The 111,672-nt window shown below is 73.4% G+C and carries 108 protein-coding genes, 1 pseudogene and 1 riboswitch (2 of these 110 only partly in view); of the genes and pseudogenes, 49 read left to right on the top strand and 60 right to left on the bottom strand.

Translation table 11 applies throughout. From position 1 onward, the window contains the following. Positions 1-156, bottom strand: partial view of a deoxyguanosinetriphosphate triphosphohydrolase gene (locus ABIB53_RS09110; RefSeq protein WP_354587926.1) — the beginning only. It extends 1,071 nt beyond the left edge of the window; 156 of the gene's 1,227 nt are visible here — the first part of the coding sequence; the start codon lies at positions 154-156; its stop codon lies beyond the left edge, outside the window. A gap of 45 nt (positions 157-201) precedes the next feature. Here ABIB53_RS09110 and ABIB53_RS09105 point away from each other — a divergent pair, with 45 nt between their 5' ends. Continuing rightward, positions 202-1,521, top strand: coding sequence for a hypothetical protein (locus ABIB53_RS09105; protein WP_354587925.1), 1,320 nt, complete (start codon positions 202-204; stop codon positions 1,519-1,521). Between the two features lie 3 nt (positions 1,522-1,524). Here ABIB53_RS09105 and ABIB53_RS09100 read toward each other — a convergent pair whose 3' ends face one another. From ABIB53_RS09100 to ABIB53_RS09085, 4 genes are all read right to left on the bottom strand, one after another. Then, positions 1,525-2,196, bottom strand: a complete 672-nt coding sequence (locus ABIB53_RS09100; protein ID WP_354587924.1) for a YdeI/OmpD-associated family protein — start codon at positions 2,194-2,196, stop codon at positions 1,525-1,527. 1 nt (position 2,197) lies between these two features. Next, the gene (gene dusB, locus ABIB53_RS09095) at positions 2,198-3,442 is read right to left on the bottom strand and encodes a tRNA dihydrouridine synthase DusB (protein WP_354587923.1); all 1,245 of its coding nucleotides are present in this window, start codon (positions 3,440-3,442) and stop codon (positions 2,198-2,200) included. A gap of 47 nt (positions 3,443-3,489) precedes the next feature. Further along, a complete protein-coding gene (locus ABIB53_RS09090; RefSeq protein ID WP_354587922.1) occupies positions 3,490-4,929 on the bottom strand; it encodes a hypothetical protein in 1,440 nt (479 codons plus the stop codon). A 99-nt stretch (positions 4,930-5,028) separates the two neighbouring features. Further along, positions 5,029-6,207, bottom strand: a complete 1,179-nt coding sequence (locus ABIB53_RS09085) for an NAD(P)/FAD-dependent oxidoreductase (RefSeq protein WP_354587921.1) — start codon at positions 6,205-6,207, stop codon at positions 5,029-5,031. A gap of 71 nt (positions 6,208-6,278) precedes the next feature. Between ABIB53_RS09085 and ABIB53_RS09080 the strand changes: the two genes are divergently transcribed. The 3 genes from ABIB53_RS09080 to ABIB53_RS09070 all read left to right on the top strand — a co-directional run bounded on the left by ABIB53_RS09080 (position 6,279) and on the right by ABIB53_RS09070 (position 8,914). After that, complete coding sequence (locus ABIB53_RS09080; protein ID WP_354587920.1) at positions 6,279-7,244, top strand: cation diffusion facilitator family transporter; 966 nt, start codon at positions 6,279-6,281, stop codon at positions 7,242-7,244. Beyond that, positions 7,241-8,071, top strand: a complete 831-nt coding sequence (locus ABIB53_RS09075) for a sulfurtransferase (RefSeq protein ID WP_251719478.1) — start codon at positions 7,241-7,243, stop codon at positions 8,069-8,071. The genes ABIB53_RS09080 and ABIB53_RS09075 overlap by 4 nt, the downstream gene beginning before the upstream one ends. Positions 8,072-8,155: 84 nt before the next feature. Further along, on the top strand, positions 8,156-8,914 hold the full coding sequence (locus ABIB53_RS09070; RefSeq protein ID WP_251719477.1) for an SIMPL domain-containing protein: 759 nt from the start codon (positions 8,156-8,158) through the stop codon (positions 8,912-8,914). Between the two features lie 57 nt (positions 8,915-8,971). Here the strand turns inward: ABIB53_RS09070 and ABIB53_RS09065 are convergent, their stop codons facing one another. Next, positions 8,972-10,378 carry a glycine--tRNA ligase gene (locus tag ABIB53_RS09065; protein ID WP_354587919.1) on the bottom strand — a complete coding sequence of 469 codons (1,407 nt, stop codon included), beginning with the start codon at positions 10,376-10,378 and terminating at the stop codon, positions 8,972-8,974. A gap of 55 nt (positions 10,379-10,433) precedes the next feature. Here ABIB53_RS09065 and ABIB53_RS09060 point away from each other — a divergent pair, with 55 nt between their 5' ends. From ABIB53_RS09060 to ABIB53_RS09040, 5 genes are read left to right on the top strand one after another with little or no spacing between them, the layout of a single operon-like run. Beyond that, positions 10,434-10,739 (top strand): hypothetical protein, encoded by a 306-nt coding sequence (locus ABIB53_RS09060; protein WP_068274394.1) that lies wholly within the window; start codon positions 10,434-10,436, stop codon positions 10,737-10,739. Between the two features lie 47 nt (positions 10,740-10,786). After that, entirely contained in the window at positions 10,787-11,725 is a 939-nt protein-coding gene (locus ABIB53_RS09055; protein ID WP_354587918.1) for a metal ABC transporter substrate-binding protein, read from the top strand. Next, positions 11,722-12,525, top strand: coding sequence for a metal ABC transporter ATP-binding protein (locus ABIB53_RS09050; protein WP_354587917.1), 804 nt, complete (start codon positions 11,722-11,724; stop codon positions 12,523-12,525). Before ABIB53_RS09055 ends, ABIB53_RS09050 begins: the two co-directional genes overlap by 4 nt. Continuing rightward, positions 12,522-13,541 carry a metal ABC transporter permease gene (locus tag ABIB53_RS09045; protein ID WP_123090835.1) on the top strand — a complete coding sequence of 340 codons (1,020 nt, stop codon included), beginning with the start codon at positions 12,522-12,524 and terminating at the stop codon, positions 13,539-13,541. The genes ABIB53_RS09050 and ABIB53_RS09045 overlap by 4 nt, the downstream gene beginning before the upstream one ends. Beyond that, the gene (locus ABIB53_RS09040; protein ID WP_354587916.1) at positions 13,538-13,933 is read left to right on the top strand and encodes a Fur family transcriptional regulator; all 396 of its coding nucleotides are present in this window, start codon (positions 13,538-13,540) and stop codon (positions 13,931-13,933) included. Before ABIB53_RS09045 ends, ABIB53_RS09040 begins: the two co-directional genes overlap by 4 nt. A 9-nt stretch (positions 13,934-13,942) precedes the next feature. On the opposite strand, the gene ABIB53_RS09035 is transcribed toward ABIB53_RS09040, so the two are convergent. Both ABIB53_RS09035 and recO read right to left on the bottom strand, forming a co-directional pair. Continuing rightward, entirely contained in the window at positions 13,943-14,728 is a 786-nt protein-coding gene (locus tag ABIB53_RS09035; protein ID WP_068274039.1) for an isoprenyl transferase, read from the bottom strand. Positions 14,729-14,738: 10 nt separating this feature from the next. Continuing rightward, a complete protein-coding gene (gene recO, locus ABIB53_RS09030; protein WP_354587915.1) occupies positions 14,739-15,503 on the bottom strand; it encodes a DNA repair protein RecO in 765 nt (254 codons plus the stop codon). A gap of 167 nt (positions 15,504-15,670) precedes the next feature. Here recO and ABIB53_RS09025 point away from each other — a divergent pair, with 167 nt between their 5' ends. Further along, the gene (locus tag ABIB53_RS09025) at positions 15,671-16,291 is read left to right on the top strand and encodes an alpha-ketoglutarate-dependent dioxygenase AlkB (RefSeq protein WP_502914629.1); all 621 of its coding nucleotides are present in this window, start codon (positions 15,671-15,673) and stop codon (positions 16,289-16,291) included. 61 nt (positions 16,292-16,352) lie between these two features. On the opposite strand, the gene leuA is transcribed toward ABIB53_RS09025, so the two are convergent. The 10 genes from leuA to hrcA form a co-directional block, all read right to left on the bottom strand. Then, the gene (gene leuA, locus ABIB53_RS09020) at positions 16,353-18,089 is read right to left on the bottom strand and encodes a 2-isopropylmalate synthase (RefSeq protein ID WP_354587914.1); all 1,737 of its coding nucleotides are present in this window, start codon (positions 18,087-18,089) and stop codon (positions 16,353-16,355) included. Between the two features lie 233 nt (positions 18,090-18,322). Continuing rightward, positions 18,323-19,357 carry an aspartate-semialdehyde dehydrogenase gene (locus ABIB53_RS09015; protein WP_354587913.1) on the bottom strand — a complete coding sequence of 345 codons (1,035 nt, stop codon included), beginning with the start codon at positions 19,355-19,357 and terminating at the stop codon, positions 18,323-18,325. A 43-nt stretch (positions 19,358-19,400) separates the two neighbouring features. Beyond that, on the bottom strand, positions 19,401-21,347 hold the full coding sequence (locus tag ABIB53_RS09010) for a BCCT family transporter (protein WP_502914628.1): 1,947 nt from the start codon (positions 21,345-21,347) through the stop codon (positions 19,401-19,403). Positions 21,348-21,534: 187 nt separating this feature from the next. Beyond that, a complete protein-coding gene (gene era / locus ABIB53_RS09005; RefSeq protein ID WP_354587912.1) occupies positions 21,535-22,476 on the bottom strand; it encodes a GTPase Era in 942 nt (313 codons plus the stop codon). Then, positions 22,473-23,762, bottom strand: a complete 1,290-nt coding sequence (locus ABIB53_RS09000) for a hemolysin family protein (RefSeq protein WP_123090842.1) — start codon at positions 23,760-23,762, stop codon at positions 22,473-22,475. Before ABIB53_RS09000 ends, era begins: the two co-directional genes overlap by 4 nt. Further along, positions 23,759-24,241: an rRNA maturation RNase YbeY gene (ybeY, locus tag ABIB53_RS08995; protein ID WP_354587911.1), complete on the bottom strand. Its 483-nt coding sequence runs from the start codon at positions 24,239-24,241 to the stop codon at positions 23,759-23,761. The genes ABIB53_RS09000 and ybeY overlap by 4 nt, the downstream gene beginning before the upstream one ends. After that, the gene (locus ABIB53_RS08990; protein WP_191563478.1) at positions 24,238-25,311 is read right to left on the bottom strand and encodes a PhoH family protein; all 1,074 of its coding nucleotides are present in this window, start codon (positions 25,309-25,311) and stop codon (positions 24,238-24,240) included. The genes ybeY and ABIB53_RS08990 overlap by 4 nt, the downstream gene beginning before the upstream one ends. 54 nt (positions 25,312-25,365) lie before the next feature. Further along, a complete protein-coding gene (locus ABIB53_RS08985; RefSeq protein ID WP_354587910.1) occupies positions 25,366-26,109 on the bottom strand; it encodes a 16S rRNA (uracil(1498)-N(3))-methyltransferase in 744 nt (247 codons plus the stop codon). Positions 26,110-26,113: 4 nt separating this feature from the next. After that, on the bottom strand, positions 26,114-27,235 hold the full coding sequence (gene dnaJ, locus ABIB53_RS08980) for a molecular chaperone DnaJ (protein WP_354587909.1): 1,122 nt from the start codon (positions 27,233-27,235) through the stop codon (positions 26,114-26,116). Between the two features lie 53 nt (positions 27,236-27,288). After that, positions 27,289-28,320 (bottom strand): heat-inducible transcriptional repressor HrcA, encoded by a 1,032-nt coding sequence (hrcA, locus tag ABIB53_RS08975; protein ID WP_354587908.1) that lies wholly within the window; start codon positions 28,318-28,320, stop codon positions 27,289-27,291. 167 nt (positions 28,321-28,487) lie between these two features. Here hrcA and ABIB53_RS08970 point away from each other — a divergent pair, with 167 nt between their 5' ends. Then, a complete protein-coding gene (locus tag ABIB53_RS08970) occupies positions 28,488-29,366 on the top strand; it encodes a DUF3097 domain-containing protein (RefSeq protein ID WP_252973768.1) in 879 nt (292 codons plus the stop codon). A 101-nt stretch (positions 29,367-29,467) separates the two neighbouring features. Here the strand turns inward: ABIB53_RS08970 and fabG are convergent, their stop codons facing one another. From fabG to hemW, 3 genes are all read right to left on the bottom strand, one after another. After that, a complete protein-coding gene (gene fabG / locus ABIB53_RS08965; protein ID WP_123090848.1) occupies positions 29,468-30,223 on the bottom strand; it encodes a 3-oxoacyl-ACP reductase FabG in 756 nt (251 codons plus the stop codon). 91 nt (positions 30,224-30,314) lie between these two features. Further along, positions 30,315-30,992 (bottom strand): trimeric intracellular cation channel family protein, encoded by a 678-nt coding sequence (locus ABIB53_RS08960; protein WP_224766810.1) that lies wholly within the window; start codon positions 30,990-30,992, stop codon positions 30,315-30,317. Continuing rightward, entirely contained in the window at positions 30,989-32,245 is a 1,257-nt protein-coding gene (hemW, locus tag ABIB53_RS08955) for a radical SAM family heme chaperone HemW (RefSeq protein ID WP_354587907.1), read from the bottom strand. The genes ABIB53_RS08960 and hemW overlap by 4 nt, the downstream gene beginning before the upstream one ends. Before the next feature lie 85 nt (positions 32,246-32,330). Between hemW and ABIB53_RS08950 the strand changes: the two genes are divergently transcribed. After that, complete coding sequence (locus ABIB53_RS08950) at positions 32,331-32,777, top strand: SRPBCC family protein (RefSeq protein ID WP_251719459.1); 447 nt, start codon at positions 32,331-32,333, stop codon at positions 32,775-32,777. Between the two features lie 68 nt (positions 32,778-32,845). Then, complete coding sequence (locus ABIB53_RS08945; RefSeq protein ID WP_354587906.1) at positions 32,846-33,604, top strand: tyrosine-protein phosphatase; 759 nt, start codon at positions 32,846-32,848, stop codon at positions 33,602-33,604. 21 nt (positions 33,605-33,625) lie between these two features. Here ABIB53_RS08945 and ABIB53_RS08940 read toward each other — a convergent pair whose 3' ends face one another. Both ABIB53_RS08940 and lepA read right to left on the bottom strand, forming a co-directional pair. Beyond that, the gene (locus ABIB53_RS08940) at positions 33,626-34,102 is read right to left on the bottom strand and encodes a hotdog fold domain-containing protein (RefSeq protein WP_191563484.1); all 477 of its coding nucleotides are present in this window, start codon (positions 34,100-34,102) and stop codon (positions 33,626-33,628) included. Positions 34,103-34,130: 28 nt separating this feature from the next. Beyond that, entirely contained in the window at positions 34,131-35,978 is a 1,848-nt protein-coding gene (gene lepA, locus ABIB53_RS08935; protein ID WP_068274000.1) for a translation elongation factor 4, read from the bottom strand. A 105-nt stretch (positions 35,979-36,083) separates the two neighbouring features. Between lepA and ABIB53_RS08930 the strand changes: the two genes are divergently transcribed. Genes ABIB53_RS08930 through ABIB53_RS08920 form a run of 3 tightly spaced genes read left to right on the top strand, consistent with a single transcriptional unit; the run spans position 36,084 to position 38,647 of the window. Continuing rightward, positions 36,084-36,878 carry a CPBP family intramembrane glutamic endopeptidase gene (locus ABIB53_RS08930; RefSeq protein ID WP_252973758.1) on the top strand — a complete coding sequence of 265 codons (795 nt, stop codon included), beginning with the start codon at positions 36,084-36,086 and terminating at the stop codon, positions 36,876-36,878. A 49-nt stretch (positions 36,879-36,927) separates the two neighbouring features. Beyond that, positions 36,928-38,085 (top strand): M48 family metallopeptidase, encoded by a 1,158-nt coding sequence (locus ABIB53_RS08925; RefSeq protein WP_354587905.1) that lies wholly within the window; start codon positions 36,928-36,930, stop codon positions 38,083-38,085. A gap of 10 nt (positions 38,086-38,095) precedes the next feature. Then, the gene (locus ABIB53_RS08920; RefSeq protein WP_354587904.1) at positions 38,096-38,647 is read left to right on the top strand and encodes a type II toxin-antitoxin system PemK/MazF family toxin; all 552 of its coding nucleotides are present in this window, start codon (positions 38,096-38,098) and stop codon (positions 38,645-38,647) included. Positions 38,648-38,734: 87 nt separating this feature from the next. Here ABIB53_RS08920 and rpsT read toward each other — a convergent pair whose 3' ends face one another. The 3 genes from rpsT to ABIB53_RS08905 all read right to left on the bottom strand — a co-directional run bounded on the left by rpsT (position 38,735) and on the right by ABIB53_RS08905 (position 42,310). After that, positions 38,735-39,001 (bottom strand): 30S ribosomal protein S20, encoded by a 267-nt coding sequence (rpsT, locus tag ABIB53_RS08915; protein WP_068273994.1) that lies wholly within the window; start codon positions 38,999-39,001, stop codon positions 38,735-38,737. A gap of 175 nt (positions 39,002-39,176) precedes the next feature. Next, positions 39,177-40,157, bottom strand: a complete 981-nt coding sequence (gene holA, locus ABIB53_RS08910) for a DNA polymerase III subunit delta (RefSeq protein ID WP_354587903.1) — start codon at positions 40,155-40,157, stop codon at positions 39,177-39,179. Continuing rightward, the gene (locus ABIB53_RS08905) at positions 40,154-42,310 is read right to left on the bottom strand and encodes an ATP-dependent DNA helicase (protein WP_123091510.1); all 2,157 of its coding nucleotides are present in this window, start codon (positions 42,308-42,310) and stop codon (positions 40,154-40,156) included. Before ABIB53_RS08905 ends, holA begins: the two co-directional genes overlap by 4 nt. On the opposite strand from ABIB53_RS08905, the gene ABIB53_RS08900 reads away from it, so the two are divergent. After that, positions 42,297-42,812, top strand: a complete 516-nt coding sequence (locus ABIB53_RS08900) for a GNAT family N-acetyltransferase (RefSeq protein ID WP_318825903.1) — start codon at positions 42,297-42,299, stop codon at positions 42,810-42,812. The genes ABIB53_RS08905 and ABIB53_RS08900 overlap by 14 nt on opposite strands. A 3-nt stretch (positions 42,813-42,815) precedes the next feature. Here ABIB53_RS08900 and ABIB53_RS08895 read toward each other — a convergent pair whose 3' ends face one another. The 3 genes from ABIB53_RS08895 to ABIB53_RS08885 are packed head-to-tail and all read right to left on the bottom strand — an operon-like array spanning position 42,816 to position 46,017. Then, a complete protein-coding gene (locus ABIB53_RS08895; protein ID WP_354587902.1) occupies positions 42,816-43,625 on the bottom strand; it encodes an SDR family oxidoreductase in 810 nt (269 codons plus the stop codon). Then, positions 43,622-44,983 (bottom strand): uracil-xanthine permease family protein, encoded by a 1,362-nt coding sequence (locus ABIB53_RS08890; protein WP_354587901.1) that lies wholly within the window; start codon positions 44,981-44,983, stop codon positions 43,622-43,624. Before ABIB53_RS08890 ends, ABIB53_RS08895 begins: the two co-directional genes overlap by 4 nt. An 11-nt stretch (positions 44,984-44,994) precedes the next feature. Continuing rightward, positions 44,995-46,017 (bottom strand): GNAT family N-acetyltransferase, encoded by a 1,023-nt coding sequence (locus ABIB53_RS08885; protein ID WP_354587900.1) that lies wholly within the window; start codon positions 46,015-46,017, stop codon positions 44,995-44,997. Positions 46,018-46,184: 167 nt separating this feature from the next. On the opposite strand from ABIB53_RS08885, the gene ABIB53_RS08880 reads away from it, so the two are divergent. From ABIB53_RS08880 to ABIB53_RS08865, 4 genes are all read left to right on the top strand, one after another. Beyond that, positions 46,185-48,794 carry a DEAD/DEAH box helicase gene (locus ABIB53_RS08880; protein WP_232311814.1) on the top strand — a complete coding sequence of 870 codons (2,610 nt, stop codon included), beginning with the start codon at positions 46,185-46,187 and terminating at the stop codon, positions 48,792-48,794. Between the two features lie 74 nt (positions 48,795-48,868). Beyond that, on the top strand, positions 48,869-50,377 hold the full coding sequence (locus ABIB53_RS08875; RefSeq protein WP_354587899.1) for an ABC transporter substrate-binding protein/permease: 1,509 nt from the start codon (positions 48,869-48,871) through the stop codon (positions 50,375-50,377). After that, positions 50,364-51,167, top strand: a complete 804-nt coding sequence (locus ABIB53_RS08870) for an amino acid ABC transporter ATP-binding protein (RefSeq protein WP_354587898.1) — start codon at positions 50,364-50,366, stop codon at positions 51,165-51,167. The genes ABIB53_RS08875 and ABIB53_RS08870 overlap by 14 nt, the downstream gene beginning before the upstream one ends. A 4-nt stretch (positions 51,168-51,171) precedes the next feature. Next, on the top strand, positions 51,172-51,447 hold the full coding sequence (locus ABIB53_RS08865) for a DUF4031 domain-containing protein (protein WP_068273982.1): 276 nt from the start codon (positions 51,172-51,174) through the stop codon (positions 51,445-51,447). On the opposite strand, the gene ABIB53_RS08860 is transcribed toward ABIB53_RS08865, so the two are convergent. Further along, positions 51,413-52,063: an HD domain-containing protein gene (locus ABIB53_RS08860; RefSeq protein ID WP_354587897.1), complete on the bottom strand. Its 651-nt coding sequence runs from the start codon at positions 52,061-52,063 to the stop codon at positions 51,413-51,415. The two genes, ABIB53_RS08865 and ABIB53_RS08860, sit on opposite strands and share 35 nt — an antisense overlap. A gap of 112 nt (positions 52,064-52,175) precedes the next feature. Between ABIB53_RS08860 and ABIB53_RS08855 the strand changes: the two genes are divergently transcribed. From ABIB53_RS08855 to ABIB53_RS08845, 3 genes are all read left to right on the top strand, one after another. Next, positions 52,176-53,408: an SGNH/GDSL hydrolase family protein gene (locus ABIB53_RS08855; protein WP_354587896.1), complete on the top strand. Its 1,233-nt coding sequence runs from the start codon at positions 52,176-52,178 to the stop codon at positions 53,406-53,408. Between the two features lie 94 nt (positions 53,409-53,502). Then, positions 53,503-55,011 (top strand): purine-cytosine permease family protein, encoded by a 1,509-nt coding sequence (locus ABIB53_RS08850; protein WP_123090862.1) that lies wholly within the window; start codon positions 53,503-53,505, stop codon positions 55,009-55,011. 2 nt (positions 55,012-55,013) lie between these two features. Next, entirely contained in the window at positions 55,014-55,586 is a 573-nt protein-coding gene (locus tag ABIB53_RS08845) for a cysteine hydrolase family protein (protein WP_354587941.1), read from the top strand. A 27-nt stretch (positions 55,587-55,613) separates the two neighbouring features. Here ABIB53_RS08845 and ABIB53_RS08840 read toward each other — a convergent pair whose 3' ends face one another. From ABIB53_RS08840 to ABIB53_RS08830, 3 genes are all read right to left on the bottom strand, one after another. Further along, positions 55,614-55,997, bottom strand: coding sequence for a hypothetical protein (locus ABIB53_RS08840; RefSeq protein ID WP_191681934.1), 384 nt, complete (start codon positions 55,995-55,997; stop codon positions 55,614-55,616). A 1-nt stretch (position 55,998) separates the two neighbouring features. Further along, complete coding sequence (hflX, locus tag ABIB53_RS08835) at positions 55,999-57,468, bottom strand: GTPase HflX (RefSeq protein ID WP_201466340.1); 1,470 nt, start codon at positions 57,466-57,468, stop codon at positions 55,999-56,001. 234 nt (positions 57,469-57,702) lie between these two features. After that, positions 57,703-59,409, bottom strand: a complete 1,707-nt coding sequence (locus ABIB53_RS08830; RefSeq protein ID WP_354587895.1) for a glycerol-3-phosphate dehydrogenase/oxidase — start codon at positions 59,407-59,409, stop codon at positions 57,703-57,705. Between the two features lie 44 nt (positions 59,410-59,453). On the opposite strand from ABIB53_RS08830, the gene glpK reads away from it, so the two are divergent. The 3 genes from glpK (at position 59,454) to ABIB53_RS08815 (ending at position 62,697) form a co-directional block, all read left to right on the top strand. Continuing rightward, positions 59,454-60,986, top strand: coding sequence for a glycerol kinase GlpK (gene glpK, locus ABIB53_RS08825; protein ID WP_123090866.1), 1,533 nt, complete (start codon positions 59,454-59,456; stop codon positions 60,984-60,986). Between the two features lie 4 nt (positions 60,987-60,990). After that, a complete protein-coding gene (locus tag ABIB53_RS08820) occupies positions 60,991-61,590 on the top strand; it encodes a class I SAM-dependent methyltransferase (RefSeq protein ID WP_354587894.1) in 600 nt (199 codons plus the stop codon). Between the two features lie 204 nt (positions 61,591-61,794). Then, complete coding sequence (locus ABIB53_RS08815) at positions 61,795-62,697, top strand: type IV toxin-antitoxin system AbiEi family antitoxin domain-containing protein (RefSeq protein ID WP_191565194.1); 903 nt, start codon at positions 61,795-61,797, stop codon at positions 62,695-62,697. 210 nt (positions 62,698-62,907) lie between these two features. Here ABIB53_RS08815 and ABIB53_RS08810 read toward each other — a convergent pair whose 3' ends face one another. From ABIB53_RS08810 to ABIB53_RS08790, 5 genes are all read right to left on the bottom strand, one after another. After that, positions 62,908-63,969 (bottom strand): FUSC family protein, encoded by a 1,062-nt coding sequence (locus ABIB53_RS08810; protein WP_354587893.1) that lies wholly within the window; start codon positions 63,967-63,969, stop codon positions 62,908-62,910. A gap of 1 nt (position 63,970) precedes the next feature. Further along, positions 63,971-64,849 (bottom strand): diaminopimelate epimerase, encoded by an 879-nt coding sequence (gene dapF / locus ABIB53_RS08805; protein WP_354587892.1) that lies wholly within the window; start codon positions 64,847-64,849, stop codon positions 63,971-63,973. 21 nt (positions 64,850-64,870) lie between these two features. After that, complete coding sequence (miaA, locus tag ABIB53_RS08800; RefSeq protein WP_354587891.1) at positions 64,871-65,806, bottom strand: tRNA (adenosine(37)-N6)-dimethylallyltransferase MiaA; 936 nt, start codon at positions 65,804-65,806, stop codon at positions 64,871-64,873. Next, on the bottom strand, positions 65,803-66,387 hold the full coding sequence (gene def, locus ABIB53_RS08795; RefSeq protein WP_123090871.1) for a peptide deformylase: 585 nt from the start codon (positions 66,385-66,387) through the stop codon (positions 65,803-65,805). Before def ends, miaA begins: the two co-directional genes overlap by 4 nt. Before the next feature lie 68 nt (positions 66,388-66,455). Next, positions 66,456-66,998 carry a YceI family protein gene (locus tag ABIB53_RS08790; protein WP_123090872.1) on the bottom strand — a complete coding sequence of 181 codons (543 nt, stop codon included), beginning with the start codon at positions 66,996-66,998 and terminating at the stop codon, positions 66,456-66,458. Positions 66,999-67,218: 220 nt separating this feature from the next. On the opposite strand from ABIB53_RS08790, the gene ABIB53_RS08785 reads away from it, so the two are divergent. Next, positions 67,219-67,404, top strand: coding sequence for an antitoxin (locus tag ABIB53_RS08785; protein WP_354587890.1), 186 nt, complete (start codon positions 67,219-67,221; stop codon positions 67,402-67,404). Positions 67,405-67,484: 80 nt separating this feature from the next. Beyond that, a complete protein-coding gene (locus ABIB53_RS08780; RefSeq protein ID WP_354587889.1) occupies positions 67,485-68,108 on the top strand; it encodes a hypothetical protein in 624 nt (207 codons plus the stop codon). 30 nt (positions 68,109-68,138) lie between these two features. Here ABIB53_RS08780 and miaB read toward each other — a convergent pair whose 3' ends face one another. Then, complete coding sequence (miaB, locus tag ABIB53_RS08775; protein WP_354587888.1) at positions 68,139-69,656, bottom strand: tRNA (N6-isopentenyl adenosine(37)-C2)-methylthiotransferase MiaB; 1,518 nt, start codon at positions 69,654-69,656, stop codon at positions 68,139-68,141. Positions 69,657-69,903: 247 nt separating this feature from the next. Between miaB and idi the strand changes: the two genes are divergently transcribed. The 7 genes and pseudogenes from idi (at position 69,904) to ABIB53_RS08740 (ending at position 75,586) form a co-directional block, all read left to right on the top strand. Beyond that, positions 69,904-70,482, top strand: a complete 579-nt coding sequence (idi, locus tag ABIB53_RS08770) for an isopentenyl-diphosphate Delta-isomerase (RefSeq protein ID WP_354587887.1) — start codon at positions 69,904-69,906, stop codon at positions 70,480-70,482. Further along, positions 70,479-71,528, top strand: coding sequence for a polyprenyl synthetase family protein (locus ABIB53_RS08765; RefSeq protein WP_354587886.1), 1,050 nt, complete (start codon positions 70,479-70,481; stop codon positions 71,526-71,528). The genes idi and ABIB53_RS08765 overlap by 4 nt, the downstream gene beginning before the upstream one ends. After that, the gene (locus ABIB53_RS08760; protein ID WP_354587885.1) at positions 71,525-72,412 is read left to right on the top strand and encodes a phytoene/squalene synthase family protein; all 888 of its coding nucleotides are present in this window, start codon (positions 71,525-71,527) and stop codon (positions 72,410-72,412) included. Before ABIB53_RS08765 ends, ABIB53_RS08760 begins: the two co-directional genes overlap by 4 nt. Further along, positions 72,391-74,031 (top strand): annotated as a pseudogene (gene crtI / locus ABIB53_RS08755) (phytoene desaturase family protein); the annotation flags it as partial. The gene ABIB53_RS08760 and the pseudogene crtI, both read left to right, overlap by 22 nt. Next, entirely contained in the window at positions 74,032-74,358 is a 327-nt protein-coding gene (locus ABIB53_RS08750) for a lycopene cyclase domain-containing protein (RefSeq protein ID WP_123090879.1), read from the top strand. It begins immediately after the preceding pseudogene. Further along, positions 74,355-74,684 carry a lycopene cyclase domain-containing protein gene (locus ABIB53_RS08745; protein WP_123090880.1) on the top strand — a complete coding sequence of 110 codons (330 nt, stop codon included), beginning with the start codon at positions 74,355-74,357 and terminating at the stop codon, positions 74,682-74,684. The genes ABIB53_RS08750 and ABIB53_RS08745 overlap by 4 nt, the downstream gene beginning before the upstream one ends. Continuing rightward, entirely contained in the window at positions 74,681-75,586 is a 906-nt protein-coding gene (locus ABIB53_RS08740; protein ID WP_354587884.1) for a prenyltransferase, read from the top strand. The genes ABIB53_RS08745 and ABIB53_RS08740 overlap by 4 nt, the downstream gene beginning before the upstream one ends. Here ABIB53_RS08740 and ABIB53_RS08735 read toward each other — a convergent pair. The 10 genes from ABIB53_RS08735 to recA form a co-directional block, all read right to left on the bottom strand. After that, a complete protein-coding gene (locus tag ABIB53_RS08735; RefSeq protein ID WP_354587883.1) occupies positions 75,540-76,349 on the bottom strand; it encodes a glycosyltransferase family 2 protein in 810 nt (269 codons plus the stop codon). The genes ABIB53_RS08740 and ABIB53_RS08735 overlap by 47 nt on opposite strands. Further along, positions 76,346-76,924 carry a DUF2238 domain-containing protein gene (locus ABIB53_RS08730; RefSeq protein ID WP_354587882.1) on the bottom strand — a complete coding sequence of 193 codons (579 nt, stop codon included), beginning with the start codon at positions 76,922-76,924 and terminating at the stop codon, positions 76,346-76,348. Before ABIB53_RS08730 ends, ABIB53_RS08735 begins: the two co-directional genes overlap by 4 nt. Positions 76,925-76,934: 10 nt before the next feature. Next, positions 76,935-77,780 (bottom strand): transglutaminase family protein, encoded by an 846-nt coding sequence (locus ABIB53_RS08725; RefSeq protein ID WP_354587881.1) that lies wholly within the window; start codon positions 77,778-77,780, stop codon positions 76,935-76,937. Next, positions 77,777-78,700: an alpha-E domain-containing protein gene (locus ABIB53_RS08720; RefSeq protein ID WP_201466315.1), complete on the bottom strand. Its 924-nt coding sequence runs from the start codon at positions 78,698-78,700 to the stop codon at positions 77,777-77,779. The genes ABIB53_RS08725 and ABIB53_RS08720 overlap by 4 nt, the downstream gene beginning before the upstream one ends. Next, complete coding sequence (locus ABIB53_RS08715; RefSeq protein WP_229301014.1) at positions 78,700-80,280, bottom strand: circularly permuted type 2 ATP-grasp protein; 1,581 nt, start codon at positions 80,278-80,280, stop codon at positions 78,700-78,702. The genes ABIB53_RS08720 and ABIB53_RS08715 overlap by 1 nt, the downstream gene beginning before the upstream one ends. A 118-nt stretch (positions 80,281-80,398) precedes the next feature. After that, positions 80,399-80,758, bottom strand: coding sequence for a hypothetical protein (locus ABIB53_RS08710; RefSeq protein WP_354587880.1), 360 nt, complete (start codon positions 80,756-80,758; stop codon positions 80,399-80,401). A 42-nt stretch (positions 80,759-80,800) separates the two neighbouring features. Next, positions 80,801-82,333 carry an alpha/beta hydrolase family protein gene (locus tag ABIB53_RS08705; protein WP_354587879.1) on the bottom strand — a complete coding sequence of 511 codons (1,533 nt, stop codon included), beginning with the start codon at positions 82,331-82,333 and terminating at the stop codon, positions 80,801-80,803. Continuing rightward, positions 82,330-83,205: a hypothetical protein gene (locus ABIB53_RS08700; RefSeq protein WP_354587878.1), complete on the bottom strand. Its 876-nt coding sequence runs from the start codon at positions 83,203-83,205 to the stop codon at positions 82,330-82,332. Before ABIB53_RS08700 ends, ABIB53_RS08705 begins: the two co-directional genes overlap by 4 nt. A 103-nt stretch (positions 83,206-83,308) precedes the next feature. Next, positions 83,309-83,959 carry a regulatory protein RecX gene (locus ABIB53_RS08695; RefSeq protein WP_354587877.1) on the bottom strand — a complete coding sequence of 217 codons (651 nt, stop codon included), beginning with the start codon at positions 83,957-83,959 and terminating at the stop codon, positions 83,309-83,311. A gap of 41 nt (positions 83,960-84,000) precedes the next feature. Continuing rightward, positions 84,001-85,068: a recombinase RecA gene (gene recA, locus ABIB53_RS08690; RefSeq protein WP_191563230.1), complete on the bottom strand. Its 1,068-nt coding sequence runs from the start codon at positions 85,066-85,068 to the stop codon at positions 84,001-84,003. 256 nt (positions 85,069-85,324) lie between these two features. On the opposite strand from recA, the gene ABIB53_RS08685 reads away from it, so the two are divergent. Beyond that, entirely contained in the window at positions 85,325-85,774 is a 450-nt protein-coding gene (locus ABIB53_RS08685) for a VOC family protein (protein WP_354587876.1), read from the top strand. Here ABIB53_RS08685 and ABIB53_RS08680 read toward each other — a convergent pair. The 3 genes from ABIB53_RS08680 to ABIB53_RS08670 are packed head-to-tail and all read right to left on the bottom strand — an operon-like array spanning position 85,747 to position 87,356. Beyond that, positions 85,747-86,508, bottom strand: a complete 762-nt coding sequence (locus tag ABIB53_RS08680) for a DinB family protein (protein WP_354587875.1) — start codon at positions 86,506-86,508, stop codon at positions 85,747-85,749. The genes ABIB53_RS08685 and ABIB53_RS08680 overlap by 28 nt on opposite strands. A gap of 3 nt (positions 86,509-86,511) precedes the next feature. Then, the gene (gene thpR, locus ABIB53_RS08675; RefSeq protein ID WP_354587874.1) at positions 86,512-87,105 is read right to left on the bottom strand and encodes an RNA 2',3'-cyclic phosphodiesterase; all 594 of its coding nucleotides are present in this window, start codon (positions 87,103-87,105) and stop codon (positions 86,512-86,514) included. 5 nt (positions 87,106-87,110) lie between these two features. After that, positions 87,111-87,356: a DUF3046 domain-containing protein gene (locus tag ABIB53_RS08670; RefSeq protein ID WP_285838223.1), complete on the bottom strand. Its 246-nt coding sequence runs from the start codon at positions 87,354-87,356 to the stop codon at positions 87,111-87,113. A gap of 45 nt (positions 87,357-87,401) precedes the next feature. On the opposite strand from ABIB53_RS08670, the gene ABIB53_RS08665 reads away from it, so the two are divergent. The 6 genes from ABIB53_RS08665 (at position 87,402) to ABIB53_RS08640 (ending at position 97,294) form a co-directional block, all read left to right on the top strand. Beyond that, complete coding sequence (locus ABIB53_RS08665; protein ID WP_354587873.1) at positions 87,402-88,421, top strand: nitrilase-related carbon-nitrogen hydrolase; 1,020 nt, start codon at positions 87,402-87,404, stop codon at positions 88,419-88,421. Between the two features lie 17 nt (positions 88,422-88,438). Continuing rightward, positions 88,439-89,464, top strand: coding sequence for an agmatine deiminase family protein (locus ABIB53_RS08660; protein WP_354587940.1), 1,026 nt, complete (start codon positions 88,439-88,441; stop codon positions 89,462-89,464). Between the two features lie 49 nt (positions 89,465-89,513). Continuing rightward, positions 89,514-90,410, top strand: a complete 897-nt coding sequence (locus ABIB53_RS08655) for an SDR family NAD(P)-dependent oxidoreductase (RefSeq protein ID WP_354587872.1) — start codon at positions 89,514-89,516, stop codon at positions 90,408-90,410. Between the two features lie 4 nt (positions 90,411-90,414). Next, positions 90,415-91,725, top strand: a complete 1,311-nt coding sequence (locus ABIB53_RS08650; RefSeq protein WP_354587871.1) for a DUF2252 domain-containing protein — start codon at positions 90,415-90,417, stop codon at positions 91,723-91,725. An 81-nt stretch (positions 91,726-91,806) separates the two neighbouring features. After that, positions 91,807-96,450 (top strand): ATP-dependent helicase, encoded by a 4,644-nt coding sequence (locus ABIB53_RS08645; protein WP_354587870.1) that lies wholly within the window; start codon positions 91,807-91,809, stop codon positions 96,448-96,450. Then, positions 96,443-97,294 (top strand): Fpg/Nei family DNA glycosylase, encoded by an 852-nt coding sequence (locus ABIB53_RS08640; protein ID WP_191563237.1) that lies wholly within the window; start codon positions 96,443-96,445, stop codon positions 97,292-97,294. Before ABIB53_RS08645 ends, ABIB53_RS08640 begins: the two co-directional genes overlap by 8 nt. 33 nt (positions 97,295-97,327) lie before the next feature. On the opposite strand, the gene ABIB53_RS08635 is transcribed toward ABIB53_RS08640, so the two are convergent. Genes ABIB53_RS08635 through ABIB53_RS08610 form a run of 6 tightly spaced genes read right to left on the bottom strand, consistent with a single transcriptional unit; the run spans position 97,328 to position 103,872 of the window. After that, positions 97,328-97,621 carry a helix-turn-helix domain-containing protein gene (locus tag ABIB53_RS08635; RefSeq protein ID WP_354587869.1) on the bottom strand — a complete coding sequence of 98 codons (294 nt, stop codon included), beginning with the start codon at positions 97,619-97,621 and terminating at the stop codon, positions 97,328-97,330. Continuing rightward, on the bottom strand, positions 97,618-98,157 hold the full coding sequence (locus ABIB53_RS08630; protein WP_354587868.1) for a CinA family protein: 540 nt from the start codon (positions 98,155-98,157) through the stop codon (positions 97,618-97,620). The genes ABIB53_RS08635 and ABIB53_RS08630 overlap by 4 nt, the downstream gene beginning before the upstream one ends. After that, the gene (gene pgsA / locus ABIB53_RS08625; protein ID WP_191563240.1) at positions 98,154-98,804 is read right to left on the bottom strand and encodes a CDP-diacylglycerol--glycerol-3-phosphate 3-phosphatidyltransferase; all 651 of its coding nucleotides are present in this window, start codon (positions 98,802-98,804) and stop codon (positions 98,154-98,156) included. Before pgsA ends, ABIB53_RS08630 begins: the two co-directional genes overlap by 4 nt. Next, entirely contained in the window at positions 98,801-100,258 is a 1,458-nt protein-coding gene (gene rimO, locus ABIB53_RS08620) for a 30S ribosomal protein S12 methylthiotransferase RimO (protein ID WP_354587867.1), read from the bottom strand. Before rimO ends, pgsA begins: the two co-directional genes overlap by 4 nt. A gap of 35 nt (positions 100,259-100,293) precedes the next feature. Further along, the gene (locus tag ABIB53_RS08615) at positions 100,294-100,998 is read right to left on the bottom strand and encodes an ion channel (protein WP_191563242.1); all 705 of its coding nucleotides are present in this window, start codon (positions 100,996-100,998) and stop codon (positions 100,294-100,296) included. A 30-nt stretch (positions 100,999-101,028) separates the two neighbouring features. Next, positions 101,029-103,872 (bottom strand): FtsK/SpoIIIE family DNA translocase, encoded by a 2,844-nt coding sequence (locus tag ABIB53_RS08610; protein WP_354587866.1) that lies wholly within the window; start codon positions 103,870-103,872, stop codon positions 101,029-101,031. A gap of 127 nt (positions 103,873-103,999) precedes the next feature. Here ABIB53_RS08610 and ABIB53_RS08605 point away from each other — a divergent pair, with 127 nt between their 5' ends. Next, positions 104,000-104,644, top strand: a complete 645-nt coding sequence (locus tag ABIB53_RS08605; RefSeq protein ID WP_354587865.1) for a prepilin peptidase — start codon at positions 104,000-104,002, stop codon at positions 104,642-104,644. Between the two features lie 92 nt (positions 104,645-104,736). Further along, positions 104,737-104,849, top strand: a riboswitch (SAM riboswitch). Positions 104,850-104,889: 40 nt separating this feature from the next. Further along, on the top strand, positions 104,890-106,206 hold the full coding sequence (locus ABIB53_RS08600; protein ID WP_354587864.1) for an aminotransferase class V-fold PLP-dependent enzyme: 1,317 nt from the start codon (positions 104,890-104,892) through the stop codon (positions 106,204-106,206). Between the two features lie 145 nt (positions 106,207-106,351). Here ABIB53_RS08600 and ABIB53_RS08595 read toward each other — a convergent pair whose 3' ends face one another. Next, positions 106,352-108,040 (bottom strand): ribonuclease J, encoded by a 1,689-nt coding sequence (locus tag ABIB53_RS08595; protein ID WP_354587863.1) that lies wholly within the window; start codon positions 108,038-108,040, stop codon positions 106,352-106,354. After that, entirely contained in the window at positions 108,037-108,936 is a 900-nt protein-coding gene (gene dapA, locus ABIB53_RS08590; protein ID WP_354587862.1) for a 4-hydroxy-tetrahydrodipicolinate synthase, read from the bottom strand. Before dapA ends, ABIB53_RS08595 begins: the two co-directional genes overlap by 4 nt. A 42-nt stretch (positions 108,937-108,978) precedes the next feature. Here dapA and ABIB53_RS08585 point away from each other — a divergent pair, with 42 nt between their 5' ends. The 4 genes in view from ABIB53_RS08585 to ABIB53_RS08570 are tightly spaced (at most 36 nt apart) and all read left to right on the top strand, a layout consistent with a single transcriptional unit that may run on beyond the window. After that, positions 108,979-109,788 (top strand): thymidylate synthase, encoded by an 810-nt coding sequence (locus ABIB53_RS08585; protein ID WP_354587861.1) that lies wholly within the window; start codon positions 108,979-108,981, stop codon positions 109,786-109,788. Beyond that, positions 109,785-110,783, top strand: a complete 999-nt coding sequence (locus ABIB53_RS08580) for a dihydrofolate reductase (protein WP_354587860.1) — start codon at positions 109,785-109,787, stop codon at positions 110,781-110,783. Before ABIB53_RS08585 ends, ABIB53_RS08580 begins: the two co-directional genes overlap by 4 nt. A gap of 36 nt (positions 110,784-110,819) precedes the next feature. Continuing rightward, positions 110,820-111,458 (top strand): SatD family protein, encoded by a 639-nt coding sequence (locus tag ABIB53_RS08575; protein ID WP_068273908.1) that lies wholly within the window; start codon positions 110,820-110,822, stop codon positions 111,456-111,458. Next, positions 111,455-111,672: the beginning of a hypothetical protein gene (locus tag ABIB53_RS08570; RefSeq protein WP_354587859.1), read on the top strand. The gene runs 523 nt beyond the window's last position; only the first 218 of its 741 coding nucleotides appear in the window; it begins with the start codon at positions 111,455-111,457; its stop codon lies off the right edge, out of view. Before ABIB53_RS08575 ends, ABIB53_RS08570 begins: the two co-directional genes overlap by 4 nt.

The following is a 111,672-nucleotide window of genomic DNA, read 5'->3' as shown; positions in this document are numbered from 1 at the left end:
CGCCGGCTGGACGACCTGGGTCTTCGCCGCGAGCCGGCGCAGGGCGGCGGAGTGGATGAGCCGCCCCCGGTCGCGCGCGAAGTCGTCGCGATCGGCGCGCTTGTGCACGGGGTCCTCGGCCACCCAGCGCTCACGATCGGCCTCGGCATAGGTCACGGGGCGAGCCTATGTCCGGCAGGACCCCGCCCTAGGGTTGCGTCTGTGACGACCCCGGACGAGCCGCCACCTGCCACCCCCGACGACGCGACGACCGATGCCGAGCAGCTGACCGCCGCCGTGCGGGTACGACGGTGGCTCGGCGCCGACGCCGTCGACGTGCTCCTCGGCGCCTCCGGCCCCGACTCGGCGGCTCGTGCCCTCCTCGCGACGCGCCCGCAGGTCACCGAGCACAGCGTGCAGGACGGGCTCGACCTCGTCGCCGACCGGCATCGAGACCACCCCGACGGGCTGCCCGCCGAGCGGTGGGGCGCCCGCATCGCCCGGGTCCGCAACCTCATGGGAGCGCTCACCCTCGTCGTGCTCCTCGCCCTGCTCGTCGCCGGCTTCGTCGCCCGGCAGGACACGGGGGTCGACGACCCCTTCGAGGCCCTCGAGGCGCAGACGTCGCCGGAGGTGCTCCGCGGCGCCGTCCTCGCCCTGCTGGCGCCGCTCGCGGTCGGCGTGCTGCTGCTGTGGGTCACCTCGGTGTGGCGGCACGTCATCACCCTCGCCGAGGCGCGGTACGCCGTGCGCTGGGCCGCGAGCCGCGCCGGGCAGCGCGGCCGCGGGATCCCGGTCGCCGATCCCTTCCCGGGGCTCGCGGGTCCCGCCATGGCGTTGTCCGTCATGGGCTGGGTGATCGGCGGGCTCGCGCTGCTGCTCTGCCTGCTCGTGCTCTCGGACCCCGTCCTCGCCCTCGTCCTGCTCGGACTGGCGGCGGCGGTCTTGCTGCCGACCTGGCCGCTCATGCGCTGGCGTCGAGAGATGCGCCGGGCCGGCGCCGTGGCGAGCGCGCACCTGCTGATCCTCGGCACCCGTGACGACGGCGTGCGCCTCGACGTCGCCACGTCGGTGCAGGAGCACGTCCTCGTCGTCGTCCAGCTGCCGCTCACGAGCAGGTGGCACCCGAGCGAGGAGCGCGTCGTCTACCCGCTGACCGCCGTCCTGCCCCGCGACGAGCTCGCGCGTCGCCATGACCAGGTCGACCAGGACCGCGCGGGGCTCGTCGCCGTCGGGCCTCGGCACGAGGCACCCCTCGTCACCGTCGAGCGCAACGCCGAGGACTACCACCTCGACGTCGAGCGCTACTCCGGCGGCTGGGTCGTCGCCCTGGGCACGCGGTCCGGCCGGCCCGCGGCGCTCGTCGTCCCCTCGGACCCGGAACGCTTCGTCGCCGAGGTGCTGCCCACCCTCGGCGACCGCCACGGCCTGGAGAGCGGGTCGTTGCGTATCCACGAGCCCCGCCAGGTCCCGACCGGCGGTTCGCGCTGGATGCAGGGGTGGGACCCCCGTGACGACGTCGACACGTCGAGGACGACCTAGACCTCAGGCGCCGTCCTGGGCGGCTCGGGCCCGGCGCACCCAGGCGGGCTCGGCGCCGTAGCGCTGCGTGCGGACGAGCCGTCCGGCGGCGCAGTCGGCGACGAGCTCGCCCATCCGCCGCTCGCGGGTGGCCTCCTGCTTCGCGCCGAGCACCCAGTGGGTGGCCTGCTTGCGGTACCCCGGCGTCGCCTCGGCCCAGAAGGCCCGGGCACGGGGCTCTGCCTCGAGACGGGCCGCGTATCCCTGCGGCAGCTCACCGGCCTCGACCTCGTAGGTGTAGATCGCCGTGCGGTCCTCGCGCCGCCGCTCGAAGGCCGCCTCGCCCGCCGGCGTCATCAGCCCCTGCTCGCGCAGCCGCTCGACGTGAGCGACGTTGACCGCGCTCCACGTGCTGCCCGCGCGACGGGGCGTCCAGCGCTGGCGCCGCGAGTCCTCGTCGACCCGCTCGCTCACGCTGTCGATCCACCCGAAGCACAGGGCGACCGGCACCGCCTCCGCCCAGGTGATGCCGCGGTCGGGGACGTGCTTGCCGCGCAGCCCCATCCACAGCTCGCTCGCGCTGTCGTGGTGCTCCTCGAACCACGCGCGCAGCTCGGCCGCGTCGGCGAAGTAGGTCGCCGGTCGCTCCGGCGTCCCCCCGGGGCGGCCGGGCGCCCCCTTCGCCCCCGACGTCATCTCAGCCGCCGCTCACCGACAGCTCGGCCTGAGAGACCTGGGCGGCCTGGTCGGCGTCGAGCTCGCGGCTGCGCAGCCAGCCCTCCGGGAGGGCGACGGTGCGCGGGGAGCCGGCGCGGCCCCGGGGCCCGTCGGCGGCCTCGGCGGGCCAGGGCACGTCCGGGTCGAGCGTCGCGATGAGGTCGTCGAGCGCGGTGAGCGAGTCGACGAGCGCGAGCTGGTTGCGCACGCGCGAGCCGGCCGGGAAGCCCTTGAGGTACCAGGCGATGTGCTTGCGGATGTCGCGGCAGCCGCGCAGCTCGTCGCCGTCGTAGAAGTCGACGAGGTGCTCGGCGTGCAGGCGCAGCGTCGCCGCGACCTCGCCGAGGGTCGGTCGGACGCGGGCGTCCGAGCCGGCGAAGGCGGCCGCGAGGTCGGTGAAGAGCCACGGCCGGCCCAGACAGCCGCGGCCGACGACGACGCCGTCGCAGCCGGTCTGGCGGACCATCCGCAGGGCGTCGTCGGCCGACCAGATGTCGCCGTTGCCGAGGACCGGGACCTGGGTGATGGTCTCCTTGAGCAGTCGGATCGCCGACCAGTCGGCCTGGCCGGAGTACGCCTGGGACGCGGTGCGGCCGTGCAGCGAGATCGCCGCGACGCCCTCGTCGACGGCGATCTGCGCGGCCTCGAGGTAGGTGAGGTGCTCGTCGTCGATGCCCTTGCGCATCTTCACCGTCACCGGGATGTCGCGGCGCGAGCCCTCCTCGACGGCGGCGGCGACGATGGAGCGGAAGAGGTCGCGCTTCCACGGCAGCGCCGCTCCCCCGCCCTTGCGCGTCACCTTCGGCACCGGGCACCCGAAGTTGAGGTCGATGTGGTCGGCCCGGTCCTCCGTGGCGATGATCCGGGCGGCCAGCCGGGTGGCCCCGGGGTCGACGCTGTAGAGCTGGACGCTGCGCGGGTGCTCGTCCGGGTCGTGCTCGAGCAGCCGCATCGTCTCGGGCGAGCGCTCGACGACCGCGCGCGAGGTGACCATCTCGTTGACGTACAGGCTGCTCGCCCCGTCGGCCCCGCCGGCGACGTGACCGGCCGCGCCGTAGCGCCGGCACAGCCGGCGGAAGGCGACGTTGGTGATGCCGGCCATCGGCGCGAGGACCACCGGCGAGGTGATCGTGTGCCGGCCGAGGCGAAGGGGTGGCAGCACCGGCGACGCGGCCTGCGTCGCGGGCGGCGCGGTGCGGGGCGAGGTGGTGGTGGGAGCGCTCATGACCACCCCAGTGTCCCACCACCGGCGGACAGCCCCGCCCCGCCGGCTCACAGCACCGGCGAGCCGACCATCTCCCCCACCGCCGGCTGCGACCCCGGCGGTGGCTGCCCGAGGACCTCGGTGACCCGCCACGTCGTGCCGGTGTGGACGTCCCACACGAGGACCCAGGTGCCCAGGGCGGAGCGCGAGAGGAGGAGCAGCTGGTCGGCCGGGCCCCAGTCGAGCGGGACGAGGCCGCCCATGACGGTGCTGTCGTCGGCCGCGGCGAGCACCCGCGGACGGGGCGAGGCGTCGACCTGCACGGCGTAGACGCCCTGGTAGCTGCCGTCGAGCTGGGCGGTGGCCCACTGCGGCAGCCAGATGCCGGCCGCCGACCACCCGGCGATGTCGCTCACCGTCTCGCCGTGCACACCGCCGACCGGGCCCGGCATCGTCTCGCCGCCGACGAGGTCGCCCGTGCCGGCGTAGGAGGAGCGCTCGAGCCGGCCGTCGGGACGCAGCACGAGCACCTCGGGGGCCGGGCTGACCTGGGGATCTGCCCGGAGCACGCGCGAGCCGGTGATCCGCCACGTCGACTCCCCGCGCACGATGATGTCGCCGTTGCCGGCCCACCCGAGGCTGCTCAGCCGGTCGTCGGGCACCGGGATCTCCTGGGTGCGCCCGCGGGCGACGTCCACGACGACCACCCGACCCGGCTGGGGCACGGCGACCCGGTCGCGGTCGGGGTGGATCATGTCGCCGGTGAGCACGAGCGGCTCCCCGACGACCTGGCTGGTCAGCAGCTCCTCGACCTCGACGTAGGGCGTCGGCGTGCCCGTGAGGCGCAGCACGAGGTGGGCCCGGTGACGACCCTGCACGCGGCGCAGGGCCACGGCGCGCACCGGCTGCGAGAGCCCGCCCTGCGGCAGCCCGGAGATGTCGGCGCCCGCGGTCCAGCCCAGCGTCGCCCCGAGGCCCAGGCTGCCCGGGTCGGGGTGCCGCGGCAGGTCGCCCAGCTGCTCGGCCGGGACGAGCCGGTCGACCTGGGCGCCGCCGAGCACGACCGGGCGGCCCGGGCCCTCGGAGGTCGACGTCGGTGCCGGCACGGGCTCGACCGCCGCGTCGGGCCCGAGGGCGAAGCCGACGCCGAGCACGGCGACGACGGCCGCCGCGACGACCGCCCCGCGGCGCCGCCCGGCCCGACGACGGGTCGTCGCGGTGCGCCACGCGCTGTCGACGAGGGCGTCGAGGTCGGACGTGGCGGGAGGGGGCGTCGTCCGCGAGCCCGGGTGGGTCCGGTGCCGGTGCATGGCGCGCCGCGCGTACGCGAGGGGCTCCTCGTGGCGCAGCACGCCCCAGCGCACGGCCACGAGGACGAGGGCCTCGTGCACGTCGACGCGGGCCTGCTCCTCGTCGACCCGGCCGTGGCCGGCCTCCCGCAGCAGCCCGGCCACGCTGGAGCGCGCCCAGCTGACGAACTCCTGCTCGTCTCGCGACGGCCCACCCATGGCACCGACCTCCCGTCCGCCCTCGTGCGGCGCGACCTCTCGTCGCCAGGATGGACCCTGCACCTGCGCCCGCGCAGCCGGTCCGATCTCGGTCCGGCCTCAGACGCGGCCGCGCAGCAGGGCGTAGCGGTAGACCCTCGGCTCGAGGTAGCGGTCGAAGACCCACAGCCAGGTCCTCGGGACGGTGAGATCGGGTCGGCGCACGGTGGGCTGAGGGGTGCCGTCGCGGTCCATCTCGGCGAGGAGCAGCCGGCGCCGGTCGGTGGTGATCGGGATGATCGTGTAGCCGTCGTAGCGGCGCAACGGCTCGCCGAGACGGCGACGGGCGATGTTGTCGGCGAGGACGTCGACCTGCCGGCGCAGCGCTCCCCCGGACGGGCGGGTGCGCAGGTCGGCGACGTCACCGAGGGACCACACGTCCGGTGCGCTGCGGTGCGCCATCGTCTCGGGGTCGACGTCGACGAGCCCGTGCTCGCCACCGGCGAGACCGGCCAGCCAGGACGGCCCCCGGTAGTGCGGGACGACGACGGCGTGGTCGACGTCCGCGATCGTCGTCGTGCCCCCGCCGGACGCGACGACGACCTCGCGGGTGGCGCCGTCGAGCGACGCGACCCGGGCGTCGTGGTGCACCTGGACGCCCAGCCGCTCGAGCCGGGTGGTGAGCGTGCCGTCGACGAAGGGGAGGTCGAGGACCGACGCGAAGGGGGTGGCGAGATGGATCTCGACGTCGCCGAGGACCCCTTCGCGCCGCCAGTGGTCGGCCGCGAGGAAGAGGGGTTTGAGCGCCGTGCCACCGCACGGCGCCGGCTCGGGCGGGATGCTCAGCACGACCCTGCCGCGGCGAAGGGGGCGCAGCGCCTCCCAGGTGCGCTCGGCCCGTTCTTCGAGGTGCGGGGTGCTCGCCCAGCCCGACGCGAGAGCCGTCTCGAGACCCTCGACCGCGCCGAGGTCCTCCTCGAGCCCGGTCGCGACGACGAGGTCGGTGTAGCCGACGCGCTCCCCCTTCGCCGTCTCGACCTCGTGGAGGTCGGGATGCACGGCGACCGCCCGGTCGCGCAGCCACTGCACGCCCGAGGGCATGACGGCGTGCGTCGTCAGGGTGAGCTCGTCGAGGCGCGCCTGACCGCCGCCGACGTAGTTGAGCATCGGTCGGTAGAGGTGGGTCGCGGAGGGGGCGACGACGCGGACGTCTCGGCAGCCGACCCGGCGCAGCCGGGCGGCCAGCGAGATGCCGGCGTTCCCTCCCCCGAGGACGACGACGTCGTGGTGCCGGCTCATGGGGCGGACGCTACCCGCGCGACCGGCGGCTGCGGGGCCGCAGGTCGGGCCCCGTGCGCGAGGATGGCCGGGTGACGACCGCCGCACCGCCCGCCCGGGTCGACCGGGCCCGTCTGACCCGCTTCGCCTGGCTGGCCATCGCCGCCGCCCTGGTGACGATCGGGATGAAGACCACCGCCTGGCTCGTCACCGACTCCGTCGGTCTGCTCTCGGACGCCGCCGAGTCGGTCGTCAACCTCGTCGCCGCCGTCGGCGCGCTCGTCGCCCTGCGCGTCGCGGCGGCCCCCGCCGACGCGGGCCACCACTTCGGCCACGCGAAGGCGGAGTACCTCTCCGCCGCTCTCGAGGGCGCGATGATCGCCGTCGCCGCGCTCGTCATCATCTGGCAGTCGGTGCTGCGACTGCTCGACCCCCGGCCGGTGGAGGACGTCGGCATCGGTCTGGCCATCTCGGTCGGTGCGTCGGTCGTCAACGGGCTCGTCGCCGTCGTGCTCCTGCGGGCCGGTCGCCGGCACCGCTCGATCACCCTCACCGCCGACGGCCGGCACCTGCTCACCGACGTCGTCACCTCCGTCGGGGTCGTCGTCGGCGTCGCGCTCGTGTGGCTCACCGGCGTCGACTGGCTCGACCCCGTCGTCGCGCTGCTCGTCGCGGCCAACATCCTGTGGGCGGGGTGGGGGCTGCTCGACGAGTCGACGAGCGGGCTCATGGACCACACGATGGACGAGTCCGCCAACGTCCGGCTCGCCGAGCTGCTCTCGCGGTGGGCCGACGACGAGGTCCACTTCCACGGCCTGCGCACGCGGGTGGCCGGCCACACCTCCTTCGCCGAGGTGCACGTCCTCGTGCCCGGGGCGTGGGACGTGCGCCGGGCCCACGACCTCGTCGAGGAGGTCGAGGACGCGCTGCGGGCGGAGTACCCCGACCTGCGGGTCTCGACCCACATCGAGCCGCGCGAGGACCCCCGCTCCTACGACGACTACGAGCACGAGGTGCCCGTGGCCGGCCCGACACCGACCCCCGGAGGACCCTCATGAGCACGCTGCTCACCCCTGCTGCCCTCGACGCGATGCGTCAGCGCCCCGACGTCGTCGTGCTCGACGTGCAGTACGAGCTGGGCGGCACGCCGAGCGCCCAGCTCTACGCCGCCGGTCACCTGCCCGGGGCGGCGCCGGTCGACCTCGACTCCGTCCTCGCCGGCCCGCCCGGCGCGGGTGGACGGCACCCCCTGCCCGACCCGGAGGTGCTCCAGGAGGGCCTGCGAGCCGCGGGTGTGCGCGCCGAGAGCACCGTCGTCGTCTACGACCAGCGCACCTCGCTGTCGGCCGCCCGGGCGTGGTGGGTGCTGCGCTGGGCAGGCGTCGAGGACGTCCGCGTGCTCGACGGCGGTCTGTCCGCGTGGCGCGACGCCGGGCTGCCGGTGAGCACCGAGCCGGACCCGGTCGAGCCGGGTGACGTCGTCGTGCGCCCCGGGAGCCTGCCGGTCCTCGACGCCGACGGCGCCGCCCGGGTCGCGCAGGAGGGTCTGCTCCTCGACGCCCGCACGCCCGAGCGCTTCCGCGGCGAGAGCGAGCCGATCGACCCGGTCGCCGGGCACGTCCCCGGGGCGACGAACCTGCCCATGGGCGAGCTGGTGCGCCCGGACGGCCGGCTGCTCCCGCCGGAGGAGCTGCGGGAGCGGCTGCACGCCCTCGGGCTGCACGCCTCCGACGCGACACCCGTCGGCACGTACTGCGGCTCGGGCGTCACCGCGGCGCACACGGCGCTCGCCCTCGCCGAGATCGGGGTGACCGCCGTGCCGTACATCGGCTCGTGGAGCGAGTGGGTCTCCGACCCCGAGCGGCCCGTCGCCACCGGCGCCTGAGTGAGGGAACCACCCGCTCCCCCGCCGCGTCCTAGCCCCGAGGTCGACGGCACGGGCCGTCGCACGAGGATCGGGGTGGGGCAGATGAGCGGGATCTCCAGCAGCATGCGCGGGGCGGTCGTGACGCTCGCCGTCGTGGTCGGGCTCGCGCTCGCCTACGTCGTCGGCACGAGCAGCGCGCAGGCCGACGAGCCGGACCCGGCAGGCCCGGCGAGCAGCGAGACGATCACCATCCGTGGCTCGGGGAGCACGAGCGTCGTGCCCGACGAGGTCCACTTCGACCTGTCGGTGACGACCCGGGCCGAGGGCCTCGACGACGCGCTGAGCCGCTCGAGCGCCGAGCTGTCGACGGCCGTCGACGCCCTCGTCGACCAGGGCGTCGCCCGCGAGGACGTGCGGACCACCGGCGCCCAGATGCGCCCGACCTACCGCCGGGTCAAGGGGCAGGCGCCCGAGCCGACGGGCTACTCCGTCACGCAGTCGGTGCGGGTCGAGGTCGCCCTCGAGGACGCCGGCGACGCCATCACCGCGGCGACGAAGGACGCCGGCAGGGCGCTGCGCGTCGGCGGGATCCGGCTCGCGGTGAGCGACGAGACGCAGGCGACGAAGGAGGCGCGCGACGAGGCGATGGCCGACTCGCGCGCGACCGCCGAGCAGTACGCGAAGGCGTCCGGGCGCCGGCTCGGGAGGGCCACGAAGATCGTCGAGCCCCGCGGTGACCGGGGCGTCTTCGAGGCGCAGTCGCTCAGCAGCGCCGACGCGAGCACCGGCAGGGCCTTCGCCCTCTACGCCGGCGAGCAGGACCTCACCGTCCAGGTCGAGGTGGTCTGGGAGCTCCTCTGAGACGACGCAGCGCCCCCGGCCTGGTAGCCGGGGGCGCTGGCTGTCGTGCGGTGCGGCTCAGCAGCCGAGGAGCTTGGGGGCGAGCCAGGACTCGACCTGGTCGATGCTCACCCGCTCCTGGCGCATCGAGTCGCGCTCGCGGATCGTCACCGCGTCGTCCTCGAGGGTGTCGAAGTCGACGGTGATGCAGTACGGCGTGCCGATCTCGTCCTGGCGGCGGTAGCGCTTGCCGATCGCCTGGGCGTCGTCGAAGTCGACGTTCCAGCTGCGGCGCAGCTGGGCGGCGAGGTCACGGGCCTTGGGCGAGAGGTCGGCGTTGCGCGAGAGCGGGAGCACCGCTGCCTTGACCGGCGCGAGCCGGTGGTCGAGGCGCAGCACGGTGCGGGTGTCGACCCCGCCCTTGGCGTTGGGCGCCTCGTCCTCGGCGTAGGCGTCGACGAGGAAGGTCATGAGCGAGCGCGACAGGCCCGCCGCCGGCTCGATGACGTACGGCGTGTACTTCTCGCCGGTGGCCTGGTCGAAGTAGACGAGGTCGGTGCCCGAGTGCTCGCTGTGGCTCTTGAGGTCGAAGTCGGTGCGGTTGGCGATGCCCTCGAGCTCGCCCCACTCGTTACCGCTGAAGCCGAAGCGGTACTCGATGTCGACGGTGCGCTTGGAGTAGTGCGAGAGCTTCTCCTGCGCGTGCTCGTAGTGGCGCAGGTTCTCGGGCTTGATGCCGAGGTCGGTGTACCAGCGGGTGCGCTCGTCGATCCAGTACTGGTGCCAGTCCTCGTCCTCGCCGGGCTTGACGAAGAACTCCATCTCCATCTGCTCGAACTCGCGCGTGCGGAAGATGAAGTTGCCCGGCGTGATCTCGTTGCGGAAGGACTTGCCGGTCTGCGCGATGCCGAAGGGGGGCTTCTTGCGCGACGTGCCGAGGACGTTGAGGAAGTTGATGAAGATGCCCTGCGCGGTCTCGGGGCGCAGGTAGTGCAGCCCGGACTCGTCCTCGATGACGCCGAGGTAGGTCTTGAGCATCATGTTGAACTCGCGCGCCTCGGTCCACTGGCCACGGGTGCCGCAGTCGGGGCAGACGACCTCGGACATCGGCACGTCGTCCGGGTCGAGCTCCTGGCCCTTCTTCGCGGCCTTCTCGGCCACGGCCTCCTGCAGGTGGTCCTGACGACGGCGCTTGTGGCAGCTCAGGCACTCGACGAGCGGGTCGGTGAAGGTGCCGACGTGCCCGGAGGCGACCCAGGTCTCGCGCGGCAGGATGATCGAGGAGTCGAGGCCGACGACGTCGTCACGACCGGTGACCATCGAGCGCCACCACTGGCGCTTGATGTTCTCCTTGAGCTCGACGCCGAGGGGACCGTAGTCCCACGCGGAGCGGGTGCCGCCGTAGATCTCGCCGCAGGGGAAGACGAATCCCCGCCGCTTGCACAGCGAGACGACGGTGTCGACGGTGGAGGTCTGCTTGGCCATGGCGCAAGGCTATCCGGCCGCGAAGGGGGTGCCGACCACCGCCTACGATCGTCGGGTGAGCCCGTCCCAGCCGTCCCCCGAGGTCCCGCGGGACACCGCCGTCGCCCGCGCCACCGCGCCCCTCGTCCGATGGGTGTCGGGGCTGCCGCCGGTCGTGCCCGTCCTCGGCGTCTTCGCCCTCGTCCTGCTCGGTGCGGTCGTGCCCGGCTGGGGCTGGGTCTTCCTCGCCCTCGCGGTGCTCGTCCTCGTCTGGGTGCTCGCCATCAGCTGGCCGCGCCTCACGCCGTCGGAGAAGATGCTCCGCCTCGCGGTCATCGTCTTGTGCCTGGCGATCACCGTCGTGCGGGCCGTCCCGCGCTGACCCGCCGATTTTGACAACCGTTCTCAGTTGAGATGAGAATGGTTGTCATGAAGCGCACCGCCCTCCTCGTCGCCCCCCTCCTCGCCCTCGCCGCCTGCGGCAGCGACGGCTCCGACGACGCCGCGGGCGGGGGTGACCGCCTCGAGGTGGTCACCTCCTTCTACCCCCTCCAGTACGCCGTGCAGCAGGTCGGCGGCGACCGCGTCGAGGCGACCAACCTCACCCGCCCCGGCGCCGAGCCGCACGACCTCGAGCTCAGCCCGAAGGACGTGCTGTCGGTGGCCCAGGCCGACTCGGTGGTCTACCTCGCCGACTTCCAGCCCGCCGTCGACGACGCGATCACCGAGGCCGACGGCACCGCCTTCGACGTGACGAAGGCCGCCCGGCTCGACCTCGCCGCCACCGACGACGGCCACGACCACGGCGGCGAGTCCGCGGAGGAGCACGCGGGCCACGACCACGGCTCCCAGGACCCCCACTTCTGGCTCGACCCGCAGCGCTACGCGGACGTCGCCGACGCGATCGCCGGCGAGCTCGGCCGGGTAGACCCCGACCACGCCGCGGAGTACGAGCAGAACGCCAAGGACATGCGCACCCGGCTCGACTCGCTCGACGCCTCCTTCCGCGAGGGCCTCAAGGACTGCCAGACGACCGACCTCGTCACCTCGCACGCCGCCTTCGGCTACCTCGCCGACGCGTACGGCCTGACCCAGGAGTCGATCACCGGGCTCACCCCCGAGACCGAGCCCAGCGCGCAGGCGATGAAGGACGTCGTCGAGCACATCCGCGAGCACGACGTGCCGACCGTCTACGCCGAGACCCTCGTGCCCAAGGACGTCGCCGAGACCATCGCGAAGGAGGCCGACGCGCAGGTCATGGTCCTCGACCCGATCGAAGGGGTGACCGACGAGTCGTCCGCGCAGGACTACTTCGGCATCATGGAGGCCAACCTCACGACCTTGGAGAAGGGCCAGTCCTGCTCATGAGCTCAGCAGAGCCCACCCCGGTGATCCGGGTGCACGCGGCCTCCTTCGGGTACTCCGAGCGCACCGTCGTCACCGGCGTCGACCTCGTCGTGGAGCGCGGCGAGGTCGTCGCCGTGCTCGGGCCCAACGGGTCGGGCAAGTCGACCGTCGTCAAGGGCCTGCTCGGGCTCGCCGAGACCAGCCGCGGGACCGTCGACCTCTTCGGCACCCCGCGCGAGCACCTCGAGGAGCGCACGCGGGTCGGGTACGTCCCGCAGCGCCACACCCTCGCCTCGACCGTCTCGGCGACCGTCGAGGAGATCGTCGCGACCGGCCGTGTCCCCCGCGTGCCGTGGTGGGCGCCGTGGCGGGCCCTGGCTCCCGAGCACCGCACGGCCGTCCGCGAGGCGATCGAGGTCGTCGGTCTCGGCGAGCAGCGCACCCACGAGGTCTCGACCCTCTCGGGCGGCCAGCAGCGCCGGGTGCTCATCGCCCGGGCTCTCGCCGCCGGACCCGAGCTCTTCGTCCTCGACGAGCCGACCGCCGGCGTCGACGTCGGCAACCAGCGGGTGCTCGCCGCCGTGCTGCGACGCCTCGTCGAGCGGGGCGCGACCCTCGTCGTCGTCACGCACGAGCTCGACGCCCTGCGCGACCTCGTCACCCGGGCCGTCGTCGTGCGCGACGGCGCGATCGCCTACGACGGGCCACCCTCGGCGCTCGACGACCTCGGCCACGTGCACCACCACCACGACGACGAGCTCGACCACGAGCCCGACCCCTCGCTCACCGGCGAGATCATCGCCCCCAGGAGGCGTGCATGAGCGACCTGCTCTCCCTGGACTTCATGCGCAACGCGCTGCTCGCGGCGCTGCTCGTCGGCGCTGCCGCGCCGCTCGTCGGGGTCTTCCTCGTCCAGCGGCGCATGTCGCTCATCGGCGACGGCCTGGGCCACATGGCCCTGGCCGGTGTCGGGGTCGGCGTGGTCACCTCGACCTCCCCCGTGTGGACCGCGCTCGTCGTCGCCCTCGTCGCGGCGGTGCTCATCGAGCTGCTGCGCTCGTACGCGCGCACGGGCGGCGACCTCGCGCTCGCCGTGATGTTCTACGGCGGCATCGCCGCCGGCGTCGTGCTCATCGCGCGTGCGCCGGCGGGTGCCCCGGTCAACCTCAACGGCTACCTCTTCGGCGCGATCAACACGGTCTCGCGCGCCGACCTCGTCGCCTTCGCCGTGCTCTCCGCCGTCGTCGTCCTCGTGACGACGGTGCTGCGCGGCCGCTTCTTCGCCGTGGCGCAGGACGAGGAGTACGCACGGGCCGTCGGCCTGCCGGTCGTCGGCACCAACGTCCTGCTCGCCGCGCTCACCGCCCTCACCGTCGTCGTCTCGATGCGCGTCGTCGGCCTGCTGCTCATCAGCGCGCTGATGATCCTGCCCAACGCGGCCGGTCAGCAGCTCGGGCGCAGCTTCCGCGGGGCCCTGCGGTGGGCCGTCGTCATCGGCATCGGGACGAGCGTCGGCGGGGTCGTCGCGAGCTTCTACGCGGACACCCCCTCCGGTGGCACGATCGTCCTCCTGCTCATCGCGATCTTCGTCCTCGCCGCGGCCGGCGGCGCGGCGGCGCGCACCCTGCGACGGCGCCGGGCGGCTCCTGCCGGGCACCCGCACGAGCACGTGCACTGGGACGAGTGCGGCCACGAGCAGGTGCTGCACGGCGACCACGTCGACTACGTCCACGACGGGCACCGTCACGCCGCGCACGGCGACCACTGGCACGAGCACGGCGACCACGAGCACGACCACCGCGGTGACGACGCCCGCGACCACGAAGGGGCACGATGAGCACACCAGCACGCAGGCCGACCCGGCAGCGGGTCGCCGTCGCCGAGGCGCTGTCGCGCTCGCAGGCCTTCGAGTCCGCGCAGGAGCTGCACACCCGGCTGTCGACCGCCGGCGAGCGGGTGGGCCTCGCGACCGTCTACCGCGCCCTGCAGGCGATGGCCGTCGACGGCGACGTCGACGTCGTGCGCACCGACGAGGGCGAGTCCCTCTACCGCCGGTGCAGCACCGGGCACCACCACCACCTCGTGTGCCGTGAGTGCGGTCGGGCCGTCGAGGTCGAGGGGCCGACGGTGGAGCGCTGGGCCGACCGGGTCTCCGCCGAGCACGGCTTCACCCAGGTCGAGCACACGCTGGAGATCTTCGGGCGCTGCGCGGACTGCTCGCGCGGCTGACCCCTTCGCTCATCCGTCGACCGCGTCCACCGCTCCCCCGTAGCGCCGGTCGCGCCGGGCGTAGGTCTCGATCGCCTGCCACAGGTGGCGGCGGTCGTAGTCGGGCCACAGCGTGTCCTGGAAGACCATCTCGGCGTACGCGCTCTGCCACAGCAGGAAGTTGCTCGTGCGCTGCTCGCCGCTGGACCGCACGAAGAGATCGACGTCGGGCATCCCCGGCTCGGGCAGGTAGCGCGCGATGGTGCGCTCATCGATGCCGTTGCCCTTGAGCCGGCCACGACGCACGTCCTCCGCGATGCGCTGCACGGCATCGGCGATCTCGGCCCTGCCCCCGTAGTTGACGCAGAAGTACAACGTCATCGCGTCGTTGTCCTTCGTCATCTCCTGGGCGATCTCGAGCTCCTTGATGACCGAGGCCCACAGCCGTGGGCGCCGGCCGACCCAGCGCATCCGCACGCCCCACGCGTGCAGCTGGTCGCGGCGGCGCCGGATGACGTCGCGGTTGAAGCCCATGAGGAAGCGCACCTCGTCGGGCGAGCGGCGCCAGTTCTCCGTCGAGAAGGCATAGGCCGAGAGGTGGGTCACCCCGATCTCCAGCGCCCCGGCGACGACGTCGAGCAGCGCGCCCTCGCCGGCCTCGTGCCCCTTCGTGCGGGGCAGCCCGCGCTCGTTGGCCCACCGGCCGTTGCCGTCCATGACGACGGCGACGTGACCGGGCACGAGCTCGGCCGGGACCGGCGGCGCGGTGACCCCGGTGGGGTGCGCGAAGGGGGTCTCGTACCGTCTCGTCGTCATCGCGTCCTCGTCATCGGGTCGTCGAGGGCGGGCGCCCTCGGGGGCTGGGGGTGCGGTCGACCAGGCCGAGCGAGCGCACGCCCCGCTCGAGGTGCCACTGGAGGAAGGCGGCGGTCAGGCCGCTCGACTCGCGCCGCGCCGGCATCGGGGAGGCGTCGGCGTGGGCCCAGTCACCGGCGAGGAGCGAGGCCATGAGCGCCGTCGTCGCCGGCGCGGGAGCGCTCGCGCCCGGCGTGCGGCACTGCGAGCAGACCGAGCCGCCCGCGGCGATCTGGAAGGCGCGGTGCGGGCCGTCGGCGCCGCACCGGGCGCAGTCGTGCAGGCTCGGCGCCCAGCCCGCGACGGCGAGGGCGCGCAGGAGGTAGGCGTCGAGGACGAGCGAGGAGTCGTGCTCGCCGGACGTGAGGGTGCGCAGCGCCCCGCACAGCAGGTGGTACTGCTGGACGGAGACCTCGTGCTCCTCCGTGAGCCGGTCGGCGGTCTCGAGGATCGCGGCGGCCGCGGTCCAGTCCGAGTAGCGGCTGGCCAGGGTGTGGCCCCACGAGTCGACGCCGACCGCCTGGGTCACGGTGTCGAGGTTGCGACCCTCGTAGCACTGGACGTCGACGTGCATGCCCGGCTCGAGGCGGGCGCCGAAGCGGGACTTCGTGCGGCGGACCCCCTTCGCCACCGCCCGGACCTTGCCGCGACCGCGGGTGAGCATCGTGATGATGCGGTCGGCCTCGCCGAGCTTGTGCGTGCGCAGCACGACACCGGTGTCTCGGTACAGGGGCATGCGTCCATTGTCCTACGAGCCCCCGACGACGCCCGCCGCCGCGCCGCACCTCGTCGCTGGTCGAGGTGCGAGGGCGCTCAGCGCCCGAGCCTCGAGACCACCCGCACCGGGAAGGGGTCGCGCAAGCACCTCGAACACCTGTTCGAGGCACTTGCTATCCTCGTCTCGTGAGCGCGCTGCAGCCCAGCCTCTTCGACGACGCGGAGCGGCCGACCCTCGCCCCGGTCGACCCGCGCCGCACGACGCTGGACCGGGGGGCGTGGGTCGACCTGCACCCGGGCTGGGTGAGCGGGGGTGACACGGTGCTCGACGACCTCGTGCGCGAGGTCCCGTGGCACGCCGAGCGCCGCCAGATGTACGACCGCGTGCTCGACGTGCCCCGCCTGACGAAGTTCTACGGCGAGCACGAGCCGCTCCCCCACCCCCTTGTCGCGCAGGCGCGCACCGCACTCAGCGCGCACTACCGCGACGAGCTGGGCGAAGACTTCGTCACGGCGGGCCTGTGCCTCTACCGCGACGGGCGCGACTCCGTCGCCTGGCACGGCGACCGCATCGGGCGCAGCCGCGAGCAGGACACGATGGTCGCGATCATCTCCCTCGGCGCGCAGCGCGTCCTCGCCCTGCGCCCGCGCGACGGCGGCCCGTCGACCCGGCTGCCCCTCGGCCACGGCGACCTCGTCGTCATGGGCGGCTCGTGCCAGCGCACGTGGGACCACAGCGTCCCGAAGGCTGCCGCCGTGAGCGGCCCCCGGATCTCGATCCAGCTCCGCGTGCGCGGGGTGCGCTGAGCGATACGAAGGGGGCGCGACCGGATGACCGGTCACGCCCCCTTCGTCGTCGGCCGACGGGTCAGACGGTGTCGCGCTCCGCGCGGTTGACCGCCGAGAGGATCGCGCGCAGCGAGGCCTTGACGATCGACTCGTGCAGGCCGACGCCCCACAGGACGCGGTCGCCGACGGCGCACTCGACGTACGCGGCGGCGCGGGCGTCGCCACCGGCCGACAGCGCGTGCTCGTGGTAGTCGAGGACCCGCACGTCGACGCCGATGGTGCCGAGGGCGTCGGTGAAGGCGTCGATCGGGCCGTTGCCGCGGCCGTGGACGGTGATCTCGCTGCCGCCGTCGGTGAGCACGGCCTCGATCTGGTCCAGGCCGTCCTCGCTGCCCGAGATCGTCGAGCGCACGGGCGCCAGACGACCCCAGCGGATCTCGGACTCCTCGGAGTGGAGGTACTCGTCGGAGAAGATGCGCCACAGCTCGGCGCCGCTCACCTCGCCGCCCTCGGTGTCGGTCTTGCGCTGGATGACCTGGCTGAACTCGACCTGCAGACGGCGCGGGAGCTCCATGCCGCGGTCGGACTTCAGCAGGTACGCCATGCCGCCCTTGCCGGACTGGCTGTTGACGCGCACGACGGCCTCGTAGCTGCGGCCGATGTCGTGCGGGTCGATGGGCAGGTAGGGCACGCCCCAGTCGATGCCGTCGGTGTCGGTGCCCGCGGCCTTGGCGCGGCGCTCCATGTCGTCGAAGCCCTTCTTGATGGCGTCCTGGTGGGACCCGGAGAAGGCCGTGTAGACGAGGTCGCCGCCCCACGGGTGGCGCGGGTGCACCGGCAGCTGGTTGCAGTGCTCGACGGTGCGCCGGATCTCGTCCATCTGCGAGAGGTCGACCTGCGGGTCGATGCCCTGGCTGAAGAGGTTCATCCCGAGGGTGACGAGGTCGACGTTGCCCGTGCGCTCGCCGTTGCCGAAGAGGCAGCCCTCGATGCGGTCCGCGCCGGCGAGGTAGCCGAGCTCGGCGGCCGCCACCCCTTCGCCCCGGTCGTTGTGCGGGTGCAGGCTGACGACGACCGACTCGCGCCGGTCGAGGTGGCGGATCATCCACTCGATGGAGTCGGCGTAGACGTTCGGCGTGGCCATCTCGACCGTCGCCGGCAGGTTGATGATCATCTTGTGGTCCGGCGTCGGGTCGATGACGTCGATGACCTCGTTGCAGACCCGGACGGCGAACTCGAGCTCGGTGCCGGTGTAGGACTCCGGGCTGTACTCGTAGTAGACGTCGGTGTCGGGGATGGTCTCCTCGAGCTTCTTGCACAGCCGCGCGCCCTGGAGGGCGATGTCGACGATGCCGTCCTCGTCGGTGCCGAAGACGACGCGGCGCTGCAGGACCGAGGTCGAGTTGTAGAAGTGGACGATCGCCTGGCGGCTGCCGGCGATGGCGTCGAAGGTGCGCTCGACGAGCTCGTCACGGCACTGGGTGAGCACCTGGATCGTCACGTCGTCGGGGATGTGCCCGCCCTCGATGAGCATCCGGCAGAAGTCGTAGTCGGTCTGGCTCGCGCTGGGGAAACCGACCTCGATCTCCTTGTAGCCCATCTTCACGAGCAGCCGGAACATCGTCAGCTTGCGCTCGGAGTCCATCGGGTCGATGAGGGCCTGGTTGCCGTCGCGCAGGTCGACCGCGCACCAGCGCGGGGCCTTGGTCATCACGGCGTCGGGCCACGTGCGGTCCGGCAGCTCGACGCGGATCTGGTCCTGGAAGGGCAGGTACTTGTGGGTCGGCATCCCGGAGGGGGCCTGGGAGTGGATCATGTCTCTTCTCGTCTCGTCTCGGGTGGGTCGGCCGGACGCACCGAACTCCGCGACGAGGGGGGCCGTCTAGGCCTCGCCGCGGCAGAGAAGGAGGAGTCGCGCCTGCATGGCGACCACCCTAGACCCGCCTGCGCGACGCCACCCAGGGGGTCCCGTACTGCGGACAAACATGGCGAAGGGGGCCCGCCGACGAGATGTCGGCAGGCCCCCTTCGTCGTGGGTGCGGCTCAGGCTCAGCGACGCGCGAGGAGCTCCTCGGCGACCTGGACGGCGTTGAGCGCCGCGCCCTTGCGCAGGTTGTCGCCGACGACGAAGAGCACGAGGCCCTTCCCCTCGGGGGCGGCCTGGTCGGCGCGGACGCGACCGACGAAGACCTCGTCGCGGCCGGTGGCCTCGAGCGGGTTCGGGTGGTCGGTGACGACGACGCCGGGCGCGGCCTCGAGCAGCTCGAGCGCACGCTCGACGTCGATGTCGCGCTCGAACTCGGCGTGGATCGCCAGGGAGTGGCCGGTGAAGACGGGGACGCGCACGCACGTGCCGGAGACCCGCAGGTCGGGCGCGTGGAGGATCTTGCGCGACTCGTTGCGCAGCTTCTGCTCCTCGTCGGTCTCCAGCGAGCCGTCGTCGACGACCGAGCCGGCGACCGGCACGACGTTGAAGGCGACGGGCACGACGTACTTCTGCGGGGAGGGCAGCGTCAGCGCGCCGCCGTCGACGGCGAGGTCCTTCGGGTCGCCGCTGGCGTACCCGGCGCGCAGCTGGCTGTCGAGCTCGTCGAGCCCGGCACCGCCGGAGCCGGAGACGGCCTGGTAGCTCGCGACGTGGAGGCGGACGAGGCCGGCCTCCTCGTGCAGCGGGGCGAGGACCGGCATCGCGGCCATCGTCGTGCAGTTGGGGTTGGCGACGATCCCCTTCGGGATCGAGTCGAGGTCACCGGCGTTGACCTCCGAGACGACGAGCGGGACCTCGGGGTCCTTGCGCCAGGCGCTGGAGTTGTCGATGACGGTCGCACCGGCAGCGGCGACCTTGGGCGCCCACTCCTTGCTCGTCGACCCGCCGTTGGAGAAGAGGGCGATGTCGAGACCGGAGAAGTCCGCCGTCGCGGTGTCCTCCACGGTGATCTCGCCGTCCCGCCACGGCAGGGTCATCCCCGCCGAGCGGGCCGAGGCGAAGTACCGCATCTCCTCGACCGGGAAGTCGCGCTCCTGCAGGAGGGCACGCATGACGGAGCCGACCTGCCCCGTGGCACCAAATACACCGATTCGCATGGCACCCAGGATAGGTCGGCTCCGTCGTCGAGCTCGTGAGGGACTACCTCGTGGACATCTCCGAGCTGTCGCCGCGAGCGGCACGCTCCTCGACCGCGTGGTCGACCGGCTCGTCGGGAGCGGTCTGCGGCTCCTGCTCGGCCGAGTCAGCCGTGTCCGGGGTCGGCACGGAGTGACCGATCCCCTCACCGGGCTCGGACTGCTGGATGCGCAGGTTGAAGTCGTCACCGTGGTGGGTGACGCCCTCGACGACAGCGGCCTCGACGGCTGCGACGGCGTACTTGCGCCGCACCACCATCGGGTCGTTGCGCAGGTCCTTCATGAGCGACACGGCCATGCCGATCATGATGACGACGAAGGGCAGGGCCGCGACGATGGTGATCGTCTGCAGCCCGGCCAGGCTGTCCTCACCGCCGAGGATGAGCATGATCGCCGCGACGGCACCGGTCGCCACGCCCCAGAAGATCACCGTCTTCTTCGACGGCTCGAGCGTGCCGTTCTCGCTGAGCGTGCCCATGACGATCGAGGCGGCGTCCGCGCCGGAGATGAAGAAGATCGCGACGAGGACCATGACGAGGATCGAGGTGATCGTCGCCAGCGGCATCGTGTCGAGGAGGTTGAAGAGCGTCGCCTCGAGCGACTCGGCGCTCGACAGGCCCGCGCCGTCCTGCTCGGCCTTGATCGCGGCGCCGCCGAAGATGGCGAACCACACGAGCGAGACCGCGCTCGGGACGAGGAGCACGCCGGTGACGAACTCACGGATGGTGCGACCGCGCGAGATGCGCGCGATGAACATGCCGACGAAGGGGGTCCAGCTGACCCACCAGGCCCAGTAGAAGATCGTCCAGCCGCCGAGCCAGGCCTGGATGCCCTCTTCGCCCTGGGCGTCCGAGCGGGCCGAGTACTCCATGAAGTGCTGGAAGTACGTGCCCAGCGTCGTCGGGAGCAGGTTGAGGATGAAGATCGTCGGTCCGACGACGAAGACGAAGAGCGCGAGGACGAGCGCGAGCACCATGTTGGTGTTCGACAGCCACTGGATGCCCTTCTCGATGCCGGAGACGGCGGAGATGACGAAGCAGATGGTGAGGACGACGATGATGCCGACGAGCAGGTTGTTGCCCGTCTCGCCGGTCCAGCCGACGATCTGCGCGCCCGTGGCGATCTGCAGCGCACCCAGGCCCAGCGAGGTCGCCGAGCCGAAGAGGGTCGCGAAGATCGCGAAGCTGTCGATGATCTTGCCGGCAGGGCCGTGGACGCGGCGCTTGCCGAGGATCGGCTCGAAGACCGCGCTGATCGTCAGGCCGCGGCCCTTGCGGAAGACGCCGTAGGCGATGGCCAGACCCGCGACGGCGTAGATGGCCCACGGGTGCAGCGACCAGTGGAAGAAGGTCGTCGCCATGGCGTTGCGGCCGGCGGCCGGGTTGCCCGCCTCACCGGTGCCGGGCGGCGGGGTGACGAAGTGGGTCAGCGGCTCCGAGGCGCCGTAGAACATCAGGCCGATGCCCATGCCGGCGGAGAACATCATCGCGATCCACGACACGGTCCGGAACTCCGGGCCCTCGTCGTCGCGGCCGAGCGGGATGCGGCCGTACTTGCTGGCGGCGAGCCAGATGACGAAGAAGACGAAGCCGGTGGCGGTGATGCTGAAGAGCCAGCCGGCGTTCGCGAGGACCCACGCCAGACCGGCGTCGGAGGCGCTCGCCAGCGAGGCGGTGCTCACGGCGCCCCACACGACGAAGGCGATGGTGGCCACGGCGGTGACGCCGAAGACGACGGTGTCGAGGCGACCGGGCTGCTCGTGCTCGGGGGCGTCGATGACCGGCTCGAGAGCGGGGTGGTTCGGCTCGACCGGCAGGTCGAGCAGACCGGCGTCCCCGGTCAGGCGGGCCGCTCCTGCGGGGCCGGAGGTGCCGACGCGGCTGCGTGGCGTGCCCTGCTGGACGACATCTCCCCGGCGGGTGGTCTCGTTCTTGTCTGGTGTCTCTTTCACGTCAGTCCGAGGCGGCCGAGGCCGCCCCTCCCTTCGGTTGCGTAACGGTGGCGACGGCCGAGATCGCGCTCGACCGACCATCCACCATCACCCCTAGGGGTGTCGACGGACAAGTTACGAGGGGGGTCCGTGCAGATCGAGACCCACGTGTGACCTCTCCCCGGCACTCCCGCAGGGGGCGAGGGGGTCAGAAACCGAGCCGTTGGAGCTGCTTGGGGTCGCGCTGCCAGTCCTTGGCGACCTTGACGTGCAGGTCCAGGTAGACGCGGTGGCCGAGGACCCGCTCGATGCCCTCGCGGGCGGTCGTGCCGACCTCGCGCAGGCGCGACCCGCCGCGCCCGATGATGATCGCCTTCTGGCTCGGCCGCTCGACGAAGACGTTGACCCGCACGTCGGTCATCGGGTCGTCGTCCGGGCGGTCCGCGCGCGGCACCATCTCCTCGACGACGACGGCCAGCGAGTGCGGCAGCTCGTCGCGGACCCCTTCGAGCGCGGCCTCGCGGACGAGCTCGGCGATCATCGTCTCGGCGGGCTCGTCGGTGAGGACGTCCTCGGGGTAGAGCGGCGCGGGGGCGGGCGGCAGCCGCTCCGAGAGCAGCGCGAGCACCTCCTCGACCTGGTCGCCGGCGACGGCGGAGCACGGCACGATCACGGCCCAGTCGCCGAGCTGGTCGACGGCGATGAGGTGCTCGGCCAGGCGCTGCCGGTCGACGCGGTCGCTCTTCGTCGCGATGGCGACGACGGGCACGCGCTTCGCGCGCTGCAGCTCGACGAGCTCGGCGGCGATGTAGCTGTCGCCGGGGCCGATCCGCTGGTCGGCCGGCAGGCAGAAGCCGATGACGTCGACCTCGAGGAGGGTCTCTCGGACGAGGTCGTTGAGCCGCTCCCCCAGCAGGGTGCGCGGCTTGTGCAGGCCCGGGGTGTCGACGAGGATCAGCTGGCTGCCGGGCCGGGAGACGATGCCACGGATCGTGTGCCGGGTCGTCTGCGGCTTGCTCGAGGTGATCGCGACCTTGTCGCCGACGAGGGCGTTCGTCAGCGTCGACTTGCCGGCGTTGGGGCGCCCGACGAGGCAGGCGAAGCCCGCCCGGTAGGTCGTCTCGTCCGTGCTCGTGCCGTCCTGGCTCATGACGCCTCCTCCTGCTCCTGGTCCTCGCTCGGCTCGGCGAGCCGCTCGACGACGACGCTCGCGACGCGGTGGCGTCGCCCGGACATCTTCTCAGCCGTGAGGGCCAGGCCCGCCACCTCGGCGCGGGACCCGACGATCGGCACCCGACCGACGATCTTGCCGATGAGCCCGCCGACGGTGTCGACCTCGTCCTCCTCGATGCTCACGTCGAAGAGCTCGGCGAGGTCGTCGACGTGCATCGTCGCGGGCACGCGGACGAGCCCGCCCTCCATCGGCTCGACGCCGGGGGTCTCGCGGTCGTACTCGTCGTCGATCTCCCCGACGATCTCCTCGAGGATGTCCTCGATCGTCACCAGCCCGGCGGTGCCGCCGTACTCGTCGACGACGACCGCGGCGTGGGTGTGGTCGCGCTGCATCTCGCGCAGCAGGTCGTCGACCGGCTTGCTCTCGGGGACGAAGGGAGCGGGCCGCATGATCGCGGTGACCGGCAGGGTCGCGCTCTCCGGGTCGGCCGTCACCCGTCGGATGACGTCCTTGAGGTAGAGCAGCCCGACGATGTCGTCGGTGCTCTCGCCGACGACGGGCACCCGCGAGAAGCCGGAGCGGATGAAGAGGTTGACCGCCTTGCGGGCCGTCTTGTCGGCCTCGATGGTGATCATGTCGGTGCGCGGCACCATGACCTCACGTGCGAGCGTGTCGCCGAGGTCGAAGACGGAGTGGAGCATCCGGCGCTCGGTCGCCTCGATGAGCGAGGACTCCCCGGCGAGGTCGACGAGGTCGCGCAGCTCGGCCTCGGAGCGGAAGGGTCCGTCGCGGTAGCCCTTGCCCGGCGTCACGGCGTTGCCGAGCGCGATGAGCAGCCGCGCGACGGGACCGAGGACCCGGCGCAGGCCCACGACGACCGGGGCGACGGCCAGCGCGACCGCCGTCGAGTGCTGCCGCCCGAGGGTGCGCGGAGAGACCCCGACGATGACGAAGGAGACGAGCACCATGATCGCGATGGCGATGAGCAGCGGGCGCAGCAGCCCGTCGAGCGCCTCGACGGCCGCCACGGCGACGAGCACGCCGGCCGTCGACTCGGCCATCGCGCGCACGAAGTTGAGCACGGCGACGTAGCCCGTCGAGTCGGCGAGGATGAGGCGAAGGGGGGCCGCCCCCCGTCGTCCCTGCTCCTCGGCCTCCTCGGCGGCGACCCGGGAGGTCGTCGAGATCGCGGACTCCGCGAGGACGAGGACGAAGGCGAGCACGGTCGCGGCGAGGGCCGCGAGGACGAGCGGGAGGTTCACGAGCGGCCGGCGGGCGGGTTCGCGCTGCGTCCGCGGCCGGCGAGGAAGGTGAGCAGGAGGCGGCGCTGGAGGTCGAACATCTCGCGCTCCTCGTCGACCTCGGCGTGGTCGTGGCCGAGGAGGTGGAGGATGCCGTGCGTCGTCAGCAGGAGCAGCTCGTCGGCGGGGGCGTGCCCGGCCGCGGCGGCCTGCCGCTCGGCGACGCTCGGGCACAGGACGATGTCGCCGAGGATGCCCTGGGCGGGCGCGCCGGGACGGCCCGGGCGCAGCTCGTCCATGGGGAAGGACATGACGTCGGTCGGGCCGGGCAGGTCCATCCACCGCTCGTGCAGCTGGGCCATCGTCGGCTCGTCGACGACGCGGACGTAGAGGTCCGCGCCCGGGTGCACGTGCATCTCCTGCAGGACGTAGCCGCACAGCTCGCGGATCTCGTCGAGGTCGACCTCGTGGTCGGTCTCGTTGCCGAGCTCGACGCTCACCGACGCTCCCCCTTCGCCCGTCGGCCGCCGCCCGTGCGGGCGTCGTAGCGCCCGTACGCGTCGACGATCTGCCCGACGAGGCGGTGGCGCACGACGTCCTCGCTCGTCAGCTCGGAGAAGTGGATGTCCTCGATGCCCTCGAGGACGCGCTGGACGACCTTGAGGCCGGAGTCCATCCCGCCGGGCAGGTCGACCTGCGTCGTGTCGCCGGTGACGACCATCTTGCTGCCGAAGCCGAGACGGGTGAGGAACATCTTCATCTGCTCGGGCGAGGTGTTCTGCGCCTCGTCGAGGATGATGAAGGCGTCGTTGAGGGTGCGGCCGCGCATGTACGCCAGCGGGGCGACCTCGATCGTGCCGGCGGCCATGAGCCGCGGGATCGACTCGGCGTCGATCATGTCGTGCAGCGCGTCGTAGAGCGGGCGCAGGTACGGGTCGATCTTGTCGTTGAGCGAGCCGGGCAGGAAGCCCAGGCGCTCGCCGGCCTCGACGGCCGGCCGGGTGAGGATGATCCGGGTGACCTGCTTGGCCTGGAGCGCGGCGACGGCCTTGGCCATCGCGAGGTAGGTCTTGCCGGTGCCGGCCGGGCCGATCCCGAAGATCACCGTGTGGTCGTCGATCGCGTCGACGTACTCCTTCTGCCCCAGCGTCTTGGGGCGGATCGTGCGCCCGCGGTTGCTCACGATGTTCTGCGTGAGGACGTCGGCGGGGCGCTGACGGCTCGCGCCACGCAGCATCGAGATCGAGCGCTCGACGGCGTCGCGGTTGAGCGGCTGCCCCGCACGGACGATCTCGACGAGCTCGCCGAGCAGGGCGTCGACGACGTCGACGTCCTTCTTCGGGCCGGAGATCCGGAACTCGTTGCCCCGCACGAGGATCTCGGTGCGGGGGAACTGGCGCTCCATCGTGCGCAGCAGCTCGTCGCGCGGGCCGAGCAGGGCCACGGGGGTGACCGAGTCGGGCAGGACGATCACCTCGTCGACGGTGCGCTCCCCGAGCGTGTCGGGGGCGGGCGCGGCGTCGGGCAGGGAGTCGAGGGCGGAGAGGTCGGGACGAGAGTCGTCAGTCATCAGGCCTGCAGTCTACGGGGGCGGGCAGTGCGGGTGGGCTCGAGCGGGACCGGGTCAGCGCCACCGCGAGCGGGCGCTGAGCACCGCGATCGCGGCCGGTCCGGCGGTCGAGGCGCGCAGCACGCCCGGCCCGAGCCGCACGGGGGTGGCGCCGGCGGCGACGAGCTGGTCGACCTCGACCGGGCTGATCCCACCCTCGGGACCGACGAGGAGCAGCACGTCGCCGTCGGCCGGCAGCTCGACGGCGGCGAGCGGGGTCGCCGCGTCCTCGTGGAGGACCAGCGCGACGGCACCCTGCTCGACGCGGGCGAGGAGCTGCTTGGTCGAGATGGGCTGGGCCACCTCGGGGGTGCGGGCGCGACGGGACTGCTTGGCCGCGGCCGTGACGACGTTGACCCACTTCTGGTGCGACTTGGCGACCTTCGGGCCCCGCCAGCGCACGATCGCGCGCTCGGACTCCCACGGCACGACCTCGTCGACGCCGAGCTCGGTGGCGGCCTCGACGGCGTCCTCGTCGCGGCCCCCCTTCGCCAGGGCCTGGACGAGGACGAGGCGAGGGCTCGGTTGCGGCTCGTCCCGGCGGGCCTCGACGCGCACGACGAGCTCGGCGGCGTCGGCCGCCTCGACCGTGCCGAGGACCGCCTGGCCGGCGCCGTCGGCGACGATGACCTGCTCGCCCGGGGCGATCCGGCGCACCGAGACCGCGTGCCTGGCCTCGGCGCCGCCGACGCTGACGTGCGCGCCGGGGGCCAGGTCCTGCAGGCTCCCCCGCTCGACGTGGAAGAGCGGCGCGGTCATCGGCTCAGCGGCCCTTGAAGGCGTGGCGCAGCTTGCCCATGAAGCCGGAGTCGACGTCGGCGAGCTGGCCGCTCGGCTCGGTCTCCTCGCGGGCGACGGCGAGGTCGCGCAGCAGCTGCTCCTGCTCGGCGTCCAGGCGAGTGGGGGTGCGCACGTCGGCGTGGATGACGAGGTCGCCGCGGCCGCTGCCGCGCAGGTGGGTGACGCCGAGCCCCTCGAGGACGATCGTGTCGCCGGGCTGCGTGCCCCGGGCGATCTCGACCTGGCGGTCGCCGTCGAAGGTCGCGAAGTTGAGCGTCGTGCCGAGCGCGGCGGCCGTCATCGGCAGCTGGACGGAGGCGTGCAGGTCGTCGCCCTGACGCGTGAAGGTCGGGTGCGGGGTGACGCGCAGCTCGACGAAGAGGTCGCCGGCGGGGCCACCGCCGATGCCGACCTCGCCCTCGCCGGAGAGGTGGATGCGCGTGCCGGTGTCGACGCCCGCGGGGATGCGGATGCTCATCGTGCGGCGGGTGCGCACGCGGCCCTGGCCGGAGCACTCGTGGCAGGGGTGCGGGATGACCTCGCCGAAGCCCTGGCAGGCCGCGCACGGGCGCGACGTCATGACCTGGCCGAGGAAGCTGCGCTGGACCATCTGGACCTCGCCGCGACCGCCGCACACCTCGCAGACCTTACGGCTCGTGCCGGGCTGGGCGCCGTCGCCCGAGCACGTGCTGCAGCGCTCGGCGGTGTCGATCGTCAGGTCCTGTGTGCCGCCGAAGACCGCTGTCTCGAGGTCGACGGACAGGGCGACGAGACCGTCCTGGCCGCGGGTCTGGCGCGGACGCGGTCCGCGACCGCCGCCGGCCGCCTGGCCGAAGAACTGCTCCATGATGTCGCTGAAGGAGAAGCCCGCGCCGAAGCCCTCGTGCGCGCCGCCGTAGGGGTCGGAGCCCATGTCGTACTGGCGGCGCTTGTCCTCGTCGCCGAGGACGTCGTAGGCCTGGCTGACACGCTTGAACTGCTCCTCGGCCTCCTCGCCGGGGTTGACGTCCGGGTGCAGCTTGCGGGCGAGCTTGCGGTAGGAGCGCTTGATCTCCTCCGGCGTGGCGGAGCGGTCGACGCCCAGGTCGGCGTAGTAGTCGTTCACAGCGGTGGGGGTCCTGTCGATCAGGGGTCGGGGGACGAAGGGGGTGCCCGGCGTCAGCCGGTCGTGATGATCCGGGAGAGATAGGTGGCGACGGCCCGGACCTGGCTGATCGTCGCCGGGTAGTTCATCCGGGTCGGGCCGAGCACGCCGACGTGGCCGACGAGCTCGTCGCCGGCGCCGTAGCCGGTCGAGACGACCGAGGTCGTCTGCAGGCCCGAGACGGGGTTCTCGCTGCCGATGCGCACGGCGACCTCACCGGTCTGCTCGGCCTGGGTGCCGAGCAGACGGAGCAGCACGACGTGCTGCTCGAGGGCGTCGAGCACGGGCTCGAGGGTGAGCGGGAAGTCCGAGGGGGTCCGGGCCAGGTTGGCCGTGCCGGCGAGGGTGACGCGGCTCGCGCTCTCCTCGCGGGCGGCCTCCTCGATGGCGGCGAGCACCCCGTCGGTGAGGCTGGAGCGGGTGCGCTCGTCGTCGTCGAGGGTGCGCAGGGCGGTGACCGCCTCGCCGAGCCGGCGCTCGGTGACGACGGCGTTGATCTGGGTGCGCGCGGTCGCGAGCTCGTCGGCACCTGCGGTCGTCGTGTAGTCGGTCTCGGTCGTGATGACCCGCTGCTCGACCCGGCCGCTGCCGGTGATGACGACGACCATGAGCCGGCTCGAGGACATCGGCACGAGCTCGACGTGGCGCACCGTGCTGCGGGTGAGCGAGGGGTACTGGACGACGGCGACTTGCCGGGTGAGGGTCGCGAGGAGGCGCACGGTGCGGTCGAGCACCTCGTCGAGGGCATCGGCACCCTCGAGGAACTGCGCGATCGCGGACCGCTCGGCCCGCGACATCGGCTTGAGCGTCGAGAGCTGGTCGACGAAGGTCCGGTAGCCCGCGTCCGTCGGGATGCGGCCCGCGCTCGTGTGCGGGGCCACGATGAGCCCCTCGTCCTCGAGCGCGGCCATGTCGTTGCGGACGGTCGCGGCGCTCACACCGAGCTGGTGGCGCTCGAGCAGCGCGCGCGAGCCGACGGGCTCGCTCGTGTGGACGTAGTCCTCGACGATCGCGGAGAGGACGGCCATGCGTCGCTCGGTGCTCACGGGCTCTCCCTTCGCTCATCCGGTCGGTACGGCCCGCCGAGGCGGGCTCCCCCGCCCTGGCACTCTCGGGCACTGAGTGCCAAGTCTACGGGCGAGGACGGCATTCCCCAATCGCGCACGCGTGTTGCGGCGAGCACGGGCGCCGCGGCCGACTAGCCTCGCCCGACGTGAGCGACCGCTACGGATCCGACGTCCTGTCCGGCGACTGGCGCAGCGCGGGCAAGCCCCGCAGCCGCGAGGTCGAGGCGACCCCGGACCTCGTCGTCGAGGACGTCGAGACCGGCTGGGTGGGCGCGGTCGTGCGGGTCGAGAAGGCCGGCGGCATGCACGTCGTGCACCTCGAGGACCGCCGCGGGGCGGTCAAGGCCTTCCCCCTCGGTCCGGGCTTCCACCTCGACGGCGCCCCGGTCGTCCTCACCGCGCCGAAGGGGGCCGGACGGGCCGCCCTGGCCCAGCAGCAGCAGGCCTCGGCCCGCACCGCGTCGGGCTCGGTGGCCGTCGCCGACCGCACCGCGCGCGTCGCCCGCGGGTCGCGGATCTTCGTGGAGGGGCGTCACGACGCCGAGCTCGTCGAGAAGGTGTGGGGCCATGACCTGCGCGTCGAGGGAGTCGTCGTCGAGATGCTCGACGGCGTCGACGACCTCGCCGGGGCGATCCGGGACTTCGCGCCCGGGCCCGGGCGCCGGATGGGCGTGCTCGTCGACCACCTCGTGCCCGGCTCCAAGGAATCGCGGATCGTCGCGAAGGCGTCGGGGATCTCCCCCTTCGCCCCCCACGTCCTCGTCCTCGGTCACCCCTTCGTCGACGTCTGGCAGTCCGTGCGACCGCAGCGTCTCGGGATGGACGCCTGGCCGACCATCCCCCGCTCCGTGGAGTGGAAGCGCGGGATCTGCGCCCACCTCGGCTGGGCCCACGACGACCAGGCCGACATCGCCCGCGCGTGGAAGCAGATCCTCGGCACCGTGCGCAGCTACGCCGACCTCGAGCCCTCGCTGCTGGGGCGAGTCGAGGAGCTCATCGACTTCGTCACCGCCCCTGACGCCTGAGCCGGTTTATCGGGTGACCCGATAAACCCCGGGTCCGCATGAGTAAGAAACTCATGCGAAGCCGGGGTTTCTCGGGTCACCCGAGAATCTTGTGACTCGGGTCAGTCCCTCGGGCCCCCGGCGACGTAGATGACCTGGCCCGAGACGAAGCCGGCCTCGTCGGAGCACAGGAAAGACGCCGTCGCGGCGATGTCCTCGGGCTGGCCGACGCGCTGGACGGGGATCTCCTTGGCCGAGTAGGCGATGAAGTCCTCGAAGGGGACGCCGACGCGCTCGGCGGTGGCCGCCGTCATCTCGGTCTGGATGAAGCCCGGGGCGATGGCGTTGGCGGTGACGCCGAACTTGCCGAGCTCGATGGCGAGGGTCTTGGTGAAGCCCTGCATGCCGGCCTTGGCGGCCGCGTAGTTGGCCTGGCCGCGGTTGCCCAGCGCCGAGGTCGACGAGAGGTTGACGACGCGCCCGTGCTTCTCCTGCGTCATGTACGCCTGGCACGCCTTGGTCATGAGGAAGGCACCGCGCAGGTGCACGCCCATGACGGCGTCCCAGTCGTCGAGGGTCATCTTGAAGAGCAGGTTGTCCCGGATGATGCCCGCGTTGTTGACGAGCACGGTCGGCGCGCCGAGCTCGGCGGCGATGCGCTCGACGGCGGCGGCCACCTGGGCCTCGTCGGAGACGTCGGCGCCGACGGCGATCGCCCGGCCGCCGGCCGCGGTGATCTCCTCGACGGTGCCGGCGCAGGCGCTCTCGTCGAGGTCGACGACGGCGACCTGGTGCCCGTCGGCCGCGAGACGGACGGCGACGGCCCGTCCGATGCCGCGGGCGGCTCCGGTGACGACGGCGGTGCGCTGGGTGCTCATGGGCGTGGTGTCCTCCTGGTCGTGGGTGGGTGCACCACGCCACGGGGGCGACGGTGCGCCCTATGCATAACAGACACCGCGGGCGAAGGGGTCAGCCGCGCCGCCGGAAGCGGTTGATCGCCTTGCCCCGGATCTGGGGGACGAGGATGGCGGGCTCGGTCGGCAGGACCCAGCCCAGACGGCGGGCCAGCAGGCACACCCCGGCACCGACGAGCACCCCGCCGGGGGCGGAGTACGGCCCGACGACCTCGCGCAGGACGAGGTAGGTCAGGGCGCCGGCGAGCGCGGCCGTCGCGTAGAGCTCGGAGCGGCGGAAGATGCTCGGCACCTGGCCGAGCATGACGTCGCGCACCGCCCCGCCGCCGACCGCGGTGAGCACGCCGAGCAGGACCGCGGGCAGCGGGCTGATGCCGGTGAGGAGCGCCTTCTGCGTGCCGGCGACCGCCCACGCCCCGAGCGCCAGCGCGTCGACGTAGGGGAAGACCTGACGCCACCGCCGCCCCTCGAAGCGCACGAGGAAGGCCAGCCCTGAGGCGACGAGCGCGCACCCCAGATAGGCCCCGTCGGTGAGCGCGATCGGGGTCTGGTTGAGCAGCACGTCGCGGATCGCCCCGCCACCCAGCGCCGAGATCATCGAGATGATCGCGAAGCCGACGGGGTCGAGGTTGAACTGGCGAGCCACCGCCGCACCGAGCAGGGCGTTGGTGACCACGCCGAGGAGGTCGATGCTGCGCAGCACCTGGGCGATGAGCTCCTGCTGCTCGCTCACGCCGCTCCCCCGAGCAGCGTGTGCACGACGGTGTCGGCGAGCAGCCGGCCCCGGCGGGTGAGCACGACGCGACCGCCGACCGCGGCCCGGCCGTCGACGAGGCCGCTCGCGACGAGACCCGCGACGGCACGTCGGGCGCCGGGCTCGAGCGCGCTCGTCGCGACCCCGTCGACGAGCCGCACCCCGAGGAGGAGCTCCTCGTCGGCGCGCTGCGCGTCGGTGAGCACCTCGCGGGCCGCCGCGGGCGAGGAGCCGTCGTCGAGGCGCCCGGCCCACGCGGCGGGGTGCTTGACGTTCCACCACCGCGTGCCGGCGACGTGGCTGTGGGCACCGGGCCCGACGCCCCACCAGTCGTCGCCGCGCCAGTAGGCGAGGTTGTGCCGGCAGCGGTCCTGCGGCGTGCGCGCCCAGTTGCTGATCTCGTACCAGTCGTAGCCCGCGCCGGCGAGCAGCTCGTCGGCGAGCTCGTACTTGTCGGCCTCGTCGTCACCGGTCGGCAGGGGCAGCTCGCCGCGGCGCACGCGCGCGGCGAGCCTCGTGCCGTCCTCGACGGTGAGGGCGTAGGCCGAGACGTGGTCGGGCTCGAGGGCGAGCGCGGCCTCGAGCGAGGCGCGCCAGTCCTCGAGGGTCTCCCCCGGGGTGCCGTAGATGAGGTCGAGGCTCACCGCTAGACCCGCGTCGCGCGCGCCCGCGACGGCCCGGGCGACGCCCTCGGGGTCGTGTGTGCGGTCGAGGGTCTTCAGCACGCCGGGACGGACCGACTGCATGCCGACCGAGACCCGGGTGACCCCGCCGTGGGCGAGCTCGGCGAGGGACGAAGGGGTGACCGAGTCCGGGTTCGCCTCGGTCGTCACCTCGGCGTCGGCAGCGAGCCCGAAGCGCTCGCGGATGCCGTCGAGCACGACGACGAGATCCGCCGACGGCAGCAGGGTCGGGGTCCCCCCGCCCAGGAAGACGGTGCTCACCGGACCCGGCGCAGCACCTGCCAAGCCGAGCACGTCGCGGGCGAGGTCGAGCTCGCGCAGCGCGCCCTGGGCGAAGGTGGCCCGGCTCGACCCGGGCGGGCCGTCCTGGCCGCCGAGCTCGGAGGCGGTGTAGGTGTTGAAGTCGCAGTAGCCGCAGCGCACGGCGCAGAAGGGCACGTGGACGTACATCGCGAGCGCGCGCCGCCCGACCGCCTCGGCACTGGCGTCGGGCAGCCGGCCGTCGCGGGGCGCGGGGTCGCCGTCGGGGAGCTGTGGCACGGGGTCCATCGTCCCCCACCGCGGCCGGTGCTCGCGCCCGCGCCCGCCCCTGCGGGTGGTCCGCACCCCGGGCCGGGCGACCTACGGTCGGCAGATGAGGACGGTCAGCCGCTGGACACCCGCCGGGCCGGACGCCGTCTGGTCCGTGCTGGCCGACGGGTGGACCTACCCGGGCTGGGTCGTCGGCGCGTCACGCATGCGGGCGGTCACCCCCGGGTGGCCGGGAGCAGGTGCCCGGCTCCACCACTCCGTGGGCAGCTGGCCCTGGCTGCTCGACGACGAGACGTCCGTGCGAGAGGTCGACCCCGGCCGCCGCCTCGTCCTGCGTGCTCGTGCCATGCCCCTCGGTGCGGCACGCGTCGAGATCACCCTCCACCCGCAGGCCCAGGGCACCCGGGTCGAGATGCGCGAGGACGCCGAGAGCGGCCCCTCGCTCCTCCTGCCCTCACCAGCGCGCCAGCTCGGCATCGTGCTGCGCAACCGCGAGGCGCTGCGCCGTCTCGCCCTGCTCGCCGAGCGGGCGGGGCGGGCCACGGGCTAGCCGCGGCCGCCCCCCGGGGCGGCCTGCCGGCGTGAGGGCGCGGCGCGCTCCCCCCGTAGGGTGGCGGCATGACGCAGCCCCGCTGGATCGAGCTCGACGGTGTCGTCAACATGCGAGACGTGGGCGGCCTGCCGACCCGGGACGGCGGGCGGCTGCGCGAGCGCCGCCTCATCCGCAGCGACAACCTCCAGGACCTCACCGAGAGCGACGTGGCGCACGTCGTCGACGTGCTCGGCGTCACCGACGTCGTCGACCTGCGCACCCACGACGAGCTCGACGAGACCGGCCCGGGTCCGCTGCGGCGCACGGCGGTCGCCCATCACCACCACACCTTCTTCCGCACCGTCGGCGGTGACCTGCGCGACCTCATGGTCCTGCGCGAGGAGGAGCAGCCGGTCAAGGACGCCTCCTACTGGAGCGCCCACTACCGCGGCTACCTCGAGCACCGGCCCGACTCAGTCGCGGGGGCTCTCGGCCGGGTCGCCGACGCGAAGGGGGCGGCGCTCGTGCACTGCGCCGCGGGCAAGGACCGCACGGGCACGATCGTCGCGCTCGCCCTGTCCGTCGCGGGCGTGCCCGACGAGGAGATCGTCGCCGACTACGTGCTCACCGCCGAGCGCCTGCCCCGGATCATCGAGCGGCTCCAGGGCACCGGCTTCTACAGCCGCCTGCGCGACCGGCCGATGAGCGAGCAGGAGCCGGTGCCGGAGGCCATCACCGGTCTGCTCGACTCCGTCGCGGAGCACGGCGGGGCGCGGGCGTGGTTGCGCGACCAGGGGTGGAGCGCCGAGCAGGTCGAGCGGCTGGCCGCCCGCCTGCGCGACTGAGCGCCCCGACGACCGGGAGGGTCACCCCTTCGCGGGCTTGTCCGAGACGTAGATCGGGATGACGCCCTGCACGACGACGACGCCGTCGGTGCGCACGGCCTTGACCCGCACGTCGATGTCGAAGGGGGCCTCGCGCTCCCAGTCCGAGGGGGAGGTCTCGGCGACGCACAGCAGGTCGGTCGTCGACTTCTGCAGGTACTCGACCTGCAGGCCGCGCGGGAGCCACCGCTGGTGGTCCGGGCAGGTCGCCTCGGCGACGAGACCCATCGCCGCCTCGAGCCCGTTGCACACGGCGATCGCGTGCAGGGTCCCGATGTGGTTGTGCACCCGGCGGCGGTTCTTGATCGTCAGCTCGGCCCGGTGCGGACGCACCTCGCGCACCTGCGGACGCACCGTCCAGAAGTACGGGGCGAACCGGGCGTACGCGAGCGAGAAGAGCCGTGTGCCTCCCGGGTAGCGGGTCAGGCGTCGGTAGAGGGCGTAGGTCTGCTGGGCCACGGGGGCACCCTACGTCCTCGCCCGGCGGCTACTTCTTCGCCTTGTCCTTCGTCGGCTCGTCGGAGGACAGCGCGGCGACGAAGGCCTCCGGCGGCACCTCGACGCTGCCGATGTTCTTCATCCGCTTCTTGCCCGCCTTCTGCTTCTCGAGCAGCTTGCGCTTGCGCGAGATGTCGCCGCCGTAGCACTTGGCGAGCACGTCCTTGCGGATCGCGCGGATCGTCTCGCGGGCGATGACCCGGGCGCCGATGGCGGCCTGGATCGGCACCTCGAACTGCTGGCGCGGGATGAGGTCCTTGAGCTTGCCGGCCATCATCGTGCCGTAGGAGTACGCCTTGTCCTTGTGGACGACGGCGCTGAAGGCGTCGACGCCCTCGCCCTGGAGGAGGATGTCGACCTTGACGAGGTCGGCCGCCTGGTCGCCGGCCTCCTGGTAGTCCAGCGAGGCGTAGCCGCGGGTCTTGGACTTCAGCTGGTCGAAGAAGTCGAAGACGATCTCCGCGAGCGGGAGGGTGTAGCGCATCTCGACGCGGTCCTCGGAGAGGTAGTCCATGCCACCGAGCTGGCCGCGCTTGCCCTGGCAGAGCTCCATGATCGCCCCGATGAACTCGCTCGGGGCGAGGATCGTGGCCTTGACCACCGGCTCGCGGACCTCGGCGACCTTGCCGTACGGGAACTCGCTGGGGTTGGTCACCTCGATCTCGGTGCCGTCGTCCATCGTCACCTGGTAGACGACGTTGGGCTGGGTCGAGATGAGGTCGAGGTCGAACTCGCGCTCGAGGCGCTCGCGGACGATCTCGAGGTGGAGCAGACCGAGGAAGCCGACACGGAAGCCGAAGCCGAGGGCCGCGGAGGTCTCCGGCTCGTAGACGAGCGCCGCGTCGTTGAGCTTGAGCTTGTCGAGCGCGTCGCGCAGGTCCGGGTAGTCCGAGCCGTCGATCGGGTACAGGCCGGAGAAGACCATCGGCTTGGGGTCCTTGTAGCCGCCGATGGCGTCGGTGGCCGGCTTGGCCATGTTCGTCACCGTGTCGCCGACCTTGGACTGGCGCACGTCCTTGACCCCGGTGATGAGGTAGCCGACCTCGCCGACGCCCAGGCCGTTCGAGGGCTTGGGCTCGGGGCTGATGACGCCGATCTCCAGCAGCTCGTGCGTCGCCTTCGTGCTCATCATCGCGATGCGCTCGCGGGGGTTGAGGTTGCCGTCGACGACGCGGACGTAGGTGACGACCCCGCGGTAGGTGTCGTAGACGGAGTCGAAGATCATCGCTCGGGCCGGGGCGTCGGGGTCGCCCACCGGTGCGGGCAGGTCGCCGACGACGCGGTCGAGGAGGGCCTCGACCCCTTCGCCCGTCTTGCCCGAGACCTTGAGGACGTCCTCGGGGTCGCAGCCGATGAGGCCGGCGAGCTCGGCGGCGTACTTCTCGGGCTGAGCGGCCGGCAGGTCGATCTTGTTGAGCACCGGGATGATCGTCAGCTCGTTCTCCATGGCCAGGTAGAGGTTGGCCAGGGTCTGCGCCTCGATGCCCTGCGCGGCGTCGACGAGCAGGACCGCGCCCTCGCACGCGGCGAGGCTGCGCGAGACCTCGTAGGTGAAGTCGACGTGCCCGGGGGTGTCGATCATGTTGAGGCAGTAGGTCTGGCCCTCGAGCTCCCAGGGCATGCGCACGGCCTGGCTCTTGATCGTGATGCCGCGCTCACGCTCGATGTCCATGCGGTCGAGGTACTGCGCGCGCATCTGCCGCGCCTCGACGACGCCGGTGATCTGCAGCATGCGGTCGGCCAGGGTGGACTTGCCGTGGTCGATGTGGGCGATGATGCAGAAGTTGCGGATCTGCTGCGGCGGGGTCGCGTGCGGCTGCAGCGCCTTCGTGGCCATGGGTGACACGGGGGAGACTCAACCTCGTCGATGGGCGGCGATGGATCAGCGCTCATCATCGCACCTCCCAGCCGACCCACGAGAACGCGACCTAGGCTCGCCCCCGTGACCGCAGCCGCCGAGCCCGCCGTCGACGGGGTGCCCGCCTCCCCCTTCGGCCGTCGCACCCTCCTCGCGGAGACCGCCCTCGTCCTGCTCGTCTCGCTCGGCGCGAGCGCCATCTGGTCGCTCCTGCGCATCGTCTCGCTGCTCACCCAGGGCGGGCTGTCGGGGGTGACGACGACGATGAACTCCTCGGCCTACCCCGACCGGCCGTGGCTCGACCTCGTCCACCAGCTCGTCGGCGTCGGGCTCGGCGTGGTGCCCGCCCTGCTCGCTCTGCACCTGCTCACCCGGGAGGACCGGGACGCGCCGCACCGGATCGGCGCCGACCTGCGCCGCCCGGGCAGCGACCTGCTGCGCGGCGTCCTGCTCACCGCTGCCGTCGGCATCCCCGGGCTCGCCTGGTACCTCGGGTCGCGGGCGCTCGGCATCAACACGACGGTGGCCGCCGCGGACCTCGCGCCGGTGTGGTGGGCCGTGCCGGTGCTCGTCCTCGCCGCGCTGCAGAACGCCGTGCTCGAGGAGGTCGTCATGGTCGGCTACCTCTTCACCCGGTGGACCCAGGCGGGGTGGGGCCGGTGGCGGGTGATCGTCGTCAGCGCGCTCGTCCGGGGCAGCTATCACCTCTACCAGGGCTTCGGCGGCTTCGTCGGCAACGTCGTCATGGGACTGCTCTTCGGCTGGCTCTACACCCGCACCCGACGGGTCGGCCCGCTCGTCGTCGCGCACACGCTGCTCGACGTCGTCGCCTTCGTGGGGTACACCCTGGCCCGCGACCACCTGGGGTGGCTGCGATGATCCTGCCCGGAGCGGCCTGACACCGGCCGCCGACGACAGGGGAATCCCGATGAGCTCGCAGTGGCCACCCGCGCCGGGGACTCCCCCGGCCGCCTACCCGCCCGCCGGACGACGGCCGCGCGGCCCCGCCGACCCCCGTGGTCCCCGGCACGGCCAGCGTCTCGCGGTGCGGCGCGGGGTGCGCCACCCGCTGGAGATCCTCTGCCTCGTCCTGGCGGTCGTCGCCTCGCTGATCTACCTGGGTTTCGCGATCTTCGAGATCGTGCAGGCGATCGGTGACCGGCGCGAGCCGAGCACCTACGCCGTGATCCTCGTGCTCGCCCCGGTCCTCGTGTGGTTCGCCCGTGGCCTGCTCTTCGCGCAGATCCGCCTTCGTGGCGTGCAGATCACCCCGACGCAGTACCCCGAGGCCTACGAGATCCTCGTGGAGGCGTCGGCGACCTTCGGGCTCGAGGAGCCGCCGCGGGCCTACGTCGTCGGGGGCAACGGGCTCATCAACGCCTTCGCCTCCGGGCACGGCTTCCGCCGCTTCGTCGTCGTGTACTCCGACCTCTTCGAGGTGGGTGGGCGCGCGCGTCAGCCGGACTCGCTGCGCTTCATCATCGGCCACGAGCTCGGCCACATCGCCGCCGGGCACACGTCGTACTGGCGTCAGCTGGGCACCTTCGCCTCGGCCTACTTCCCGCTCGTGGGGCCGGTCCTGTCACGCAGCCAGGAGTACACGTCGGACAGCTACGGGTACCACCTGTGCCCGCAGGGAGCGATGGGCGCGATGGCCACCCTCGGCGCCGGCAAGTACCTCAACGCCTCCGTCGACACGACGCAGTACTTCGGGCGGGTCGGTGACGAGCGCGGCTTCTTCGTGTGGTGGGCCAACGCCATCGCCTCGCACCCGGTGCTGCTGTGGCGCGGGCACGCACTGCGCGACCGCACCCAGCGCGGGCGGCTGCTGTGGCGCCCGCGGCCGGACCGCTGGGGCCCGCCCCCGGTGAGCCCCTACGTGGGCAACCTCCCGCCGAACGCCGCCGTCGCGGGCGGCACGCACCCCTCGCAGCGCCTCGCAGCGATCGGCGCACCGCAGATCGGCATGCCCGAGGCCCGGCCGACCCCGCCCGCGATGCCGCAGGGCGGCCCCACCCCGCCGTCCCCCGGGCAGGCCCCGTCGTGGGGGCCGCCGACGACGCCGCCCGCGGGCCCGGCTGCGTAACCTCGCAGACATGCTGCGCTCGCTCGTGCGCCGGCTGCTGCGCACGACGCCGCGGCCGAGCACCGCCTCGACGTCGACCGCGCCGTCGACCCCGCCGTCGGCTCCCCCGCCGACGACCTCGCCGCCCGGGCGCGGCTACCCCGGCGACTTCTCGGGCGAGGCGGGCTCCCCCTTCGCCACCCCGACCGGCTCGGTGGGCGCGGGCGAGGTCGTGTGGGCGTGGGTGCCCTTCGAGGAGGACCACCGGCGGGGCAAGGACCGGCCTGCGCTCGTCATCGGGGCCGACGGGCCGTGGCTGCTCGGGCTGCCCATGACGAGCCAGGACCACGACCTCGACGAGACCCAGGAGCGCCGCGCAGGGCGGCAGTGGATCGACGTCGGCTCCGGCGACTGGGACCGCCGGCGTCGGCGCAGCGAGGCCCGTCTCGACCGGGTCGTGCGGCTCGACCCCGCGCGGGTCCGACGCGCAGGCGGGGCCGTCGACCGCGCGGTCTACGACGCCGTCCTCGTCGCCCTCAGGGCCGTGCGTCGGGGCGAGCCCTACGACGACGACCCGGTCTGAGGGAGCCCCCGCAGGACATCACGGGCACGGCGAAGGGGGCCCGTACCGTCGAGACGGTGCGGGCCCCCTTCGCGGGTCAGGCGCGGGTCACTTGGACAGCGCGTTGACCTTCTTCGCCAGGGCCGACTTCTTGTTGGCCGCCTGGTTGGCGTGGATGACGCCCTTGCTGACGGCCTTGTCGAGGCGCTTCGAGGCGGCCTGCAGGGCGGTGCCCGCAGCGGTCGCGTCGCCGGCGGCGACAGCCTCACGGACCTTGCGGATCGAGGTGCGCAGCTCCGACTTGTGCGCACGGTTGCGCTCGGTGCGGGCCGCGTTGGTCTTGATCCGCTTGATCTGGGACTTGATGTTTGCCACGTGTATGTCTTCCTAGAGGTCGATGATGTGCCGTTGAGGGCGGCAGGACGTCTCGGGACCGGCGTGGGGAGACCGTTGGGAGAGACGCCCTGGATGGTGCTGCGTTGCGCGCACGACCGCAGCGCGCACGCAAGGGTCGACGATATCAGCGGGCGGTCGTGCCGGGCAAAACCGGTCAGCCGGACTGGTGCTCGCGCACGACGGTGAGCACCGCGTGCTCGACGGCGTAGACCGGGTCGCGCCCCCCGCCCTTGACCTCCTCGTCGGCCGCGGCGACGGCCTGGATGGCCCGCCCGAGGGCCGGCCCCGACCACCCGCGCAGCGCGCGGCGGGCCTTGTCGACCTGCCACGGGGCCATGCCGAGGTCGCGGGCGAGGTCGGCCGAGCGGCCGCGCCCCGCTCCCCCGACCTTGGCCAGCTGGCGCAGCTGGCCGGCGAGGACGGCGACGATCGGGACCGGGTCGACCCCGACGGCCACGGCATGACGCAGCAGGCGCAGCGCCTCACCGGCCTCGCCGGTCACGGCCGCGTCGGCCACGCGGAAGCCCGTGGCCTCGACCTTGCCCCCGTGGTAGCGGTCGACGACGTCGTGGTCGACGACCCCGGTCGTGTCGTCGACGAGCTGGGTGCACGCCGAGGCGAGCTCGCGCAGGTCCTTGCCCACGGCCTCGACGAGGGCCTGGACGGCGTCCGGGGCGATCTTGCGCCGGGCCCGGCGGAACTCGCCGGTGACGAAGTCGGCCTTGTCGCGGTCGGACTTGATCGCGGGGCACTCGACGACGCGGGCGCGCGACTTCTTCATCGTGTCGAGGACCTTCTTGCCCCGGTTGCCCGAGGAGTGCAGCACGACGAGCGTCACGTCCTCGGCCGGGTGCTCGAGGTAGGCCAGGACGTCCTGCTGCAGCGCGTCGGAGGCCTCGTGCAGCCCGCGCACGACGATGACCTTGTCCTCGCCGAAGAGCGACGGGCTCGCGTGCATCGCGAGCGCGCCCACCTCGTAGCCGGCGGTCTCGACGGCCACGAGCTCGATCTCCGGGGAGGCGACGCGCAGGTCGGCGAGCACCTGGTCGACGGCGCGCTCGGCGAGCAGCTCCTCGGGGCCCGTGACGAGCACGAGGGGCGGGACGCCGGAGCGGACGTCGACGAGATCGGTCATCGGGACACCTTCGCACCGGGGGCCGACACCGGTCGCGGGTGCTCCGCCCCGTCCTCGTCCCGGCTGGCGGCGACGGCTCCCTCGACGACGGCGCCGGTCAGGCCGCGTCGGGCGGGGTCGGCGACGGCCACCGGGGGCGGTGCGGTCTCGTCGAGGCGGCGCAGGGCGCCGAGCACGAGGGACTTGTCGGTCGTGGGCCAGAAGGGCGGCAGCGAGCGCTGGAGGAAGCCGGCGTAGCGCGCCTTGACCATGCGGTTGTCGAGGAAGGCGACGACCCCGCGGTCGTCGGAGCGCCGCACGAGCCGACCCGCGCCCTGCGAGAGCCGCAGCGCGGCGTGGGTCGCCGACACCGCCATGAAGCCGTTGCCGCCGCGCCGCCCGATCTCCTCGGTGCGCGCGGATGACAGCGGGTCGTCCGGCCGCGGGAAGGGGATGCGGTCGATGAGCACGAGCTGGCAGCTCGAGCCGGGCACGTCGACGCCCTGCCACAGCGTGAGCGTGCCGAAGAGGCAGGTCGTCGGCTCGGCGGCGAACTGGCGCACGAGCGTGGTGATCTGGTCCTCGCCCTGGCAGAGCACCTCCATCTCGCCGCCCAGCCGCTCGCGCATCGCCTCGGCGGCCTCGCGGGCCGCGCGCATCGAGGAGAAGAGACCGAGGGTGCGCCCGCCGGCCGCCCGCACGAGCTCTTCGATCTCGTCGAGGGTCTGCGGGGCGAGCCCGTCGCGACCGGGCGCGGGCAGGTGCTCGGCGACGTAGGCGATCGCCTGCTCGGGGTAGGCGAAGGGGGACCCGACGTCCAGACCGCGCCACGGCGGTGCGCCGTCCCCGCGCAGCCCGAGGGTGCCGGCGACCGCGTCGAAGGTGCCGCCGAGCTCGAGGGTCGCCGACGTGAGCACGACCGTGCGGTCGGTGCGGTTGCCGTCCTCGTCGGTCGAGTCGTCCTCGAAGACCTTGTCCCGGACGAGCATCGCCACGCTCATCGGCGCGACCCGCAGGACGGGACCGCGCCGGGGGTCCTTGCTCACCCACAGCACGTCGAGCTCGCGCTCCTCGAGCACCCGGCCCGCGGTGTCGAAGAGGTCCTCCATCGCGGCCATGGCGATCTGCCGGCCCCCGTCGACCTCGGCGCCCTTCTCCGGCTTGAGCTCGGTGAGCAGGGTGCGGGTGACCTCGCGCAGCCGCGAGACCGTGAGCGCCAGCGCGTCGGGCATGCCCCCGCGCAGCCGGCCCTCCGGCACGTCCTCGAGCTGGGCCTCGAGCGCCACCGCGAGGTCGTCGAGCTCCTCGGTGGACTGGACGAGGCGCCCGGCACGCTTGCTCGCGCCGCGGACCGCGCCCGGGGTGATGTCGTCGGTGATCGTCGAGGTGACGCGGTCGACGAGCTCGTGGGCCTCGTCGACGACGAGCACGTCGTGCGGCGGCAGCAGGTGGCGCCCCTCGAAGGCGTCGATGGCCATGAAGGAGTGGTTGGTGACGACGACGTCGACCTCCTTGGCCGCCGTGCGCGAGCGCTCGACGAAGCAGTCGCCGAACTCCGGGCACTTGCTGCCGAGGCACTCGTCCGCGCTCACCGACACCTGCCGCCAGGCCCGCTCCGAGACACCGGGCACGAGCTCATCACGGTCACCGGACTCGGTCTGCTCGGCCCACTCGCGCAGCCGCACGACCTCCTGGCCGAGCCGGCCGGCCGCCGCGTCGACCTCGCCGACGTCGAGCAGCCCGTCCTCGTCGTCGGGGAAGCCGCCGACGAGCTTGTGCTGGCAGACGTAGTTGCGGCGGCCCTTGACGAGGGCGTACGTCGGGCGCCGGCCGAGCGGCCCGGTGAGCGCGTCGGCGAGCCGGGGCATGTCGCGGTCGACGATCTGCGCCTGCAGCGCGAGGGTCGCGGTCGCGACGACCGCCGGCCGTCCGCTGCGCATCGCGTGGGCGATCGCGGGCACGAGGTAGGCCAGCGACTTGCCGGTGCCGGTGCCGGCCTGGACGAGCAGGTGCTCGCCCGTCGTCACCGCCCGCTCGACGGCCTGGGCCATCTCGACCTGACCTGGGCGGGTGCTGCCGCCGACCCCGTCGACGGCGGCGTTGAGCAGGTCGGTCAGGGAGGGCACCGGCCCTAGGTTAGCGCTCGATATCCTCGCCGCCGTGACGATCCACATCCGCACCGCCACCGCGCAGGACTGGCCCCAGATCTGGCCGGTCGTCGCCGAGGTCGTGCAGGCCGGCGAGACCTACGCCTACCCCCTCGACCTCACGAGCGAGCAGGCCCAGCAGCTGTGGCTCGAGGCCCCGCCCGGCGAGAGCGTCGTGGCCCTCGACGACGACGGGTCGGTGCTCGGCACGGCGAAGATGGGCCCGAACCGGCCCGGCCACGGCGACCACGTGGGCACGGCGTCCTTCATGGTCGCGAGCAGCGCGCGGGGTCTGGGGGTCGGCCGGGCGCTCGGCGAGCACGTCGTCGCGTGGCACCGCGAGCGCGGCTTCCACGCGATCCAGTTCAACGCCGTCGTGGAGACCAACGCTGCGGCGGTCGCGCTGTGGCGCTCGCTGGGCTTCGAGGTCGTCGGGACCGTGCCGGAGGCCTTTCGCCACCCGACGCACGGTCTCGTCGGGCTGCACGTCATGCACCTCCCCCTTCGCACCGGTCGTGCGCAGGGCTGAGCCTCAGACGGCTCCCGGCTTCTGCATGAGCCCGCCGTCGGCGAAGATCGTCGTGGCGGTGATGTAGCTGGCCGCGTCGGAGGCGACGAAGCAGGCGAGCTTGCCCATCTGCTGCGGGGTGCCGATGTAGCCCAGCGGGATCGCCGCGCGCAGGGAGTCCTGCTCGGCCGGGTCGTCGTCGGCGTTGATGGGGGTGACGATCGCGCCCGGAGCGATGCTCACCATCCGGATGCCGTGCTCGCCGAGCTCGACGCCCGCGGTGCGGGTGAGCATGCGCATCCCGCCCTTGCTCACGCAGTACGTGAGGTCGCTCGGCATCGGCCAGTCCTCGTGGGTGCTCGAGGTGTTGATGATGACCCCGCCGCCGCCCTGCTCGACGAAGCGCTCCGCGGCGACCTTCGCGCCGAAGACCGCGCCGCGCAGGTTGATCGCGAGCTGCCTGTCGAAGCCCTCCTCGGTGAGGGTGAGCAGGGTCTCCTTCAGCTCGATGCCGGCGTTGCTCACCCACACGTCGATCCGCCCGAAGGCGTCGACCGCCGCGTCGCGCAGCCGCTCGAGGTCGGCGACCGAGGAGACGTCGGCCTCGACCGCGACGGCCCGCTCGGGCCCGCCGAGCTCGTCGACCATCGCGTGCGCGTGGTCGGCGTCGCTCACGTAGTCGATGACGACCCGCGCGCCCTGGGCGCTGGCCTCGCGCACGATGCCCTCGCCGATCCCGGAGTTCCCTCCCGTGACGACGACCACCCGGTCCTCGAGGGGCCGGGGCGAGGCCCCGGCGGGCAGGTCGGGTGCGGTCGGGGGCTGCTCGGTCATGCAGGCAGCGTAGGACCGTCCGCCCGGTCGTGGTCGGCTGCGCGAAGGGGGATGAGAGGGTCGGCGACCGCGCCCGTCACCGAGTTGAGGGCCCGCAGTCCGTGGAAGCCGACGAGGGCGGCGATCGTGCCGAGCGCGATGCCGGCGAGCTGGACGTCGCCGATGCTCCACGTGAAGTCGGCGATGCCGATGATGAGCGCGACGGCACCGGTCATGAGGTTGATCGGGTTGCCGAGGTCGACGCGGTTCTCGATCCAGATCTTCACGCCGAGCAGGCCGATCATCCCGTAGAGGGCGGTCGCGGCCCCGCCGAGGACGCCGGACGGGACGGTGTTGATGAGCTCGCCGAACTTCGGGCTCATCGAGAGGAGCACGGCGGTGACGGCCGCGACCCAGTACGCCGCCGTGGAGTAGACGCGGGTCGCCGCCATGACGCCGATGTTCTCCGCGTAGGTCGTCGTGCCGGAGCCTCCGCCGGAGCCGGCGAGGGTGGTCGCGAGACCGTCGGCGATGAGCGCCCGACCCATGTAGGGGTCGAGGTCGTCACCGGTCATCGCCGCGACGGAGCGGACGTGCCCGACGTTCTCGGCGACGAGGACGAGGACGACGGGGACGAAGAGCCCCAGCACGGAGATGTCGAAGGTCGGCGCGGTGAGGTCCGGCAGGCCGATCAGGTCGGCCTCGCGCACCAGGGTGAAGTCGAGCTCGCCGCGGATCGCCGCGCAGACGTAGCCGGCGGCCACGCCGCCGAGGATCGCCAGACGCGAGATCATCCCCTTCGTCGCGACGCTGAGGACGAGGATCACGACGAGGGTGACGAGGGCGGTGACCGGGGAGACGACGAAGTTGGCCTTCGCGGCCGGGGCGAGGTTGAGCCCGATGAGGGCGACGATCGCGCCGGTGACCATCGGGGGCATGAGCGCCCGCAGCCACCGGTCGCCGGAGAGCTGCACCGCCAGGCCGACGAGGGCGAGCGCCAGACCAGCCATGACGACGCCGCCGAGGGCAGTGGGGAGGTCGTGGCTCGACGTCGCGGCGGTGATCGGGGCGATGAAGGCGAAGGAGCTGCCGAGATAGCTCGGCACCCGACCGCGGGTGATGAGGAGGAAAAGCATCGTGCCGACGCCGGAGAAGAGCAGGGTCGTCGCCGGGGACAGTCCCGTGAGCAGCGGCACGAGGAAGGTCGCGCCGAACATCGCGACGACGTGCTGCATGCCCAGACCGATGGTCAGGTCCCACGAGAGGCGCTCGCGGGGGCGGACGACCTCGCCCGGGGCGACCCTGCGGCCGTCGCCGTGGAGGGTCCAGCCGCGCTGGGTGTCGTCGAGGTTCGGGGGCGTCGGTGCGGGTGCGCTCACGGGCCGCAAGGCTATCGCCGCTCGGGCTCCTCCTGCGCACCTGTCTGGTCCGGGGCGGGCGTCTCGGCCAGGCGACGCCACAGCAGCACGGAGTCGCGGTCGTCGCCGGGCGCGACGCGGATCACCCCGGGCTGGCGGCCGACCTCGGTGTAGCCGACCTTCGCGTAGAACTGGCCGAGCCCGACGCCGTCCCGGTAGTCGAGGGTGAGGATCTCGACCCCTTCGTCCCTCGCGGCCCGGTGCACCCCGGCCATGAGATGCCGGCCGAGGCTGGCGCCGCGGCGCTGCGGGTCGACCATGACGCTCTCGACGCTGCGGATGTGGGCCTGGAGGGGGGTGGTCGGGGTGCGCAGGAAGGCGGCACCGACGAGGTCGCCCGCCGGGGTCATCAGGCCCACCCCGCGCAGGTGGCCGGAGGCCAGGCCGTCCTCGCGGCGCTCGACCTCGGCCTCGACGTCCTCGCGCGGTGCCCCGGCGACGAAGCCGACCGCTCCCCCGGCGTCGTTGACCCGCACCCAGAGGTCGACGAGGCTGCGCCGGGCTCGGGGCGGCAGGGTCGTGAAGGTGCGCACGTAGGGGCTCTCGAGGACCTGCCACCGCGTGCCGCGTGCCTCGTGGTCGTCCTCGGGGACGTGGACCAGGCCCGAGGACTCGGCGACCGCGCGGGTCGTCGGGTCGTCCTCGGCGACACGGAGGCGAAGGGGGACGTCGGGCAGCCACTCGATAGCGTCGGCGACCGCGAGGCGCAGCGCGGCCCGGGCGCGACCGTCGGCCGCGACGGCCGGGGTGGAGCGCACCGTGAGCGCGATGTCGTCCTCGCGGGGGCGCACCCCGACGAAGCCGACCGGCTCGTCCTCGACCGCGACGACCCAGCTGCCGAAGCCGTCGCGCTCCCAGCGCCGGACCCAGTCCGCGATGACGTCGTGCGAGCGGTCGACGTCACCGACGAGCTGCCCGAGCGCGTCCGCGTCCTCGGCCCGCGGCGGCCGCAGGGCGAGTCCCACCCCGGCGATGGTCGTCGGCCGCGTCGTCATCGCCCCATCCTGTCCCACCCCGCCCCTGCACGCCGTGAGGCCACGCGGCCCGTGGTCTCGAGGCTCCTTCGTCGCACCTCGACCACCAACGACCCCTTCGTCGCACCTCGACCGCCACGGAGCACCGCACGACCGGGGCACCTCGGGCGGGCTGCGAGGATGGGTCGGTGAGCCAGCCCCAGACCCTCGACGTGCGTACCGGCTCGACCCCCGACGAGGTCTTCGACGCGCTGGAGCGGTGGGCGGCGGGGCGCGGGATCACGCTCTACCCCCACCAGGAGGAGGCAGCGCTCGCGCTGCTCGCCGACGAGCACGTCGTCATCTCGACCCCGACCGGGTCGGGCAAGTCGCTCGTCGCGACCGCCGCCATCGCCCACGCCCTCTCGCAGGACAAGGTCGCCTTCTACACCGCGCCGATCAAGGCGCTCGTCAGCGAGAAGTTCTTCGACCTCTGCGCGACCTTCGGGGCGCAGGACGTCGGGATGCTCACCGGCGACGCGTCGGTCAACCCCGACGCCCCGATCATCGTGTGCACGGCCGAGGTGCTCGCCAACATGGCGCTGCGCGAGGGCCGGGCCGCCGACGTCGGCCTCGTCGTCATGGACGAGTTCCACTACTACTCCGAGCCCGAGCGCGGCTGGGCCTGGCAGGTCCCCCTGCTCACCCTCGTCGACGCGCAGATGCTCCTCATGTCGGCGACCCTCGGCGACACCTCACGCTTCGTCGAGGACCTCGAGGCGCGCACCGGCCGCGACGTCACCGTCGTCTCGGACGCGCCCCGCCCGGTGCCGCTCACCTTCACCTGGTCGACGACCCCGCTGCAGGACACCATCGAGGACCTCGTCGAGTGGGACCGCGTGCCGGTCTACGTCGTGCACCAGACCCAGGCCAACGCCGCCGAGCACGCGCGCACCCTCTCGTCGACGAAGCTGCTCACCCCCGCCGAGCGCGACGCCGTCGCGGCCGAGATCGCCGGCTTCCGCTTCTCCGCCGGCTTCGGGCGCACCCTCTCGGCGCTGCTGCGCAAGGGCATCGGCGTGCACCACGCCGGGATGCTCCCGCGCTACCGCCGGCTCGTCGAGCGCCTCGCCCAGCAGGGCAAGCTCAAGGTCATCTGCGGGACCGACACCCTCGGCGTCGGCATCAACGTGCCGATCCGCACCGTCCTCTTCACCTCGCTGACGAAGTTCGACGGGCGTCGCCACCGGGTGCTCCGCGTCCGCGAGTTCCTCCAGGTCGCCGGTCGCGCCGGTCGCGCCGGCTACGACACGCAGGGCTTCGTCGTCGTCCAGGCCCCCGAGCACACGATCGAGAACGAGCGCCTCGTCGCCAAGGCCGGCGACGACCCGAAGAAGCTGAAGAAGATCCAGCGCAAGAAGCCCCCGGAGGGCTTCGTCGTGTGGACCGAGGACACCTTCACCAAGCTGACCACCGCCCCGGCCGAGCCGCTGGCCAGCCGCATGCGGGTGGAGAACTCGACGATCCTCAACGTCGTCGCCCGGCCCGGCGACCCCGTCGCCGCACTGTCGGCCCTCACCCGAGACAACCACGAGGACCCGCGCGGCCAGGCCCGCCTGGCCAAGCGGGCGATCCGCCTCGGCCGATCCCTGCTCGACTCCGGCGTCCTCGTGCGCCTCGACGAGCCCGACGACAGCGGGCGCACCGTCGCCCTCACCCTCGACCTGCCGAGCGACTTCGCGCTCAACCAGCCGCTCGCCCCCTTCGCCCTGGCCGTCCTCGAGCTGCTCGACCGCGACGCCGACACCTACGCCCTCGACGTCGTCTCCGTCGTCGAGGCGGTCCTCGACGCGCCGCGGCCGCTCCTGCTCGCCCAGCAGCACGCCGCCCGCGGCGAGGCGCTGGCCGAGATGAAGGCCGACGGCGTCGAGTACGAGGAGCGGATGGCGCGACTCGACGAGATCACCTGGCCCGAGCCGCTCGCCGAGCTCCTCCGCCCGGCCTACGAGGAGTACCTCGTCGCCCACCCGTGGCTGCCCGTCGACGGTCTCGTGCCGTGCAGCATCGTGCGGCACATGTGGGAGGACGGCATGTCCTTCAGCGACCTCGTGCGCCGCTACGACCTCGCACCGCGCGAGGGCCTGCTGCTGCGCTACCTCTCCGACGCCTACCGCACGATGGCGCACACCGTGCCGGCCGAGCACCGGAGCGAGGCGCTCGAGGAGATCATCGCCTGGCTCGGCGAGACCATCCGCCAGACCGACTCCTCCCTCCTCGACGAGTGGGAGGCGCTGGCCCATCCCGACGCCCACCTCGCCGAGGTCGTCTCGCACCACGACGCGGGCGACCTGCGCCCGCCGTCGCGCCCGATCAGCGCGCAGCCCCACGCCTTCACCCCCATGGTGCGGGGCGCGATGTGGCAGCGCGTGGCTCGCGCGGCCCGCGACGACGTCGACGGGCTCGCCGCGATCGAGCACGCCGCCGCGGCCCTCGCCGACGACGGGCGCTCCGCGGTGATGACGCACGACGCCTGGGACGAGGCGCTCGGCGAGTATTGGCAGGAGCACGACGAGATCGCGACCGATGCCGACGCCCGTGGGCCGCACCGCATCTCGACCGAGGACGTCATGGCGCCGGCACCCGGCATGCCCGACGAGGGCGACGAGGCGATCGCCGACGTGCGGGTCCGCCGGGTACGTCAGGTGCTCGCCGACCCCGCGGGTGACGGCGACTGGGTGGTCGAGGCCGAGGTCGACCTCGACGCGTCCGACCGCGTCGGCGAGGCCGTCGTCCTCGCGACGGCGATGCGGCGGCTCTGAGGCCCCGCAGGCACCGCGCCGAGGCCTGGACGCCGCGAAGGCGCCCACCGGGTCACCGACCTAGGCTGTGGGGCATGCCCGTCACCACGCCGCGCCCTGCGCCCGGCCCGCTCGCAGCCCGGCTGCGGGTGCTCGCCGCGCTCCTGCTCGCGCTGCTCCCCGCCCTCGTGCTCGCGGCACCCGCCGGGGCGCAGACGGACGCCGAGCAGCGTCCGACCGCCCGCCAGATGGCGCAGCAGGCCGAGATCCCCGACCCCCTTCGTGTCGGGACCGAAGGGGTGTACGCCCCCTTCTCGATCCGCAAGGGCGATGAGTTCACCGGCTTCGACATCGAGGTCATGGACGCCGTCGCGGAGCGGCTCGGCGTCGAGGTCGAGTACGTCCCGACCCAGTGGGACTCGATGTTCGCCGCCCTGGACGCGGGTCGCTTCGACGTCGTCGCCAACCAGGTCACCTCCAACCCGGAGCGAGAGCAGCTCTACGACCTCTCCGACCCCTACGTCGAGACCGGCGGGGTCCTCGTCGTCGCCGAGGACAACCCGGAGGGCATCGAGTCCCTGGAGGACCTGCGGGGCAAGCGCTCTGCGCAGAACATCACGAGCAGCTGGGCCGAGGTCGCCAAGGAGTACGGCGCGAAGGTCGTCGGCGTCGACGGCATGACGGAGGCGATGGCCAGCCTCAAGGAGGGCCGGGTCGACGCCCTCGTCAACGACAAGCTCGCCGTGCGCAACTACATCGCGACCAACCCCGACCCGGGCGTGAAGATCGTCGCCGAGACCGAGGAGAAGTCCGAGTCGGTCTTCGCCGCGAAGAAGGGCTCCGGCTACATGCCGGCGATCAACAAGGCGCTCGCCGAGATGGAGGACGACGGCACCACCCAGGCGATCTACGACACGTACTTCGCTGCAGATGTCCAGGCGCCCACGTGGTGGGAGCTGGTGAAGGAGAACGCCTGGCCCATCGCGTGGAAGGGCATCTCGGTGACCATCCCGCTCACCGCGCTCTCCTTCACGCTCGGCCTGGCGATCGCGTTGCTCGCAGCCGTCGGCCGGATGTCCCAGGCCGCCGTCCCGAGGGCCGTGGCCCGCTCGTACATCTCGATCATCCGCGGGACGCCCCTCCTCGTCCAGCTCTACCTCATCTTCTTCGCGCTCCCCCAGATCGGGATCGACCTCAACCCCTTCCCCGCTGCCGTCATCGCGCTGTCGCTCAACGTCGGTGGCTACGCGGCGGAGGTGATCCGCTCGGCGGTCGAGTCGATCCCCCGAGGTCAGTGGGAGGCGGCCCGGACCATCGGCATGAGCCAGCGGACCGCGCTGCGGCGGATCATCCTGCCGCAGGCCGCCCGCACCGCGGTCCCGCCCCTGTCGAACACCTTGATCTCGCTCATCAAAGACACCTCGCTGACGTCGATCATCCTCGTCGTCGAGATGGTGCGGCAGGCGCAGTTCGCCGCTGCCCCGACCTTCCAGTTCATGGCGATGTACGGTCTGGCCGCCTTCTACTTCTGGGTGATCTGCCTCGTCGTCTCCTTCGTCCAGGACCGCACCGAGGAGAGGCTGAGCCGCTATGTCGCCCACTGAGCACCCCACCACCCCCGTGCTCGCCGCGCAGGGCGTGCGCAAGAGCTTCGGCGAGAAGGAGGTGCTGCGCGACATCTCCTTCGAGGTCGGCGCGGGCACCGTCACCGTCGTCCTCGGCCCGTCCGGGTCCGGCAAGACGACCCTGCTGCGCGCGCTCGGCGGGCTCGAGACCCCCGACGCCGGGGTCATCACCATCGGCGACAGCACGGTGGACTTCGCCGAGCTCACCCCCAACCGGCGCGGCCGGCTCCCCCGCGCCCAGCGGGAGCAGGCCGACCGGCTCGCCTCGCACACGGGGTTCGTCTTCCAGGGGCACGACCTCTTCGCCCACAAGACCGCGATCGAGAACGTCGTCGAGGGCCCGGTCGTCGTCCAGGGCGAGGACCCGGCGGCTGCCCGCGAGCGCGGCATGGCCCTGCTCGAGCAGGTCGGGCTCACCGAGCACGCCGACAAGTACCCCTACCAGCTCTCGGGCGGTCAGCAGCAGCGCGTCGGCATCGCCCGGGCGCTCGCCCTGCGGCCCGAGGTGGTCCTCTTCGACGAGCCGACCTCGGCGCTCGACCCCGAGACGGTCGGCGAGGTGCTCGCGGTCATGCGCGACCTCGCGCGGCAGAGCTGGACGATGGTCGTCGTCACCCACGAGATCCGCTTCGCGCGAGAGGTCGCCGACGACGTCCTCTTCATCGACGGCGGGGTCGTCGTCGAGCGGGGCGCGCCCGAGCAGGTGATCCTCGCGCCGCGCGAGGCCCGCACCCAGGCCTTCCTCAAGCGCATCCTCGAGCCGATCTGAGCCGATGATCCTCGTCGACCCGCCGACCTGGCCGGGCTGGGACACGGTGTGGAGCCACCTGGTCTCCGACACCTCGCTGGCCGAGCTGCACGCCTTCGCCGAGGGCGTCGGCCTGCCGAGACGGCTCTTCGACGAGGACCACTACGACGTCCCGCGCAGCCGCTACGCCGAGGTCGTCGCCGCCGGAGCCCACGAGGTGAGCGGTCGCGAGCTCATCGTCGCGCTGCGCACCTCCGGGCTGCGGGTCACCGCCGCTCAGCGCCGCCCGCACCGCCGCTGAGCCGGTCGAGCTCACGGCGCAGGTTGGTCCGCGCGGCGTCGGTCCAGCGCTCGTGGGCCACGGTGGTCGCGTAGAGCCGCGGACGGGTGGCGAAGGGGGCGAGGACAGCCGTCCTCCCCCGCGCGAAGTCCTCGGCCGGGACGTGGGCGTACTCGTCGCGGACCTGGGCGCAGTACTCGTCGAAGCGCTGCGACGGGGCCGAGAGCACCCACAGGTCGGCGTCGTGGAGCACCGCCTCGGGCCCCGGCGTCGCCGGCAGGTCGTGCTCGAGCGTGGCCCGCACGAGCCCGGCGACCGCCCCGGCAGCGCTCGGGTCGCACCCGGCCGCGGCCAGCTCGCGCTCGGCGAGGACGGCGCTCGCCTCCTCGTTGGCCCCTGACGCCGCGACGGGGTCGTAGACGGCGTCGTGGTACCACGCAGCGATCACGACGAGCGCACGCTCGCGGGAGTCGAGGTCGCCACCGAGCAGGTCGACGGCGGTGAGCACCTCGGCGAGATGACGGCCGTCGTGGTAGCCGCGCTGGGGCTCGGCGTAGCGGTCGAGCAACGGCGTCGCCATCTCCCCCGGGGCGCCCCCGAGCCTGGTCACCGCGTCGTCGTACGAGCTCGTCTCCACCGCGTCATCCTCGCAGCCCGGGGGTCCCGGACCGCCCGGCGTCGGTGCACCGGGCTAGCCTCGAGATGCCCCCTTCGCCCGCCCGACGTACCGACCGCAGACCCGGAGGACCATGCCGACCACCCGCCGCCGCGCCGTCGCCCTCACCGCGCTGTGCGGCGTGCTCGCGGCCGGCTGCCAGGGCGGTCAGCGCGAGGACGGGGGCACCACCTCGGCGACCCCGACGGGCGCCGAGGAGCCGAAGCCCTCGCAGACCCGCTCCCCCGCCCCGGAGCAGACCTACCGGCCGGTCCGCTTCGACGACGGGCCCGTCTTCAACGAGCCCCTCTCCGACGACGTGACGGCCACCCAGCTGCAGCGCCTCGTCGACGAGGAGCGCGTGCCGGTCGCACCTACCCACGGGGGCGCCTTCGAGACGATGACGAACTCCCTCCGGGCCCTCGACAAGGCCCCCGACGTCATGATCTTCGGTGACTCGATGACCCAGCAGGGCATCGACCCCGAGGTACTGGGTGAGCAGCTCGCCGAGCGCACCGGGTCACCGGTGAGCGTCTTCAACGCGGCGAGCAGCCGCGCCAGGTGGGGCGTGAACCGCATGGTCGCGCGCTACGCCCGGTCCGTCGACCGGCTGCCGCGAGTGGCCGTCCTCAGCATCTCGACCCGGGCCGCGGAGGACGACGGCTTCTACACGAGCACCGTGCAGCGCACGCCCTTCTCGCACGTCGTCGAGGGGTGCGACCGCTCGAGCAGCCCCGTGTGGGACGCCGCGGAGCGCGCGGACTGCGAGGCCGACCGCACCGACCTGCGGCACCGCTTCGCGCTCGGCGGTGGGCAGGTGCGCCGCGCCCTCGAGGGCAGACCGCTCCAGACCACCCTGCAGATCGCGCCGGGCTCGCGGCTGCGGGCCGACGGCATGATCGAGCACCCGTCGATGACCCGGGCTGAGGTCGAGGAGCGTTCCCGCACCCGGCTCGCCGAGCGCGGCTTCCCCGGGTTCCCGACCATCCTGCAGAGCTCGATCGACGAGTACACCGAGCTCGTCGACCTGCTCGAGGCCGAGGGGGTCACGGTCATCTCGACCGAGATCCCCTACAGCCCGGCCCACCAGGCGGGCCTGGAGCGGATCGGGCGCGACTACGACGCGAAGCGGCAGAAGGCCGCGGCCCGGCTCGCCCGCGAGGGCGGGACGCAGCACTTCCCCGTCGCCTCCTACGGCGACTGGTGGGGCGACGGCTCGAGCCGCGACGAGATCCACCTCGCCCCTCAGGGCGCCGCCGACTTCACCGAGCAGCTCGTCGACGACACCCCGGGCCTCGCCGACGCGATCGAGGCCGGGCTGCGCTGAGCCGTCTGCCGTGCCCGGGCGTGACGGCGCGCACGCCCGTGCCGCTCGCGTCGTGGTGCGCCCCGGCGGGGCGCGGATGTGGGACATTGCGAGCATGACCAGCACCCCGGTGAGCGACACGGACGGCTCGCGGATCGACGCCGTGCGGCGACGCGGCGTCGAGACCACAGGCATCGAGATCATCGCCGAGTCCGAGCGCACCGCCCGGCCCCGCGACCTCTTCTGGCCGTGGTTCGCGGCCAACGTCAGCGTCTTCGGCATCTCCTACGCCGCCTTCGTCCTCGGCTTCGGCATCTCCTTCGTCCAGGCGGTCGTCGTCACCGTCCTCGGCGTCGTCATCTCCTTCGCGCTGTGCGGCGTCATCGCGCTCGCCGGCAAGCGCGGGTCAGCACCGACGATGGTGCTCTCGCGGGCCGCCTTCGGCGTCACCGGGCAGAAGGTGCCCGGCGTCATCAGCTGGCTGACCTCGATCGGCTGGGAGACCTTCCTCGCGATCCTCGCCACGCTCGCGACGGCGACGATCTTCGAGCGGCTCGGCTGGGGCGGTGGCACCGGGACGAAGGTCGTCGCCGCGGTCGTCGTCGCCGGGCTCGTCGTCGCCGCCTCGGTCGCGGGCTACCACGTCATCATGCGGATGCAGTCGGTGCTCACGTGGGTCACCGGGGCCATCACCGTCCTCTACGTCGTCATGACGGTGCAGCACGTCGACTGGGGCGCGGTCACCTCGCTGCCGTCCGGGTCGATCGGCGCGATGACGGGAGCCCTCGTCATGGTGATGACGGGCTTCGGCCTGGGCTGGATCAACATCGCCGCCGACTGGTCGCGCTACCAGCGCCGTGATGCATCGGGCGCCGCGATCGTCGGGTGGAACACCCTCGGCGGCGCGATCGCCCCGGCCCTGCTCGTCTGCTACGGCCTGGCGCTCGCCGGCTCGGACGAGGCGGTGCTCACCGGCATCGGCGGCGACCCGATCGGCACGCTGGCGACCCTCCTGCCGACGTGGGTGCTCGTGCCCTTCCTCGTCGCGGCGGTGCTCGCGCTCGTCTCGGGGGCCGTCCTCGGGATCTACTCCTCCGGCCTGACGCTGCTCTCCCTCGGGGTGCGCATCCCCCGGCCGGCGGCGGCCGCGGTCGACGGGGTCATCCTCACCATCGGCACCTTCTACGTCGTCTTCGTCGCCGAGAGCTTCATCAACCCCTTCCAGTCCTTCCTCATCACCCTCGGGGTTCCGCTCGCGAGCTGGGCGGGGATCATGATCGCCGACATCGCCCTGCGCCGCCGCGACTACGACGAGGAGGCGCTCTTCGACCCGCGCGGCCGGTACGGCGCGTGGGACTGGACCTCGATCGCGACGATGGTCGTCGCGTCCGTCCTCGGCTGGGGCCTCGTCGTCAACTCCTTCGCCGCCGACGCGAGCTGGAACAACTGGCAGGGCTACCTGCTCGAGCCGCTCGGCCTCGGCACGTGGGACGCGGCCGGCGGTTTCTGGGAGGGCACCTTCGCGTACGCCAACCTCGGCGTCCTCCTCGCGCTCGTCCTGTCCTTCCTCGTCACGCTCGTCGCCCGGCGCGGCACGGTCGCCCGGCAGGAGGGACGGGCGTGACCATGGCCCCGCTGCCGGACCTCGCGGGGGCCTGGCTGCTCGTCGTCGACCCGCAGCGGATCTTCGCCGACCCCGAGTCGCAGTGGGGCTCGCTGATGTTCGGCGACATCATCGCGCCGGTGCACCACCTCGCCGAGCGGCTCGGGCCGCAGCGCACGGTCGTCACCCGCTGGGTGCCGGGACGCTCGCGGGTGGGGTCGTGGGCCGACTACTTCGCGGCCTTGCCCTTCGCCGACCGCCCCGACGACGACCCGATGTTCGCCCTCGTCGGCCAGGCCGAGGAGATCTCCGCGCACCCCACGGTCGACGTGCCGACCTTCGGCAAGTGGGGCGAGGACCTCGTCGACGTCGTCGGCCCGACGCCGACGCTGCTCGTCACGGGTGTCTCGACGGACTGCTGCGTCGTCTCGACGGTGCTCGCCGCCGCCGACGCGGGTGCGCGCGTCGTCGTCGTCACCGACGGCTGCGCCGGCTCGAGCCGCGAGCACCACACGGCGGCGCTGCACGTCATGGGTCTCTACCCGCCGCAGGTCGTCCTGGCCACCTCGGCCGAGGTCCTCACCGCGCTGGGCTGACTCCCCCTTCGCCCCCGCGGGGACGGCTCAGCCGCGCCCGCCGCGGCTCTCGGGCACGCTCACCGCGACGGCGACGCTGCTCATCACCCACAAGGTGATGCCGGCGGTCCCGCCGAGCACGAAGAGGGCCGGGCCGAGCCCGGCGCCGACGAGCGCGGCGACCGCGCCGATGACGGACAGACCGAGCACGACGAGCGCGCGGCGCACGACGGTGCGGCTGAGGTGACCCTGCGGGCCGGCCAGGCGCAGCGCGTTGGCGACGAGGAAGACGCCGATGCCCACGCCGACGACGGCCCAGACCGTACGGCTCTCGACCGAGCCGCCTGCCAGCGCGAGCAGCCACACGAGCGACCCGGCAACGGCGAGGGCTACCCCGCCCCGGCGGCCGCCGAGGTCCTCGAGGGCGCGCACGTCAGGCGGTCTTCGCCGCGAAGGGGGCGAGCTCGGCGGCGAGGTCACCCATGACCTTCGCGCGGACCCGGGTGCCCTCGGCGAGGTGGTCCTCGCCGAGGATGTCGGCCTCCTCGTAGATCCGCGAGACGAGGTCGCCGCGGTCGTAGGGCAGGACGACGTCGACTTCGATGTCGGGCTGGGGCAGCTCGACGCTGATGAGGTCGCGCAGCGCGTCGACTCCCAGGCCCGTGCGGGCCGAGACGGCGATGGAGTGACGCTCGTGGCGCAGCAGCCGGTCGACGACCTCGGGGTCGGCGAGGTCGGCCTTGTTGATGACGACGACCTCCTTGACGTCGGTCGCGTCGACGTCGGCGAGCACCGCGCGGACCGCGCTGATCTGACCCTCGGGGTCGGGGTGGCTGCCGTCGACGACGTGGAGGAGCAGATCGGCGTCGGCGACCTCCTCGAGCGTGCTGCGGAAGGCCTCGACGAGCTGGTGGGGCAGCGCCCGCACGAAGCCGACGGTGTCGGCGAGGGTGAAGTCGCGGCCCTCGGGGGTCTCGGCGCGGCGCACCGTCGTGTCCAGCGTGGCGAAGAGCTGGTTGTCGACGAGGACGCCGGCGTGGGTGAGCCGGTTGAGCAGGGTCGACTTGCCGGCGTTGGTGTACCCGGCGATGACGACGGCGGGCACGCCGTGGGCGTCGCGGGCCCCGCGGCGGGTGTCGCGGTGGGTCTTCATCGACGACAGCTCGCGGCGCAGCTTGGCGATCCGCGAGTTGATCCGGCGGCGGTCGAGCTCGATCTTCGTCTCACCCGGTCCGCGTGAGCCCATGCCCTGGCCGCCGGCGGCCTGGCCACCGGCCTGGCGGGACATCGACTCGCCCCAGCCGCGCAGGCGTGGCAAGAGGTACTGCAGCTGGGCGAGCTCGACCTGGGCCTTGCCCTCCTTGGACTTCGCGTGCTGGGCGAAGATGTCGAGGATGAGGGCGGTGCGGTCGATGACCTTGACCTTGACGACGTCCTCGAGGGCACGACGCTGGCTCGGGGCGAGCTCGGTGTCGCACACCACGGTGTCGGCGCCCTCGGCGATGACGATGTCGCGCAGCTCGATGGCCTTGCCGGACCCGAGGTAGGTGCCCGGGTCGGGGCGCTGGCGGCGCTGCAGGACGCCGGCGAGGACCTCAGAGCCCGCGGTCTCGGCGAGCGCGGCGAGCTCGCGCATGGAGTTCTCGGCGTCCTGGGCGGTGCCCTCGGACCACACGGCGGCGAGGACGACGCGCTCGAGGCGCAGCTGGCGGTACTCGACCTCGGTGATGTCCTCGAGCTCGGTGGAGAGCCCGGAGACGCGGCGCAGCGCGGTGCGCTCCTCGCGGTCGAGCTGGTCCCCGTCGAAGCGGTCTGCGTCGTCGAAGAAGCCGTCGTCGTCGGCCAGGGCGCTCGCCCTGCGGGCCAGGATGTCGTCGGTCGCGGTGCTACGTGGTTCGGTCATGTTCTCCTCAGGGTCTCACCTCAGAACGCCCCGGGGCCACCGAATACTCCCGTCCGCACGATGGGCGGCCGTGGCGGCTCCCCCTTCGCCCCCGGCTACCCCTCCGTATGCGTGGTGATCACGACCAGTACGGCGTGGTAGGTGGGTGTCGAGCGGGGGTCGCCAGGTGGGTCGGCGGGGCGAAGGGGGGTGCGCGAAGGGGGGCGCGGCGGGTCGGCGCGGCGGGTCGGCGGCTCAGCCGTGGGCGCGGGTGCGGATGTCGCTCGCGTGGAGACGCTCGGCATCGGCGCGCTCGTCGTCGGTCATCTGCTGGCTGTCGAGCTCGGCCTGCACGCGGCGCCGGTAGTGCTCGACCTCGGCCGCGACCTGCGCGTCGTCCCAGCCGAGCTCGCCGGCCATGAGGGCGGCGGCCGTCTCGGCGGCGGCCGCGCCGCGGTCGGGCGTCTCGATGGAGATCCGGGTGCGCCGGGTGAGCACGTCGTTGAGGTGCAGGGCGGCCTCGGCCCGCACGGCGTAGACGACCTCGACGGCGAGGTACTCCTCGGCGCCGACGAGCGGCTCGGCGAGCTCGGGACGCTGCGCCATGAGCTCGAAGAGGTCGACGACGAGCGAGCCGTAGCGGTCGAGCAGGTGGGTGATGCGCCACACCGGCAGGCCGTGCCGACGGCTCAGGGTGTCGAGCTGGTTGACGAGCGCCTGGTAGCCCTCGGCCCCGACGAGCGGGATGTGCTCGGTGACGCTGTCGGGCACGCCGGGCGGCAGGTCCTCACGGGCGGCGTCGACGGCGTCGGCGGCCATGACGCGGTAGGTCGTGTACTTGCCCCCGGCGATCGAGACGAGCCCCGGCTGCGGCCGGGCGACCGCGTGCTCGCGGCTCAGCTGCGAGGTCTCCTCGCTCTCCCCCGCGAGCAGGGGGCGAAGGCCGGCGTAGACCCCCTGGATGTCCTCGCGGGTGATCGGGGTGAGCAGGACGTCGTTGATCTCGCCGAGGAGGTAGTCGATGTCGGCCGAGGTCGCGGCCGGGTGCGCCCGAGAGAGCTCCCACGGGGTGTCGGTCGTGCCGACGATCCAGTGCGTGCCCCACGGGATGCAGAAGAGGACCGAGGTCGCCGTGCGCAGGATGAGCCCGGTCTCGGAGTTGATCCGGTCCCGCGGCACGACGATGTGCACGCCCTTGCTCGCGCGCACGTGGAAGCGACCGCGGCCACCGGCCATGCGCTGGATGTCGTCGGTCCACACCCCGGTGCAGTTGACGACGACGGAGGCGCGCACCTCCACCTCCGTACCGGTCTCGACGTCGAGGACCCGGGCACCGACGACGCGCTCGCCCGCGTGGAGCAGGCCGACGACCTTCGCCGAGCTGAGGACGGTGGCCCCGTAGGACGCGGCGGTGCGCACGACGGTGAGGGTGTGACGGGCGTCGTCGCACTGGGCGTCGTGGTAGAGCAGCCCGCCGTGGTGGCTGTCGGGCTTGAGGGCCGGCGCGATGCGCCGCACGCCCCCCTTCGTCAGCTGCTTGGTCCGCGGGACCGAGCGGGCGCCGCCCATCGTGTCGTACATCGCCAGGCCGGCGGTGACGTAGGGGCGCTCCCACACCGCGTGCTCGAGCGGGTAGAGGAAGGAGACGGGCTTGACGAGGTGCGGCGCGATCCGGGTGAGCATGAGCTCGCGCTCCTTGAGCGCCTCGCGCACGAGGGCGAAGTTCAGCTGCTCGAGGTAGCGCACCCCGCCGTGGAAGAGCTTGCTGCTGCGCGAGGAGGTGCCCGAGGCGAAGTCGCGCTGCTCGACGAGCGCCACCCGCAGGCCGCGGGTCGCGGCGTCGAGCGCCACCCCGGCCCCGGTCACCCCTCCCCCGACGACGAGCACGTCGAGCTCGGCCGAGGCGAGGTGCTCCCACGCCGCGGCTCGCTGGGCGGGGTCGAGCTGAGCGGGTCCGCGCATGCCGCCACGATATCCGCCGCCCCTCGCCTGCCAGACTGCCGCCCATGACCCCTTCGCGCACCTACGTCCTGGCCATCGACCAGGGCACGACGAGCACCCGGGCGATGATCTTCGACGCGTCGGGAGAGGTCGTCGCGCAGGACCAGATCGAGCACGAGCAGATCTTCCCGCGGGCCGGGTGGGTCGAGCACGACCCGATGGAGATCTGGGAGAGCACCCGCCGGGTCATCGGCGGGGCGCTCGGCAAGGGCAACCTCAACAGCCGTCACGTCGAGGCGATCGGCATCACCAACCAGCGCGAGACCGTCGTCGTGTGGGAGCGCGCCACCGGGCGCCCGATCCACAACGCCGTCGTGTGGCAGGACACCCGGACCCAGGCGATGGTCGACGAGCTCGCCGCCGACGGCGGGCTCGACCGCTTCAAGGACGTCTGCGGCCTGCCGCTCGCGACGTACTTCGCCGGGCCGAAGATCGCCTGGGTCCTCGACCACGTCGAGGGGGCCCGCGACCGGGCGGCGAAGGGGGAGCTGCTCGCCGGGACGATCGACAGCTGGCTCGTGTGGAACCTCACCGGTGGTGGGGAGCACGACGGCGAGCACGTCACCGACGTCACCAACGCCTCGCGCACGATGCTCATGGACCTGCGCACGCTGCAGTGGAGCGAGGAGCTGTGCGAGGCGATCCGCGTGCCGATGGAGGTCCTCCCCCGCATCTGCAGCTCCTCGGAGGTCTACGGCGAGTGCACCCCCGGCGTCCTCGCGGGCACCCCCGTCGCCGGCATCCTCGGCGACCAGCAGGCGGCGACCTTCGGGCAGGCCTGCCTCGCCCCGGGCACGGCGAAGAACACGTACGGCACGGGCAACTTCATGCTGCTCAACACCGGCACCGAGATCGTCGAGAGCGAGAACGGCCTGCTGACGACGCTGTGCTACCAGCTCGGCGACGACGCGCCGGTCTACGCGCTCGAGGGGTCCATCGCCGTCACCGGGTCGCTCGTGCAGTGGGTGCGCGACAACCTCGGGCTCATCCGCAGCGCCCCGGAGATCGAGCAGCTCGCGTGCTCGGTGGAGGACAACGGCGGCGTGTACTTCGTGCCGGCCTTCTCGGGGCTCTTCGCGCCGTACTGGCGACCCGACGCGCGCGGCGCGATCCTCGGGCTCACCCGGTACGCGAACAAGGGGCACCTCGCCCGGGCGGTGCTCGAGTCGACGGCCTTCCAGACCCGCGATGTCCTGGACGCCATGCAGGCCGACGCCGAGCGGGCCGGCGGCCGGCTCACCGAGCTCAAGGTCGACGGCGGGATGGTCGCCAACGAGACACTCATGCAGTTCCAGGCCGACGTGCTCGGCGTCGACGTCGTCCGCCCGAAGATCGCCGAGACGACGGCCCTCGGGGCGGCCTACGTCGCCGGTCTCGCCGTCGGGTACTGGAGCTCGACCGAGCAGGTCGAGGCCAACTGGTCCGAGGACGAGCGGTGGACCCCCCGGCTGGACCGCGCCGACGTCGAGCGGATGTGCCGCAACTGGGCCAAGGCCGTCTCGCGCACGCTCGACTGGGTCGACGAGGACGTGGACTGACGCCGTGACCGAGCACTACTTCAGCGAAGGGGTCCCCGCGACCGACGCCGAGCGGCGCCGGCTGAGCGTCCGCCTCGCCGGTCAGGACGTCGTCGTCGAGACCGCGGGCGGGGTCTTCTCCGCCGGGGCCCTCGACAAGGCCACGCAGGTGCTGCTCGAGGAGGTCGAGCCGCCGCCCACGACCGGGCAGGCGCTCGACCTCGGCTGCGGCTGGGGTCCGATCGCACTAGAGCTCGCCCTGCGCTCCCCCGAGCTCGACGTCACCGCCGTCGACGTCAACGAGCGCGCGCTCGACCTCGTGCGGCGCAACGCCGCGGCCCTCGGGTGCGAGCGCGTGCGTGCGGTGCGTGCCGACGCGGTCGACCCCGACGTGCGCTACGACGTCATCTGGTCCAACCCCCCGATCCGGATCGGCAAGGCCGCCCTCCACGAGCTCTTGAGGACCTGGCTGCCGCGCCTCGCGCCGCACGGGCAGGCCTGGCTCGTCGTCGGCAAGAACCTCGGCGCCGACTCGCTCCAGCGCTGGGTCGAGTCCGAGCTCGACCTGCGCTGCGAGCGCACCGCCACCGCGAAGGGCTTCCGCGTCCTGCGCGTCTCGCGCTGACTCCCCCTTCGCCGAGCCCCACCGGCCCGTGCCCTGCGCTCCCCCGGCTCCCCCGTCGCCCCCCCTTCGCCGAGCCCCGCTCGTGGTCCGTCAGACCCGCTCGTCGCGGTCCCGCGAGGAGCGTCCCTCGCGGACCACGAGCGGGGCTCAGCGGGCTGTGGATGACGAGGCAGGCGGCAGCGCCGGCTCTGCCACCGTGCACAGGTGGACGAACTGCTCACCACGATGCGCGCACTGGCTGCCGACGGACTGCTCTCGGCGGCTGACGCGCGGGCCTGCGGTCTCGATCGCCGACTCCTCGCCGAGGCCGCTGCGAGAGGAGAGATCGAGCGGCTCGCGCGGGGCCAGTACCTCGTCAGCCCTGCGCCGGACCTGCGTGAGCTGCACAGGTCACGGTCGATCGCGGTCGTCGACGGGCTGGAGCGCACGGGGCTGAGCCATGACAGCGGGCTCGTCGTACGCGGGCTGCCGACCTTCGCCGCCGACCTGTCGCAGGTGCACGTGACGTCGACCCGTCCACGCAAGCGGGTCCCTTCGCACGTCCACCACTGGGTGCGCGGGTCGTTGGTGCTCGACGAGGTCGTCGTCGGGGCCAGGACGGTACCGGCGCTGCCCGTGGCTGACTGCGTCGTGCAGGTCGGGCTGCTGCGCGGGGGCGAGGCGGCGCTCGTGCCCGCCGACGCCGCCATCCGGCAGGGCTCACTCACCGTCGACGACCTCTCGGCGGCCCTCGACCTCGTCGTCGGTCACCGGGGTGTGCGCTCGCTGCGGCAGATGCTCGCATGGGCCGACGGCCGCCACGAGACGCCGGGCGAGACCCGCACCGGTGTGTGCCTGCACCGTCTCGGGCTGGCGTACACGCCGCAGGTCTGGATCGGCCAGGACCGCGTCGACGCGCTCCTGGACGACGAGCCGGTCGTCGTCGAGTTCGACGGCGCGCTCAAGTACACGGACCAGGACGCTCTCGTCGCAGAGAAGATCCGCGAGGACCGGATCCGCTCACGCGGGTACGGCTTCGTCCGGCTGATGTGGGCCGACCTCTACGACCTCGGCCTGGTTGCTGCGCGGGTGCGCCGAGCGATCGACGCCCTGCCCCGCCGGTCCTAGCCCCCGCCGCAGACCCCTTCGCCCGGCCCCGTCGCCAGGACGCACCTCGCCCGCACCCGCCCCCTTCGCCGAGACCCGCTCGTGGTCCGTGAGACCCGGTCATCGCAGCCCCGCGACGACCGGCCTTCGCGACCACGAGCGGGTCTCGGCGGGGTGGGGGGCGGGTTGGGGGGGCGGGGTGGGCGAAGGGGGGCAGAGGGGTCGGGGAGGTCAGGCGGGGGCGGAGGGGGTGCGGCGGGCCGCGAGCAGGGCGACGACCGCGACGAGCGAGACACCGGCGCCGACGGCGGTCGACCCGACGCGGTCGAGCAGGAGCGGTCCGACCGGCTGCTCGTGGGCGAGCTGGCTCATCATCAGCGCGAGCGGGGTGATGAAGAGCAGGGCGAGCGCGTAGTTGCGCCCGATGAAGAGCTCGGCACCGATCTGCGTCACGCACACGACGGCGACCGCGGCCAGACCACGCGGGTGGGCCGCGAGGAGGGGCCAGGCCACGAGGACGCCGAGGACGGTGCCGACGGCGCGGTGCACCGCGCGCACGAGACGGGTCCGGTGGTCGGCCCCGCCCAGGGCCGCGACGGCCGCGACGATGCCCCAGTAGGGGTGCTCGAAGCCGACGAGCAGGCACGCGCTGCCGCCGGCGAGGGCACAGCCGAGGACGACGGCGACCCAGCGGCGCCGGGCCGGGGTGCCGAGCGCCGTGCGCACGGACATCGCCGGCAGGGTCGGCACCCGGTAGCCGGTGCGGTCTCGCAGCACCCCGACGTGACCGACGAGCAGCGAGAAGGCCGCGCTCAGCGCAGACACCGCGAGGGCCAGCGGCACGTCGAGCAGACCGAGCCCGGGGATCGAGGCGCACACGCAGAAGGCGAAGACGAGGAAGGTCGACCCGGGCGGGTGCCACGCCAGGGCGTCCGCGAGGACCTGGCCGGCGCCGGCGACGAGCGCCCCGACGAGGACGACGAGCCACGCGTGCTGCCCGGGCAGCACGGCGGCGAGCACGCCGAGCCCCACCGTGGCGGTGAAGGCGGTCGCCGCCCCGAGCTGCATGCCGGACCGGTCGACATGGCCGTGGTGACGGCCGTAGAGCGAGGTCATGGCGCCGAAGGCGGCGTACGGGGTGAGGTCGACCCGTCCGGCGAGCACGAGCACGGCGAGCGGCACGAGGACGGACACCCCGGCGCGAAGGGCGACCCGGTGGGCCCCTGCGTGCGGCCCGATCTCGACGCTCGCGCGGGCGACCTCGCCGACCGCGGCACCGACCCGGCCGAGCACCTCAGACCCCGGTGAGCAGGTCCGTCTGGCCGTCGGCGACGAGCACGGCGGGCCCGGCGAGCTCGACCTGGTGGTCGGGCAGGGCCCGGACGGTGAGGGTGCCCCCGGGGACGTCGACGCGCCAGGCGCCGGACCCGACGGAGTCGGACCAGATGCCGACGGCGAGCGCGGCCGCGCAGACACCGGTGCCGCACGAGCGGGTCTCGCCGACACCGCGCTCGTGGACGCGCATCGCGAGGTGGCCGGGACCGAGGACGCGGACGAACTCGACGTTGCTGCCCTCCGGCGGCACCGGGCGCACGACGGGCGCGCGGGTGAGGTCGAGCCCCTCGAGGCTCACCTCGGGCGGGAGGGCGACGACGGTGTGGGGGTTGCCGAGGTCGAGGGAGAGGGCGCTGTACGGGTCGTCGACGTCCTCGGCCTCGTCGACGTGCACGAAGGAGTCGACGCCGCGCTCGGCCGCCTCGGTCGGGTGCACGAGCGACCACGTGCCCATGTGGGTGACGACCTCGTCGCCCTCGAAACGCACGCGCCGGGTGCCGGCGCGGGTCGCGACGACGCTCTCGCCGTCGCCGATGAGCCCCTCGCGGCGCAGCCAGGTCGCGAAGACCCGGGTCCCGTTGCCGCACATCTGGGCCTTCGAGCCGTCGGCGTTGCGGTAGTCCATGAAGAACTCGGCCTCGTCGGCCTGCGCCCGCACCTCGGGCTCCTCGGCGTGGACCGTGCGCACGACGCGGATCACCCCGTCGCCGCCGATGCCGGCGTGCCGGTCGCTCAGCCGGGCGACCTGCGCCGCGGAGAGGTCGAGCCGGCCGTCGAGGTCGGCCAGGAGCACGAAGTCGTTCTCGGTGCCATGACCCTTGGTGAAGCGCACGCTCATGGCGCCATTGTGCTGCACGTCTCAGGCATGGCTGAGATCGCCCCGCGCGACGACCTCGTGCGCCCGCCCGAGCAGGTCCGGTGCCGACGCGTCGAGCCACACGACCCGGGGGTCGGGCCGCAGCCAGGACTCCTGACGACGGGCGTAGCGCCGCGTGGCCGCCTGGGTCGACGCGATCGCCTCGGCCGTCGTCAGCTCGCCGTCGAGCTCCGCGAGGGCCTGGGCGTAGCCGATGGCCCGGCTCGCCGTCCGTCCTCGCCGCAGCCCGGCCGTCTCGAGGCGCCTGGTCTCGTCGAGCATGCCCTCGGCCCACATCCGCAGGACCCGCTGCTCGATGCGCGTCGTCAGCAGGTCCCAGTCGTCGCGCAGCCCGATGACGAGCGAGGGGCGCACGTAGGTCTTCGTCGGGGCGGTCGCGGAGAAGGGCCGCCCGGTGAGCTCGACGACCTCGAGCGCACGGATGATCCGCCGCACGTTCTGCTCCTGGATCGCCTCGGCCGCCTGCGGGTCGACCCGGCGCAGCTCCGCGCGCAGGGCGTCGTCCTCGCCGGCGGCGCTGCGGGCCTCGAGCCGGGCCCGCACCTCGGGGTCGGTCGGCGGGATCTCGAGGTGGTCCAGCGCCGCGCGGACGTACAGCCCCGACCCGCCGGCGAGCACCGGCACGGCGCCCCGCGAGCGGATGTCCTCGATCGCCGACCGGGCACGCGTCTGGTAGGCGGCGAGGGTGGACTCGTCGGTGACGTCGAGGACGTCGAGGAGGTGGTGCGGGACCCTGCGTCGCTCCTGCGGCGCCAGCTTCGCCGTCCCGACGTCCATGCCCCGGTAGAGCTGCATGGAGTCGGCGTTGACCACCTCGCCGCCGAGGGACTGCGCGAGGTCGAGCGCGAGCGCCGACTTGCCGGTCGCGGTGGCGCCGACGACCGCGACGACCTCGACGGGCTCCCCCTTCGCGCTCACTCGTCGTCGTCGTGACCGAAGGGGTCGCGGTCCTCCCCCGGCATCCAGCTGTGGCCGGGCACGCCCCAGCCCTCGGCCTTGACGGCCTTGCGGGCCTTCTTCTGCCACCGCTCCCCGAGGCGGTCGACGTAGAGGAAGCCGTTGAGGTGGTCGTACTCGTGCTGCATGCACCGGGCGAACCACCCGGTCGCGGTGAAGTCGAGCTCGTTGCCGTCGACGTCGTAGCCCGTGACGTGCGCGCTCTCGCCGCGCCGCAGCGGGAAGGAGTAGCCGGGCACCGACAGGCAGCCCTCGGACTCGTCGTCGCGGCTGGGCTCGCCGACCGGCGCCTTGGTCGCCCGGACGAAGGGGTTGATGACGTGCCCGCGCGCGGGCACGCCGTCCTCGTTGTCCATCTGCCAGGTGTAGATGCGCAGCCCGACGCCCACCTGGGGGGCGGCCAGGCCGACGCCGTGCGCGGCGTCCTGGGTCTCGTACATGTCCTGCACCAGGGTGCGGATCTCGTCGTCGATCATCTCGACGGGCCGGGCCCGGGTGTGCAGGACGGGGTCGCCGGAGATGACGATGGGGCGGATGGTCATGGCGGGATTCTCTCCCATCACGACCACCCGCCCCATGTCAGGTGCTGCGGCCTGCCGGCCGCGCGTGCTCAGGCCTGCTTGATCGCGGAGATCTCGAGGTTGAGGGTGATCTTCTTGCTGACGAGGACGCCACCGGTCTCGAGCGCGGCGTTCCAGGTCAGGCCCCAGGTCTCGCGGTCGACCTCGGTCTTGGCGGTGAAGCCGACGCGGGTGTTGCCGAAGGGGTCCTGCGCGGTGCCCTCGTACTCGGCCTCGAGCTCGACGGGCTGGGTCGTGCCCTTGATCGTCAGGTCGCCGAGGAGGACGAAGCGGTTGCCGTCGTGGTCCTTGACGCCGGTGGAGACGAAGGTGATCTCCGGGTTGGTCTCGGCGTCGAAGAAGTCGGCCGACTTGAGGTGGCCGTCGCGGTCGGCGCTGCCGGTGTCGACGGAGGCCACCTGCATGGTGGCGGTCGCGGAGGACTGGGCGAAGTCGTCGCCGACGACGATCTCGCCGGCCACGTCGCGGAAGTAGCCGCGGACCTTGGTGACCATCGCGTGGCGGGCGACGAAGCCGACCTCGGAGTGGCTGGGGTCGATGACGTAGGTGCCGGGGGTGATGTCGTGGGTCATGAGGGGCTCCTTGTGCGAGGTGTCTGGGTCGACCAGGTGGTCGGGACGCCGTGGGGTGCGTCGCTGAGTCCCAACATAGTTGATGGTTTCACTATTCCGCAAGTTGAATTCTCAACTTCTTCGCCCCACCCCCTCCGCCCCCGCTCGAGACGGTCACGCTGCCACCCTGGCAGGAGGGCCGCGGCGTGCGACCCGTCCCCGCAGCAGAGGAGATCGACGCATGAGCATCTTCGACAACGCCAAGGACAAGGCCGGCGAGCTGAGCGAGAAGCACGGCGACCAGATCGAGGAGCACTCGGACACCGGGCTCGACACAGCCGGTGACTTCGCCGAGGGCAAGGGTCTGGGCGCCGACCAGGTCCAGCAGGGCCGCGACGCCGCCGACGGGGCCATCGGCACCGAGTAGCCCCACCGTCGCCTGACGAAGGGGGCGTCCCACCCGCTGGGTGGGACGCCCCCTTCGTCCTGCGCTGGCAGACTCGCGCCGTGATCGCGACGACCGTCCTGCGCCCCGAGGACCTGCGCGCGCCGCACTACGCGCCGCGCCCGGAGCACGCCCAGGTCCGCGCGCACGTCGACCACGCACGGCGCCTCGTGCTCGTCCGGGACCTCGACGGCAACGTCTGCGACTGGGCGTCTCGCGGCTCGCTCGACGACGACGTGACGACGATCGGCGAGGTCGTCCTCGCGCTGACCTCCCGGCCCGCCGGGCGGCTGGTGTCGGACCGCCACCGGGCCGAGCATCGTCTCGGGCTCGCCCCGCGCTCCCTGCACGACGCCTGGGGCCGGGTCGACGTCCAGGTGCACTCCCACGACCCCCGCACCGCCGGCGGTCAGCTGGTCTCCCGGCTCCGGGCGCTCTACCCGCCCGCCACGCCCGACGTCAGCGCCACCGCAGACCGGATGCTCACGGCGTGGGAGCTCGACCTCCGTCCGCGCGAGGACGAGGACGCGGTGCAGAGGTGGGAGCGGGTGCGCTGGCTCGGCCGGCACGTCGAGGCGGAGCCGCTGCTGCGCCTCGGCGCCGACGAGAGCATCCGCGCCCGAGCGGTCGCGGCGAGCCGGGCGATGGCGGACGCGTACGGCGCGTACATGAGCGTCGTGCGCTGAGGCGAGCCGCGCGACGAGGTCGAAGGGGGGTCAGGCGCCGCAGACGGGGGCGGCGGGGGTGACCGGGTCTGGGGCGCCGATGCGGGGCATGCCGAGCGAGACCGAGGGCTTGCCCGCGGGCTGGGCCTGGGCCCGCTCCCACGCGTCGCCGCCGGCCGTGCGCCGCACGGAGTACGTGCCGCCGGACAACGCGCCGTCGGCGAGCAGGTGGTGCGGGGCGCCGTACGTGACGTCCGCGCTCACCATGTCGCCCGGCCGCGGGCGCTGCGCCCCCTCGGGAACCGCGACGTGGACGAGCCGGTTGTCACGGGCGCGCCCGGAGATCCGATCGGTCGCGCCGTCCTTGCGCCCCTCGCCGGTGGCGACGAGCACCTCGACGGTGCGCCCCTCCTGCGTCCTGTTCTCCTGCCAGCTGATCTCGTCCTGCAGCGCGACGAGACGCTCGAAGCGCTCCTGCACGACCGCCTTGGGGATCTGGTCGGCCATCGTCGCCGCGGGCGTGCCGGGGCGGATCGAGTACTGGAAGGTGAAGGCGCTCGAGAAGCGCGACTCCCGCACGACCCGCAACGTCTCCTCGAAGTCGGCCTCGGTCTCGCCGGGGAAGCCGACGATGATGTCGGTGGTGATCGCCGCGTCGGGGATGCGGTCGCGGACGCGCTCGATGATCCCGAGGAACCTCGTGCTGCGGTAGGAGCGGCGCATGTCCTTCAGGACCCGGTCTGAGCCGGACTGCAGCGGCATGTGCAGGCTCGGCATGACGTTCGGCGTCTGCGCCATCGCCTCGATGACGTCATCGGTGAAGGCCGCGGGGTGCGGGCTGGTGAAGCGCACGCGCTCGAGGCCCTCGACGTCGCCGCAGGCGCGCAGCAGCTTGCCGAAGGCGAGCCGGTCGCCGAACTCGACGCCGTAGCTGTTGACGTTCTGGCCGAGCAGGGTCACCTCGAGCACGCCCTGGGCGACGAGCGCCTCGACCTCGGCGAGGATCTCGCCCGGCCGGCGGTCCTTCTCCTTGCCGCGCAGCGCGGGGACGATGCAGAAGGTGCACGTGTTGTTGCACCCGACCGAGATCGAGGTCCACCCCGAGTACGCGGAGTCGCGGCGCGTCGGCAGCGTCGAGGGGAAGGTCTCGAGGGACTCGAGGATCTCGACCTGTGCCTCGCGGTTGTGCCGCGCGCGGTCGAGCAGCGCCGGCAGCGAGCCGATGTTGTGGGTGCCGAAGACGACGTCGACCCACGGCGCGCGCTGCACGATCGTGTCGCGGTCCTTCTGCGCCATGCAGCCGCCGACGGCGATCTGCAGGTCGGGGTTGCGCTGCTTGTGCGGGCGCAGCTGGCCGAGGTTGCCGTACAGCTTGTTGTCGGCGTTCTCGCGCACGGCGCAGGTGTTGAAGACGACGACGTCGGCGGTGTCGCCGCGCTCGCCCTCGGGCACCGAGGCGAGGTCGACGTACCCCGCCGTCTCGAGCAGGCCGGCGAGGCGCTCGGAGTCGTGCACGTTCATCTGGCACCCGTGGGTGCGCACGTCGTAGGTCTTGGGCGCAGCAGTCATGACCGATCCAGGGTAGTCGGCCCTCCCGTCGGCGCCGACCGCGCGGGCGAAGGGGGGCGCTGCCCCCTTCGTCCGGGGCGGCCCCCGACGCCCGGGAGCCCCCGGTCCTCGTGACATGCTGGGCGCAGCGGCCCGGTCGAGACCGCCCGGCGAGGGTGCGGACCCGGCACAGGGCCGTGACCGACCGGCCCCGCTCTCGCGGGGCCCTGACCCGGTGCGCGGACGCGTGCCGACGAGAGGGCGACCGATGGACGCCACGGCCCCGCAGGACCGCGACGCAGCAGACCTCGTCGTCCTGCTCGACGACGACGGCGTGCCCACCGGCACCGCCCCCCGGGCGGAGGTGCACACGACCGACACCCCGCTCCACCTCGCCTTCTCCTGCCACGTCACCGACGGCGCCGGACGCCTGCTCCTCACCCGCCGCGCCCTGGGCAAGCGGGCCTGGCCCGGGGTGTGGACCAACGCCTTCTGCGGCCACCCCCGACCCGGCGAGGACCCGGTCGACGCGGTGCACCGGTACGCCGAGCACGAGCTCGGCCTCGTCCTGGACCACCTCGAGCCGATGCTCCCCGACTTCCGCTACCGCGCCGTCGACGCCTCGGGCGTCGTCGAGCACGAGGTGTGCCCGGTGTGGCTCGCCCGCGCGACGGCCGCCCCGCAGCTCAACCCCGGCGAGGCCGTCGAGGCGCGCTGGGTCACCCCGCGCGAGCTGCGCACGACGGCCGAGGTCGCCCCGTGGGCGCTCAGCCCGTGGCTCGTCATGCAGCTCGAGCAGCTGCCCGTCGGCGCCAGCGCCCTCGACGCCGTGGGTGACCCCGCATGAGCGCGGGCACCGACCCGGGCCCCACGACCTACGCCGCGCACCTCACCGGGCCGGACCCTCGCGGCCCGGCGGTCGACCTCGGTGACGCCGAGGTCCTCCAGGACGCCCTCGCCTCGGCCGCGAGCGGCGGCAAGCGCTTCCGTCCCCGCCTCGTCCACTCGGTGCACGACCTGCTCGGCGGCGACGCCGGGCCGGCCGTCGGGCAGGTCGCCGACGCCGTCGAGCTGCTGCACACCGCCTTCGTCGTCCACGACGACGTCATCGACGGCGACGACCTGCGACGGGGCGCCCCGAGCGCGCCCGGGCGCTTCCGGGCCGACGCGCTCGAGGGTGGCGCACCGCCGGCCTCGGCGCACTCGTACGCCACCGCCGGCGCGATCCTCACCGGCGACCTCGCCCTCGGCGCGGCCCTGCGCGCCGTCGCCACGGCGCCCGTCGAGCGCGACCGGGTGCACCACATGCTCGACCTCTTCGACCACGCCCTGGCCGTCTCCGCAGCCGGCGAGCTCGCGGACGTACGGCTCTCGCTCGGGGCGCAGGAGCCGACCCTGCAGGAGGCGCTGACCGTCGCCGAGCAGAAGACGGCCGTCTACTCCTTCAGCCTGCCGATGCAGTGCGGCGCGGTGCTCGCCGGGGCCTCGGGAGCCGTCGTCGACGGGCTCGGGCGCATCGGACGCGACCTCGGCCTGGCCTTCCAGCTGCTCGACGACCTCATGGGCGTCTTCGGCGCACCGGCCCAGACCGGCAAGGACGTCGTCGCCGGCGACCTGCGTGAGGGCAAGCGCACGCCGCTCGTCGTCCACGCCCGCACGACCTCGGCGTGGCCGGTCATCGAGCGGCACCTCGGCGACCCCGAGCTCGACGAGCAGGGCGTGGAGCGGGTGCGCGCCGCGCTCACCGCCGCGGGGTCTCGCTCCTTCGTCAGCGAGCTCGCGACGCAGCGCCTGCGCTCCGCGACCGGCCTGGCCGCCGACCTCGCCCTGCCGCCGGCTCTCGTCACCTGGGTCGGCGAGCTCTCCGGTGCCCTCGAGCAGGGCGCCGCGTGATCGCGTCCCGCCGACGTCGTCTCGACGAGGGCCCGGCCCACGTGCGCTACGACGCGACCGCCCAGGCGGCCGCAGAGCTCGTCATCGAGCGGTACTCGAGCTCCTTCGGGCTGGCCAGCCGGCTGCTCGAGGAGCCGGTGCGCGCCCAGGTCCGCAGCATCTACGCGCTCGTGCGGGTCGCCGACGAGGTCGTCGACGCACCGCGGCCTGGCGTCGGCGCGCAGGAGCAGCGGGTCGTGCTCGACCACCTCGAGCAGGAGGTCCGGCACGCGCTGCAGCGAGGGCTGAGCTCGGACCTCGTCGTCCACGCCTTCGCCCGCACCGCCCGGGGGTGCGGGATCGGGATGGACCTCGTCGAGCCCTTCTTCGCCTCGATGCGCACCGACCTCACCCGCACGACCCACGACCCCGAGAGCTTCGCGACCTACGTGCACGGGTCGGCCGAGGTCGTCGGGCTCATGTGCCTGCGCGCCTTCGTCGCCGACGAGCCGTCGCCCGAGCAGTCCTACGAGCAGCTGGCCCCCGGGGCCCGGCGCCTCGGCGCCGCCTTCCAGAAGGTGAACTTCTTGCGCGACATCGCCGCCGACAGCGACGACCTGGGCCGCGGGTACTTCCCCGGGGTCGACCCCCGCGGCCTCGACGACGCCCAGCGCGACCGGCTCCTCGACGACGTCGACGCCGACCTCGCGGTCGCGGCGCTCGCCGTCGACCGGCTGCCCCCGAGCAGCCGACGGGCGGTGAGGGTGGCCCACCGGCTCTTCGCCGAGCTCTCCGCCCGGCTGCGCCAGACCCCGGCGGAGCAGCTGCGACAGGAGCGCGTCCGCGTGCCCGGGCCGCGCAAGGCCGCCCTCGTGCTCGACACCCTCGTGCGGGGCGAACGATGAGGCCCCTGCCGTGGACCGGCCGCGCGAGCGCCCCCCGAGAGCCCGGCACCGTCTGCGTCATCGGGGGTGGCGTGAGCGGTCTGGCGACCGCGGCGCTGCTCGCCGCCGACGGCTGGCAGGTCGAGCTCGTCGAGCGCGGCGAGCGACCGGGCGGCCGGGCCGGCCTGTGGGAGCACGACGGCTACCGCTTCGACACCGGGCCGTCGTGGTACCTCATGCCCCAGGTCTTCGAGCACTTCTTCGACATGCTCGGGACGGACGTGCACGACGAGCTCGACCTCGTGCGTCTCGACCCCGGCTACCGCGTCTTCTTCGAGGACCACGACGGGCCGCTCGACGTCCAGGCGACCCGCGCGGCCAACGAGGCGCTCTTCGAGTCCCTCGAGCCGGGAGCGGGCGCGGCCCTGTCGGACTACCTCGACTCGGCGGAGCACGTCTACGAGCTGGCCGTCGACCGATTCCTCTACACGAGCTTCGACTCGGGCACCTCGCTGCTCAACACCGACGTGCTGCGCAACGGGCCTCGGCTGTCGGGTCTGCTCACCCGCTCGCTGGAGTCGCACGTCGCCGCGCGCTTCGAGGACCCCCGGCTGCGCCAGGTGCTCGGCTACCCCGCCGTCTTCCTCGGCACCTCCCCCGACCGGGCTCCGAGCATGTACCACCTCATGAGCTGGATGGACCTCGCCGAGGGCGTGCTCTACCCGCAGGGCGGCTTCACGACGCTCGTCGACGCGCTCGTGCGAGCAGCCGAGCGTCACGGGGTGCGGATCCGCACGAGCACGACGGCCACGGGCATCCGCACCACCTCCGGACGCAGCCCCCGGGTCACCGGGGTGGGTGTCGACGAGGCCGACGGCACGACCGCGGAGATCACGTGCGACGTCGTCGTCGGCGCGGCCGACCTGCACCACGTGGAGACCGAGCTCCTCCCCGAGCACCTGCAGACCTACCCGCAGTCGTGGTGGGAGCGGGTCGACCCCGGGCCCGGCGGGGTGCTCGCGATGCTCGGCGTCGACGGCGAGCTGCCGCAGCTCGCGCACCACTCGCTCTTCTTCACCACCGACTGGCGCCGCAACTTCGACGACATCCTCGGCCCCGACCCCCAGGTCCCCGACCCCGCGTCGATCTACGTGTGCCGTCCGTCGGCGAGCGACACCACCGTCGCCCCCGCCGGCAAGGAGAACCTCTTCGTCCTCGTGCCGGTCCCGGCCGACCCGACGATCGGCCGGGGCGGCACGGACGGCGCCGGCGACCCGCGCGTCGAGCGGGCGGTGGACGCGGCGATCGAGCAGATCTCCTCGTGGGCGGGGGTGCCGGACCTCGCCGACCGGGTCGAGGTGCGCCGCACCGTCGGCCCGCAGGACTTCGCGCAGGACCTCGCCTCGTACTCGGGCAGCATGCTCGGGCCCGGTCACGTCCTGCGGCAGAGCGCCTTCTTCCGCGCCGACAACGTCTCGAAGAAGGTCGACGGCCTCTACTACGCCGGCTACTCCACCCGCCCGGGCATCGGGCTGCCGATGTGCCTCATCAGCGCCGAGCTCGTGCTCAAGCGGCTGCGCGGCGACTCCTCGAGCGGGCCCAGCGCCACCGCGGCCGCCACCGACGTCGAGGTGGGCTGAGTGGGTCTGCTGTACCTCGGCTTCGTCGTCGTCTCGACGCTCTGCATGGGTCTCGTCGACCACCGCTGGCGCCTCGCCCTCTTCGACCGGCCCCGGCGCACCCTCGGCGTCGTCGCCGCCGGCACCCTGCTCTTCCTCGTGTGGGACCTCGTGGCGATCGAGTCGGGCATGTACGTGCGCGGCGAGTCCCCGGCGATGACCGGTGCCGAGCTGCTGCCCGAGCTGCCCGTCGAGGAGATCTTCTTCATCGTCTTCCTCAGCTACATCACCTGCGTGCTCCACGGACTCTTCTCGCGCCTGCTCGCCGGTGGCGAGGCGACCTCATGACGTACGCCGGCCTGGCCGCCTGCTTCCTCGCCGCCTCGGTGCTCGTCCTCGTCGCCGCGACCGTCCTGCGCCGGCCCGACCGGCGCTGGTGGCTCGCGACGGCCGCGACGGCCCTGGCCCTCGTCGTGCTCACCGCCGTCTTCGACAACGTGATGATCGCCGTCGACCTCTTCCGCTTCGACGAGTCCCAGCTCTCCGGCATCCACGTCGGCCTGGCCCCGCTGGAGGACTTCGCCTGGCCGGTCGCCGCCGCGACGGCCCTGCCCGCCCTCGCCCTGCTGCTCTCGCCCGACGACCCGCGGGCCACCCGGGGAGCCCGCCGATGACCACCGCGCCCGGCGAGCGGGCGGCGCCGGTCTCCCCCTTCGCCCACGTCCTCGCGTCCTCGCGGCCGCTGTCCTGGGTCAACACCGCCTACCCCTTCGCCGCCGCGTACCTGCTCGCCGGCGGCCGGGTCGACCTCGTGTGGGTCGTCGGCACCCTGTGGTGCCTCGTGCCGTACAACCTGCTGATGTACGGCGTCAACGACGTCTTCGACTACGAGTCCGACATCCGCAACCCGCGCAAGGGAGGTGTCGAAGGGGTCGTCCTCGACCGGTCGTTGCACCGGACCACCCTGTGGGCCGTCGCCGTGACCAACATCCCCTTCGTCCTCGCCCTCGTGCTCCTGGGCGACCCGCGCTCGACCCTCGTGCTCGCCGTGAGCGTCTTCGCGGTCGTCGCGTACTCGGCGCCCCGGCTGCGCTTCAAGGAGCGGCCCTTCGTCGACTCCCTCACCTCGAGCACCCACTTCGTCAGCCCTGCGGTCCTCGGCATCGCGCTCGCCGGAGGGGCCTTCGACCCGGTGACCCTTGCCGCGCTCGGCGGCTTCTTCGCCTGGGGCGTCGGGTCGCACGCCTTCGGCGCGGTCCAGGACATCGAGGCCGACCGGGCCGGTGGCATCTCCTCGGTCGGCACCGTGCTCGGTGCCCGGGTGACGACGTGCTTCGCCCTGCTGGCGTACGTGCTCGGCGGGCTGCTCCTGCTCGTCCTGCCCTGGCCGAGCACGCTCGCGGCCGCGCTCGTCCTGCCCTACGTCGCCAACGTCGTGCCGTACCTGCGCCTCACCGACGCGCAGTGCGAGCGGGCCCATGCGGGCTGGCGACGCTTCCTGTGGCTCAACTACCTCACGGGCTTCCTCGTCACCCAGCTGATGATCGTCGTGACGATCGGCCTGCCCGGTCGCTGACCTCGCTCTGCGCGCGCTCGACCCGGTCGCGCCAGCGCAGCCACGGCGGGTGCACCCGCCAGTTGACCTCGAGGGTGCGGAAGGCGCGCTCGAAGCGCCGACGCATCTGCGAGGCGCCCCGCAGCGAGCGGGCCGACACCCCGACGTGCAGGCTCGGCGCGAGCCGCACCCGACGCGTCGGTCCGAGGACGAAGGCCAGATCCATGTCGTCGTGCAGCTCGGGGTCGTCGCGGTGCACGTCGTCGCGCACCGCGAGCCACGTACGCCGGCGCACCGCCATGCTCGACCCCCACAGGACCGTGTGGCCGAGGGCGAGATGGCTGAGCACGTAGTACGCGGCGAGGTAGAGGGCGGCGACGGCACCCCCGACGGGGCGTGGCAGGTCGTAGAAGGTGCCGACACCGGTCACCGCGTCGCGTCGCGGGTCGCGCATCGAGCGGGCCACGCGCTCGACCCATCGGCGCCCGGGCCGGGAGTCCGCGTCGAGGCGGGCGATGACGTCGCCCTGCGCCGCGTCGTAGCCCGCCGCCGCGGCGGACGGGATGCCCACGCGCGGCTCGTCGACGACGACCGCACCGAGGCTGCGGGCCAGCTCGGCGGTGCCGTCGCTCGACCCGTTGTCGACGACGACGACCTCGAAGGGGGCCACGCTCTGGCGGGCGAGGAGGTCGAGGCAGGTGCGCAGGGCCTCGGCGTCGTCACGCGAGGGGATGACGACGGAGACCGAGGGCAGCACCGGGGCGAGCGGTGCCCGGGCGCTCACGAGCGGTCCCGTCGGCCGGGCATGCTCAGCGCGAGCAGGACGGCGGCGACGGCGGCCCCGACGACACCCGCGGCGAGATCGCCGATCGTGTCGTCGTAGCCGACCTGGATGCGGTCGTCGAGGTAGGTGTGGCCGAACCACTCGCCCATCTCCCACAGCAGGGCCAGGGTGGTCGCGATCGTCGTGCTCACGACGACGACCCCGGCGCGCGGCACGTCGCGCCCGAAGACCCCGACGCGGTCGAGGGCCGCGTAGCCGACGGCGCCCACGAGGCCGGTCATCGCCGCGTGCACGACGAGGTCGAGCCAGCTCACGGCGACGTACCAGTCGAGCATCGCGGCCCACGCGCCGACGAGGATCGTCGCGCAGTACGCGAGGTCGAGCGGCGCGGGCGTGCGCAGCGCCCGCGGCACCATCGAGCCGCCGAGGACGAGCATGAAGAGCGCGAAGCCGATGAAGCCCCAGCCCAGCGTGCCGGGCACGAGGCTCACGGCCGCTGCGAGACGCAGCGCGTCGACCGGGACGGGACGCAGCTGGTCCCGCAGGCTCTCGCCGCTCGGCGCGGTGACGGGCACCCCCGCCCTCTCAGCTGACCCGGGTGAAGGTGATCTCGACGTCGAGGTCGGCGAGCTCGGGCCCGGCGTACATCCCGCGGAAGGGGGCGACGTCGTCGTAGTCGCGGCCTCGCCCGACGACGACGTGGTCGAGCCCGACCGGGGCGAGGTGGGTCGGGTCATAGGGCAACCAGGCTCCGTCCCAGATCTCGATCCACGCGTGCGAGTCCCCTGGGCAGGACTGGCCGCGCTGCAGGTCGGGCTGCCGGGCCACGTAGCCCGACACGTAGCGCGCGGGCACGCCGATCGAGCGCAGCGCCGCGAGGGTCACGTGCGCGAAGTCCTGGCACACGCCCTGGCCGGTGCTCCACGCGTCCTCGGCGGTGCTGCTCACCTGGGTCGCGCCCTCGGAGTAGCGCATGCGCTCGTGGACCTTCGCGGAGATGGCCTGGGCCGCGGCCCGCGGCGTGGGCTCGTCGCGCGCGGCCCGGGCGATCTCGGCGAGGTCGGGCGAGGCCTGCGTGCGCGGGGTGGGCGCGAGCAGCTCGCTGAGCCGGTCGCAGATGCCGGGCTCGGCGAGCGAGTCCCATCCGCTGGCGGACGCCTCGGCGACCACCTCGGTGCGCTCGACGGTCGAGATGGCCTCGATCTCGAGCACCTCGTGGGCGCCCTGGGACTCGACGGCCATGACGGAGGTGCCCCAGTGGTCGGTGTAGACGTTGCTCCACGAGTGGGGGCGGATCCGGATGCGCGCCTCGAGGGTGGTCTGACCGGCGTCGGTCAGCGGGGTCATCCGCAGCTCGTTGTGCGAGGCGACGACCTCGCCCTGGTAGCGCATCGTCGAGCGGTGCGTGACGCGGTGCCGGCGGCTGCTCACAGGATCTCCCCCGTCCACTCCTGGACCGGGCCCGAGCGGAAGTAGCGGGCCCCGATCTCGTCCGACGCCCGGGTCACCGAGCGCTGCACCATGCCCATCATCGTCGGCAGGTCCTCGAGCACGTCGTCGGGGTTCGCGTACTCGAGCTGGGTACGGGTCTGCCCGAGGATGCGACGGGCTTCGTCGGAGAAGCCGACGCGGTCGATGTCGGGCGCGAGCACCGTGAGCCGGTCCTCCGCGTCGCGCAGCGCGGCGAGGACGGAGCGCGGGAAGCGCCGGTCGAGGGTGAGGAAGGCCGCGGCCGTGCGGTCGGTGATCATCCCTCGCATCGTGCGCAGCATCGCCTGCTGGGCACCGCAGCTCGCGAGCACGACACCCCAGCTCGGGCCGCCCTGGAGCGCCCCGGTCGCGACGATGCGCGCCGTCATGTCGGCCCGCTCGAGCGAGCGGCCCAGGCTGAGGAACTCCCAGGCCTCGTCGTGGCTCATCGTCGAGTCGGCGATGCCGGCGACGAGGGCGGCACGCTCGGTGACCCAGCTGAGGTGCTGCTGGGTGGCGGTGCTCGCCCCGAGGCCGTTCCACCGGCGCCACGAGGTGTTGATGACCTCCCACAGCTCGGTCGAGAGGGTCTCGCGGGCACGCCGGGCGTTCTCCCGGGCGGCGAGCCAGGACCCGGAGACGGCGCTGGGGTTGCTCGCGTCGAAGACGAGACGCGCGGCGACGTCGGAGTAGTCGACGTCATGGGCCACGTCGTCGTAGCCCATGATGCCGCCGAGGAGCATCGAGGAGGTGTAGCTCTCGTCCTGGCCCGGGTCCTCGACGAGGGACAGGCGCAGGACGTCGACCATCCGGGCGGTGCCGTCGGCCCGCTCGATGTACCGGCCGATCCAGAAGAGCGAGTCCGCGATCCGGCTGAGCATCAGCGCTCCTCCCGCTCGACGACGGTGACCTCGTCGGGGACGGCGAAGGGGGGTGCGTCCTGCCCGAGGTCGGGCTCGCCCGGCAGCGGGTCGGCCGGGGGCGCGTCTGCGTCCGTCGTCATCGGCCGGTTGGCGCCGAGGAGGATGACCTCCGCGTCGTCGGTCGTCGGCACCTTGGCGTACCGGCCCGCGAGCACCCACGTGTCCTTGCTGCCGCCGCCCTGGCTGGAGTTGACCACGAGCTGGCCCTCGGGCAGCGCGACGCGCGTCAGCCCGCCGGGCAGCACCGTCACCTGGTCGCCGTCGTTGACCGCGAAGGGGCGCAGGTCGACGTGGCGCGGGCGGAGCTGGCCGTCGATGAGGGTCGGCACGGTCGAGAGCTGGACGACCGGCTGGGCGATCCACCCGCGCGGGTCGCGCCGCAGGTTGGCGCGCAGCTGGTCGAGCTCCTCGCCGGTCGCCTTCGGGCCGATGACCAGGCCCTTGCCGCCGGAGCCGTCGACCGGCTTGACGACCATCTCGTCGAGCCGCTCGAGCACCTCGGCGAGTGCCTCGGGCTCGTTGCACCGGTAGGTGTCGACGCTGCGCAGGATCGGGTCCTCGTCGAGGTAGTAGCGGATGAGGTCGGGCACGTAGGAGTAGACGAGCTTGTCGTCGGCGACGCCGTTGCCGATGGCGTTGGCGAGGGTGACGCGCCCGGCTCGCAGCGCCGAGACGAGCCCGGTGACGCCGAGCATCGAGTCGCGGCGGAAGTGCACCGGGTCGAGGAAGTCGTCGTCGATGCGCCGGTAGATGACGTCGACGCGCTCCTCGCCCTGGGTGGTGCGCATCCGCACCTCGCCGTCGCGCACGACGAGGTCGCGCCCCTCGACGAGCTCGACGCCCATCATCCGGGCGAGCAGGGTGTGCTCGAAGTAGGCGCTGTTGTAGACGCCCGGGGTGAGCACGACGACCGTGGGGTTGCTGCGCCCCTCGGGCGCCGCGGCGCGCAGCGCGTGGAGGAGCAGGCGCGGGTAGTCGTGGACGGGCCGGATGCGCATCGTCGCGAAGGCCTCGGGGAAGACGTTGGCCATCGCGCGGCGGTTGGCGATGACGTAGGAGACACCGGAGGGCACCCGGACGTTGTCCTCGAGCACGCGGAAGTCGCCCTGCTCGTCACGGATGAGGTCGATGCCGCTCACGTGGGCCCGCACGCCGTTCGCGGGACGCAGCCCGGCGACGGCGCGGTGGAAGTGGCTCGACGTCGCGATGAGCCCCCACGGGATGATCCCGTCCTCGACGGCACGCGGCATCGAGCCCTGCCGCGAGTAGATGTCGTCGAGGAAGGCCTCGAGCGCCTGGACGCGCTGCGCGACCCCGCTCTCGACGCTCTGCCAGCTCTCGGCGTCGATGACGCGGGGCACGGCGTCGAGAGGGAAGGGGCGCTCCTCGCCGGCGTGGTCGAAGGTCACGCCCTGGTCGAGGAACATCCGGGCGAGCGCGTCGGCCCGCTCCTTGAGGCTCTCGGGCTCCATCGAGCGCAGGGTGTGATGGATCGGCTTGTACGGCTGCCGCGGCTCCTGCGCGCCAGCCGCGAACATCTCGTCCCACGCCGGGCCGGCCGCGTAGTCGGCGAAGAGCGAACGAGCGGCGGGGCCCTGGGACTGTCGCTGCACCTGGGTCACGGGGTCACCCTCGCACAGCAGGGGGTCGCAGGCCTCACCCTCGACCACCCGATCCTCGGTGCCGCCACAGCTGCACCGAGGTGGGGTTGAGCGGCAGACCGGCGTCTGCCGAGGTCAGACGGCTCCCGCCGCCCTCGACCTGCCCCTCGACGTAGAGCGTGAGGCGAAGGGGGTCCGGGCCGAGGGCGTCCGAGAGGGTCTCGAGCGCGGCCCGCAGGACCGCCGCTCCCCCGGTCTGCGGCACGACGACCACGCCCTCGAGGACCCGGCCCGCACCGCCGGTCTCGCGCACGGCGAGCTCGACCCCGCGCACGCCGTCGACGGCGGCGACCGCAGCGGTGAGCTGCTCGACGTCGAGGTCGTCACGACGCAGCAGCCGGCTCAGCAGGCCCATGGTGGCCCTCCCTTCGTCGGGCCAGCATGCCAGCGGGCCCGCTCAGTCCTCCCGGCCGACCTCGTAGTCCGTGCCCGTGACCGCCGCGCCGTCCTCGGCGAGGAAGGCCGCCAGGCTCGCCTCGTAGGCCGAGACTGCCGGGTCCTGCGACGCGGCGACCGAGTCGGCGTAGGCGGCGTGCGAGTGGTTGCCGGCGAGGTCGAGGAGGCCGGAGGGGTCGGGCAGGGTGACCGTGGTCGCGCCCGGCCCGTTCCCGTGGGCCAGCTGGTCGAGGTTCGGCAGCGGCACGAGCGGCACCAGGGGGTTGGAGAGCGAGTCGCCGAGGTCGAGACGCGGCACCGCGTCGGAGGCGTGCTGGAGGTCCAGGCGCAGGACGGAGGGATCGGTGTCGAAGGTGTCGACGGGTGCGCCGTAGGTCAACGAGTGGGTGATGTCGTACCGCGACGTGAAGGCGGGGTCCTCGAGCAGGGCGGTCGTGATGATGCCGCCCTGGGAGTGGCCGACGAGCATGACCGGCGCGTCCGGCGGGATCTGGGCCTGCGCCATCGCTTCCTGCACCGCCTGCATCGCCGCCGACTGCTGCCCGGACATCGCGACGAGGTTGCCGGTGAGGTCGAAGGTGTTGCTCCCCGTCGTCGGCCCCCAGGACTGGGTGCCCGGCGTGGCGACGACGTAGGCGGTGCTGCCGTCCGGCTGCGTCACCTGGGTGACGCGGATCGAGCCGTCGACCGCGTACGCGTCCGTCGTGCCGAGCATGATCTCGGCGAGCGAGGTCGGCCGGCGCAGCGCGGGGTGCCCGTCGACCGAGCCCGAGGTCGACAGCTCGGTGGAGCCGGTGATGGTGCCCGTGCCGTCGTCGAGGAGGTCGAGGTCCTGCCCGGTGAGCAGCGCCCCGGCGAGGTTGGCGACGCTCCCGCCGAGGAGCAGGGTGCTCGCGACGACCTCGCTGAGACGGGGCCACCGACCCTGCGTGAAGACGTCGGTGAAGAGGTCGAGGTGGTGGCCGGCTGACTCGGTGAGGCGGACGAAGGTGTGAGCGACGCTCTCCCCGTACCGGGACAGCCCGACGACGAGATCGCTCGCGCGGTCGCCCAGCCAGCGCCCGGTGTCCTCGCCGGGGTCACCGAGCCAGTCCAGCCCGTCCTCGGCACGGTCCCCGAGCCATCCCGCGCCGTCGGCGACGGTGTCGAGCACCTCCTCGCCCGCGCCGAGGAGGTCGTCGGCGAGGTCGCCCGCGCCCTCCCACGCGTCCTGCCACCAGGGCCGGGCGGGCGGCTCGTGGGCCACCGGCACCGACGGGGCGCGACCGCCGCTCGTGCCCTCCTGGTCGGCGACCTGGCGCTCGAGGTCGTCAGCGGCCGAGCGCAGCGCGTGAGCCGCCGCCGAGATCGACGGCGCAGCCTGCTGCCACCCCCGGGCGAAGTCCTCGACGTCGCCCCCGGCCCAGCACCCGTCGAGGACGCGCAGCATCGCGGTGCCACTCGTGCCGACGTCGTCGGCACGGCCCGCCTGGTCGGCGAGGTGCGCGGCCACCTCGCGCACGAGCGCGGGGTCGAGGCCCTCGGTGACGCTCATGCCCCGACCTGCCCGGTGATCGCCTCGTCGACGAGAGCGTGGGCGCCGGTGACGAGGTAGCGCAGCTGGGCGGCGACGTCACCCGGCTCGACCCCGACGACGTCGAGCGTCCCGGACGCCGTGCGCACGGCGCACAGGTGCTCGTCAGCGAGCACCCAGTGGCCGCTGCCCACCGGCACGACGACGTCCGCGCCGGTGCGCGCCAGGACGGTCAGGGCGACCTGGGCCTCGCCGCCGGCGAGCACCGCCGACAGCTCGGGGTCGTCGACGGCGGACTCGAGGACGGCGCCGGGGGTGCGCCCGAGCGGGTCGGCCTCGACGCGTCGACTCAGGTCCTCGGCGACACCGCGCGGCGGCGCGAGATGGCGCTCGCGGCTCAGCGGGGTCACATGAGCGGCTGCCCGCAGCGCCTCGTGGGGCGGCAGCACCCTGCGCACGGCCGCCCACAGCTGCTCGGGCTGGACCGCGACGAGCTCGACGGCGCCCTCTCGCCCCACCGCCTCGTAGCCCTCGGCCGTGGCGCGCAGGCGGACCCGCTGCGTGCGCACGAGCGCGATGCCGGGCAGCAGGGCGATGTCGCTCTCGAAGGAGACGAGGTCCTGGCGGGCGACGACGCGCACCTGCACCGGCGCTCCCGGGGCTGCCGCGAGGGCACGAGCCCACGACGGGAGCAGCGTCCCACCGCTCGCGATCTCGGCGCGCTCCAGCTCTGCCCAGGCTCCCTCCGGCGCCGGCACGTCCTCACCGGTGGCCGCCGCGAGGGCGGTCTCGAAGGCCGGCAGGCTGACCCGCCGGATGGTCATCGAGCGGGTCCTGCCCCCGCCCTGGTGCTCGTGCTCGTCGTGGTCGTGCTCGTGACCGCTCGTGCCCATGCCCGCTCCCTCGCCGGTGTGCCAGCGACGCTAGGGCGGGCCCCTCGCGGTGGGGAATGGGGAGCGCTCCCCATGCCGGGGTGCGACAGGGTGCGCGGGTCAGTCAGTCGCGCTGGTGCTCGGGCAGCGCGTCGAGGGACTCGGCGATCACCTGACGGGAGATCTCCGAGGAGTAGCCCTTCCGGGCGAGCATCCCCGCGAGGCGGCGGGTCTGCACGACCCGCTCGAGGCCGTGCATCGAGCGCAGCTTCTTCGCGACGAGCTCACGCGCGACGTCGCGCTCGTCGTCGACGTCGATCTGGGCGAGCACCCCGCTCGCCGTCTCGTCGTCGACCCCTTTCGCCCGCAGCTCGTGCTGCAGCGCCCGCCGGGCCAGGCCCCGACCGGTGCGCTTGGAGCGCACGAACATCTGCGCGTACGCCTCGTCGTCGACGAGGCCCACGTGCTCCATGCGGTCGAGCACCTCGGCGGCGACGTCGTCGGGGCAGCCCTTGCGCCGCAGCGTGCGCTCGAGCTCGGCGCGCGACTTCGGCGACCCGGTGAGCGCCCGCAGCACGACGGCCCGGGCCACCGCCCGGGGGTCGGCGTCGTCGTCGGGCGCCTCGGGCGGCGGGGGCCCGCTCGGCGCACTCGGCGCGCTCTGCCCGCCCGGGGTCGGCTCCCCCGCCTGGGCACGCGCGACCGCCGCGCGCAGCCGCTCCAGGGTCTGCTCCTGGGGCGTGCCGGGCGCGGCGGTCTCGTCGGTGCTGCTCATCGCGGGCGATCAGCTCTGCGTGTCGGCGTCAGCCGGTGCGATCAGAAGTCGACCGGGACGTCGACGCTGCCCTCGGGCTCCTCGACCGGGACCCCGATGCCGAGCTTGGTCTTGATCTTGACCTCGATCTCGTCGGCGAGCTGCGGGTTGTCCTTCAAGAAGTTGCGGGCGTTCTCCTTGCCCTGGCCGAGCTGGTCGCCCTCGTACGTGTACCAGGCACCGGCCTTGCGCACGAAGCCGTGGTCGACGCCCTGGTCGATGAGACCGCCCTCGCGGGAGATGCCCTGCCCGTAGAGGATGTCGAACTCCGCCTGCTTGAAGGGCGGGGAGACCTTGTTCTTGACGACCTTGACGCGGGTGCGGTTGCCGACCGGCTCGCTGCCGTCCTTGAGCGTCTCGATGCGCCGGACGTCGAGACGCACGGAGGCGTAGAACTTCAGCGCCTTGCCACCGGTCGTCGTCTCCGGGGAGCCGAACATCACGCCGATCTTCTCGCGGAGCTGGTTGATGAAGATCGCCGTCGTGCCCGAGGTGTTGAGCGCACCGGTGATCTTGCGCAGCGCCTGGCTCATGAGACGGGCCTGGAGACCGACGTGGCTGTCGCCCATCTCGCCCTCGATCTCGGCGCGCGGCACGAGCGCCGCCACCGAGTCGATGACGATGATGTCGAGAGCACCGGAGCGGATGAGCATGTCGGCGATCTCGAGCGCCTGCTCACCGGTGTCGGGCTGGGAGACGAGGAGTGCGTCGGTGTCGACGCCGAGCTTCTTGGCGTACTCGGGGTCGAGGGCGTGCTCGGCGTCGATGAAGGCCGCGATGCCACCGGCGCGCTGGGCGCTGGCGACGGCGTGGAGAGCGACCGTCGTCTTGCCGCTCGACTCGGGGCCGTAGATCTCGACCACCCGGCCGCGGGGCAGCCCGCCGATGCCGAGCGCGATGTCGAGGGAGATCGACCCGGTCGGGATGACGGCGATGGGCGGCCGGACGTCGTCGCCCAGGCGCATGATCGCGCCCTTGCCGTGCGACTTCTCGATCTGGCCCATGACGGAGTCGAGGGACTTCAGCTTCTGCTCGTGGAGCTTGGTGTCGATGGCGGTGACATCAGCCATGCCAGGTACCTGCCTGTTCTTGCTCGGGTCGGGCGCGCCCACCGGCGAACCGTCGCACGGTCGGTCTCGTCGTGCTGTCGGGTCAGACGCTAGGGACCACCACCGACAACGACCCCAGCCGCCGTGAGGCTGTGGATACTGATGCCGTCGGGATGACCGCTGTGCACAAACCTAGCCGAACAGGTGTTCGAGGTCGTGCACCGACGCGCCGGACGGCGTGTCGGGCCGCCGACGGCCGCCACGAGGAGGACACGCGATGACGACCCAGCCCGGGAGCAGGCCCGACGAGGGCGAGGTCCCCCTCCCCCGCCTGTGCCAGACCGTCCTCGACACCACCGACGCCCGAGCCCTCGCCGAGTTCTACCGCCGTCTCCTCGGCCTCGTCTACCGACCCGGCGACGAGCCGCCGGCCGAGGGCGAGCGCGACGACGCCGACTGGCTCGTCCTGCACCAGCCCGACGGCGGGCGCGCCCTGGCCGTCCACCAGGTCGAGCGGCTCACCGCGACGACCTGGCCCGACGACGACGTGCCGATGCAGCTCCACGTCGACTGCACCGTCCCCGACGTCCCTGCCCTCGAGGCCAACCTGCGGCGGGCCCTCGACCTCGGCGGCCGGCTCGTCCTCGACCGCTCGCAGGACCCCGAGGAGCCCCTCTACGTCGTCGCCGACCCGGCCGGTCACCCCTTCTGCATGTTCGTCGGCTGAGTGTCCGACGACGCCGACCGGGCCTGGAGCAGGTCGAGGTCGCGCACCGCGTAGCGCTGGTGCTCCCACTCCTCGTCGAGGATCGTGCGCAGGCACGACAGCGTCGTCTCCGCGTGCTGCGGCGCCCAGGGGTTGGCCCGCACCTGGGCGAGGTCGTCGGCGACGAGCGTCGCGAGGTGCTCACGGACCATCCGCTGACGCCCTGCCCGCGCCTCGAGCACCTCCTCGTACGTCGGCTGCCGCGTCGTGAAGACCGACATGTCGTAGCCGTCGGTCTCGTACTCGGCGTGCGGCTGGCCGAGGGGGTGGTAGGGCTGCTCGAGCCGGAGCACCGCGCGCCCGAGCCACGTGTCGGTCGCCATGACGAGATGACGCAGGGTCTGCGCGAAGGACCACTCGTCGTCGACGCTCACGTCGACCGTGCCGGACGGCATGGCCGCGACCCGCTCCAGGACCCGCTCCCACGACCGCTCCAGCGCCGCCCACGCCGCCCTCAGCCCGTCGGGGTCGCCCGCACGCCGCAGCGACCGGCCGGGCATCCGGGCGTCGAGCTCGGCGTCGACGAGGGGAGCCACGTCCACGCCGTTGACGACGAGGCCGGCACCGCCGGCGAGCAGCCACGGGGCCTCGATCTCGGCGCCGTCGACCAGGACCGAGCGCAGCACCGCCCCCGACAGGTCGACCCGCTCGAAGCGGGCCCCGCTGAGATCCACGTCGACGAAGCGCTCGGCCATGCGTCAACCCTCGCGCAGCGCCTCTCCCGGCGGCAACGGGTCCGCTCCGAGCGGCACGGTCGCGACGACCTCGTGACGGGGCCGCCCCTTCGCCCCTTCGCCGAGGAAGGAGGCGACGAGCTCGACCTCGTCGACGACGAAGGGGTCCGCCTGCCACGCGTCGAGGACCCGCAGCCACCGCGTCGCCTCGACCGGGCGGCGCAGCCGCGCGAGGGTGAGGTGCGGCACGAAGGCCCGCCCGTCCGGGCTCGCGCCCGACACCGAGGCCGCGGCCCGGCACCCGCGAGCGAGCCGGGCCAGCGGGTCCTGGGCGGCGTCGTCGACGCCGAGCCAGAGCACCGAGGCGCGACCGGCGTGGGGAAAAGCTCCCGCTCCCTCGAGCGAGAGGGCGAAGGGGGCGATCCGTCCCGCCGCGTGGGCGAGCCGCTCGACGAGCTCGTCCGCACGGGCCGCGGGCACGGACGCCATGAAGGCCAGGGTGAGGTGCCACTGCGAGGGGTCCACCCACGGCATGCCCTCGCGGGGCTCGAGGAAGGCGGCGAGGTCCTCGCGCACCGCCTCGGGCAGGGCCACCGCGACGAACATCCGGTGGCCCACGCCGATCAGTCCCCGATGGAGTCGATGACCCGGCGGGGCACGTCCATCGTCACGTCCTCGCCGAGCCGGCGCGACTCCGGGACGTCCATCGCGTCGCAGACCGCCTGCCACACCTCGCGGGCCGGGACACCGGCCTCGAGGGCGTCGACGGCGTTGCGCCCGCCGAGGCTGCCGAGGACCTGGTGGCGGGCGAGGGTGTGGGCGTACCCGGCACCGAACTCGCCCTCCATGAGCGACCAGAACTGACTCATCCGCACGCGCGAAGTCTAGGCACGCCCCGCCCCTAGACTGCCCGCGTGCGCCTCATCACTGCCGACGCCGTGCCCACCAGCCTCGCCCGAGTCGAGGAGCCGACCCAGGCCCCGCTGCGGGTCGCCCTCGTCCAGCACCGCTGGCGCGAGGACGCGGGCGAGCTCGCCCGCGTGCTCGACGAGGCGATCGGCCAGGCCGCGCAGGCCGGTGCCGAGATCGTCTTCCTGCCCGAGATCACCCTGCTGCGCTACCCCGCCGACGTCCTGCCCGCCGAGGCGCCCGGACCGGGCGCCGAGTCGCTCGACGACGGCCCGACGGTGACCCTCGCGCGCGAGGCAGCCGCCCGGCACGGCGTCTTCGTCCACGCCTCGCTCTACGAGCGCGCCGCCCGCGCGGACGGCGCGGACCCGGGCAGCCCCGAGGACGGGCTGGGCTACAACTCCGCCGTCGTCGTCAGCCCCGACGGCGAGGTCGTCGCCCGCACCCGCAAGACCCACATCCCCGTCACCGCCGGTTACTACGAGGACAAGTACTTCCGGGCGGGCCCGGCGGCCGACGCGTACCCGGTCCACGACGTCGCGACCTCGGTCCCCCTTCGCCTCGGTCTGCCGACGTGCTGGGACGAGTGGTTCCCCGAGGTCGCCCGTGCGTACTCCCTCGGCGGCGCGCAGGTCCTGTGCTACCCGACGGCGATCGGCTCCGAGCCCGACCACCCCGACTTCGACACGCAGCCGCTGTGGCAGCAGGTCATCGTCGGCAACGGCATCGCCAACGGCCTCTTCATGGTCGTGCCGAACCGCACGGGCGACGAAGGGGTCAACGACTTCTACGGCAGCAGCTTCATCTCCGACCCCTACGGCCGGGTGCTCGTCCAGGCCCCGCGCGACGAGGAGGCGGTGCTCGTCGCCGACCTCGACCTCGCCCAGCGCGAGGACTGGCTCGCGCTCTTCCCCTTCCTCGCGACACGTCGCCCGGACACCTACGGCGTCCTCACCGAGCCGATCCGGCCCGAGCACCGCCGCGAGCTCGACGGCCCGACGACGAGCACGGGCCTCTCCCTGTGAGCCAGCCCGCCTGGCGCATGCCGGCCGAGTGGGAGCCGCACGAGCGCACGTGGATGGCGTGGCCGAGCGCCGGCTACACCCTCGGCGAGACCGCCGCCGACGCCGAGGAGGCCCGCACCACCTGGGCCGCCGTGGCCCGCGCGGTGGCCCGCTTCGAGCCGGTGACGGTCGTCGTCACCAGCCCGGACGTGCGCATCGCCCGGGAGCACCTCGGCACCGACAGCCCGCACGAGATCGACATCGTCGTCGCCTCGCTCGACGACGCGTGGATGCGCGACATCGGCCCGAGCTTCGTCCTGCGCGACGGGCGCCTCGGCGGCGTCGACTGGGTCTTCAACGGCTGGGGCGGTCAGGACTGGGCGAGCTGGGAGGACGACGCGCGCGTCGCCGAGCTCGTCACCGACGTCGCCGGCGGCGCGCACCTGCCCTCGACCCTCGTCAACGAGGGCGGCGGCATCCACGTCGACGGCCAGGGCACGGTCCTGCTCACCGAGACCGTCCAGCTCGACCCGGGCCGCAACCCCGGCCTCACCCGTGAGGACGTCGAGGCCGAGCTCGCCCGCACCATCGGCGCGACGACGGCGATCTGGCTGCCCCGGGGCCTCACCCGCGACTACGACTCCTTCGGCACCCGCGGGCACGTCGACATCGTCGCCTGCTTCAGCGAGCCGGGGACGGTGCTGGTGCACTGGCAGGACGACCACGATCACCCCGACCACGAGGTGAGCCGCGAGGCGGAGGCCGTCCTGTCGGCCGCCCGGGACGCGAAGGGGGACCCATTGCGGGTCGTCCGCGTGCCGGCACCGCGCACCCTCACCGACGACGAGGGCCCGGTCGACTGGAGCTACATCAACCACCTCGTGTGCAACGGCGGGGTCGTCGCGTGCACCTTCGAGGACGAGCGCGACGACGAGGCGCTCGCCGTGCTGCGTGCCGCCTACCCCGGGCGCGAGGTCGTCGGCGTCGACGCCCGCCCGCTGTACGCCCGCGGCGGCGGCATCCACTGCATCACCCAGCAGCAGCCGGCGGTCCCCGCGGGCTGAGGCGGTCCCCCTTCGCCCCCGCCGTCGGCGCCCGGGGTTAGCGTCGGGCATGGCCCTCGCACCGAACCCCCGGCACACCCCGTCGCTGCGCGGACGGCGGGTGCTCGTCACGGGCGGGGCCCGGGGCATCGGCGCCGCGCTCGCCGAGCTGCTCGCCGCGCACGGGGCGCAGGTCGCCGTGATCGGGCTCGAGCCGGCCCTGCTCGAGGAGGTCGCCGGGCGGTGCGGCGGCCCCTGGCGCGAGTGCGACGTCTCCGACCCTGCGGAGGTTGACGACGCGGTCGCAGGCCTCGTCGCCGATCTGGGCGGTCTCGACGTCGTCGTCGCCAACGCCGGCATCGCCCGGCAGCTCCCCGTCATCGGCGGGCAGCCGGGGGTCATGGAGACCCACCTCGCCGTCAACGCGCTCGGGACCTTCTACACGCTGCGCGCGGCGGGCCCGCACATCAGCCACGAGCGCGGCTACGCCCTGGCGACCGCGTCGCTCGCCGCCGCGATCCACCTGCCCCTCATCGGTGCCTACTCCGCGAGCAAGGCCGCCGTCGAGGCGATCGGCAACACGCTGCGTCTGGAGATCCGGCACACCGGGGCGAGGGTCGGGGTCGCCTACTACTCCGAGATCGACACCGAGATGACGCAGCGGGGCTTCGCCACCGAGACGGCGCGGCTGCTCACCGGTGGGGGGACGATCACGGGCGTGACCCCGCTGCCCACCGCGCTGCGAGCGCTCGAGCGCGGGATCGCCCGGCGCAGCCGGCACGTCGTCGCGCCCCCGTGGCTGCGTCCGGCGGTGCCCGGGCGGGCGGTCGCGCAGCGCCTCGCCGAGCTGCGTCTGCCCGCCACGCTCGCCGACGCGATCGAGCTGGCCCGCACCGAGCGGGTCGGGTGGACGACGGATCAGCCGTCGACTCGCGCGGCCCGGGGCCCTGGCTCGGCGCGAGACTGACGCCATGACGTCCGACGAGCAGCGCGCCGAGCAGATCATCACGACCCTGGCGGACGCCTTCGAGGACCTCCAGCGCACCGACCCCGCCGCCTTCCGGGTGAAGTACCGCAAGATGGCCCGGGACCCGCACGCCTTCTACCGGGGCACCGCGTGCCTGTTCTTCCACGACGTCACGCAGCGCGACGACGACTGGGCCGACGAGCGTGCGTCCGCCGTGTGGATCCACGGTGACCTCCACGTCGAGAACTTCGGCACCTACCTCGACTCCGACGGCCGGATGGTCTTCGACGTCAACGACTTCGACGAGGCCTACCTCGGCAGCTTCACGTGGGACCTCATGCGCTTCGCCTCCTCGCTCGCGCTGCTCGGCTGGCAGAAGGCGCTGCCCGACGACGAGATCCGACGGCTCATCGGCCGCTACCTGCGCGCCTACCTCGCCCAGGTCGACCACTACGCCGGCACCGAGCGCGAGGACTTCTCGCTCCACCTCGACAACACCGAGGGCCCGGTGCGCGACGCCCTCGTCGTCGCCCGGATGACCGAGCGCTCCGAGCTGCTCGACTCGATGACGCACCGGGTCGACGGGGTGCGGATGTTCGCGGAGGGCGCCGGGGCACGCCCGCTCGGCCAGCGCGAGCGGGCGAAGGTCATGCGCGCCTTCGAGCGCTACCTCGAGACCATCCCCGAGCACAAGAAGATCGACCGCGAGCTCTTCTACGAGGTGCGTGATGTCATCGGGCGCTCCGGCTTCGGCATCGGCAGCGCCGGGCTGCCCGCGTACACCGTGCTCGTCGAGGGCACGAGCCAGGCGCTCGACAACGACGTCCTGCTGTCGATGAAGCAGGCCAACGTGCCGGCGCTCAGCCGCTTCGTCGACACGGCGCGGATCGACGCCTACTTCGAGCACGAGGGCCACCGCACGGTCGTCAGCCAGCGCGCGCTGCAGGCCCACACCGACCCCCTCCTCGGCCACACGGAGATGGACGGCGTCGGCTACGTCGTGAGCGAGGTCTCGCCCTACGAGGTCGACCTCGACTGGGCCGAGCTCACCGAGCCCTCGCAGATGGCCGCCGTCGTCGACCTCCTCGGCCGCGCGACCGCGAAGATCCACTGCGCCGCCGACGAGGACAGCGACCAGGACCTCGTCGACTTCCAGGTCGAGGAGGCGATCATCGCCTCCCTCGACGGCCGTCGGCGGGCCTTCGGGGGCTTCCTCGCGGACTTCGCCGTCGAATACGCGCAGGAGGTGCGGCGCGACCACGCGCTCTTCGTCAACGCCTTCCGCGAGGGCCGGATCGGGATCTCCGCGACCTGAGCCGGCAACCCTGGACGTCCGCAGGTCGCACCTCCCACGAGCGGCCGCGCTGTCGGTGCCCGGTGGCAGGCTGTCCCTGCCATGACAGCCGACCCCGCCCCCGCCGAGGACGTCCTCGACCTCTTCTCGCCCGCGACGCGCGCCTGGTTCTCCACGAGCTTCGCCGGGCCGACGACCGCGCAGGAGGGCGCGTGGCGCGCCATCAGCAGCGGCGCGCACGCGCTCGTCGTCGCCCCGACCGGCTCGGGCAAGACGCTGTCCGCCTTCTTGTGGGCCCTCGACCGGCTCGTCGCCACCGAGCCCCCGGCCGAGCGGCTCGCCCGCTGCCGGGTCCTCTACGTCTCGCCGCTCAAGGCGCTCGCCGTCGACGTCGAGCGCAACCTGCGCTCCCCGCTCGTCGGCATCGGCCACGCCGCGACCCGGCTCGGGCTCGAGGCCCCGCAGGTCGGCGTCTCGGTGCGCTCCGGCGACACCCCGGCCAACGAGCGACGCGCCTTCGCCCGGACCCCCACGGACGTCCTCATCACGACGCCCGAGTCGCTCTTCCTCATGCTCACCTCGGCCGCGCGCGAGGCGCTCGTCGGGGTCGAGACGATCATCATCGACGAGATCCACGCCCTCGCCGGCACCAAGCGCGGGGCCCACCTCGCCCTGTCGCTGGAGCGGCTCGACGCGCTGCTGCCGCAGCCCGCGCAGCGCATCGGCCTGTCCGCCACGGTGCGCCCGGTCGAGGAGATCGCCCGCTACCTCGCGGGCGGGCGCCCCGTCGAGGTCGTCGCGCCCCCGTCGACGAAGCAGTGGGACCTCGACGTCGTCGTGCCCGTGCCCGACCTCGCCGACCTCGGTCAAGAGGGCGAGGACCTCAGCGGCCCGGCGAGCGGCCAGGTCGCCCGCACCTCCATCTGGCCGCACGTCGAGGAGCAGGTCGTCGACCTCGTCACCTCGCACGACTCGACCCTCGTCTTCGTCAACAGCCGACGGCTCGCCGAGCGCCTGACGACCCGGCTCAACGAGATCCACGCCGAGCGGCTCGAGGCGGCGGCGCTCGACGACAGCGCCCCGGCTCCCGCCGAGGGTGAGCCCGCCCGCCCGACCGGGCCGCCCGCCCAGGTCATGGCGCAGGCCGGCACGTCGAGCGGTGCGCCGGCGATCCTCGCCAGGGCCCACCACGGGTCCGTGAGCAAGGAGCAGCGCGACGAGATCGAGGAGGACCTCAAGGCGGGCCGCCTGCCGTGCGTCGTCGCGACGTCGAGCCTCGAGCTCGGCATCGACATGGGCGCCATCGACCTCGTCGTGCAGATCGAGTCACCGCCGTCGGTGGCGTCCGGCCTGCAGCGGGTCGGGCGCGCCGGCCACCAGGTCGGGGCGGTGAGCCACGGCGTCGTCATGCCGAAGTTCCGCGGTGACCTCGTACAGGCCACCGTCGTCGTCGAGCGCATGCGCCAGGGGGCGATCGAGTCCATCGCCGTGCCCGCCAACCCGCTCGACGTGCTCGCCCAGCAGGTCGTCGCCATGTGCGCGCTCGACGACTGGTCGGTCGAGGACCTCGGTGCCCTCGTGCGGCGGGCCGCCCCCTTCGCCTCGCTGCCCGACCCCGTCCTCACCGCGACCCTCGACATGCTCGCCGGCGCCTACCCCTCCGAGGACTTCGCCGAGCTGCGCCCGCGCGTCGTCTGGGACCGCGTCGCCGGCACCCTCACCGGCCGGCGCGGCGCCCAGCGCCTCGCCGTGACGAGCGGCGGCACGATCCCCGACCGCGGGCTCTTCGGGGTCTTCCTCGCCACCGGCGAGGGCCCGGGCCGCCGCGTCGGCGAGCTCGACGAGGAGATGGTCTACGAGTCGCGGGTCGGCGACGTCTTCACCCTCGGCACGTCGTCGTGGCGGGTCGAGGACATCACCCACGACCGGGTGCTCGTGAGCCCGGCGCCGGGGCAGCCGGGCAAGCTCCCCTTCTGGCACGGCGACCAGCTCGGCCGGCCTGCCGAGCTCGGCGCAGCCCTCGGCGCGACGGTGCGTGAGCTCGTCGCCCTCTCCCCCGAGGCCGCCCGCGAGCGGCTCAGCGCCTCCGGGCTCGACACCTGGGCGGTCGAGAACCTCCTGGCCTACCTCGGCGAGCAGCGCGAGGCGACCCGGCACGTCCCCGACGACCGCACGATCGTCGTCGAGCGCTTCCGCGACGAGATCGGCGACTGGCGGGTCGCGGTGCTCTCCCCCTTCGGCGGGCAGGTGCACGCGCCGTGGGCGCTGGCCATCTCCGCCCGGATGCGCGAGCGGTTCGGGGTCGAGGTCCAGGCGATGCACGGCGACGACGGGATCGTGCTGCGCCTGCCGGACCTCGAGTTCGACGACGGCGCGGCCATCGGCTCCGAGCTGCTCGACCTCGTCACCGTCGAGCCGTCGATGGTCCTGCCCGTCGTCACCGAGCAGGTGGGCGGCTCGGCCCTCTTCGCCTCGCGCTTCCGCGAGTGCGCCGCCCGCGCCCTGCTGCTCCCCCGGCGCCGGCCCGACCGGCGCCAGCCGCTGTGGCAGCAGCGCCAGCGGGCCGCCTCGCTGCTCGAGGTCGCCAGCCGCTACCCGAGCTTCCCGATCATCCTCGAGACCGTGCGCGAGGTGCTCCAGGACGTCTACGACGTGCCGGGTCTCGTGCGTCTCATGGAGGGCATCGACCGCCGCGAGATCACCCTCGTCGAGCTCGAGAGCCCCCGCCCCTCCCCCTTCGCCGCGTCGCTGATGTTCGGCTACGTCGCCCAGTTCCTCTACGAGGGCGACTCCCCGCTCGCCGAGCGACGGGCCGCCGCGCTCACCCTCGACCCGGCCCTGCTCGCCGACCTGCTCGGGCAGGGCGAGCAGCTCTCTCTCGCGGACCTGCTCGACGTCGAAGCGGTCCAGCGCACCCAGGGCGAGCTGCAGCGCCTCGCCGAGGGCCGCCGCGCCCGTGACGGCGAGGACGTGGCCGACCTCGTGCGCACCCTCGGCCCGATCACCGTCGACGACCTCGTGGCGCGCTCGGTCGACGAGCTCGACGAGACCGCCGTGCGCGCCGCCCTCGAGGAGCTGCGGGCCAGCCGGCAGGTCATCGCCGTGCAGGTCGCCGGCCAGGAGCGGTGGGCCGTCGTCGAGGACGCCGGGCGGCTGCGCGACGCCCTCGGCGTGCCGCTGCCCGTCGGGGTGCCCCAGGTCTTCCTCGAGCCGGTCGCCGACCCGCTCGGAGACCTCCTGTCCCGCTACGCCCGGACCCACACCCCCTTCGCCGCGACCGAGGCGGCGGCCTGGCTCGGGGTCGGCGCCGCCGTCGCCCGCGACGGGCTGCGCCGGCTCATCCAGTCCGGGCGGGTCGTCGAGGGCGACCTGCGTCCGGCCGAGCTCGGCGGGGGCGGCGGGAGCGACTTCTGCGACGCCGAGGTGCTGCGGCTGCTGCGGCGCCGCTCGCTGGCCGCGCTGCGCCACGAGGTCGAGCCGGTCGCCCCTGAGCAGCTCGCCGTCTTCGTGCCCGCGTGGCAGGGGGTCGGGGCGACGATGCGTGGCGAGGACGGTCTCGTGCGCGTCGTCGAGCAGCTCGGCGGGGTGCGCCTGCCGGCCTCCGCGCTCGAGTCGCTCGTCCTGCCCTCGCGGGTCGCCGACTACACCCCGGGCATGCTCGACTCCCTCGTCGCGACCGGCGAGGTCGTCTGGGCGGGTCACGGGAGCCTGCCGGGCGACGACGGCTGGGTCTCGCTGCACCTGACCGACACGGCGCACCTCACCCTGCCGGCGCCCGACCGCGAGGGCCTCTCCCCCGCCCACGAGTCGGTGCTCGAGGCGCTCGACGGCGGCGGGTCCTTCCTCTTCCGCCGGCTGAGCGACGAGGTCGCCTCGACCGACGACGAGGCGCTCGCCGACGTCCTGTGGGATCTCGTGTGGCGCGGGCTCGTCACCGGCGACACCGCGGCCCCGGTCCGCGGTCTGCTCGCCGGGGGCCGCTCGGCTCACAAGACGACCCGCCGACCGGTGGCGCGCACGCGGTACGGCCGGCGCACGAGCCTGGGCCGGGCCGCGATGCCGGCCCGCAGCGGCCCGCCGCGCGTCGCCGGACGGTGGTCGCTGCTGCCCGAGGCCACGAGTGACGCCACGGTGCGCACCCACGCCTTCGCCGAGGGCCTGCTCGACCGGCACGGCGTGCTCACCCGGGGGGCCGTGCAGTCCGAGTCGGTGCCCGGGGGCTTCGCGGCCATCCACCGGGTGCTCTCCGCCGCCGAGGAGGCCGGCCAGGTGCGCCGCGGCTACTTCGTCGAGGGGCTCGGCGGCTCGCAGTTCGCCCTGCCGGGTGCGGTCGACCAGGTGCGCTCGGCCAGCGGCCGCGGGCAGACCTGGGTCCTCGCCGCCACCGACCCCGCCAACCCCTACGGCGCCGCGCTGCCCTGGCCGCCCTCGGAGCGCGAGGGCAGCCACCAGCCGGGCCGCAAGGCCGGGGCGCTCGTCGTCCTCGTCGACGGCCGGCTCGTCCTCTACGTCGAGCGCGGCGGTCGCACGCTGCTGTCCTGGACCGACGACCCCGAGCCGCTCGCCGCCGCGGCCCGGGGCCTCGCCGGAGCCGTGACGAAGGGGGCGCTCGGCCGCCTCACCGTGCAGAAGGCCGACGGCCAGCAGCTCCTCGGCAGCGACCACCCGCTCGGTCAGGCCCTCGAGGACGCCGGCTTCACCGCCACGCCCCGAGGGCTGAGTCTGCGGCAGCGGCCCCGTGCCTGAGGGCGACACGCTGCGCCGGACAGCCCAGCGGCTCCACCAGGCCCTCGCCGGCGACCCGCTCGAGCGGGTCGACCTGCGCTGGGGGTCGCTCGACGGTGCGGCGCTCGTCGGCTCCCGGACCCTCGAGGTCGTCAGCCACGGCAAGCGTCTGCTCCACCGGGTCGAGGGCGGGTGGACGATCCACTCGCACCTGCGGATGGAGGGGCAGTGGCGGGTCGAGGGGCTCGACTCACCCCAGGGGCGTCGCGCGCTGGCCAACCCGCAGACGCGGGCCGTGCTCGACGGCACCCGATGGCGAGCGGTCGGCCTGCGTCTCGGTGAGCTCGACCTCGTGCGCACCCGCGACGAGGCCACGCTCGTCGGCCATCTCGGGCCGGACGTCCTCGCCGACCCGCTCGACCTCGACGAGGTCGTCCACCGGCTCGAGGGCGACCCGCGGCCGATCGCCGAGGCGCTGCTCGACCAGCGGGTCGTCAGCGGGATCGGCACCTTCTGGGCCAGCGAGATCCTCTTCGTGCGACGGGTGCACCCGTGGCGTCCGGCCCGGGACGTGGGCGCCGACGAGCTCAGCCAGATCATCAGCCGTGTCGCGCGCCTCATGCAGCGCGCCGTGGTCACCGGGGTGCAGGGCTCGACCGGCGAGACGCGGCGCGGTCACGAGTCGTACGTCCACGCCCGCTCGGGTCGGCCGTGCCGCCGCTGCGGCGACACGATCCGTGTGGCGATGGCCGGTCGGGCGGGTCAGGAGCGCACGATCTTCTCCTGCCCGACATGCCAGGGCGGGCTCGCCCCGACCGACGACGGTCGACGCCAGGCCCCCTTGGGACCACGCGGACGTCGCTGAGGGGGGCGCGCCGACGGCGCCGAGCGGGACCGCTCAGGCGGCGGAGGCGGAGACGCCACCGCCGACGCGCAGCGGCACAGGAGCGCTGGCGTTCTCGGCGCGGCTGACCCGGGTCGCCACCTCGACGAGGACCTCGGACAGCGGCATGCCGAGCGCGACGCAGACGGAGGAGAGGAGCTCGGAGCTCGCCTCCTTCTCGCCGCGCTCGATCTCGGAGAGGTAGCCCAGCGAGATGGAGGCGTCGGCGGAGATCTGGCGCAGCGTGCGGCCCTGGGTCGTCCGGGCCTCGCGCAGGACCTCCCCGAGCTCTTCGCGCAGCAGGATCACGACCGGCCCTCCTCTCGCTCGACGTGCGGCTGTGGTGCTGACCCCACCGTACCGCGAGCGTGCGACGACGCCACGGCGAGGAGCAGGTCTAGCGCGCCGCGCACGCTCGCCTCGCGCACCTCGGCGCGCTCGCCCGGCAGGTCGAGCCGGCGCAGGTGCACCTCCTCGCCCCAGGCGCAGGCGAGGTGCACGGTGCCGGCGGGGTGGCCCTCGCTCGGCCCGGGGCCCGCGACCCCGGTCGTCGCCAGGGCGACGTCGCACCGCAGGACGCGCTGCGCCCCCTTCGCCATCGCGGCGGCGACGTCCGGGTGGACCGTGCCGACCGCGTCGAGGAGCGAGAGGTCGACGCCGAGCACCTGCGCCTTGACCTCCGCGGCGTACGCGACGACCGCCCCCCGGTGGACGTCCGAGGCGCCCGGCACCGCGACGACCGTCGCCGAGAGCAGACCGCCGGTGAGCGACTCGGCGCAGCCCAGCGTCAGCCCGTGCGCGCGCAGCTCGTCGAGCGCCGCCGCCGCGACCGGGTGCGTGGTCATGGGACCTGGCGGTCGCGACCGGCCCGGGCCCGCTTCATCGCGGCGCGCTCGCTCGTCTCGCGCAGCGTCAGCGCCTTCATGACGTAGTCGACGGCGGTGGCGATCGTCACGGCGACGGCCGCGGCGAGGATGACGTAGCCGACGACCTCCCACACCCGCGACCACGGCAGGACCCACAGCGGGGCCATGAGGATGAGCAGTGCCTGGGCCTGGAGGAAGGTCTTGACCTTGCCCCCGCGGCTGGCCGGCATGACGCCGTGGCGGATGACGAAGAAGCGCATGAGGGTGATGCCGAGCTCGCGCGCGATGACGACGACGCTCACCCACCACGGGATGACGTCGATGATCGACAGGGTGATGAAGCCGGCCCCGGTGAGGGCCTTGTCGGCGATCGGGTCGGCGACCTTGCCGAAGTTCGTGACGATGCCACGGGCCCGGGCGATGTCGCCGTCGACCCGGTCGGTGACGATCGCGACGGCGAAGACCCCGAAGGCCCACCAGCGCGACGCGGCGTCGTCGCCGCCGTCGCGCAGCAGCAGCCAGACGAAGACGGGGACGAGCAGGATGCGCAGGACGGTCAGCGCGTTGGGCAGGTTCCACGGGCTCGGCTCGGGTGCGGGCGCGGGGACCGGCGCGGGCGTGCTCATCGTCCGACCCGGGCCACGAGGTCGATCCCCTCGGTGCCCTCGACGACCGCGTCGACGAGGTCACCGACGGCCAGGCCCTCGACCTCGCCGAGCAGGATCGTCTCGCCGTCGACGTCAGGGCCCTGGTGCTCGGCGCGTCCGACGACCTCGGGGTGCCCGTCCTCGTCCTCGACCTGCTCGACGAGGACACGGACGTGCTGGCCGACGCGCTCCTCGGCGCGCTGCGCCGAGAGCTCGTCGACGAGGGCCCGCACGCGCTCGACGCGCTCGGCGACGACGTCCGGGTCGATCTTGTCGTCGAGGCGCTCGCCCTCGGTGCCGTCCTCGTCGGAGTAGCCGAAGACGCCGACGACGTCGAGGCGGGCCGCGACGAGGAAGCGCTCGAGCTCGGCGAGGTCGTCCTCGCTCTCGCCGGGGAAGCCGACGATGACGTTGCTGCGGATGCCCGCCTCGGGCTGGCGCTCCCGGATGCCCTCGACGAGCTCGAGGAAGGCCTGCGTCGAGCCGAAGCGGCGCATCCGGCGCAGCAGGGTCGGGCTCGAGTGCTGGAAGGAGATGTCGTACCAGGGCATTACCCCGGGGGTGGCCGCCATCGCCTCGAGGAGACCGGGACGGATCTCGGCGGGCTGGAGGTAGCTGACGCGCACCCGCTCGACGCCCTCGATCTGCGTGAGCTGGGGCATGAGCGCCTGCATGAGGTCGAGCTCGCCGAGGTCCTTGCCGTACGACGTCGAGTTCTCCGAGACGAGGAAGAGCTCGCGCACGCCCTGCTGGGCCAGCCAGCGCCCCTCGGCGATGACGTCGGTGGGCCGGCGCGAGACGAAGGAGCCGCGGAAGGTGGGGATCGCGCAGAAGGCGCAGCGCCGGTCGCAGCCCGAGGCGATCTTCAGCGGCGCCCAGGGCCGGTCGTCGAGCCGGGCACGGGGCAGGTCGCGCACGGCGGCGGAGTCGCCGCCCGGAGCGGCGGAGATGCCGTCGTCGCCGTGGCCGGGCAGGGCCACCGCGGCCGCGGCGTCGGCACGCTGGAGCGGTGCGAGCGGGAGCAGGGTGCGGCGGTCGCCGGGGACGTGCGCCTCCGGCGGGTGCCCGTCGAGCACGGCGCGCAGGTGCGAGGACATGTCGCGGTAGGAGTCGAAGCCGAGCACGGCGTCGGCCTCGGGCAGCTCCTCGGCGAGCTCGCGGCCGTACCGCTCGGCGAGGCAGCCCACGGCGACGACCGCCTGGGTGCGCCCGGTCTCGCGCAGCTGTCCGGCCTCGAGGACGGCGTCGATCGAGTCCTTCTTCGCCTGCTCGATGAAGCCGCACGTGTTGACGACGGCGACGTCAGCCTGCGAGGCGTCGTCAACGAGCTGCCACCCCTCGGCGGCGAGGCGCCCGGCGAGCTCCTCGGAGTCGACCTCGTTACGGGTGCACCCGAGGGTGACGAGGGCGACGCTGCGAGACGGCTCAGACATGGCCCCCACTCTAGGTCTCGCGCGGAGGGGCTCGGTCAGCGGCGCGCCTTGGCCACGGTGAGCGCGACGAGCCGGGAGATGACCATGGCGACGTACATGACGCCCGCCAGCTGCTCGATGATCGTCACCGCGCGGGCGTGAGGCCGCACCGCGCCGACGTCGGAGAGGCCGACGCTCGTGAGGTTGGCCGCCGAGAAGAAGAGCAGCTCGAGGAAGCTGCGACGCGACCCGGGCACGTGCCCGGTGAAGGAGTCGGGCCAGATGAACTGGACCCCGAGGTAGAGGTAGGCGAAGGCGAAGAGCAGGACGGTGAAGGCCGCGCCCACCGCGAAGAGCTCGTCGCTCGTCACCCAGCTGTCGGAGAAGACGTAGGACACGAGCCCGTACGCGACGTAGAGGTAGAAGGCCGCGAGCCCGAAGTGGCCGACGGCCCCGACGAGGACGTTGTCCGGCGAGAGCACGCTCCACGCCTCGAGCGCCACGCAGGGGAAGCCGATGAGCAGCGCCAGCCAGGTGAGGGAGGGCGTCGAGCGCGTGACGAAGGCGGCGATCGTCACCGCGAAGAAGGAGATGACGACGAAGACGAGCCGCCCCCACAGCTGTGCCTCCAGCCACGGCAGCAGCAGGATCGCCAGGAGCTGGATCGCGAGGAGGATCGCCGACGGCTGCTTGCGCAGCACCGCCACCCAGTAGTCCCGGCCGGACAGGGGCTTCTTCGGGGCGTACCAGACCTCGGGCATGACGTCAGCGTAGAGCCGCGGGGGCCCCGGTCAGCGCCCGGTGAGCGACCACGCGTCCTCGTCGTCCTCGTCGTCGTCGACGGGGATGTCCGTGCCGATGGGGTCGACCGCGTAGCGCCCGGTCGGAGGGGTCGGCTGCGGGTCGCGCTCGACGTCGACGACCTCCTCCTCACCGGCGAAGGGGCGAGGGCCCTCGTCCTGACCCGGCACCTCCTGCGTGTCGTCCGGGGACACCGGGGCGGCGTCCGGCACGTCGTCACCGCGCATGAGCGCCAGGGTCACCGGCAGCTCGTCGGGCGTGATGAGCACGTCCCGGGCCTTGCTGCCCTCGGAGGGGCCGACGACACCGCGGGACTCGAGCAGGTCCATGAGACGACCGGCCTTGGCGAAGCCGACGCGCAGCTTGCGCTGGAGCATCGACGTCGAGCCGAACTGCGTCGTCACGACGAGCTCGGTGGCCTGGAGCAGCACGTCGAGGTCGTCGCCGATGTCCTCGTCGATCTGCTTCTTCGGCACCTCGACGGCGACGTCCTCGCGGTAGCGCGGGGCGAGCTGGCCGGTGACGTGCTGGACGACCTCGTGGATCTCGGACTCGGTGACCCACGCGCCCTGGACGCGCATCGGCTTGCTCTTGCCCATGGGCAAGAAGAGCGCGTCGCCCTGGCCGAGCAGCTTCTCGGCGCCCGGCTGGTCGAGGACGACCCGGCTGTCGGCGAGCGAGGATGTCGCGAAGGCCATCCGGCTGGGCACGTTGGCCTTGATGAGGCCGGTGACGACGTCGACGGAGGGTCGCTGGGTCGCCAGCACGAGGTGAATGCCGGCGGCGCGCGCCAGCTGGGTGATGCGCACGATCGAGTCCTCGACGTCGCGCGGCGCGACCATCATGAGGTCGGCGAGCTCGTCGACGATGACGAGCAGGTAGGGGTAGGGCTGGATCGTGCGCTCGCTGCCGGGCAGCGGCTGCACGGTGCCGGCGCGGACCGCCTTGTTGAAGTCGTCGACGTGCTTGTACCCGAAGGCCGCGAGGTCGTCGTAGCGCATGTCCATCTCCTTCACCACCCACTGGAGGGCCTCGGCGGCCTTCTTCGCGTTGGTGATGATGGGCGTGATGAGGTGCGGGATCCCCTCGTACGCGGTGAGCTCCACGCGCTTGGGGTCCACGAGCACCATGCGCACCTCGTCGGGCGTGGCCCGCATGAGGATCGAGGTGATCATCGAGTTGACGAAGCTCGACTTGCCGGAGCCCGTCGCGCCGGCGACGAGGATGTGGGGCATCTTCGCGAGGTTGGCGATGACGTACCCGCCCTCGACGTCCTTGCCGACACCCATGACCATCGGGTGCTCGTTGGTCCGTGCGACGTCGCTGCGCAGCACGTCGCCGAGGCAGACCATCTCCTTGTCGGCGTTCGGGATCTCGATGCCGATGGCCGACTTGCCCGGGATGGGGCTGAGGATGCGCACGTCGGCCGAGGCCACGGCGTAGGCGATGTTCTTGCTGAGCGCGGTGACGCGCTCGACCTTGACGCCGGGGCCCAGCTCGACGACGTACCGGGTGACGGTGGGGCCGCGGTGGAAGCCGGTGACCTGCGCGTCGATGCCGAACTCGTCGAGGACGTTGGTCAGGGCGTCGACGACCTGGTCGTTGGCGGCGGAGCGCTCCTTGTGCGGCGAGCCGGCCTTGAGCGCCGCCGAGTCGGGCAGCGTGTAGGTGACGTCGCCGGCGAGGGCGAGCTGCTCGACGCGCTGCGGCAGCTGGGTCGTCGGGGGCGCCTGCAGCGGGGTCTTGTCCTTGGCGACCGGGGCGACGACGCCGTTGCCGGTCGAGCGCTTCTCGCCGGGGCGCGGGCCCCCCTTCGCCGGGGCCTCCGGGGCGGCGGCCTCCTCTGCCGCGGCGGCCTCGGCCGCCTTCGCGGCGTCGGACTCGGCCTTCGCGGCCCGCCGGCGGCGTGCCTTCTCCGCGGGCGAGACCTGGGCGGCCTGGTCGAAGGCGGTGTCGCCGTCGCGCTCGTCGAGCTCGTCGAAGCGGCGCTTGCGGGCGGCCTGCACGGCACGGGCGGCCGCCGGCGTGCTCTCGACCTCGTTGTGCGGCTGCGGCGGGGCGCCGGTGAAGACGGCCCGCAGGTAGGCGGCCCGGGTGGGGATCTCGTGCAGGGGCGTGCCCGTGACGAGCAGGAGCGAGAAGGTGCCGAGCAGCACGAGGATGATCGCCGTCGGCCACACGGTGAGCCCGGTGGCGAGCGGGTCGGAGGCGAGGAAGCCGACGATGCCGCCGGCGTCGCGCATCGGGCCGGCGCCGTCGGGGGGCTGCGGGATGCCGCGGGCGATGTGCGTCAGACCGCAGACCGACAGCGAGAGCAGGGCCAGGCCGAAGCCGAGCCGGGCGCTCGTCGCGTCGTCGGCGCCGCGCAGCAGGCGCCACCCGGCGAGGACGAGGACGAGCGGGAGGGCGTAGGCGACGCGGCCGAAGGTCCCTGCGGCCACGGCGTGCACGAGATCGGCGAGCCCGCCCTGCAGGCCCCACCACTCGACGGCGGCGACGACGACAGCGAGCGCGACGAGGGTGAAGCCGAGACCGTCACGACGGTGCTCGGGCTCGATCTGGCCGGCCTGGTGGCCCACCCGACGGGCACCGGCGCCGGCGGCGCCGGCGACTCCCATCCACGTGCTGCGCACGGCGGCGAGCGGGAGCGGGAGACCTCCCCCCTTCGCAGAGGTCGTGCCCGACCCCTTCGAGCCGGTGCGGCCGGAGGAGCGCGAGGAGGACCGGGCCTTGGTGCCCGTGGACCGCCCCGGGCCCTTGGTCGCGGCCGTGCGACCGGGTGCGCGGGTGGATCCCCCACGCGGGCGCGCGGGGGTGCCGTTACGTGTTGCCATGCTCGCAGGCTAGGCGATCGCCACCCCTTTCACACGTGTCACACGCGCACCAGGGCGCACCGATCCCGGGCGACGGGGGTGTGGACGGCGCCGGGGAGAGCCACCGGCGCCCGCATACCCTGCGTGCGTGCCCCATGTCCTCGTCGCGCTCGCCGTCGCGCTCGTGGGCATGCCCCTCGCGTGGAGGTGGGGCCGCTCGGGCACCTACCGACGCCCCGACGAGACGGCTCCGCTGCCCGCCCACGGGTGGCTCGTGCCGGCGGTGCCGGCGCTCGCGGCCGCCCTCGTCTGGGTCTCCCGCGACGAGCCGCTCGCCGCCGCGGCGGCGACCGCGCTCCTCGCCCCGGTCGGCCTGCTCCTGCTCGCGGTCGACGCGGACGTCCACCGGCTGCCCAACGCCCTCACGCTCCCCTTCGCGGCCGCCGTCCTCGCGCTCCTCGCCCTCGCCGCGGCGACGTCCGGGCAGTGGGACGATCTGCGTCGGGCGCTCGTCGCCACGGCGGGCGTCGGCGGTGCCTTCGTGCTCGTCAGCCTCGTCCTCGGCTCGCGCGGCATCGGGATGGGCGACGCGAAGCTCGTGCTCGCCCTCGCCCCGCTGCTCGGCTGGTACGGGTGGAGCACCCTCACCATCGGCGTGTACGCGGCCTTCGCGCTCGGCGGTGCCGCTGCGCTCGTGCTCCTCGTGCTGCGCCGGGTGGACCGGGCCACGCACCTCGCCTTCGGCCCCTACCTCGTGCTCGGGGCGGTCCTCGCGCTCCTCGTACGCGCCTGAGCACGCCCCTCCCCCGCCCAGGTCTCAGCAGACAAGACGGGGCCGGACGGGCTCGACGCCGCTCCCCGACCCGCTGCTATCGTCGCGGCCAAGGTCATGAGTGCCAGCGTCAAGCCCCGGCTCGCTGGTCGGCAACCCTCCTCCGCGGTGGGGTGCTCCGGGTGACGACCTGGCCGACGCCAGACGACGCCGGCAAGCGCGGACCCCGGCTGCCCCGAGGTCCCAGACCTCATGGGAGGCATGCCATGTCCACCACCGCTCTCGCCCCGGCCGCTGCGCCGACGCTCCCCCGCCCCGCCGAGCCGACGCTGGCGGCCGTGCACCAGCTGCGACCCCGCCCGAGCGCGCCGTCGACCCCGGCCCTCGTCTCCGACGGGCTCGTCTGCCCGCTCGAGTCCGGCGCCGAGGTGGAGTACGCGAATCTCGACCACGGGGCCTCGACCTCGGCCTTCGTCGCCGTCAAGGCCGCCGTCGACGAGGCGAGCCTCACGTACTCGTCGGTGCACCGCGGCAACGGCTACGCCTCGCGCGTGACGAGCGCGCGCTACGAGCAGGCCCGCGAGGTCGTGGCCCGCTTCGTCGGCGCGCGCGCGGACGACCACGTGATCTTCACGCGCAACACCACCGACTCCTTCAACCTCCTCGCCTCGGTCGTGCCGCAGGACGCGCAGGTCTTCGTCTTCGGCTCCGACCACCACGCGACGATCCTGCCGTGGCGCGCCGAGCAGCTCGTCCGCCTCCCCGTGCCCTCGAGCCCGGCCGAGGCGGTCTCGGTCGTCGACGCGGCGCTGCGGACCTCGCGCACCGCCGACGCGCTCGTCGTCGTCACCGGCGCGTCGAACGTCACGGGCGAGTACTGGCCGGTCGCGCAGATCGCGGCGGTCGCCCGCCGGCACGGCGCCCGGGTCGCGCTCGACGCCGCCCAGCTCGTCCAGCACCGCGCCGTCGACCTCGCGCTCGAGGAGCTCGACTACGTCGCCTTCTCGGGGCACAAGATCTACGCCCCGTACGGCGCGGGCGTGCTCGTCGGGCGCTCGGACTGGCTCGACGCCGCCGAGCCCTACCTCGCCGGGGGCGGTGCGACGGCCGCGGTCTCCGACGAGGACACGACGTGGCAGATCGGGCCCGCCCGCCACGAGGCCGGCAGCCCGAACGTCCTCGGCGCGGTGGCCCTGGCCGTCGCGTGCGAGGTCGTCGAGGAGCACCGCGAGGCCATCGCCGAGCTCGACGAGACCCTCGGGCGGGGCCTGGTCAGCCGGCTCGACGCGATCCCCGGGGTGCAGACGCACTCCATCTTCGGGCCGACGCACGACCGGGCGCCGGTCGTGACCTTCACCGTCGAGGGCCGCTCGGCGCAGGAGGTCTCTCGCCGGCTCTCCGACGAGCACGGCATCGGGGTGCGCGACGGACGCTTCTGCGCCCACGTCCTCGTCGACGCCCTCCTCGCGCGGCAGGGCTCGAGCAGCACGAGCGCGGTCCGCGCGAGCCTGGGTCTGGCGAACTCCCCCGAGCACGTCGACCGCCTCGTCGCCGCGGTCCGCTCCCTCGCCCCGCGGGGCTGACTCCCCCTTCCGCCCGCCTCCGGCTACCGACCCGGCTACGACGCAGTACTGGTCGTGATGACGACCAGTACTGCGTGGTAGCTCGGGGGGTGTGGTAGCTCGGGGGGTGTGCTAGCTCGGGGGTGCCGGGGCGAAGGGGTGCGCCTCAGGCCTCGACGACCGTCGGGATGATCATCGGGCGGCGGCGGATCTTGCCGCCGACCCAGCCGCCGACGGCGCGGCGGATGACCTGCTGCAGCTGGTGGGGGTCGGTGACCCCCTTCGCCGTCGCGTCCTGGATCGCCGAGACGATCTTCGGACGCACCTGCTCGAAGATCTCGTCGTCCTCGGCGAAGCCGCGGGCGGTGATCTCCGGACCGGCGAGGATCGCGCCGCTGGAGGAGTTGATGACGACCATGACCGAGATGAAGCCCTCGTCGCGCAGGATGCGGCGGTCCTTGAGCAGGTCCTCGTCGGCCTCGCCCACGCTGCTGCCGTCGACGTAGACGTAGCCGCAGGGCACCGCGCCGACGACCCGCGCCCGGCCGTCGACGAGGTCGACGACGACGCCGTCCTCGGCGAGCGGGATGTGGTCGGGGTGGACCCCGGTCGCGATCGCGAGGTCGCGGTTGGCCACGAGGTGGCGCCACTCGCCGTGCACCGGCAGGACGTTCTTGGGCTTGACGATGTTGTAGCAGTAGAGAAGCTCGCCCGCGCTCGCGTGACCGGAGACGTGCACCCGGTCGGTGCCGCCGCTGTGCACGACGTGAGCGCCCAGGCGCATGAGGCCGTTGATGACCCGCCACACCGAGCCCTCGTTGCCGGGGATCGGCGAGGAGAGCAGCATGATCGTGTCGTCGACGCCGACGTCGATGCGGTGGTCGCGGTTGGCCATGCGGTTGAGGGCCGCCATCGGCTCGCCCTGGCTGCCGGTGCAGATGAGGACGACCTGGTCGTCGGGCAGGTCGCCGAGCTTCTTGACGTCGACGAGCACCCGGTCGGGCACGTGGAGATGACCGAGGTCGGCCGCGATCCCCATGTTGCGGATCATCGAGCGACCGACGAAGGCGACCTTGCGCCCGTTGCGCTCCGCGGCGTCGAGCACCTGCTGGACGCGGTGCATGTGCGAGGAGAAGCACGCGGCGATGATCCGCCGCTCGGCCCCGCGGAAGACCTTGTCGATCGCCGCCGAGATGTCGCGCTCGGGCGCGGTGAAGCCCGGGACCGTCGCGTTCGTGCTGTCGGTGAGGAAGAGGTCGACCCCCTCCTCGCCGGCGCGGGCGAAGGCGCGCAGGTCGGTGATCCGGCCGTCGAGCGGCAGCTGGTCCATCTTGAAGTCGCCCGTGTGCAGGAGGGTGCCGCCGGGCGTGCGCACGAAGACGGCGAGCGCGTCGGGGATCGAGTGGTTGACGGCGATGAACTCGCAGTCGAAGTGCCCGAAGACCTCGCGCATGCCCTCGGCGACGCCGAGGGTGTAGGGCTTGATCCGGTGCTCCTTGAGCTTGGCCTCGACGAGCGCGAGGGTCAGCTGGGAGCCGATGAGCGGCAGGTCGGGCTTGAGGCGCAGCAGGTAGGGCACCGCGCCGATGTGGTCCTCGTGCCCGTGGGTGAGGATCACCGCCTGGATGTCGTCGAGCCGGTCCTCGATGTACTCGAAGTCCGGGAGGATGAGGTCGACACCGGGCTGGTGGTCGTCGGGGAAGAGGACTCCGCAGTCGATGATGAGCAGCTGGCCGTCGTGCTCGACGACGGTCATGTTGCGCCCGATCTCGCCGAGGCCGCCGAGCGGGACGACCCGCACGGCACCCTTCGCGAGCGGGGCGGGGAAGTCGAGGTCCGGGTGCGGGTGGCTCATGCGACCTTCTCTGCGTGCGTGGCGGCGAGACCGGCTCGCAGGATGTCGAGGTGAGCGGGCGGGCTCTCGAGGAGCGGCAGACGGACGGTCGCGTGCTCGATGACGCCGAGCTCGACGAGCGCGGCCTTGGCCATGATCGCCCCCTGCGAGGTCGTCATGATCGCGTCGATGACCGGGATGACCCGGTCCTGGATCTCGCGGGCGCGCACGAGGTCGCCGGCGGCGACGGCCTCGACGAGCGCGGCGTTCTCACGGCCGGTGACGTGGCCGGTGACGGAGACGACACCGACGGCGCCGAGCGCGAGCAGCGGCAGGTTGAGCGCGTCCTCGCCCGAGTACCAGAGGTAGTCGGTGGCGGCCATGACGCGGATCGAGGCGGCGAGGTCCCCCTTCGCGTCCTTGACCGCGACGATCCGGTCGTGGCCCGCGAGCTCGACGAGGGTCTCGGTGGCGAAGGGGACGGCGGTGCGGCCGGGGATGTCGTAGAGCATGATCGGCAGCTCGGTCGAGTCCGCCACCGCCGTGCAGTGCGCGATCAGACCCGGCTGGGTCGGCTTGTTGTAGTACGGCGAGACGAGCAGGAGCGAGTCGGCCCCGGCCTCGGCGGCGCGGGCCGCCATCTCGATGCTGTGCGCGGTGGAGTTCGAGCCGACGCCCGCGACGACGGCGAGCCGGTCGCCGACCTCGTCGACGACCATCCGCACGACCTCGATGCTCTCGTCGGAGGTGAGGGTGGCCGACTCACCGGTCGTGCCGTTGACGACGACGCCGTCATGACCGGTGTCGGCGAGGTGGCGGGCGACCGCCCGCACTCCCCCTTCGTCGACCGCGCCATCTGGCGTCATCGGCGTCACCATCGCTGTGAGGACGTGGCCGAAGGGGGTGGTGTCAGGCATACCTCGAGGGTATCGCGGCGGGCGCCGGTAGATTTGCTGCCCATGCGCCAGTACCTCGACCTGCTCCAGCACGTGCGCGACGACGGGGTCGAGAAGTCCGACCGCACCGGGACGGGCACACGCTCGGTCTTCGGCTACCAGATGCGCTTCGACCTCTCGCAGGGCTTCCCCGTCCTCACGACGAAGAAGCTGCACCTGCGCTCGATCATCGGCGAGCTGCTGTGGTTCCTGCGCGGCGAGACCAACGTGCGCTGGCTGCAGGAGCGAGGCATCACGATCTGGGACGAGTGGGCCGACGAGGACGGCGAGCTCGGCCCGGTCTACGGGCACCAGTGGCGCTCGTGGCCCACCCCCGACGGCGGCACCGTCGACCAGATCGCGAAGGTCATCGAGTCGATCCGGACGAATCCCGACAGCCGCCGGCACGTCGTCTCGGCGTGGAACGTCGCCGAGGTCGACGACATGGCGCTCCCGCCGTGCCACACCCTCTTCCAGTTCTACGTCGCGCCCGGGGTCGACGGGGGCCGCGGCCGGCTGTCCTGCCAGCTCTACCAGCGCAGCGGCGACGTCTTCCTCGGCGTCCCCTTCAACATCGCCAGCTACGCGCTGCTGACGATGATCGTCGCCCAGCAGTGCGACCTCGAGCTCGGCGACCTCGTGCACACGCTCGGCGACGCCCACCTCTACCTCAACCACCTCGAGCAGGCCGACGAGCAGCTGGGGCGCGAGCCGCACGCGCTGCCGACGATGCGGATCACCCCGCGCGGCAGCGTCGACGCGTACGAGCTCGAGGACTTCGAGCTCGTCGGCTACGAGGCGCACCCGAGCATCAAGGCGCCGATCGCCGTATGAGCGGCACCGACCGCGAGCCCCGACCGGTCCACCCCGAGCTGCGGGGACGCATCCCCCTTCGTGCCGCGTCGTACGCGGTGATCACACGACCGGCCGCCGGGGCCGCCGGGCTCGAGGTGCTCCTCCAGCTGCGCAGCGGCACCCCCTTCATGGACGGGTGGTGGGCCTGCGGGGCGGCCGGGCACGTCGAGGACGCCGGGTCGGCGAGCGCGGCGCTGCGCCGCGAGGTCCGCGAGGAGCTCGGCGTCGACGTCGTGCGGGCCACGCCCCTGACGACGGTGCACCGCGGCTGCCTCTTCGGGACGATCGAGCAGCGGGCCGACTTCTTCTTCCACGTCACCGAGGTCTCGGGCGAGCCACGGCTCGCCGAGCCGGACAAGGCCGCCGACCTGCGGTGGTACCCCCTCGCCGAGCTGCCGGAGCGGGTCGTCCCGCACGAGCGGCTCGTCCTGCTCGCGCTCTCGGCCGCGACGAGCGGCGGGCCGGCGGTGCCGGCGGTGCTCGAGCTGGGCTTCGAGCAGCACCTCACCCTCGTGGCCGCCGTCGGCGCCAACCGCGCCATCGGCGTCGAAGGGGGGATGCCGTGGCACCTCCCGGAGGACCTGCGGCACTTCAAGGAGGTGACGACGGGCGGCGTCATGGTCATGGGCCGCCGCACGTGGGACTCCATCGGGCGGGCCCTGCCCGGTCGGCGCACCGTCGTCGTCACCTCCGACCTCACGTGGTCGGCGCCCGGCGCCGAGGTCGCCCACTCGCTGCCGGAGGCCCTCCTCGTCGCTGGCGACCGCGAGGTCTTCGTCGTCGGGGGCGGCGAGATCTACGCCCAGACGATCGAGGTGGCGAGCGCGCTCGAGATCACGCACGTCGAGGCCTCCCCGCAGGCCGAGGTCTTCTTCCCCCCGATAGACCTCGACGTCTGGGTCGAGGTCCGGCGCGTGCCGCGCGAGGGCATGACCTTCGTGCGCTACGAGCGACGCGATCGTGGTGAAGTCTGAGGCTTCATCACGAAGATATGAAGGTATGTTCTTCATATGGCTCAGATGAAGGACCGGGCTGTCGCCACCCTCATCGGCGACGTCGTCGGCTCGCGCCGTGCGCGTGACCGCGCCGGTCTGCACGACCGGCTCGCGCGGGCGCTGCGGGAGATCGCGCCGGGCGCCGTCGACGCCCCGCTGGTCACCGTCGGCGACGAGTTCCAGGGCAGCTACGCCACCCCCGGGGCGGCCCTCGACGCCGCGTGGCGGCTGCGGCTGCGGCTCTCGCCCGACGTCGACGTGAGGATCGGCCTCGGTCACGGGCCGGTCGCCCGGCTCGACGAGACGACCCAGGACGGACCCGGCTGGTGGGCGGCCCGCGAGGCGATCGACTGGGTGAAGCAGACCCAGTCGCGGGCGACCACCGAGCACCTGCGCACCGCCTACCGCAGCGCGGACGAGGGACCGGAGGTCGCGGCCGTCAACGCCGCCCTGCAGTGCCGCGACCACCTCGTCGGCGTCATGGACGAGCGCTCCCTGCGCATCCTCGCCGCCCTCGTCGCCGGGCAGTCGCAGGCCGCGGTGGCGCAGGCCGAGGGCATCAGCGCCTCCGCGGTCTCGCAGCGGGTGCGCAGCGCGGGCATCGGGGTCGTGCGGCTGGCGGCCGAGCAGCTCGCCGGCGTGGAGGCGTCATGAGCGTGCTCGCCGTGCTGCTCGTCGCCGTCGGCGTCACCGACCTGCTGCGCAGCGCGCTGCCCGTCCGGCCACGGCGCCCGGTCGTCGCCGCTGCCGCCGGCGTCGTGCTCGTCGTCGCGACCTCGGCGCTGGCCGGCACGCTCGGCACGGCCGCGGGCCGGTGGCTCGCCGTCGCCGCGGCCCTCGGGCTGCTCGCCTGGGTCCTCACGACCGA

Origin of the sequence: Janibacter sp. UYMM211 (genome assembly GCF_040547045.1) — a bacterium.
GTDB lineage: Bacteria > Actinomycetota > Actinomycetes > Actinomycetales > Dermatophilaceae > Marihabitans > Marihabitans melonis.
Note: the sequence above shows the minus strand (reverse complement) of the source record. Positions and strands in the feature narration are given on the sequence as shown.

Excerpts from the sequence above, each read along its gene's own strand:
- ABIB53_RS08925 (WP_354587905.1), top strand. The coding sequence starts at position 36,928 with ATGAGCTCGCAGTGGCCACCCGCGCCGGGGACTCCCCCGGCCGCCTAC.
- ABIB53_RS08580 (WP_354587860.1), top strand. The coding sequence starts at position 109,785 with ATGAGCGGCACCGACCGCGAGCCCCGACCGGTCCACCCCGAGCTGCGG.
- ABIB53_RS08905 (WP_123091510.1), bottom strand. The coding sequence starts at position 42,310 with ATGTGGATCGTCACGGCGGCGAGGATATCGAGCGCTAACCTAGGGCCG.
- leuA (WP_354587914.1), bottom strand. The coding sequence starts at position 18,089 with ATGATCCACTCCCAGGCCCCCTCCGGGATGCCGACCCACAAGTACCTG.
- ABIB53_RS08645 (WP_354587870.1), top strand. The coding sequence starts at position 91,807 with ATGACAGCCGACCCCGCCCCCGCCGAGGACGTCCTCGACCTCTTCTCG.
- holA (WP_354587903.1), bottom strand. The coding sequence starts at position 40,157 with ATGACCGATCTCGTCGACGTCCGCTCCGGCGTCCCGCCCCTCGTGCTC.
- ABIB53_RS08745 (WP_123090880.1), top strand. The coding sequence starts at position 74,355 with ATGACGTACGCCGGCCTGGCCGCCTGCTTCCTCGCCGCCTCGGTGCTC.
- lepA (WP_068274000.1), bottom strand. The coding sequence starts at position 35,978 with ATGGCCACGAAGGCGCTGCAGCCGCACGCGACCCCGCCGCAGCAGATC.
- ABIB53_RS08695 (WP_354587877.1), bottom strand. The coding sequence starts at position 83,959 with ATGAGCAGCACCGACGAGACCGCCGCGCCCGGCACGCCCCAGGAGCAG.
- hemW (WP_354587907.1), bottom strand. The coding sequence starts at position 32,245 with ATGGACCCCGTGCCACAGCTCCCCGACGGCGACCCCGCGCCCCGCGAC.
- ABIB53_RS09100 (WP_354587924.1), bottom strand. The coding sequence starts at position 2,196 with ATGACGTCGGGGGCGAAGGGGGCGCCCGGCCGCCCCGGGGGGACGCCG.
- ABIB53_RS08720 (WP_201466315.1), bottom strand. The coding sequence starts at position 78,700 with ATGCTCAGCCGGATCGCGGACTCGCTCTTCTGGATCGGCCGGTACATC.
- ABIB53_RS09090 (WP_354587922.1), bottom strand. The coding sequence starts at position 4,929 with ATGGGTGGGCCGTCGCGAGACGAGCAGGAGTTCGTCAGCTGGGCGCGC.
- ABIB53_RS08595 (WP_354587863.1), bottom strand. The coding sequence starts at position 108,040 with ATGAGCCACCCGCACCCGGACCTCGACTTCCCCGCCCCGCTCGCGAAG.
- fabG (WP_123090848.1), bottom strand. The coding sequence starts at position 30,223 with ATGAGCACCCAGCGCACCGCCGTCGTCACCGGAGCCGCCCGCGGCATC.
- ABIB53_RS08785 (WP_354587890.1), top strand. The coding sequence starts at position 67,219 with ATGAGCATCTTCGACAACGCCAAGGACAAGGCCGGCGAGCTGAGCGAG.
- ABIB53_RS08710 (WP_354587880.1), bottom strand. The coding sequence starts at position 80,758 with ATGGGCCTGCTGAGCCGGCTGCTGCGTCGTGACGACCTCGACGTCGAG.
- def (WP_123090871.1), bottom strand. The coding sequence starts at position 66,387 with ATGACCATCCGCCCCATCGTCATCTCCGGCGACCCCGTCCTGCACACC.
- ABIB53_RS08575 (WP_068273908.1), top strand. The coding sequence starts at position 110,820 with ATGGCTCAGATGAAGGACCGGGCTGTCGCCACCCTCATCGGCGACGTC.
- ABIB53_RS08945 (WP_354587906.1), top strand. The coding sequence starts at position 32,846 with ATGACGCAGCCCCGCTGGATCGAGCTCGACGGTGTCGTCAACATGCGA.
- ABIB53_RS08845 (WP_354587941.1), top strand. The coding sequence starts at position 55,014 with ATGGCCCCGCTGCCGGACCTCGCGGGGGCCTGGCTGCTCGTCGTCGAC.
- ABIB53_RS09065 (WP_354587919.1), bottom strand. The coding sequence starts at position 10,378 with ATGGCCAAGCAGACCTCCACCGTCGACACCGTCGTCTCGCTGTGCAAG.
- dusB (WP_354587923.1), bottom strand. The coding sequence starts at position 3,442 with ATGAGCGCTCCCACCACCACCTCGCCCCGCACCGCGCCGCCCGCGACG.
- ABIB53_RS08615 (WP_191563242.1), bottom strand. The coding sequence starts at position 100,998 with ATGCCCGAGGTCTGGTACGCCCCGAAGAAGCCCCTGTCCGGCCGGGAC.
- ABIB53_RS08920 (WP_354587904.1), top strand. The coding sequence starts at position 38,096 with ATGCTGCGCTCGCTCGTGCGCCGGCTGCTGCGCACGACGCCGCGGCCG.
- ABIB53_RS08870 (WP_354587898.1), top strand. The coding sequence starts at position 50,364 with ATGTCGCCCACTGAGCACCCCACCACCCCCGTGCTCGCCGCGCAGGGC.
- dapA (WP_354587862.1), bottom strand. The coding sequence starts at position 108,936 with ATGCCTGACACCACCCCCTTCGGCCACGTCCTCACAGCGATGGTGACG.
- recO (WP_354587915.1), bottom strand. The coding sequence starts at position 15,503 with ATGCCCCTGTACCGAGACACCGGTGTCGTGCTGCGCACGCACAAGCTC.
- ABIB53_RS09050 (WP_354587917.1), top strand. The coding sequence starts at position 11,722 with ATGAGCTCAGCAGAGCCCACCCCGGTGATCCGGGTGCACGCGGCCTCC.
- ABIB53_RS09085 (WP_354587921.1), bottom strand. The coding sequence starts at position 6,207 with ATGAGCCGGCACCACGACGTCGTCGTCCTCGGGGGAGGGAACGCCGGC.
- miaB (WP_354587888.1), bottom strand. The coding sequence starts at position 69,656 with ATGACTGCTGCGCCCAAGACCTACGACGTGCGCACCCACGGGTGCCAG.
- idi (WP_354587887.1), top strand. The coding sequence starts at position 69,904 with ATGGACGCCACGGCCCCGCAGGACCGCGACGCAGCAGACCTCGTCGTC.
- ABIB53_RS08875 (WP_354587899.1), top strand. The coding sequence starts at position 48,869 with ATGCCCGTCACCACGCCGCGCCCTGCGCCCGGCCCGCTCGCAGCCCGG.
- ABIB53_RS08830 (WP_354587895.1), bottom strand. The coding sequence starts at position 59,409 with ATGCGCGGACCCGCTCAGCTCGACCCCGCCCAGCGAGCCGCGGCGTGG.
- ABIB53_RS08885 (WP_354587900.1), bottom strand. The coding sequence starts at position 46,017 with ATGACGACGCGGCCGACGACCATCGCCGGGGTGGGACTCGCCCTGCGG.
- ABIB53_RS08740 (WP_354587884.1), top strand. The coding sequence starts at position 74,681 with ATGACCACCGCGCCCGGCGAGCGGGCGGCGCCGGTCTCCCCCTTCGCC.
- recA (WP_191563230.1), bottom strand. The coding sequence starts at position 85,068 with ATGGCTGATGTCACCGCCATCGACACCAAGCTCCACGAGCAGAAGCTG.
- ABIB53_RS08765 (WP_354587886.1), top strand. The coding sequence starts at position 70,479 with ATGAGCGCGGGCACCGACCCGGGCCCCACGACCTACGCCGCGCACCTC.
- ABIB53_RS08680 (WP_354587875.1), bottom strand. The coding sequence starts at position 86,508 with ATGGCCGAGCGCTTCGTCGACGTGGATCTCAGCGGGGCCCGCTTCGAG.
- ABIB53_RS09070 (WP_251719477.1), top strand. The coding sequence starts at position 8,156 with ATGAGCGGGATCTCCAGCAGCATGCGCGGGGCGGTCGTGACGCTCGCC.
- ABIB53_RS08715 (WP_229301014.1), bottom strand. The coding sequence starts at position 80,280 with ATGTTCGCGGCTGGCGCGCAGGAGCCGCGGCAGCCGTACAAGCCGATC.
- hflX (WP_201466340.1), bottom strand. The coding sequence starts at position 57,468 with ATGACCGAACCACGTAGCACCGCGACCGACGACATCCTGGCCCGCAGG.
- ABIB53_RS08685 (WP_354587876.1), top strand. The coding sequence starts at position 85,325 with ATGACGACCCAGCCCGGGAGCAGGCCCGACGAGGGCGAGGTCCCCCTC.
- ABIB53_RS08950 (WP_251719459.1), top strand. The coding sequence starts at position 32,331 with ATGAGGACGGTCAGCCGCTGGACACCCGCCGGGCCGGACGCCGTCTGG.
- ABIB53_RS08790 (WP_123090872.1), bottom strand. The coding sequence starts at position 66,998 with ATGACCCACGACATCACCCCCGGCACCTACGTCATCGACCCCAGCCAC.
- ABIB53_RS09015 (WP_354587913.1), bottom strand. The coding sequence starts at position 19,357 with ATGCGAATCGGTGTATTTGGTGCCACGGGGCAGGTCGGCTCCGTCATG.
- ABIB53_RS08600 (WP_354587864.1), top strand. The coding sequence starts at position 104,890 with ATGTCCACCACCGCTCTCGCCCCGGCCGCTGCGCCGACGCTCCCCCGC.
- ABIB53_RS08700 (WP_354587878.1), bottom strand. The coding sequence starts at position 83,205 with ATGGGCACGAGCGGTCACGAGCACGACCACGACGAGCACGAGCACCAG.
- ABIB53_RS08705 (WP_354587879.1), bottom strand. The coding sequence starts at position 82,333 with ATGAGCGTCACCGAGGGCCTCGACCCCGCGCTCGTGCGCGAGGTGGCC.
- ABIB53_RS08985 (WP_354587910.1), bottom strand. The coding sequence starts at position 26,109 with ATGACCGCGCCGCTCTTCCACGTCGAGCGGGGGAGCCTGCAGGACCTG.
- ABIB53_RS08610 (WP_354587866.1), bottom strand. The coding sequence starts at position 103,872 with ATGGCAACACGTAACGGCACCCCCGCGCGCCCGCGTGGGGGATCCACC.
- ABIB53_RS09045 (WP_123090835.1), top strand. The coding sequence starts at position 12,522 with ATGAGCGACCTGCTCTCCCTGGACTTCATGCGCAACGCGCTGCTCGCG.
- ABIB53_RS09055 (WP_354587918.1), top strand. The coding sequence starts at position 10,787 with ATGAAGCGCACCGCCCTCCTCGTCGCCCCCCTCCTCGCCCTCGCCGCC.
- ABIB53_RS08855 (WP_354587896.1), top strand. The coding sequence starts at position 52,176 with ATGCCGACCACCCGCCGCCGCGCCGTCGCCCTCACCGCGCTGTGCGGC.
- ABIB53_RS09040 (WP_354587916.1), top strand. The coding sequence starts at position 13,538 with ATGAGCACACCAGCACGCAGGCCGACCCGGCAGCGGGTCGCCGTCGCC.
- pgsA (WP_191563240.1), bottom strand. The coding sequence starts at position 98,804 with ATGAGCACGCCCGCGCCGGTCCCCGCGCCCGCACCCGAGCCGAGCCCG.
- ABIB53_RS08670 (WP_285838223.1), bottom strand. The coding sequence starts at position 87,356 with ATGAGTCAGTTCTGGTCGCTCATGGAGGGCGAGTTCGGTGCCGGGTAC.
- ABIB53_RS08655 (WP_354587872.1), top strand. The coding sequence starts at position 89,514 with ATGGCCCTCGCACCGAACCCCCGGCACACCCCGTCGCTGCGCGGACGG.
- dapF (WP_354587892.1), bottom strand. The coding sequence starts at position 64,849 with ATGAGCGTGCGCTTCACCAAGGGTCATGGCACCGAGAACGACTTCGTG.
- rimO (WP_354587867.1), bottom strand. The coding sequence starts at position 100,258 with ATGTCTGAGCCGTCTCGCAGCGTCGCCCTCGTCACCCTCGGGTGCACC.
- ABIB53_RS08650 (WP_354587871.1), top strand. The coding sequence starts at position 90,415 with ATGACGTCCGACGAGCAGCGCGCCGAGCAGATCATCACGACCCTGGCG.
- ABIB53_RS08990 (WP_191563478.1), bottom strand. The coding sequence starts at position 25,311 with ATGACTGACGACTCTCGTCCCGACCTCTCCGCCCTCGACTCCCTGCCC.
- glpK (WP_123090866.1), top strand. The coding sequence starts at position 59,454 with ATGACCCCTTCGCGCACCTACGTCCTGGCCATCGACCAGGGCACGACG.
- ABIB53_RS08630 (WP_354587868.1), bottom strand. The coding sequence starts at position 98,157 with ATGACCACGCACCCGGTCGCGGCGGCGGCGCTCGACGAGCTGCGCGCG.
- ABIB53_RS08865 (WP_068273982.1), top strand. The coding sequence starts at position 51,172 with ATGATCCTCGTCGACCCGCCGACCTGGCCGGGCTGGGACACGGTGTGG.
- era (WP_354587912.1), bottom strand. The coding sequence starts at position 22,476 with ATGAGCCAGGACGGCACGAGCACGGACGAGACGACCTACCGGGCGGGC.
- ABIB53_RS08585 (WP_354587861.1), top strand. The coding sequence starts at position 108,979 with ATGCGCCAGTACCTCGACCTGCTCCAGCACGTGCGCGACGACGGGGTC.
- ABIB53_RS09075 (WP_251719478.1), top strand. The coding sequence starts at position 7,241 with ATGAGCACGCTGCTCACCCCTGCTGCCCTCGACGCGATGCGTCAGCGC.
- ABIB53_RS08850 (WP_123090862.1), top strand. The coding sequence starts at position 53,503 with ATGACCAGCACCCCGGTGAGCGACACGGACGGCTCGCGGATCGACGCC.
- ABIB53_RS08660 (WP_354587940.1), top strand. The coding sequence starts at position 88,439 with ATGCCGGCCGAGTGGGAGCCGCACGAGCGCACGTGGATGGCGTGGCCG.
- ABIB53_RS09035 (WP_068274039.1), bottom strand. The coding sequence starts at position 14,728 with ATGACGACGAGACGGTACGAGACCCCCTTCGCGCACCCCACCGGGGTC.
- ABIB53_RS08895 (WP_354587902.1), bottom strand. The coding sequence starts at position 43,625 with ATGACCGAGCAGCCCCCGACCGCACCCGACCTGCCCGCCGGGGCCTCG.